A 115,343-nucleotide genomic window follows, 5' to 3' on the forward strand; every position below is an offset into this window, starting at 1 on the left:
CGCGCCATCCTTGAACAGCTGGTTGCCGACCGCATCGATTTCAAATCCGTCGAATGCGTAACGCGCTTCCTTGCCCGGCGAATTCGGCAGGTCGATCTTGCAGCGCAGCGCATGGCGCATGCGCGCGAGCAATTCGCGCGGATCGTACGGATCGACCAGGAAGTCATTCGCGCCAAGCTCGAACGCCAGCACCTTGTCGGCGACGTCGTTGGAGCGGCTCACGATGATGACCGGCACGGCGTAACCCGCTTCGCGCAGGCTGCGCAACGCGCCGATACCGTCGACCTCGCACGCCTCGTGGCGAAGAATGATCAGCGACGGCATTTCGCGCGCGAGGCGCTGTTCCAGCCCTTGCGCACCATACAGCACCGACATAGCGATCTGCTGGCGTTGCAGGTAGCTGCGCAGATTGTCCCGAGACACCTGATCAGGCTCGACAACAAGCACGTGAATATCCATCGATCTGTCCCTCACCAGGTGATTGCAGGCATCGATCGCGCCGGTGCGCGGGAGGCAGCCAGGACGATTCGATGTGCGACGGATCATACGGAACAACGGTGCAGGAAAAAGACGTGAAAACTGGAGAAAATGTGAATTCGCACCGCGCATGCGACCCTTACGGGCTGCTTCAGGCGAAAATAACGGCTGATTTCATCCTACCTTTGGCATCCGGCTGAACGCTTCATGAAAGCCAGCATTACGTTCAAACTTTTCCTCGCGATCCTGTCCGCGTGCGTCCTCGCGGCCGTGGCCATGGGCGTGGCGATCCGGGCGAGTTTCGAATTCGGCTTTGTGGATTTTCTGCAGGAGCAGGCCACGACCGAGCTGGCGTCCCTCGAACGCGAGCTGGAAACGGCCTACGCGCAGCATGGCAACTGGGATTTCATGCGTAACCGGATGCAGGGGCCGCAGCCCTTCGACGCAGCGCCCCCCGGCGAGCCGCCCTTTATGGGCGCGCCGAATGGGCCGGGCCCCAACGGGCCGGGCGCCAATGAGCCAGGGCCGGGCCCGAACGACCCGAACGCTCCGCCGGGCTTCAATGGCCCGAATGGCCCGAACGGTTCGAATGGTTCAAACGGCCAGAATGGCCCGAATGGCGCCGCCGGCCCCAACGGCGCTCCCGGCAATGCGGGCAACGCGCCGCCCTTCGGCCCCGACGGTTCCGGACGCTCGCGCCCGCATCGCCCGCCGTTCTCGCTCTACGACGCGCACATGAACCTCGTCACGAAAGCGGGGCCCCCGCCGCCGCCCGACGCCGTGCGCCATCCGCTCAAGGTCAACGGGCAGATCGTCGGCTGGATTGCGGTGACCGGCCCGGCCGCGCTCATCAACCAGGCCGAGATCCGCTTCAAGGATCGCCAGATGCAGGCGACGTGGATCATCGTGGGCTTCACGGCGCTGCTGTCCGCGGCCATGGCGATCGTGCTCGCGCGCACCCTGCTCACGCCGATCAAGCGCATCGTGACGGCCACGCACCGCCTGGCGGGCGGCGACTACGCGACGCGCGTGCCCGCCAAGGGCAGCGACGAATTGCAGATGCTCGCGAGCGACTTCAACCGCCTTGCCGCGTCGCTGGAGAAAGCCGAAGGCGACCGGCGCGATTTCATCGCCGACGTCTCGCACGAATTGCGTACGCCGCTTTCGGTGCTGCGCGGCGAGCTCGAAGCGATCGAGGACGGCGTGCGCCGCCCCGATGCGGCGACTATCGCGTCGCTGCAGGCGGAAGTCGCCATGCTCAGCCAGTTGATCGACGACCTGTACGAACTCTCGCTCGCCGATATCGGGCAACTCTCGTTCGAGAAAGTGCCGCTCGATCTCACGCCGATTGTGGAGGCTTCGTGCGATGCGTTCCGCGAGCGCCTCGCCGCGAAGCAGATTGCGCTCGAATTCGAGTCCGGCGTCGCGCACGCCACGCTCTCGGGCGACCCTTACCGGCTCACCCAGCTCTGGAAGAACCTGCTAGAGAACGCTTTGCGTTACACCAATGCCGGCGGCCAGGTGCACGTCGCCATCACGGAGGACGATCACGCCCTCTACGTCGATGTTCAGGATTCCTTTCCGCCTGTGCCCGCCCCGCTGCTTCCCCACCTGTTCGACCGCTTCTTCCGCGTCGACCCGTCGCGCAGCCGCCAGAGCGGCGGCGCGGGGCTCGGTCTCGCGCTGTGCAAGCGCATCGTGGAGACGCACGGCGGCACCATCGAGGCATCGCGCTCGCCGCTCGGAGGCCTGCGCGTCCTCGTCCAACTTCCACGCCTACACCAACAATGATCGACCCGACCACACGGCCTTCCATCCTGATCGTCGAAGACGAGCCCAAGCTCGCGGCGCTGCTTGCCGACTATCTGGCCAAGGAAGATTTCACGACCACGATCCTCGCAGACGGACGGGAAGTCGTGCCCTGGGTGCGCGAACACGCGCCGTCGATGGTGCTGCTCGACCTGATGCTGCCGGGACGCAGCGGGCTGGAAATATGCCGTGAATTACGCACGTTTTCGGCGGTGCCGGTGATGATCATCACCGCGCGCGTCGATGAGATCGACCGACTGCTCGGACTCGAACTCGGCGCCGACGATTACGTCTGCAAGCCGTTCAGCCCGCGCGAAGTCGTCGCGCGCGTGAAGGCGATCCTGCGCCGCGCGGAACTGCTCGCGCGCGCGCATCAGGAGGCCGAAGGCGCGGTGCCCACGCCGTTTGCCATCGACGTGCCGCATCACGCCGCGCGCCTGGACGGCAAGGATCTGCACCTCACGCCGATCGAATTCCGCCTGCTCGCGCTGCTGCATGCGGGCGCGGGGCGCATCTACGCGCGCGACTACCTGCTGCGCGCGCTTTACGAAGATCATCGCGTGGTGGCGGATCGCACCATCGATTCGCACGTCAAGAACCTGCGCCGCAAGATCCAGGCGATCCGGCCGGATCAGGACATGATCCGTTCGATTTACGGCGTGGGCTACCGGCTGGAGATGGAGCCGGTCGGCGAATAACGCCGCTGGAGGAGCGCGCCGGTGGCGGCATAGCGGACACCGGCGCGACTGCATGACGGCCGCTAGGCCTGGGTCATCCGCGCGAAGGCAGACAGCACGCGCGAGCACGTGAGCGTCTCGCGCCAGAAGCGCTCCTTGAGCAACGCGCCGGGCAACCACTGCCACGGCAACACCACCTGCGCGTTGCCCCACGCCGGACGCCAGCGCTGCGCGACCGCGCGGCGCCGGAACAGGCTCAACGTGGGCACGCCCAGGTTCGCCGCCAGGTGCCCGACGCCCGAATCGTTGCCGATAAACCAGCCCGATTCGTAGAGCCAGCCCGCCAGCCCGTCGAGGTTCGAAAAGGTATGGACTGCGAACCGGCTAAGCAGCAGTGTGTCCCAGCGCGCCAGTTCTTCGGGCGCCATGACGAAGGCCACGTCGTAGCCCCGGCGTTCGAGATGCCGCGCAAGCCGCAGAAAGCGATGCGGCAGCCAGCGCTTGTCCGAGGTGCTCGCTTCAGGATGGATCACCACGCGCCTGCCATATCGACGGTGCTGCAGACCGGTTCGCGGCACGAGGCCATTTCCGGTTCCCACCTCCGTCAAACCAAATTCGGTGCGGCAGAAGTCGGTAAAGCGCATCACCATCGGCCGGTTCCAGATATCGGCGGTCAGCGGGTCTAGAATGCGCACCGTCTCGTGGAAGGCGGGCAGGTTGCGCACCGGCTGGTGATCGTGCATCTGCAGCACCACGTCGAACGGCGCGAGCGTATCGCGCAAGATCGCCTCGTCGGGAACCGCACGGATATCGACATCGGGAAACCAGCCGCGCAGCGCCCAGGCGGCGCGGCCGAACACGACCACTTGCGCGCCATGATCCAGCAGGTTGCGCACAATCACCATCAACAGCAGCGTGTCGCCCAGCGCGTGCGACGTGATGACGGCTACACGCAACGACCGGTCAGAAAACCTGTTAGCAAGCTGCGGGGTCACGCGAGCGCCTCGCGCATCTGGTGCCTGAGCCGCTCGAACGCGCGCGCCACGCGGGCCACCGACAGCGTGTATTTCCAGTAGCGTTCGCGCAGGCGCGCGGTCGGCAGATAGCCGCCGATCACCACGCGCCCGGTGCCCCAGCCCGGTTGCCAGGTTCGCGCGAGGCCGCGCCGCATGAACAGCGACAGCGTCGGCACTTCGAGGCACGACGCCAGATGACCAATGCCGGAATCATTGCCGATGAACCAGCCCGATTCGTAGAGCCAGGCCGCCACGTTTTCCAGCGAGCCAAGCTCCGGCAACGCGATGCCATACGACTCCACGAATGCCCACGCTTCGCGCTCCTGCGGCGCGACCACGAACTGCGGATCGAAGCCGAGCTTGCGCAGCTTGAGCGCGAGCCGCAGGAAGCGCGACGGCAGCCAGCATTTGTCGCGCGTGCTGGCAGTCGGATGAATCGCGATGCGCGTGCGATGGCGGCGATGTTCGAACACGCCGGGCGCGCTCATGCCATTGCTCTTGCCGGCTTGCGCGAGCCCGAGTTCGTCGCGGCAAAACTGCATGAGCCGCTCCGCCATCGACTTCGACGACCGTGCCCGGCAGGCCGGTTCGAGCAGCACCACCTCGGGCAGTTGCAGCGCAGGGTCTGCGATCGGGCCGTCGCGACGCATGGCGATCACGCGCTCGTAACGCGGCAAGATGGCCTGCGCGGTGTCGCGCGTCAGGTCGGGCTGGATGTCGAGATCCGGAAACCATTGCGCAAGCGCGATGGCATTCCTGCCGAAGGCGGTGACGGCGACGCCGTTCGCGCGCAGGTTGCGCACGACGATCATCATTAACAGGGAGTCGCCCAGCGCGGGCGACAAGACCACGGCCACGCGGGAGGCCGGTTGCAGAGGTCGCATGGTAATTCCAGTCAGAGCGACCTTCGCGACAGTTGACCCGCAACTACCGTGTGACGTCCGCTCAGTTAAACAGCGCAGTTAAATGACACGTTGAACAAGAACGGCGGCAGCTTAGCGTGCGGAAAATTTCAGGCGGTTACCCTTTAGTTACGGCGAATAACGCCGAAAAGAGGCGGCTTTCACGCGCACAGCGCCAAGAGACGGGGAAATGCGCCAGTGCGAATCGCGCGTTGAAAGATGCGTTAATAAGAACCGGTAGCGCAGTAACCCATTACGGGTCGTGTTTCGTCTATCGTCACGCCATCGCAACCTGCCAGAGACCTGTCATGCTCACGCACCGTCCCTTTCCTTGCGACCGCCTCGCCTGCACCACCTGCGGCAAATACGCCACGCAAGCCGGAGCGCCCGCGCATGGCTGAGGGCGTGACGGCCGTCGTGCGGCAGATCAGCTCGGCTGACCTGAGCGCCGACGGCGAATTCCTGCTGATCCACGATGGCGACGCCACGGCGGCGCTGCATCGCTCGGTCTTCAACGACCTGCTGGTCGCGCTGCCCAATGCGATGGAGAAAATCCAGCGCATCGACAACAGCCCCGCGCCGTCGTTTACGCTCATGCAGGCGCGCGGCTGCGAGATCGGCAGGCTCGACGGCACGCGCCAGCTGGTGATCCGCTTCCGGCTCTCGCGCACCGCCAGCCTGTCGTTTACGGTGCCGTGCGAGCAGGTTCCCGGCATCGTCGAAGCGCTGGAGTCCGCCGCGCATCATGAGACCGCGCTGTCCGCGCGCGCCAACTGGCTGCAATGACATGCCGCAACGTCGAACGCAACGGCGCGCATGCGCGTGCCCGTCGCGCACGTTCCCCGGTTCTTCCGCAATCCCCTGCTGACCTCGCCCATCTTGATCCTGCGTGACGTAGTGCGCGGCTTTCGTCTGAAGCCGCTGATTTCCCTGTTGCTCGTCGTGCCCGGATTCGCGCCGCCGCTGGCGCTCGCGCAGCTCGCGGGCGCGGCTTCGCTGCCGGCGTATTTGCCTGATGCGTCGCCCGATTCGTCGCTCTCAGCCGGGGCCTTGCGCGTCGACCCGCAATTGCAGGAGCACCCGCTGCAATCCGGCCAGAAAAGCGCGACGGCCGCGCTCGCCGATTCGATGACGGGCACCGCCGATACCGACTACTCGCTGCACGGCAACGCCGAATTGCGTCGCTACGATTCGGTCATCAAAGGCGACCATCTCCACTACTTCGAAGACAGCGACACCGCCGACGCCTATGGCCACGTCAGCCTGACCGACGGCGGCGCGACCTTCTTCGGCCCTTATGCGCATATGCGCGTGGAGGCGTCGCAAGGCTACATCAGCACACCGAAGTATCGCTTCGTGGTCAACGGAGGATGGGGCTCGGCGGAGCGCGCCGACCTGATCGACAACGAACGCACCGAGATCCGTGACGGCACGTATTCGACCTGCCAGTGCGACGGCCAGCCGGCCTGGTACCTGCGCGCCTCGCGCTTCGACATGGACAGCGGGTCGGACACCGGCGTCGCGCACAATGCGGTGCTGTTTTTTCAGGGCTTTCCGCTGTTCGCGAGCCCGTGGCTGTCGTTTCCGCTTTCGAGCGACCGACGCAGCGGCCTGTTGCCGCCCACGTTCTCGTTCAGCTCCACGGGCGGCTTCGATCTGTCGACGCCCATCTATTTCAATCTCGCGCCGAACTACGATCTCACGCTGACGCCGCGCATCATCAGCCGTCGCGGCGAGTTGATAAGCGCCGATTACCGCTATCTGGGCAGCAACTATAGCGGCGAGATTTCGGGGCTGCTCCTGCCGCACGACGCGCTCACGAAGACCCAGCGCTATTCGCTCTCGATCAAGCAGGACTGGCAGATCGGATCGGGCTTTTCGGCTTATGTGAACTACAACCGCGTGTCGGACGGCAACGTCAACACCGACCTGGTTTCGGCGGGCCAGACGCTGCTGGGATCGACCACGCTTTACGACCAGGAAGCGGGCCTGCGCTATGCGAACGGCCCGTGGTCGGTGCTGCTGCGCGAGCAGCACTGGCAATCGTATTCGGGCGATTCGGTCTACAACCGCGAGCCGCAGGTCAACGTGAGTTACGCGCGCTACAACGTGGGCGGGCTGGACTTTGGCGCGCAGGCCGACGCCTCGCGCTTCACGATGGCGGACAGCACGGTCGCGCAAGGCAACCGCTTCGTCTTCGACCCCTACGTGTCCATGCCGATCGTGCGGCCATCGTGGTACATCACGCCTAAGGTGCAATGGCACTTCGCGGCCTACAACCTGTCCACGCTGGGCAGCGATCCGGTGGCTGGCCAGCCGCGCAATTTCTCCGTCAACGTGCCGACCGTCAGCCTGGATTCCGGCATGACGTTCGAGCGCAGCATCACGCTGTTCGGCCATTCGTATATCCAGACGCTCGAACCGCGGCTCATGTACGTCTATACGCCTTATCGCAACCAGAATTTCGCGCCCCTGTTCGACACGGCCCAGGCCGATTTCGGTCTCGCGGAAGTTTTCAGCACCAATAGCTTCGTCGGCGACGACCGCATCGCCGACGCCAATCGCGTCACTGCCGGCATCACGACGCGCTTCATCGATGCCGCGACGGGTTCCGAGGCCGCGCGCTTTGTGCTCGCGCAGCAGTACAACTTCACGACGCCGCGCGTGACGCTGCTCGCCGACGGCACGGCGAACGACCTGACGCGCACGGGCGTGATCGCGGGCGGCTCGCTCAACATCGGTAATAATTTCAAGGCCGAGCAGGCGTTCGAATACAACGAATCGAATTCGTATCTTTCCCACACGAGCACGGGATTTTCGTGGGCGCCCGCAACCGGCGAGGTCGTGAACGTGGCCTATCGCTACACGCGCCGCGACGCAACCGACTCGACCGACGATACCGAACCGGTCAGCCAGTTCATCGTATCGGGTCAATGGCCGCTGAGCCGCCGCCTGTCCAGCGTCGCGCGCGTGAACTACGACATGCATCTGCACCGCCTGATCGCCGGCCTGCTGGGCTTCCAGTACGACGCCGATTGCTGGTCGCTGGGCATTGCCTTCGAGAAGTACACCAACGAAACCAGCACGACGGTGCCAAGCACCGGCAGTCGCGTGCTGATGCAGTTGCAGCTCAAGGGGCTGTCGAAGGTCGACAACGGCCTGCTCGACCAGTTCAAGGACAATGTGCCGGGCTACTCGCCGCTGCCGGACAGCAGCGCGCCCGTGTCGAAATTCACTGACTATCAGTAATACGTTCAACCGCGAGCCCTGCCTTTAACAGCGATTTAAGCCTCGCTTAATCTGCTGTTAAAGCGCTGTTACCAATCTCGCAGGCTGGTTGCACCTGTGTCGCCCGGCCCCACCTACACTCCGAACCGTGCAGAACAGAACGCATGGAACATGTGGAGGAGTAGCGAAATGAACAGAACCATTCTCGGCCTGGCGCTTGGCGCGGCGGCACTGCTGGCTTCGACGGCGGCCAGCGCGCATGTGGATGTTGCAGTCGGGATCGGCGTGCCGGGCGTGGCCTATGCGCCGGAGCCTGAATATGTTGCGCCTCCGCCGCCGGTTGCCTACGCACCGCCGCCGCCCGCAGTGGTTGCCTATGGCTACGACGATGACTGGCGCGCACGCCGCTGGCGCGAACACGAATGGCGGGAACACGAGCACCGCGAGCATGAATGGCGCGAGCACGAGTGGCACGACCGCGACTGGGGACATTGAATGCCTCTTATCCCGCGATCCAATCCCCGCTAAACTCCAGCGACCTTGAACCCAGCTTCAAACGCTTCAAACACCACGCAGGCTAAAATCATGAAACTGAATCATCGTATGAGTCTGTTCGTTGCTGCCGCACGCTCGGCCTGGCAGCGGCGGGCAGCGCAAACGCCGAAGGCTGCATGAAAGGCGCGGTCGTGGGCGGCGTCGCCGGCCACTATGCGGGCCACCATGCCGTCGTGGGCGCGGTCGGCGGCTGCATCGTCGGCCATCACATGGCGGCTAAAAAACGCGCTGAAGAGCGCGCCGCGCAGCACGATGCGGAGCGGGCGCATCAACTCCCCAGCTAACATCGCTTGAACGCCAGGCACGGAGGCAAATCCCCTCCGTGCCCATAGAACGCTTTAAAGCGAACACGATAAAGCGGGTATTCGTATCCGCTGTGCTATCCTGGCGGCACACGCTTTGCACCGGCTCGATCAAAGACAACTTGCCGAGTGGAGATAACCAGGATGGATGAAAGAAAGCGAGACAGCATCGTCGCCTACCTGCAACGCAGGATGGCCGAATTCGATATCACCCCCGAAGCCCTTGCCGCCTCGATCGCCGAAGACCAGCGCCGCCTCCAGGCGGTCAAGTATCGCGACGCCAGCGGCAACAGCTGGGACGGCGAAGGCGCCGCGCCGCAATGGGTCGTGCAGGCGACCAGCGCCGGACAGTCCCTCGATCACTTCCTGGTGCGCCGCGAGAAAGAACCCCAGGCGGACAAGCCCAAAAGCGTCGACTGGCGCGACGATCCGTTTGCGGGCACGCGGCTCGCCACCGTCAAGACCGAACAGCTTCAGGCCAGTTGAGCAGTCACAGGCAGCGCAACGCTGCACTTTGAAACATTGACCAACGCTTAGACTCAAAGAATCCACGGTTCGTGGGTTAGATCCGTTCGGCCATTTTTAGACATTCGACACGCCTCCATCCATCTCCGACAATCAACGCCCGAGAGGTTTCGATACGAATGGGCGGAATCGAAAGGGCGTGGACATCTATGGACAAAGGGATAGGCGAGCTTGTCGCCGAATTGGCCGGGCAAGGTATAGATCTGCCCGAAGGGGACGTTCGAATTGGCGGATTTGGAGATTCGGAAGCGCTTTCGGCGTCGCTGATTGCACTCATTCTTGCTGGCGTAAAGCGCGCTACTTGCAGCCTGGTTTGGTCTTGGGACTTTGACGGCGAGTCGATTCCCAAGGTCGGCGACATTGAAATCGTGCTTGACTGGAATAATCGACCTGCATTCGTTCGACGCGCCACCGACGTGCAAATCGTGCCGTTTGACCGCGTCGATGCTGAATTTGCGGCGAACGAAGGCGAAGGCGATCTTTCGCTGACGCATTGGCGTGCTGAGCACTGGCGCTTCTTCACCGAGGAGTGCAGCCGAATTGGCCGCGTGGCCGACCCTTCGATGCCGCTCGTATGTGAGAGATTTGAGGTTCTCCATGCCCTTACGCCCGTTCAGCACCGTCCGGCATAAATTCTGACTGGGTCGAGCTTGAAGACGAGCCACAAAACCGGCGTCGCTCGCGCGACGCCGGTTTCATGAGCGCGGCTAAAGCACTAAAGCACGCTCAGTTCGTCGCCACGAGCGGATCGGACGGCACGATCCGCACAGCAGCAGGACTTTGCGCGAGCGGATTCCACCACGAAAGATGCATGTTCGCAGCGCCCGTGCCGTGCACATATTCGACCTTGATCGACGCCGGCTGCTTCGCATTCAGCCACACGATGCCGCTCGTCGTCGAGCGTGTCGACGTCTGCTTGTTGATGATCTCGACGCCGTTGATCCACAGCCGCGCGACGTTGTCGCTGTTGATCGAGAACGTGTAGACGCCTGACTGCGACGCCTCGATCGCGCCCGTCCAGCGAATACCGTAGTTCGTCGCATTGACGCCCGCCGAGGCATCCGGCGAGTCGGTGCCGCGCTCCGTGTTCAAATCGAAATCGACGAGCGGCGTAACCGACGTCTTCACAGGCGCGCTGCTGAAGCTCGGATCGTTGTAGTACGCAACGTTGAGCACCGGCAGCTTCACATCGAATCCCCCTGTCAATGCCTGAACTTCCGACGTCTGCCACGGGTGGCCATCGGGGTAGACGGCGCCCTGGAACGGCGTCGCCGGTTCGACTGTCGCGGGCGCGCTCGGCGTCTGGCCCCAGTGGAAGCGGGTGTTGGTGCGCCCGATCATCAGTTCCCAGACGATGAAGCCCGTGCTGCCGCCGTAGTTCGACACAATCCCCGGCATCGTCTGCCCTGCCGTGCCCGTAAAGCCGCGCTGCAGCGTCTCCGAGTTGAGCGCATTCACGTCGCTGCCGTTGACAGGCCCCGTGTACGGATTGCCATACGGGTGGAACGCGTAGAAGTCGGAGAAGTACGTGCCTTCGTCCTCCTGCACCTGCGGCGAATTGATCGGCTGCGTGGCGCCCGCATTCAGGATCGCGATGCGCGCATCGTTCATCAGCACCGCGCGCGTTTGCTGCAACGACCCGTTACCGCTGCAACCCGGTTCGTTCATCGGTTCCCAGAAGATGATGCGCGAGTCGTTGCGGTGCGGCGCGACGAAGTCGGTGATGTAGTTAGCAAGGCTCGCCTTATACGTCACGGACGCATTCGATGCCGTCGGCTGGAAGTACGCCTGTTCGACCGGCGTGCCCGGCGACTGCACCCACTGGCTGTTGTGCACGCCCCAGACGGGCGCCGGTTGCGGGCCGTATTGGGGTGTCGGGTTCCAGCAGTCGTCGTAGAAGATCGGTGACACCTTGATGCCGTGCCGCGTGGCGATCTCCAGCAGGTTCTCGAACTTGCTCAGGAATGCTACGCGGTCGTTGGCCCACACGAGGTAGTGCAGATAGACGGCGATCGTATTGACGCCATAGGTCTGCGCATACGTCAGTTCGCGATTGACGACGGCGGGATCGTAGTTCTGCCAGAAGTCGATCGCGTTGACGGCCGTCGACGGCGTATAGACCATGCCGACCACTTTGGAAAAGTCGAAGGTCGGCGACGTCACGGCCGGATAGGTCTTGATCGTGAGGTTGCTGAACGTCGCGCCGACGCCAAAGCGCCGCACGCCGAAGCTGCCGCTCGCGAACGCGGCGGGCAGCGCGTTGGTCGCATCGTTGGCGCTGATGACACGTTGCTGGTCGAGATCAACGGTAATGGCCGTGCCGCTCGTCGTGACCTTCAGATGGTGCGTGCTGCCGCCGACGATCGCGCTGTTCGGGTACTGGATGAACTGCGTCCAGTTGTTGTTCTCGCGGCCGACGACCAGCGTGTGCGAGCCCGTGTCGAGGCCGACGAAGTAGCCCGTCAGGCTATCCGGGCCGCCCGCCGTCGGATTGGTCGTGCGCACGATGAAGCCGGCGTTGGCCGGCCCCGTGCCGACGGGGTTGCCGACCGTGACGTCAGCCTCGTAGGAGGCGCTCGCATACGTGCTGCCGAGCGCGACGGCCTTGTCGCCCGCGCCGGTGCCATTGGTGGCGGGCGCCGGGATCGTGATGCTCGAAGGCGTCGGCCCCGGTGCCCAGCCCTGCGTGGAGCCCGCCGCGAGATAGCTCGTGAAGTCGCCGAAACTGAGCGTGGTGGTGGTCAGCGCGGCAGGGGGCGCGGGTGGCGTGTACGGCGAAAGGTTCTTGTCCGGGTCGCTGATGACGACGGCTGGCGTGGTGGTTCGCATGCCCAGCGGCGTCGAGCCCGCCAGTCTGAATTCGCTTTGCACGGTCGCCGATGCTGAATTCGCTACGGACGTCTGCGCGTCCGCTACTGCCGTGGGGGTGGGTGAATCGTTGTTGCCGCCGCACGCGGCAAGAACCAACGCGCTTGCGGAAAGCACGAAGAAGTTGCGCACCTGTATCTCCTGAAATCACCCGTATTTTATAAAAGGTCGAAAATTATTATTAATTTATCGAGCATAGCCACGACTGCAGCTACGCCATGCGATCCAATTACTGGGAAACGGAAGCGATGAGACGGGGAATCGATACGACAATATTAATAATATTATTAGTCATCGACTCCTGTACCAGGAGTTTCCCTGAAGCCTGCGAAATGGCGAGAATCGCCCGGCATGTCGATCGGGCGAGATGGGGCGTGCAAGGGCTGGCGAAAGTAACGCGCCGGGTAAGCCGGGGGCTTTAAGCGGATGAACGGCAGCGCGACCGGCGCGAAGCACGCGATATCGGCGATCGTCGGCGCGCGCCCGTTGAACTCCCGAATCCACAATTGATGAATCCCGCTCAATAGCTCATGCCGTTTCTGCCCCATTGTTGAATCTTCCTGCCGAAAATACACTGTCTCCCGTTCCGTCCTGCAAAGCATCATCACGTGTGATGGTCTGCGGGCGCCTAACAGCAGAAACGAGGAGAAACGCATGAAGACACGTCAACTCGGCAACAGTGGACTCGAAGTATCCGCGATGGGCCTCGGCTGCATGGGCCTGAGCTTCGGCTATGGGCCGGCGACGGAAACGTCAGCGGGCATTGCACTGATTCGCAGGGCATTTGAACTGGGCGTCACCTTCTTCGACAGCGCGGAGGCCTACGGCCCGTTCGCCAACGAGGAACTGCTCGGCGAAGCGCTTGCCCCCATGCGCGACGAGGTTGTGATCGCAACCAAATTCGGTTTCAAGGACGGCGATGCGACAGCCGGTGTCGACAGCCGCCCCGAGCGCATTCGCGCCGTCGCCGAAGCGTCGCTCAAGCGCCTCAAGACCGACCGCATCGACCTGTTCTACCAGCATCGCGTCGACCCGAACGTGCCCATCGAAGACGTCGCGGGCACCGTGAAAGACCTCATCGCCGAAGGCAAGGTGAAGCACTTCGGTCTGTCCGAAGCGGGCGCGCAGACGATCCGCCGCGCCCATGCGGTTCAGCCGGTGGCGGCACTGCAAAGCGAGTATTCGCTCTGGTGGCGCGAACCCGAGCAGAAGGTGTTCCCGACGCTGGAAGAGCTCGGTATCGGCTTCGTGCCGTTCAGCCCGCTCGGCAAGGGCTTCCTGACCGGCGCAATCGATGCGAACACGACCTTCGATTCAAGCGACTTCCGCAACGTGGTGCCGCGTTTTTCGGAAGAAAACCGCAAGGCCAACGCGCAACTGGTCGACGTGCTCGGCGTGATCGCGAACGACAAGGGCGCGACCCGCGCACAAATCGCCATCGCCTGGCTGCTCGCGCAAAAACCGTGGATCGTGCCGATTCCTGGCACGACGAAGCTTTCGCGGCTGGAAGAAAACGTCGGCGCCGCCGCCGTGTCGCTCAGCGCGGCCGAACTGGCGGCCATCGACGCCGCGCTCGCCGCGATCAAGGTCGTGGGCGACCGCTATCCGGCGCATATCCAGCAGCGCGTCGATAACTAAGCAGCACGCCATGTCGGTTCCGTCTCCTGGCGGAACCGACACCCCGCACTCCCCCGCAATCACAAATCCCCTCATGTCCCAGCCTGCTTCGTCCGGCCGCGCGCCCGATGGAGCGCAAACCCACGACCTGCGCATCCTCGCCATCCTGAGCATGCTGATGGCGTTTGCGTCCATCTCGACCGACCTCTACCTGCCCGCCTTGCCCACCATGGCACGGTCGCTGCACGCCAGCACCGGCACGATGGAATACACCATCTCGGCGTACCTGGTCGGCTTCAGTCTCGGGCAACTCGTCTGGGGGCCGCTTGGCGACCGCTATGGCCGCCGCACGCCTGTCTCCATCGGCCTCGTGCTGTTCGTGCTGGGTTCCGCCGGTTGCGCGCTCGCGCAGTCACCGGCGTCGATGATCGCGTGGCGCGCCGTGCAGGCCGCGGGCGCGTGTGCGAGCGTCGTGCTGGCGCGCGCGATGGTGCGCGATCTTTACTCGGGCAATAAAGCCGCCCAGATGATGTCCACGCTGATGACCGTCATGGCCATCGCGCCGCTGCTGGGCCCAAGCGTCGGCGGCATCATCCTGCATTTCGCCAGCTGGCGCGCGATCTTCTGGACGCTGGTGGCCGTCGGCCTGGTGACGCTCGCGGCGCAGCGCACCATGCCCGAAACGCTGCCATCTGGCCGCCGCAATCACGAGCCCTTGAGCCGCGCATTCGCGAACTACGGCCGCCTGTTGCGCAATCGGCGGCTGCTCGGCTATGCGGGCGCAAGCGGCTTCTTTTACGGCGCGGTGTACGCGTATATCGCGGGCACGCCGTTCGCGTTCATCACCTATCACCACGTGCCGCCGCAGCTTTACGGCGTGCTGTTCGGCGCGGGCATTCTGGGCATCATGGTCACGAACCAGGTCAATGCGCGCCTCGTGCTGCTCTACGGCAGCGACCGGCTGATGCGCTGGGGCACGCTCGCCGCCGCGCTGTCCGGGCTCGTGCTCGCCGTCGATGCGCGCACCGATTGGGGCGGCCTGATCGGCCTCTTCATTCCGCTGTTCACGTTCATGTCGGTGGCGGGGTTCATCGTCGCCAATTCGATCGCGGGTGCGCTCGGCTGCGCGCCGGAGCGGGCGGGCGCGGTGTCCGCGCTGATCGGGTCGGTGCAGTACGGCACCGGCATTCTGGGCTCGGCGCTGGTGGGCGTGCTGGCTGACGGCACGCCCTGGCCGATGGCTTACGTCATGACGCTGATGGGCCTCGCCTGCGCGGCAAGCGCCCTGCTGCTCGTGCCGGTCGCTCGGGCTTCGCGACCGGAACCGGTGCGTCGCGCGGGCTAGTGCGAGATGCTTTCCAGCGACTTGCCGAGCGTGCGCGGCCCCATCAGGCCGATGGCGACGATCACGAGCGACATCGCCCCCGCGATGAACACGAACACGCCAGTCACGCCGAATTCGCGCAACGTGAACGCAATCACGAACGAGCTGAATACGGCGGACAGGCGGCTCCACGAATAGACGAAGCCCACGGCGCGCGCACGGATCGCAGTCGGATACAGCTCCTGCTGGTACGTGTGATAGCTGAACGAAATGATGTTGCCCGCCAGCGTCAGCATCACGCCCAGCGTGACGATCGCGCCCGCTGATCTCACCTGGCTGAACAGCAGCCCGGCGACGATGTTCACGGCGGCCATGCACACGATCACGTGCTTGCGCTCGAAGCGATCCGCGATGGCGTAGCCGAGCAGCGGCCCGAGCGGCGCGGCCAGCCCGATCACGGTCGTATAGAGCAGGCTCGACGTCACCGTGACGCCCTGCTTGACGAGCAGCGTCGGCACCCAGTTGGCGAAGCCGAAAAACCCGATGGTCTGGAAGATGTGGAACAGCACGAGCATGATCGTGCGCTTGCGGTACGGCGGCTTCCACATATCGGCGAAACCGGACTTTTGCGTCACGGGATCCGCCGGGCCAGGCGCGGGCAGCGCGCGGCCGTACTGGCGCTCGACGACGGCTTCCAGGCGGCTCAGCACCGCGTGCGCTTCGTCCAGACGCCCCTGGCCCGCGAGCCAGCGCGGGCTTTCCGGCAGGTTGCGCCGGAAGTACCAGACGAACAGCGCGCTCACGCCGCCCAGCAGCACGACCCAGCGCCAGCCGTCCAGCCCATGGGGCGCATTCGGCACGAGCAGATACGAAAGATACGCGGCCACCGGCACGGCGGTGAAGCCAATCGTCTGGCACACCGCAAACGCGCGGCCACGCAGGTGCTTGGGCGCGAGTTCGGACAGGTACGTGCCGATCGTCACCAGCTCCACGCCTATGCCCATGCCCGACACGAAGCGCCAGAAGTTCAGGCCCGCCGCGCTGTCCTGGAACGCCATCACCGTATTGGCGACCACGTACCAGAGCATCGACCACGTAAAGATCGCGCGTCGCCCAAAGCGGTCAGCGAGAAAGCCACAGGCAATCGTGCCGACAAACAGGCCGCTAAACAGCGCGGCGATAAAGCCCGCAATGCCCGAGGTGCCGAACAGGCCCGGCGTGGTCGGCGTGAGAATGCCGCTTTTCACGAGTCCAGGCGCGATATAGCCGGTGTAAAGCAGGTCGTAGAGTTCGAAGAAGAAGCCCAGGCTCAGCAGCAACACGAGCTTCCAGATCGCGCCGGTAGCGGGCAGCCGGTCGAGGCGCGCGGAAATCGAGCCTTTATCCGTGGCTTCATTGCCTGTTTGGGTCGCTGATGCACGGTCGGTGGCGCGCGGGGAGGAAGCGCTCTCCAGTGAGGCCATGCCTGTCTCCTGAATCGTAGTTGGAATGAATCGGCGCGCGTCGAGGTCGCCGTCACGGGCGTTCGATATTCGCCTGGGCGGATCGCCGATTGTATCCGGGCTCGCCGCAATTGCGAGCCGTCCCCTTTGTGCGCCCGCCGCCTTACGATTGCCTGGAATGTTGTGCGCGCAACTCCGCGAACGATGCGATCCGGCCCGCCAGCGCACTCGCCACCACCGTCGGCGGGCTGGCGAGCCAAACCTGCCCCGGCCCCGAGCGGCCCGGGAAATTGCGGTTGATCGCACTGATCGTGACTTCGCCGGCTTGCGTCGAAGCGCCCGGCCCGCAGTTCGCGCACGCGCCGCACGAGGGTTGCAGAAGGATCGCGCCGACCTGTTCGAAGGCCGAGAGGTAGCCGCGCTGCTCGCAGTAATCGCGCACGTCCGAGGTGCCGAACTGCAGATAGAGCCGCACGTGTTTCGGCACGCGCAGGCCCTGCTTTGCAGCCCAGGCGAGCACCTCGTGATAGTGGTCGAAGTCCTCGCGCTTGCCCGCCGTGCACGAGCCGCCATACGCGATATCCACGCGCGGGCGCTCGGCCAGGTCAGCCAGCGCCACGCCATTGCCCGGGTCACCAGGCGCTGCGAGCATCGGCGTGATGCGCGCGCAATCGATCTCGATGACCTCGGCGTAAGCGGCGCCTGCGTCGCTGTGCATCCACGGCTCGATGACGAAGTCGATGCCGCGCCGCTCCTTGAGAAAGCGCACGGTCTTTGCGTCGGGCGCGACGATGCCGGTGAAGCCGCCCAGTTCGGCAATCATATTGGTGAGCGTTGCGCGCTCGTCGATCGACAGTTGCGCGATGGCCGCGCCCGCGAACTCGAACACCTTGCCCACGCCCAGGCCCGCGCGAATACGCGGATCGGCGAGCAGATGCAGCACGAGGTCTTTCGCCGTCACGCCACGCGCCACGTCGCCGTCAAAGCGAACCAGCAGCGATTGCGGCACCGTCATGCGCACCGCGCCCGTGACGAATGCGTTGGCCATGTCGGTCGTGCCCACGCCGAACGCGACGCAGCCCAGCGCGCCGCTGTGCGGCGTATGCGAGTCCGTGCCCACCACGACCTGCCCCGGCAGCGCATAGCGCTCGGCCATCATCGCGTGCGAGATGCCTTCGGAGCCTTCGGCCTGGGCGTCGCCTTGCACGTTGAGATAGCCGTGATCGCGAATCCCGTACTCGCTCGCGAATTGCCGATGCGCGGCGGACAGCTCGCGCACGTCCGGCAGCAGGCCATTGCGCAGATGCAGCGCGCTCTTGTGCGCATAAGAGAGGTGATCCTCGAACGCGAGTATCGTCTGCGGCTCGCACAGCGCGAGCGGCCGCCCGAACGTGGCGTGCAGCATGTGGGTCGCCATGCCGGTGTAGTACTCGTGGATGAAGCGCCAGTCCGCGCGCACGAACACGCCCGCGCCCGGCGGCATCGCCTCGCTCGTGCCTTCGGTGCGAAGCGCGTGGCGTTCGAGAATCTTTTGCACCAGCGTGCGCGGCGTTTGTGTGTGCGTTTGTGTGTGCGTTTGCGTTTGTGTGTGCGTTTGCGTTTGTGTATGCGCAGGCGCCACCGCGCGAATATCGCGCATATGGCGCGCGCCGTAGCGCAGCAGGCCGCCGCTGCGCAGGATCGCCGCCGCGAGCGCATCGCGGTTCGCCACGAGTTCGTCGACATCGATGGGCTCGCCGCGCTGGATGCGTTCGATCAGCCCGAAATCGGTCGAGGTGAAAAGGCCCAGGTTGTCGGCGTTCTGCCGATAGATGCGCTCGAAGCTTTGCGCGATCACGAGCCGGATGCCCGCGCGAAATTCGGCGAGCGGGCTATGCTCGCGCGACGAACCCTTGCCGTAACGATGCCCCGCGACCGTCACGCTGAAGCCGCCGTCACGTACGCCATCCATGCCGATGGGGTTGCGATCGCCCACGCGCAGGCCCACGTATGGCACGCGGCCCAGCCGCTCGTCGAAGCGCGTGAGCACGCTCATCGGCGTGATTTCGTCGGTGGAAACGTCGTCGCGCAGCGTGCCGGGCGGCACATCGTGCAGATCGACGCCAGCGAGCTGCTGCTCGATCTGCGCCGGGTTCGTGGTGAGGAACAGAATCCGGCCGCTCAAATCCAGGGTTGCCATCCAATTTCTCCTTCTGGCAGCAATCTAGACGGCGCGGCGACCGATTGCGAAGTGCTGGATCGGCACAGGGGTCATCGCGGATTGCGACGTCCGCAGAAACCCTTATTTTGGATCCGATGTCAGCAGATCGATCAGCGCCTGCACCGCGCGCAGCCGCGAGGACTTGCGCAGCGCGTGAACCTGCAACGTGCGCCCCACCGCCCACGCATCGCCCAGCGGACGGCGCACGAAGCCGCGCGATCCGGCAAACGCGGACGCCGCGCTGATCGGCACGACGCCGATTCCCAGCCCCGCTTCCACCATGCGGCATTGCGCGTCGAAGCTGTTGACGGTCACGGCGATCCTGAGCGGCGCGCGCTGGGCGTCGGCGCGTTCATGGATCAGGCGGTCGAGCGAGCCGCCCGCCTGCAAGGCGACCAGCGCAAAGCGCATGACATCGGCAAACTCAAGCGTCTGCCGCGCAACGAGTTCGTGATCGGGCGGCAGCACAACCATCAGCGGATCGTCGGCGAAATGCCACGTTTCGAGCGCGGCGGGCGTGGCCGCGCTTGCGCGCGCCGCGATGCCCACGTCCGCGCGATCTTCCACGCAGGCGCGCACGACCTCGTCGCTGACGGCTTCGGTCAATTCGATCTGCACGAGCGGGTATTCGGCCTGGAACGCCTTGAGCCGCTCCGGCAAAAAGCCCACGATCGCCGATGCGTTCGCATAAAGACGCACCACGCCCGCGACCTCGCCGCCAAGCGACCGCACTTCGCGCGCGAACGTCTGTAGTTGCGCGTGCAACGACTTTGCGCGCGCGAACGCTTCGCGGCCCGCTTCCGTCAACGCCACGCCGCCATGCGAGCGGATCAGCAACGGCATGCCGATGGCCGATTCCAGGTCGGCCATGCGGCGGCTGAGCGCGGAAGCCGCAATGTGATGGCGCGTCGCCGCGCGGGCAATCGAGCCTTCTTCCACGACGGCAATAAAGAGTTCGAGGCTGTAGGGATCGATACGCATGGCGCTTGTCGCGGGCTTGTCGGGGATCGGATCGTCGGCGGATAACAGAATTGTCAGCGACCGAACATCGAAACGACAGGCGCTGTGCAGTATGCTTTTACGCGAAATTCGACCTGCCTGGCAAGTATCCGCCCGGCACCGCGCTTGCGGACTCGCCGTCACGCTGGCGCGGATTCGCGGATAATCGCATCGCTGTCTCGCTGTATTGTTCCCGGTTTGTCTCGCGCGCCGTTCATCATGTGGAGCGCACCCATCCTTCGTTGCACCTCTTCTGTATCAATGTCACGCCGCAAAAAATCTCGCTCCGCTCCGCCTTCCCCTATTTTCCTGCAACGTCCGCTGGACGAAAAAACCGCCACCGACATGGCGCTTGCGCATCACCTCACGTTTGCCGCCTGCAAAAGCTGGGCCGGCACGACGCGCCTCGTGAGCGAACTCGTTCGCATGGTGTACCTGACGTTCTATGTGCAATGCGCCGGTTACGGCGATACGGATATCGCACGCTTTGCCGATGCGGAGGCCGCGCTTGAGAATTGCATCCTGCGAGCGGGAGACGATGAGGTCTGCTGGATTGCGCCAAGTGAATGCGCACTGGTCGAGCCTATTTTGCGTCAGGCCGACAGGCAGTTGTTTCTTGCGCCACGGCTGGCGCTGATCGACGCGTATAAGCGCCTGGACAAGTTCCTGCGCAGTTCGAACGAGTCGCCGCTGCCGCAGATGGCCGTGTAGATCTGTTGCGCATGCAATTAAAAGCGGGCGAATCCTCGATGGCGTCGCCCACTCTTTGGCTCACGAATGCGCATAGATCGGGCCGAGGCCGACGACATCGTCCTGGGCACGCGGCGCACCTGCCGCCGAGCTGCCGTTCGAGCCCGAGCCATACGCCGAATTCACCGCATGGTTCTGCGCATCGACACGCGCTTGAGCCGCTTGCAGGTTCTGCGGATATTGCGTGTAGTCGGCTGCCGGGTTGTAGCCCGCCTTTTCCAGTTGCACGAGTTCGGCGCGAACCTGGGCGCGGGTGACCGGCTCGTTCGATTGAGCGAACGACACGGCGGGAACGGCGACGGCAACAGCAACGAGCAGCGTTTGAACGAGTTTCATGGCTTTTCTCCAGCGGATTAAGTAGGGATTCGTCGATCCGGTCGGCGGCTTGCGCTTTCGCTTGCGCTCTTGCTTTCGCGCTGCTGCTGACTGGCCTGGGTGTATTTGAACGCCCCGACGTATCCCGCTTGTGTCCGCTCACTGCCGTTTGTGCAAGCCAGCGTGTCTGTGTATGCACCAGATACATGGCGATACAAAACCAACGCAAATCGCGCTCGTTTTCGGCGCGCCAGGGCGCACTAAGGCACGTTATGAAACATCAGCTCAAGCCCGATGCGCTCGCCGCTGCGCACGCGGCTGACCGCGTGCTTGAGATGGCCACGGTAATAGCCCTGCGCGCCCTGAATGGGCCGTTGCGCGGTCGCGATGATCGCCATATCGCCTGATTTCAGGGGCACGACCATGGGCCGCGACTGCATGCGCGGGCGCTGTTCCGTCATGACGAACTCGCCGCCTGTGAAATCGCGCCTGGGTTCGCTAAGTAACGCGACGACTTGAAGCGGAAATATCCACTCGCCTTCGTCGTGGCGATGGAGTTCGAGCCGGTCGCCTTCGCGCAGACGCATCAGGTGCGATTGCGGGCGACGTTGTCCGGCACTGTGGTTGGCGTCGAGAAACGCGTCGAGTTCCGTTGGGAAAATACGTTCGACGCCTGCAAGCTGCTGCCATCGGTTTGCCAACGGCACGAGCCATCCGTAAAGCGCGACGCGCCATGTTTTAAATAGCGGAGGCATGGCGTCATCGTCGAAATAATGAAGCTCGCCACCGTCGCGCCCCGGCGTCATGCGTCCTTCGTATTGCGCAATGGAGAGCACTTCCTGTGCGTCAATGCACCCAGGCAGCACCGCATAACCCTCTGCGTCCAGTTGCGCAGCTATCGTCTGGATATCGAAACGTTCGAGCATGTCGTGGGCCTTCATCGCGCGTCGTGAAAGATCATGCCCAGCGTGTAGCGCGTGCCGCTGCGCAGGACGCTCACGCCGTGGCGCATCGCGACCTTGCGCACGCGGCCAGTAGACTCCGGCCGCTCATTGACGGCAAACACCACGGCATCGCCCTGCATCAACGGCACAACGTCCGCATACTGTCCGCCGCTGCGCGTCCCAGTCATGACAAACTCGCCGCCAGTAAAGTCCACGTCCGGTGCCGAAAGCAGAATGGCCACCTGAAGCGGAAACACATGCTCGCCGTAAAGATCCTGGTGCAGGCAGTTATAGTCGCCGGTTCCATATTGCAGCATCAGCGGCGTCGGCCTCGTTTGACCGGCTGCGTGGCAATGGGCGAGGAACGTCGCCAGATCGGCGGGATATTGCACCTCCACGCCCAATTGCCGGTTCCAGCGGTTCGCAATGGGCGCAAGACGGCGATATAACGCGTGGCGCAGCCGCTCAAGAAATGACGGCAGCGGATAGGCGAAATACTTGTATTCGCCGCGCCCGAAGTTATGCCGCGCCATCACGATGCGCGAACGAAAGCGCTCGTCCTGCGTATACATCGCGGCCAGCTTCGTACATTGCCCAGGCGTCAGCAGCGAAGGCAACACGGCATTGCCGTCGCGATCGAGCGACGCCGCCGCGCCTTCCCAGATCGCATCCCACCGCGCAGTCGCGTCTGTTTCGGTCGTTTCAATCGTTTCAGCAGATTCGGCCATCGCCGGTTCCCGTCCCGTTCATGGGTGATGCCAACCCGGCCAGTCTAGCGCGCGCACGTATGCCGGAAACTCCGCGCCTTGCGCTCCCATTCCCCTGGCCGCCCGCCGCCCGGCTGCAAAAAATACAAGCGCCGCCGCGCTCACCCACGTAAACCCGCGGCGGCGGCGCGCGGCGCACTGCAAAAAGTGCCATTGAATCTCTCTTTTGTGTAGGGACGCCCGCGCGACCCTCTTCTATTCTCTCCCCCATCGCATCACATCGCATCGCCAGTCCGGCCCAGGCCATCCGGCCCGCCACCCGCGACGGCCCATTCAAGCAAGGAGAGGATGTTGACTCAGAAAGTGCGGCTCAAAATTGCCATCGCCGAGCACCCGCATACGTCGGCGATCCGCAACGGCTCCATTCCCATCGAGGGCGTGGACGCGGAATTCGTCACGGTTCAACCGCAGATCGGCGCGTTCCGCCGCATGGTGCGCGACGTCGAATTCGATGTCTGCGAACTGGCGCCGACCACCTATATCATCGCCCGCGCCTATGGCGCGCCCTTCGTCGCGCTGCCGGTGTTCGTCGTGCGCCGCTTCCACCACGGCGGCCTGCTCGTGCGCCCGGACGCCGGCATCAACACGCCCAAGGATCTCGAAGGCAAGAAAGTCGGCGTGCGCGCCTACTCGGTCACCACCGGCGTGTGGACGCGCCAGGTGCTGATCGACGAATTCGGCCTCGATTCGTCGAAGGTCACGTGGGTCGTCGATGACGAAGAGCACGTCACGCAGCTCAAGCTGCCCGGCAACGTGATCCACGCGCCGGCAGGCACCTCGCTTGCCGACATGATGGCCAGCGGCGAACTCTCGGCCGGCTTCGCAGCCGCGGCGGGCATCGGCCGCACGGGCGCGCCCACGGGCGGCTGGAAGGAAGTCGAAGCCGATTATCCCGACCTGCTGCCGAACGCCGAAGCGATTGAAACCGAATACTACGCACGCACCGGCATCTATCCGATGCACGGCACCATCGTCGTCAAGGATTCGGTGCTCGCCGAGCATCCGTGGGTCGCGCGTTCGATCTACAACGCGTTCGAGCAGGCCAAGCAGGAATGGCTCGCGCGTCTGGACGCAGGCGAAGCCACGTCGGCCAGCGACAAGAAATACCTGGCGCTGCGAAAGATCGTCGGCCACGACCCGCTGCCCTACGGCCTCGCCGAAAACCTCAAGACCATCGAAGCGCTCGAAGCCACCGCATTCAAGCAGGGCCTCACGCCGCGCCGCATGGCAATCGAAGAACTGTTCGTCGATCCGCTCGCGCAAGAGGTGAAAGCATGATTATCGATTGCCACGGCCACTTCACGACCGTTCCCGCCTCGTTCCGCGACTGGCGCGCGAAGCAGGTGCTGTTCGCCAACGATCCGGACAAGGCGCCCTCGCGCGACGGCGCGTTCGTGAGCGACGACCAGATCCGCGACGCGATCGGCAACGGCCAGCTCAAGCTGCAACGCGAGCGCGGCAGCGACCTCACGCTGTTCTCGCCGATCGCCGGCCTGATGAGCCATCACCTCGGCAACGAGCGCACGAGCCTCGAATGGGCCGAAGTGTCCAACGATCTCGTCTATCGCGTGACCGAGCTGTATCCGGACAATTTCGCGCCGGTGTGCCAGTTGCCGCAATCGCCGGGCGTAGCGCCCGCGAACAGCGTCGCGGAACTGCGCCGCTGCGTGGAGCAGATGGGCTTTGTCGGCTGCAACCTGAATCCCGATCCGAGCGGCGGCTACTGGACGGGCAAGCCGGTGACCGACCGCGAGTGGTATCCGCTATACGAAGCGCTCGCCGAACTTGACGTGCCCGCCATGATTCACGTGGCCGCGTCGTGCAACCCGTGTTTCCACGGCACCGGCGCGCACTACCTGAACGCGGACACCTCGGTGTTCATGCAGATCCTGCAATCGGATCTGTTCAAGGACTTCCCGACGCTGCGTCTCGTGATTCCGCACGGCGGCGGCGCGGTGCCCTATCACTGGGGCCGCTATCGCGGCATGTCGCTCGAAATGCGCGAGCGCCCGCTCGAAGGACTGCTGAACAATATCTTCTTCGATTCGTGCGTCTATCACCAGCCGGGTGTCGAGCTGCTCACGAAGGTGATTCCCGCCGACAACGTGCTGTTCGGCTCGGAGATGATCGGGGCGGTGCGCGGCAAGGATCCGGCGACGGGCCAGTATTTCGACGACACCAAGCGCTATATCGACGCCTGCCCGGCGCTGTCCGACGAAGACCGCCACAAGATCTTCGAAGGCAATGCGCGCCGCGTGTATCCGCGCCTGGATGCGCGCCTGAAAGCTCAAGGCAAATGATATCTGGCCTGGCGCGCGACTCGTCGGGCCAGGCCGGTCAAGAGACAAGGACAGAGAGAGACATGGCTTCATCCATTGTTGATATTCACCCGCACATCATTTCCGACGACGAATCGCTCTATCCGCCCGCGCCGCTATTCGGCAAGCGTTCGGAATGGTCGAAGGAGCGCCCCACCACGGTCGAAACGCTGATCGCCGCGATGGATGCGGCAGGCGTGGGCAAGGCGGCTGTCGTGCATTCGTCGACGACGTATGGCTTCGACAACAGCTACGTGGTCGATGGCTGCGCGAAATACGCCGACCGCCTGGTCGCGGTCGGCTCGGTCGACGTGCTCCAGGAAGACGCACCGCAGCGCATCCGCGAATGGACGGATCGCGGCCTTGCGGGCCTGCGGCTGTTCACGGGCGGCAGCACGAAAGAATTCGACCCGAGCGAGCTGGACGATCCGCGTTCGTTCCCGGCGTGGGAACTGTGCGCGGAACTCGGCCTGCCCATGTGCATCCAGACGGGCCCGATCGGCCTGCCGCAAGTGACGGCGCTGGCCAGACGCTTTCCCACGGTGCCCATCGTGCTCGATCACCTGGGCCGCCCGGAAGTCGCGGACGGCGCACCGTACGCGGCGGCGCAAAGCCTGTTCGATCTCGCGCAGTACGAGAACATTTTCCTCAAGCTCACGCCGCGCATTTTCGCCGACGTGAAGAAGGAAAAAGCCAGCGCGCAGACGTTCTTCCCGCGCGTGGTGGAAGCATTCGGCGCCGACCGCATGGCATGGGGCTCGAACTTCCCGACCTCGCCTGGCGCGCTCGAAGAGATTCTCGCCACGGCGCAAGCGGGCCTCGCCTGCCTGAACGCCGCCGACCGCGCGTGGATCTTCGGCAAGACGGCACAGAAGCTGTACCCGGCGCTGGCCTGATGGTCTGATGTAGCGCCTGCAACACGGCGGCCGGCTGGCGCCCTGCACGACGAAGCACGCAAGGCGCCTGCCGGCCTGTATCAAACCGATTGAGGTCAGAAAAAAGCAGATGGAGACGAGCAAAACCCAGCGGCAAGGCAGCGTGAACCGATGGGGCATTCTTGCCCTGCTCGCGATCGGCGTGCTGACGTCCTTTATCGACCGCACCAGTATTTCCAGCGTGCTGGCCGACAGCGCCTTTATTCGCCACTTCGCACTGACCAATGTCGATCGCGGCTGGATCAATTCCGCATTCTTCTGGTCGTACGGCCTGTTCCAGGTGCCGATGGGCTGGGTCGCCGATCGCTACGGCGTGAAATGGCCCTATGCCGTGTGCTTCGCGCTCTGGTGCCTCGCCACGGCCTTGATGGGCGCCGTCACGACGCTCGCCGGTCTCGTGGTGATGCGCCTGTTGATCGGCATTGCCGAAGCCATCGTGATCCCGGCGAGCTATCGCTGGATCCGCAATAACTTCGACGAAAGCCAGAACGGCCTTGCGGTGGGCATCCTGGCGATGGGCAACAAGTTCGGCCCCGCACTGGGCGCGCCGGTAGGCGCATGGTTCATCGTCAACTACTCGTGGAAGGCGATGTTCGTCGCAACGGGCCTGGTCGGCCTGCTCTGGCTCGTGCCCTGGCTTCTGTGCGTGCGCAACGACCTGCCGTCGCGCGCACAACTCGCCAAGGCCGACCGTCATGCACGCAGCGTGAGCATTGGGAGCATCCTCGCAAGCCCGGTGGTGTGGGGCGGCATGGTGACCAACTTCTGCTACGGCTACTTCACGTTCTACTGCATGACGTGGATGCCCGCCTACCTCGTCGAACAGCGCGGCCTGTCGATCGGCGAATCCGGCATCTTCACCTTCTTCAGCTTCGCGGGCATTGCCATCGTCGCCGCAATTGCAGGCTGGGCCGCCGATCGCATCATCGCACGCGGCCACGACGCAGTGATGGTGCGCAAGGCCTTCATCATTGCCGGGTTCGTGGGCGGCTGCACGGTGTTGCTGGGCGCGTACGCACAGTCGCTCAATACCGCGCTGTTCTGGAACGTGCTGTCGCTGTCCCTGCTCGGCATGACCACGGCGAACAACCTCGTGCTGTCGCGTCTCACGCTGATTCCGAAGCAGACCATCGGACTCGTGACCGGCGTGCAGCAGGTGGCGACGAGTCTTGCGGGCGGCGTCGCGGCAAGCCTGTCCGGCTGGCTGCTGCACGTCAGCCATAGCTATGACCTGCCGATGCTCGTGATCCTCGTGTTCCTGCTGGTAGGCGCGGCGGCCACCGCGATCATGTACCGCAGCGAGTGGGCCCCCAAAGTCAGCGAGCCACAGGGGGAACTGCGCGAAGCCTGATTTTCCCTTGCGATTGAATCGGATTCCGAACCATCAAGACAGCAGCGCGAAGCGGATAGCCCGCTGATTCGCGCGCCCGACACCATCGGCCCGGCGGCACCCTCCCCGGCCCCTGATTAAAAAGACTGGAAACAACAGATATGGCGAAGATCGTATTCGGAATGGCAGTGCCGCACAGCGGCATGCTGGGCCAGGCGCCCGAAGACTGGCTGAAGAACGGCGAGCGCGACCGCAACAACCCGGAACTCTGGTTCCGCAACCGCACGTGGACGTACCCCGAACTGGAGGCGCACCGCGAAGCCGCCTTTGCACCGTTCCTCACGCTGGAAGAGCGCACGGCACGCGCTGCGCGCTGCCGCGCCGCGCTCGACGAGATGGCGGCGGCCTACCGTGCGGCGAAGGTGGACGTGGCGATCATCCTGGGCAAAGACCAGAAGGAGATCTTCACGGACTTCTCGCCGTCGATTGCGATCTACAGCGGCAAGGACGTGCACAACGGCCCGCCCCAGCGCGCCGTATATGCGCCCGATCATCACGTCACGCACGAATGCCATCCCCAACTGGCCACGTACCTCATCGAGCACTTCCAGAAAGAAGGCTTCGACCTCACTGACCTGTTCGCGTGGCCCGAGAACGTCTGGATGTCGCCGCGCCCCGAGTATCCGGTCGTGCCGCATGCGTACAGCTTCGTCTATCACCAGATCATGGACGACAATCCGCCGCCGCACGTGCCCATCATCATGAACTGCTTCTACCCGCCGACGCAGCCGTCGATGTCGCGCTGCATCGAGTTCGGGCGCGTGCTGCGCGATGCGATCACGGCGTGGCCCGAAGACGTGCGCGTGGGCATCTTCGCCTCGGGCGGCCTTTCGCACTTCGTCAACGACGAAGAGTTCGATCACCGCATCATGAACATGCTCGCCGACTACGACTATGACGGGCTCGCGGCCGTGGACGACCGCTCGTATCAGTCGGGCACCTCGGAAATCAAGCTCTATGTGAGCGTGATGAAAGCGGTGCAGGAAACCGGCGCGCAAATGACGCTGGTCGATTACGTGCCCTGCTGGCGCACGCCTGCCGGCACCGGCGAAGGCATGGGCTTCATGTACTGGAAAGCGGCTGAATAACGCCTGCCCCGCACACCACCCTAATTCATCGACGAGAGACAGATTCAATGAGCACTGCTACGAACACTCCGCGCCTTAACAGCATCATCCGCGCCCTGGAATCGGGCAAGCCCGCTTTCACCGCGTTCTCCAAGCTCGACAAGCAGAACGCGATCGAAATGAGCGATGCGCCTTATGACGGCATCGTATTCGAAATGGAGCACAACCCGTATGACGTCGCGGCGCTTGGCGACGCGATGCAATACATGCTGAACCGCAAGGAAATTGCGGAATCGGGTTCGGTCTCGCCGCGCGTCACGCCTATCGCGCGCATTCCCGCCAATGGCGCGGAAATGAACCAGGCCTTCGCCAAGCAGGTGCTCGACCGCGGCGCCTATGGCGTGGTGTGGCCGCACGTCGCAACCGTGGAACAGGCGTATAACGCCGTTGCATCGTGCCGCTACGCGCGTCCGAAAAACGCCCCGCTCTATGAACCGAAGGGCGTGCGCGGCGACGGCCCCGCCACGGCTGCGCGCTACTGGGGCTTGAGCACGGCCGATTACTACAAGAAGGCCGACGTGTGGCCGCTCGTGCCCGAAGGCGAAATCCTGGTGGGCCTCATGTGCGAGAGCACCCAGGCCATCGAGAACCTGGACGACATTCTCTCGAACGTGCCGGGTATCGGCTTCATCCTGATCGGCGAAGGCGACCTGAGCCAGGAACTCGGCTTTGCGCGCCAGTACGAGCACCCGGAAGTGCTGGACGCCATGCGCCGCATCGTGTCGACCTGCCACAAGCACAACGTGGTGGTGGGCAATCCGCACGTGACCGCCAAGAACCACCGCCGCCTGATCGAAGAAGGTTACCGCTTCCTGATGTCCGCGCCGACGCGCAGCTACGGCGTCGTGGGCATGGCGCGCGAAATGGCCGGCTACTAAGCCGACGTTGCGCCCGACCAGCGCGATTCATCGACCTACGAATAAGGATTCCTTAACATGACGACCACGCAAACCGAAGCACCGACACTGCGCGTCAATCTCGCCGATTACGCCGTCACCCGGGCGATGAAAGACGGGCGTGTCAGCTCGGACATCGTCAATCTCGACTATTGCGGCCCGACGCCCGCGCATAACGGCTTCAAGGCCATGGTGCGCGAGAATGCCTTCGACGCAGGCGAACTGGCCATCGTCACCTTTCTCCAGGCCAAGGCCTACGGCAAGCCCTATGTGCTGCTGCCCGCGCCGATCTCGGGCCGCTTCCAGCATCATTGCGCAGGCTACAACATCGACTTCGGCGAACTTGCGCCGCGCGATATCGAAGGCAAGAAAGTGGGCGTGCGCACTTACACGCAGACCACGGCGCTGTGGATCCGCGGCATCCTGCGCCACGAATATGGCGTCGATCTCGACAAGGTCACGTGGATGACGCTGGGCGACGGCCATCTGGCCGAGTACAGCGATCCCGCCAATTGCCAGCGCCTGCCCAAGGGCTCGTCGATTCCGCAGATGATGCTCGACGGCGAGCTGGCCGCCGCCCTGCTCGGCGAAGACATGCCGAAAGACCCGCGCGTGCGCACGCTCGTGCCGGACGCCCAGGACGCGGCAAAGGACTGGTTCGCGCGCGAAGGCGTGGTGCCGATCAACCACATGTTCGCCGTGCACAGCGACCTCTCGAAGCAGCGCCCCGATATCGTGCGCGAACTCTATCGCATGGTCGTGGAAAGCCGCGCGCAGGCCGAAGGCGTGCCCGCCGTGTTCCCGCCCATCGGTCTGGAAGCGAATCGCAAGGGCATCCAGCTTGCGATCGACTGGGCGCTCGACCAGAAGATCATCCCGCGCCGCCTGTCCGTCGATGAGTGCTTCGACGACGTGACCGCAAGCCTCGGCTAATCCGCTTTTCTCTTTCGGTGCGCAGCGGCTCGGGTCGCTGTGCACCTTTCCCGCACTTCAACCGGAGGACTACGAAGCAATTCAGCCAATAAAGCGAGCCAGAGACATGGCCGCGACTATTACAAAAAAGCATGGAGACAGAATGAAAAGATTGCTCGTATTGGCATGCGGCGTCACATCGGCCTGCATGTTCGGCGCGGCGCACGCACAGTCGTCCGTCACGCTCTATGGCGTGATCGACAACGGCGTCGAGTTCCAGAACGGCGGCGACGGCAAGGTCGTACGCGCCACCTCGGGCGGCCTGTTCGCGAGCCGCTACGGCTTCAAGGGCACCGAGGATATCGGCGGCGGCATCCACGTCAATTTCCAGCTTGAACAGGGCTTCTCCGCCATGACGGGCGCCGCCGCGAATTCCACGGCCGCCTTCAATCGCCAGGCGTGGGTGGGCGTGTCGGGCAACTTCGGCGAAGTGCGCTTCGGCTTGCAGAATACGCCGCAGTACATTTTCCTGAACCGCGAACTCGACCCGGTTGCCGTGATGAGCATGGGTTCGCCCATGCTCAATTTCAATTCGCTGACGATACGCGTGAATAACGCGATTTCGTATTTCACGCCCACCGTTTATGGCCTGACCGCGCAATTCATGGTGGCGATGCGCGATTCCACCACCAAGCCCAGCAATGGCCTGCAGTTCTATAACGCGGCGGTGCGCTATGAAAACGGGCCGTTCCGCGTGGCAGCCGGATACGAACAGGCCGATAACGCCACGGGTACTTCCGCGCTGCGCGTCTTCAATGCGGGCGCATCCGTGGGCGTGGGCAATGCGCGTTTTTATCTGGCGTATCACACCGAACGCCAAACCGACGACAGCGTGAAGCGCGACGTCTACGAAGCCTCGGGCTCGTATTTCTTCTCCCCCGCCGATCAACTCGTGCTGATGTACGGCTATGAGCACGACCGCACCAATCAGGGCAATAACGCGCAGCAGATCGGCATGACCTACGAGCACTATTTGTCGAAACGCACGACGCTTTACGGATCGGCGGGTTTTATCCAGAACCGCAATCACGCGGCATTCACGCTTAACGGCACATCGTACGCAGGCGTCACGGTCGCGCCGGGGTCGAATACGCGGGGCGTGATTCTGGGCATGGTGCATACGTTCTGATATCGATTGCACGCCGCCGCGGTAATAGAGCGTAAACATTTACCCGGCGGCGTTGGGGTTAGCCGCAGGTCGCAGCGCCCCAATCGATATGAAAGAATACAAGGCGTTTTACGCTTCCATTTAAAAAGGGAGCAACCGGAGCATGTCGCACGTGGGCCCGGCCAGCAGGTGCAGTGCTCCGGCGAAACTTCAATCGCAAAGGCGGCCGGCGCAAGACCGGACGCCGAGGAGACTTCATGGCCCAGAGTGCGATGAGCAGCAAACCCGTGCGCAGAACGAGCGGCGAAGTCCGGCTCACTGCTGTGCCGAAAGTCCGTCTGTACGTCGAACGACCGGAAGAGGAAAACTGGTTCGTTCATGTCGGCCATGTGACCGAGCGTGGCCGCTGGCGTACCGCGCCGCACGCGCATCCGACTTACGGTCAGGTGATTTTCGTGCGCAGCGGACGCGGCGTCATGAATCTCGAAGGCAGCAGCGTGCCTTTTGAAGGGCCATGTGCGCTGCTGCTGCCCACCGAATGTATTCACGGTCTCGATTACGAGCTCGACGTCGACCGCTGGGTCGTGACCGTCGACGTTTCCTATCTCACCCAGGTCAATGCCAAGCTGCACGAATTCATCGTGCTGTGGTCTGCGCCGCGCATGATCCCGCTGGCGCATGCGGCCGATGTGGGTCACGACCTCTATGCACTGATCCAGCGCCTGAAACAGGAAGTGGAATCGAGCGCGGTCGGTCATGTGCCCGGCGCGGAAGCGCTGCTCACGATGCTGCTGCTCACGCTCGTGCGCGAAGCGCATCTTGACCAGGCCGCCAACGACGGCACGCCACGTCACGACGTGCGCCTGGTCGAGCGCTTTCGCAAACTGATTGAAGAGCATTACCGCAACAATCTGCCCTTGCAGGAATATGCGTCGATACTCGCGGTGTCGCCGGTGCAACTGCGCGCCGCGTGCGCCTCGGCGGCGGATATGAGCCCGACCAAGATGATTCACGCGCGCATCATCACCGAGGCGAAACGCGAACTCATCTTCGGCGACATGTCGGTCGAACAGGTCGCGTTCTGGCTCGGTTTCGCCGATGCAGCGTATTTCACGCGCTTTTTCCGCCGCGAAGTCGGCCAGGCGCCCAGCCAGTTCCGTATCGAGGCACGCCGATAACCTTCGCGTTGCTCCCGCGCCGTGACTCTCACGTGACACGGCGCGGTTTTCAATGGCGCGCTACCGCCCCGTATTGAAGCCCCGTATATTCCCTGGTCTACGCGAAAAATCCCAGCGAAAGCGGGATTTGTACAGGGTTCGTGAATAGCGCGCCGCCTATGCTGTCCTTTAGTTTATTCACGTGAACCGAATATGGCGCATTCGTTTAAGCATCAAGCCAGCCGCGTCGCGATCAACGCCGCACTCGTTGCGTGCGCATCGATTTATGGCGTGGCCTGCACCACCTCACTGCCCGCGAGTTCCTCTGCCGAATTCGCTTACGTCGGCACCCAGCAAAAGCAGATCAGCGCACTGCGCCTGGACACGGCGACGGGCAAGCTCGTAGCACTCGGCACCGCCGCACAAGGGCCGAACGCGACGTGGGTGGCCTCGCATCCCGCCTTGCCCGTCCTGTACGCCGTGGACGACCAGCGCGACAAGGAAGGCAGCATCACCGCCTACGCCGTGAATCGCAGGAGCGGCAAGCTGGAGCGCATCAACGACGTGCTCACGGGCGGGCGCGGCACCACCTTCCTGCAATTCGACGCGCCCTCCTCCACGCTGCTCGGCGCGAATTACAACAGCGGTTCGGTGTCCAGCGTCGCCGTCGATCATGACGGCAGCGTCGGCAAGCTCGAATCGACGATTGCGGAGAAAGGATCGGGCCCAAGCCCGCGCCAGAAAAGCGCACACGCGCACGGCGTGACGATCGATCCGTCGGGCCGTTATGCGCTCGTGCCGGATCTGGGCGCGGATCGCGTCTTCATCTATCGTTTCAATCGCGACTCCCATGCGCTCTCGGTGCGCGAGGGTGACGCTCAGCATGCCTTCGACACGCCGCCGGGCAGCGGGCCGCGCCGCATCCTGTTCAGCGCGAATGGCGACTACGCTTACGTGCTCACCGAAATGAGCGCCGAACTGATCGCCCTGCGCTGGGACGCGGAAAAAGGCGCACTGACGCAACTGCAATCGACGCCCATCACCAGTGCGGCATTCAACGGCGTGAAAAGCGGCGCGGAAATGGCATTTGGCCGCGACCGCCGTTTCCTTTACGTCGAGAACCGCGCGGAAAACGCCTTGATGGTCTATCGCGTGGACGCGGCAACCGGCCAGGTGACGCTGGTGCAGCGTGCGCCCTCGGGGGGAGAAAAGCCCTGGGGCTTCGGTATCGACGCATCCGGACAATGGATGCTGGTCGCCAATCAGCATAGCGGCGACGTGCACCTGTTTCGCATCGATCCCGCGACGGGCACGCTGGCCGACACCGGCGAATCCGTCGCCGTGCAGGATCCGACCAGCGTGGCTTTCGTGCAGTGATGCCGCGCGATTTTATGAAAGCCCCCTCCCAGCCCTGGCGCGTGCTCGTGCTGCTCGCGCTCGGTCTGCTGATTTCCTTTGTCGACCGCACGAGCCTGTCTTCGGCGCTCGCCGATAAAAGCTTCATTCATCACTTCGGACTCACGAGCGTCGAGCGCGGCTGGCTCAATTCCGCCGTATTCTGGTCGTATGGCGTCCTGCAGATGCCGATGGGATGGCTTGTCGATCGCTACGGCGTCAAGCGCCCCTACGCGATCTGCTTCCTGCTCTGGTGCCTGGCGGCGGCGGCAACCGGGCTCGTCACCACGCTTGGCGCGCTGATCGTGATGCGCCTGCTGATCGGCGCCGCTGAGGCCATCGTGGTTCCAGCCACCTACCGCTACCTCGCGAATCACTTCGAGGAAACGCAAAAAGGCACGGCGCTGGGCATATTCTCGATTGGCGGAAAAATGGGCCCGGCGCTGGGCGCGCCGATTGCCGCGTGGATCATCGTGAATGCGTCGTGGAAAGTCATGTTCATCGCGACCGGCCTGGTCGGACTGGTCTGGCTGCTGCCGTGGCTCGCAATGGTGGAGAACGATTACCCGACTCGCGACGAACTGGCGGCGGCGAAACAGCGCGCCGCAACGGTTCCGCTGGGCAACCTGCTGGCAAGTCCCGTTGTCTGGGGTGGTCTCGTCAACAACTTCTGCTACAGCTATTTCGCGTTTTATTGCATGACGTGGATGCCGGCATATCTCGTCGAGCAACGCGGCCTGTCGCTGCAATCGTCGGGGCTGTATACGTTCTTCAGTTTCGCGGGCATTGCGATTGTTGCTGCCGTCGCAGGCTGGGCCGCGGATCGCATCATCGCGCGCGGCAGGGATGCGGTCGCGGTGCGAAAAGCATTTATCGTCGCGGGTTTTCTCGGCGGCACGACGGTACTGCTCGGCGCGAATGCGCATTCATCGGAGATGGCGCTGTTCTGGAACGTGATGTCGCTTTCGCTGCTTGGCCTTGTCACGGCGAATAACCTCGCGCTGTGCAAGCTCACGTTGATCCCGAAGCCTGCGGTGGGTTTGAATACCGGGCTGCAACAGGTGGCGACCAGTCTCGCGGGCGGCGTATCGGCCAGTCTGTCCGGCTGGCTGCTGCATATTGGCGGCAGCTATACCCTGCCGATGACGGCGATCTTTGTGTTCCTGCTGGTTGGCGCAACGAGCACGCTCACGCTGATGCGGCGCGAATGGGCTCCGCGCATCAACACGCCGCTAGACGACGCCCACGCCATTCACAAAACGGGTTGCGCCGATTGCGGTTGAACGCATGCTATAACGTGTGTTCACGCGCAACGCGGTTCTACGCGATCCCCGATGAATTCAGACGACCTCGCCGTTTTCGCGCATGTTGCGAAGACCGGCAGCATTTCGCGCACCGCCATGGAACTGGGCGCGAACCAGTCCACCATTAGCCGCAGAATCGCGGTGCTCGAAGCAGAACTCGGCGTGCGCCTGTTTCAGCGCAGCGGGCGCGGCGTGGGTCTCACCGAGCGCGGCGAACAGTTGCTCGGCTACGCGCAGTCGCTCGAACGCACGCTGGACGAAGCGCGCGGCGCGATGCGCAGCGGCACGCAAAGCGGCCCCGCGCAACTGGCGATTGCCGCGCAACCCACCATCGCGCGCATCATGTTCGGCGAACTCGGCCAGCGGCTCAAGGCGCGTTATCCGCATACGCGCGTGCGTTTCGTGGAAGGTCTGGCGAGCCAGATTCTCGGCCGCCTGAATGACGGCGAGATCGATCTCGCGATCATGTATGTGCCTGAGCATCGCGGCACGACACAATTCGATCCGCTGCTCGCGGAAGAATTGTGTCTGGTGACGCCTGCGGGTTTTGCATTGCCGGATAGCGCAGGCCCCGGCCCTGTCGATGCACACGTGCTAGGTCAATTGCCGCTCATCCTGCCCAGCACCCATCACGGCTTGCGCCTGCTGGCAGAGTCGCTGGCCGCGCGGCACGGTTTTACGCTGCAAATCGCGCTGGAATGCGACGGTTCGATTTCGCTGACCAAGCGCCTCGTGATGGCGCAATGCGGCTGCACGCTGCTGCCTGCGGCGTCGGTGATCGAAGAAGTGGCGGCGGGCAGGCTGCGTTGCGTGCCGCTCGCCAACGCAGACGTGGTGCGTGACGTAGCAATTGCATGGCCGCTCAATCGCGTCATGCCAGACGGCGTGTGGCGCGTCGCGCAGATGATCCGCGAACTCGCCGCCGACCTCGTCGATGCAGGCGACTGGCCCGGGGCGACCTTGCCCGCCCCGGACGCCTGATTACCTCGCGACGCTTAATTGCGGCTCAGTTCGCCGTCGTTGAGACGCCAGATCGCCATGGGATTGTCGTGCTTGAGCGGATCCGGCAGCAGCGCGTCGGGCACCGCCTGATAGCACACCGGCCGCAGGAAGCGATCGATCGCCGCCGTACCCACCGACGTCGTGCGCGTGTCCGAGGTGGCCGGGAACGGGCCGCCGTGCACCATCGCATGGCTGACCTCCACGCCCGTAGGGAAGCCGTTGAACAGCACGCGGCCCGCCTTGCGTTCGAGGATCGGCATGAGCGTTTCAGCCTGCGCGTAGTCGGCTTCGTCGAGTTGCACGGTCGCCGTCAACTGGCCGCTCATGCGCCGCAAGACGGCCTGCAGTTCGTCGATATCGCGGCATGCCACGATCAGCGAGCACGGCCCGAACACTTCCTCATGCAGGTTCGCATCGGCGAGAAAGGCGCTGGCGTCGGTGCGCAGCAGCACCGGCACGGCGTCGTGCGCGCCTTGCGCATCGGTTCCCCGCGCGAGCGTCGCCACGCCGTTCAGTCCCGCCAGATGCGCAACGCCCCGGCAATACGCCGCGTGAATGTTCGGCGTGAGCATCGTTGCGGCAGGCTTCGTGGCAAGCGCCTGCGCCGCCGTGGCGCAGAACGCGTCGAGCGCTTCCCCAGCCAGCGCGAGCACAATGCCCGGATTCGTGCAGAACTGGCCGACGCCCATCACGACGGAGTCGGCATAGTCGCGCGCGATCTGCTCGCCGCGCGTGGCCAGCGCGTGCGGCAACAGCACGACCGGATTGATGCTGCTCATCTCCGCATAGACGGGAACCGGCTCCGCGCGGGCCTGGGCGATGCGCTGCAACGCAAGGCCACCCTGACGCGAACCCGTAAAGCCCACCGCCTGGATCTCCGGATGCGCGACCAGCGTTTCGCCGATCCACGTCCCGTCGCCGATCACGAGCGAGAACACGCCCGCGGGCATCTGCGTTTCGTGCGCTGCGCGAGCGATTGCGCGCGCAACGAGTTCGGACGTCCCCAGATGTGCGGGGTGCGCTTTCACCACGACCGGGCAACCCGCCGCCAGCGCGGAAGCCGTATCGCCGCCCGCCACGGAAAACGCCAGCGGAAAGTTGCTCGCGCCGAACACGGCCACCGGGCCCAGCCCCACACGACGCATGCGCAGGTCAGGGCGCGGCAGCGGCGCGCGCTGTGGTTGCGCCGTATCGACGATAGCGCCATGCCAGCGCCCGTCGCGCACGACGCTCGCGAACAGCTTCAACTGGTTGACCGTGCGCATCCGCTCGCCTTCAAGGCGCGCGATGGGCAGTGCAGTCTCCAGGTGCGCACGCTCGATCAGCGTCGGGCCAAGATCGAGAATGGCCTGCGCGATTGCTTCCAGGAAGGCCGCACGCCGTCCATCCGGCAACTGGCGATAGCTGTCGAACGCCGCTGCGGCCAGCGTGCACGCGCGTTCGACCAGCGCGGGCGTCGCACAGCCGAACGCCGGTTCAATGACCTCGCCCGTCGCCGCCGCGATGGCGTGCAGCGTGCCGCCCGCCCCTTTCACCACCTCGCCGCCGATAATCATGTCGCCTTGCGGGCCGACGGAAACTTTGGTTTGCATGATCGTCGTCCTTTAGTTGGCGAGCCGGTTGGCCGGCGTGATTTGCAGCGGATCGGTGCGCAGCTCGATGAGCGCCGCCACACCCGCACGTTGCGCGCGCTCGAACGCGGCCGCGAAGTCCTCGGTACGCTCCACGCGTTCAGCATGTGCGCCAAATGCACGCGCCATCGCCACGAAGTCGGGATTCACGAATTGCGTCGCGCTGACACGGCCCGGATATTCGCGCTCCTGGTGCATCCGGATGGTGCCCAGCATGTTGTTGTTCACGAGGATGACGATGAGCGGCGCGCCAAACTGCACTGCCGTCGCCAGTTCCTGCGGATACATCATGAAGCAGCCGTCGCCTGCGAAGCACACGACCGATTGCTCCGGATTCCTGAGTTTTGCCGCAATGGCCGCCGGGAAGCCGTAGCCCATTGCACCATTGGTCGGCGCGAGTTCCGTCGCCATGCGGCGATAGCGATAGAAGCGATGCACCCAGACCGTGTAATTACCCGCGCCGTTCGTAATCACGGCGTCCTCAGGCAGCACTTCGCTCAGGTGCGCAACCACTTGCGCGAGGTCGACGCCACGAATTTCCGCCGAGGGTGCGGGCGGCGTGGAATGCGCCACATAATCGGCGCGCGCCGATTCCGTCCATGCGTGCCAGCGCGCTTTCGTCTGCGCCGCGACAGGCGCGACGCCGTCCAGCGCACGTGCGAATGCCGCGAGCGAGGCGTTGATCGGCAAGCGCGCCTGATAGACGCGGCCCAGTTCCTGCGCGTCGGGATGCACGTGAATCATGGTCTGATTCGGTGCCGGGCTTTCGAACAGCGTGTAGCCCGACGAGGTCGTCTCCGCCAGGCGCGAACCGATCACGATAAGCAAGTCGGCGTCGCGCGCGCGCTGCGCGAGCTTCGGCGACACGCCCAGGCCAAGTTGCCCGACATAATGCGCATCGCGATTGTCGAACAGATCCTGGCGGCGAAACGATGCGGCCACCGGCAGGTCGTTTGCACTGACGAAACGTTTGAGCGACGCGCAGGCCGCGTCGTCCCAGCCGGTGCCGCCAACGATCACGAGCGGACGCTGCGCCTCTTCCAGCAGCGAGCGCAGCGCATCGAGCGACTGCGGTTCGGGCGCGGCTTGCGCGACGCGCACGGCAGGCGCGTCCGAGACCGTGGCCGCGCCGAACAGCACATCCTCCGGCAACGCGATCACCACCGGGCCAGGGCGCCCGGACAGCGCCACGCTGAACGCCTTCGCGACGATCTCCGGAATGCGCTCCACGCTTTCGATCTGCGTGACCCATTTAGCGATACCGCCAAACATCTGCCGATAATCGACTTCCTGAAACGCGCCACGGCCCAGAAAACCCTGCTCGACCTGGCCGATAAACAGGATCATCGGCGTGGCGTCCTCGCTTGCGGTATGCACGCCGTTGCTGGCGTGCGTTGCGCCCGGCCCGCGCGTGACGAAGCAGATGCCGGGGCGGCCCGTCAGCTTGCCGTAGGCGTCGGCCATGTTCGATGCCGCGCCTTCATGGCGCGTCGTGATGGTGCGCACGCTCTGCGTGTCGTGCAGCGCGTCGAGCACCGGCAGGTAGCTTTCGCCAGGCACGCAATAGACCGTATCGACGCCATTGCCCACGAGTGCATCGACGAGAATACGGCCGCCGTTACGCGAATTCGGGCTTGCAGTTTCAGACATGAATTGACTCCTTGTGAGGGATCGCGGCACCGGCTTGAGTGCTGCGGGATGCTGAAATTATGGGTCGCACGCGAGCGCGTGGCCGTGCATGCGGCGCATAGCAGCTATGCGCGCCATGCGTGGCAAGCGTGACGTACGCGTCCGTGAATGCGAGCCGGAATAAAAAAACGCCGTGCGCAAAGGCACGGCGTTCAAATCGAAACCTGCTTCAAATGAATCGCGATGTCAGGGATTCGGCACGTACATCGGCATGGCTTCTTCCCAGAGCGTGTCGGTGATCGGATGCGCATGGCTGCCGTCTGCGTTCATCACCCAGTTCTGGCCGTCGGGCTGGAAGCTGTTGTCGTAGAGCGCGAGTTCGTCGCGGAATCCATACGTACCCGAGCTATACGCGATGCGGCCGTCGTACGTCCACACGGCGTGGCCCTGATTCGAGCCGTCCGTGGTCAGGCGTCGCGCGTCGCTGCCGTCCGGCTTGATCGTGAACACGTCGTAGTTGAACTTGTTCGGATCGTCGGGATTGACCTGCTTGCGCGTGAAGACGATCTTCGAGCCGTCCGGCGACCAGCCCGGCAGGTTGTCTTCGCCGCTCGTCAGTTCCGTGGTCTTGCGCGTTGCCAGATCGAGAATGCGCAGACCCTTTTCCTTCTCGCTCCACACGCGGTAGACGATCTTGCTGCCGTCCGGCGAATAGCTCGGGAAGCCTGCGTTGACCGACCCGTCCGTGAGCGCTTCCGCGTGGCTGTCCATGCTGCCGTCGGTCTTGATGCGCATGATCTTGCCGGGGCCGCCCGCGCGCGTGAAGAACCAGCTTCCCACGCCGAACGCGACCCATTGGCGATCCGGCGACCAGGTCGGCTGGAACGCGCCTGCCAGGCCCTTTTGCACGAGGCTCGGATCGAGGCCGCTTTGCGCCGCATCGTAAATGCGCTTGTAGCCGGAGAGATCGGCGTTCACGACCGCGATCGACGAATTGATCGCTTTCTCCGTGTAGACCAGTTGCTTGCGGTCGGCGGAGAGTTGCGGGAACACGTCGATATAGGTGTATTGCCAGCGCGGATCGAAACTGAACAGCGGCGTGCCGTTGGCGCGCGCGGGACGGAACGACACTTTCTCGTAGACGATCTTCTTGCCGTCATACGAATAGTGCGGCGAGCGGATGCCTGAATCGCGCGTGGCGCGCACTTCGCCCGACGTGGTGTAGAGACCTTCCGTCGCGCCACCCTTCACGTGATACGCGAGCGTCGTGTCGTCCAGGTATTGCGGAAACACCTTGAATCCGGGCGTAGCCGTGAGGTCGCTGCGCGCGTGCGTCGCCAGGTCGACGGAAACGATCTGCGAGCTGACGTTATTGATGCCTTCCGGACGATGCGCGCCCCACGTCGATTCCACCGGCGTTTCGTAGAACGCCACGCGCTTGCCGTCGGGCGACCACGTGGGCGAGCCTTCGTCGTATCCGGCGCGCGTCGCGACCTGCTGCCAGCCCGAGCCGTCCGGGCGGATCATATAAATGCTGCTTTCCTGCGTGCGCTCCCAGCCCACCGGCAGGTTATGGCCGCGCCAGTCGCTGCCGATATCCGACGAGAGCGCAATCCACTTGCCGTCCGGCGACCACGAAGGCCGGAAGAAACTATGCGGCTTCGACGGATCGAACTTGATCTTGCCCGTCACGTTCTTCAACGCGCCCGTGGCGATGTTCAGCGTCCAGATGTTGGTCGTGCCAAAATCGTGCGCGCCGCGACGCGACGAGACGAATGCGATGACATTGGGATCGACGGGCGAGAACGCCGCCGCATCGTCGACCGCGATGTGATCGGTCAGCTTCTGCAATTGCGAGCCGTCCACCTTCACGCGATAAAGATCCGATTCGCCAAGGCCTGCGCGCTCCGACGTGAACACGATCCACTGCCCGTCCTTCGAGAACGACGCGTGATAGTCGAAGCCTTCGGTCGCGAGCAGCTTGTGCTCGTCGGAACCGTCGGCGTTGGCAATATAAAGATCCGATGTGACAGGGCCGAGCCGGTTGAGCAACAGCGTGCCTTCAGTGGCCGAAAATGCCGGCGTCGAGAGCAGGACGCCATTCCCCGCGAGCGCTGCGCACACAGCGATATGCCTGAATTTAAGCTTGTATTGCACTGCAAATGCCTCCTGTATTTATCGGCGGCCGCGTGCCTTCGTGGTGTCACGGTATTGCCTCAATCAGGCAATCCGCGTTTGTTCTATTTCGCTTTGCACCGGATGGAGGTAGCGGCTTCGATCGTAAGCGTAACGGCTTGCGCCGCGCGCGTCCCTGAACAAAACGAACTTTCGCTGGGACTTTTTGGCACTGGCAGCGCGCGAGAGCCGCGCCACGCCTGGCGCACGGCGCCAGCGACTTTCAATTTATGTAGAAAAGTGCCAGCGAATCGGCCTTTTGTATAAGGGCAGGCGCGAGGGCTTGACCTACCATCTCCGGCAGCCGGACACATCGGCTTTCCATCGCCCGATGGATCAATAACGTGGTCAATAGAATACGTATAAGGCCGGAGACAATGAAGACGACACGAAGCGCCTCATGCAAGCCATCGATTCGCAAGTCATTGATTGGCATTGCGATGTTTTGTTGTTTTGCCCCATTCGCTCACGCGGAGGTGTACACCGCGCCGAACGGATCCGCACCGCCGCAAACCGAGGAGACCCAACCCAACGGCGCGGCACCCACCGCGAAGCAGATCCAGGCCGACGACGGCGCACCGCCGCTAGTCTGGAACGACACCTATGTGGGCTATCGCTATGGCCGCGATTTCCACTACCCAGGCGTGGCCGACAAGGTCGCGCAGAACATTGGCTACCTCACGACCATCGGCGGCTTCCGTTACGGCAGCTACGCGTTCAACGTCGACTACCTGGTGTCGAACTCGGCGAACCCGGAAGCGGGCGGCCCTTCCCAGGGCGGTGCGCAGGAAGTCTATAGCGTCGGACGCGTCGAGCTGAGCGCAGGCAAGATTCTCGGCCGCTCGGTCGGCTATGGTTTCGTGCGCGATCTGGGCGCGACGATCGGCTATGAATTCGGCGTGAAGAACGATGCCTATGCGCAGCGCGCGCGTATGCTCGTGTTCGGCCCGACGGTCGAGTTTGCCATTCCGCACGGCTTCTGGAACCTGACGGTGGGCGGTCGCACGGAAAGCAATCACAACGGCATTGCGGGCGTGGATATCCACTTTCATACTGCGTGGCACATTGAAAGTTCGTGGCTCGTGCCGTTCCGCGTCGCGAAGGTGCCGTTCGAATTTCGCGGCTTCGCGAGCATGACGGGGCCGAAGGGTCGCGACGGTTTCAATACCGAAACCACGACCGAAATCCTTACGCGCATTTCGCTGCTGGCCGATGTCGGCTCGTTCGTCGGGCACCCGCGCACGGCGTATGTGGGTGTGGGTTACGAGTACTGGCACAACATGTACGGCACGCCGTCGAGCGAAACGGTCAGCACGAAAACCTCTGCACCGATGGTGATGGCCGAACTGCACTTCTGATCGCCAAGATCGCCATAATCGACGTGTAAACGAAATACGGCGGCCGGTTTCCCGGCCGCCGTGTTTTTTGTCGCTATACAAATCGCGTGATTACGCTTCCAGTTGCTCCAGCACTTTCCCCTTGGTTTCGATCCCAAGGAAATGCACGGTGATGGCCGCGAGGAACGGCACCGCTGCGAGAATGTAGAACGCGATATCCAGATGGCCGCCGATCATCGTCTTCGACACGATGGTCGGCGCGAAGATCGCCGCTACCTTCAGCCACGCGCCGCCCATGCCGCAACCCATCGCGCGGATGCTCGTCGGATAAAGCTCCGGCGTATACACGTAGGCGGTGATGAAGCCGCTTGCCAGCAGGCCCAGCGCCAGCGCGCAGAGCATCGCCACCACGTAGACCGACATCGAGTGGCACACGCCCGCCAGTGCCAGCGACACCGCGCACAGCAGGAACGACACGTTGATGATGGGCTTGCGTCCCACCTTGTCCACCAGCAGCGCGCAGGTCAACGAACCCACCACGCCCAGCACCGAAGCCGCCACCGCGAGATTCAGCGCCAGTTGCAGCGGCGCGTGATAGACCGTGCGATAGATCGTCGGCAGCCACGTCGACAGGCCGTACTGAATGAAGCCGCAGGTCATCCACAGCATCGCCACGGCCAGCGTGCGCTTCAGATAGGCCTGGCCAAACAGGTCTTTCACGCTGCGCTTGGGATGGCGTTTGGCCATCGCGTCGAATTCCGCGGCGTTCGTGACCGGCGGCAGCGGGCCCTTTGCGGTGCGCTCGAACGCGTGCACGGCGGCATCAGCGTCGGCCAGGCGTTCGCGTTCGGCGAGCCAGCGCGGCGATTCCGGCACGAGCTTGCGCAGCACGAAGAACAGCACGAGCGGCATGCCGCCGATGAAGTACATCGCCTGCCAGCCAAAGCGCGGCACGATCCATGCGCCCAGCGCATTCGACGCCAGCAGCCCGATCGGGAACACGATCTCGTAGAGGAGAACGAAGCGTCCACGGCCATGCGCGCGGCTGACCTCGTTGATATACGTTGCGGCCACCGGCAATTCGCCGCCCAGCCCGAAGCCCTGGATCACGCGCAGCGCCGCGAACACCGCGAAGCTCGGCGCGAAGCCGCAGGCAATGCTGGTCACGCCGATGATGCCCGAGCTCCACGCAATGGCGCGCACGCGGCCATGACGTTCCGCTAGCCACGGAAACAGGAATGCGCCAAACAACTGTCCGACCGACCCGGAGGCGATCAGGAAACCGATCTCCCAGGGCGTGAGCTGCCACTTCTGGATCAGGATCGGCAGGGTCGCCGCAATGGCGATCACGTCGAAACCGTCGAAGAACGTGGCAAGGCCGATCAGGATGCGGGCGCGCACCTGCATGGCGTTGGTCGGCAGCCGTTCGAGGCGCGCGATGATCGAGCCGCGCGTGAGCGGCTCGCGCACGGGCGTCTCGTCGAGCGCAGCGGCCGCGCCGCTATGGCCGAATGAAGTATCGAGGGTTCTCATGCCTGTGGTCCCGTCCCGTATTTCGCTTGTATCGCTTGTGGGTCGCTTGAGGGCGCTCTACGCGAGCGCCTTGCCGGTGTCGACCAGCGCCGCGATGTCCACCGCGCGGCCCTGGTTCATCCATTTGCGCGCCAGTTTCAGGTCGCGCGCCGAGTTGATGGCGATGACGCCGCGCAGGTGCCCGTCCTCCACGAAGAACAGCGTCGCGCGCTTGTCTTCGAGGCTGCCGCGCAATGCGGGAGTCGCGCCTGCCGGAATCTCGCCGAGAATCTGCAGGTTCACGTCGTACTGATCCGACCAGAACCACGGGATCTCCGCATATGGCGTCTTCACGCCGAGCACCGCTTTGGCCGCGGCAATCGCCTGGTTCTGCGCGTTGGCCCACGATTCCAGCCGCACGCGGCGCTTGAGCCACGCGTTCGGATGATTGGCCACGTCGCCGCAGGCAAAAATATCGGAATCCGAAGTTTGTCCGAATTCGTCGACGACAATGCCGTCCTGCACGTCGAGACCCGCCGCTTCGGCAATCGCCGTGTGAGGCGCGAGACCAATGCCGGCAACCGCAAAGTCCGCGTCGAGCGTGCTGCCGTCCGCGAAGGTCGCGCGCACGCCGTCACCGTGGTCGTCGAGCGACACGAGCTGCGCATTCAGGCGGATATCCACGCCGTTCGCACTGTGCAAGTCGAGCAGGAACTGCGAAACCTCGTTCGGCAGCGAACGTGCGCACAGACGCGGCGCACCTTCGATCACCGTGGCCGCCACGCCGAGCTTGCGCGCGGTCGCCGCCACTTCCAGGCCGATCCAGCCGCCGCCCACCACCAGCACGCGCTGGCTGCGGCGCAGGCGCTCGCCCAGCGCCATCGCCTCGTCGAGCGTGCGCAGATAGGTCACGTGCGCGCTCTTCGCAATGTTCGCAGGCAGCTTGCGCGCCGCGCCGCCGGTGGCGATCACGAGGCGGTCGTACTTCACCTCGCGGCCCGAACGCGTCGTTACCGTGCGAGTGGCGCGGTCGATCGCGGTGGCACAGTCGGGCTGCCACGCTTCGATATCGAGCGCAGCGAATTCGTCGGGCTTCGTGATGCGCACGGTTTCGATATCGGCTTCGCCTGCGAGCACCGCTTTCGACAGCGGCGGACGCTCGTACGGCAGGTGCGTTTCGTCGGCGATCATCACGAGACGGCCCGCGTAGCCTTCCTGGCGCAGCGTCTTGACGACCCAGCCCGCGGCCTGGCCGCCGCCGATCACGACGACGGTCTTCGGTGCATCGACTGCGTCCGCTTGAATCGATTCGCTCATGATTTACGCTCCGTCATGAACTTGCCCTTCGGCGCTTCGGCGTTTTTCTGGCGACGCGTATTGCCGTCCAGGCCGCCGTCGATGGCCCACTCCGCAAACACGGTGGGGCCCGGTTCGAAGTCACGCGGCTCCCATTCGGGCGTGAGCTGGTCTTCGTCGGCGTAATACTCGATCAGGCCGCCCGCCGGGTTCTTGAAGTACCAGAAGTAAGCCGACGACACCGGATGACGGCCCGGGCCAAGCTGCGTCGTCCAGCCGCAACGGCTGATATGCAGACCGCCGCCAAACACCTCATGGATATCGCGCACCGTGAAGGCGACGTGATTGAGGCCCTTCTTGCCGTCGGGCAGCGCGAGCAGGAACAGGTCGTGGTGGCCGCCGTGCGGCGCGCAGCGCATGAACGCGCCGCGATTCGGGTAACGATCCGAGGTCTCAAAGCCGAGCACCTCGTGATAGAACTTTTCCTGTTCCGCGAGGCAGTTCGTGAAGAACACCACATGGCCGACTTCGACCGGTTCCGCGCGCTCATAGATCGGCGACGGCGTATCGACGCGCAGCGTCTGGCCCCACACGTTCGAAGGCGAGCCTTGCACGTCGATCTCGCGCTTGCGCGTGACTTCAATGCGAATCGCCATACCCGCAGGGTCGAAACAGCCAACGCCCTTGTCATCGCTGTAATAGCCGGGCTGGCCTTTCAGGCGCTCGCGCAATGCGTCGAGTTCTTCACCCGTCGCCACGCCCCACACCACTTCGCGCAGCGTCGGGCCTTCTTCGAAGGCGGCGGGCAGCGATGCGTCGTTCGCATCGGCCACCAGCACCGTGCAGCCGTTGAGCGTCTCGAAGCGGGCGCGCGTTTCGTCGTGCGCGGTCTCCTTCATGCCCCAGTCCGCGAAAAAGCGGCGGCAGGTGTCGAGATCCGTCACGCCGTAGGTAATCTGTTCAATGCCGAGAATCGTCATGTTTCTTGCTCCGTGCGCGTGCGTTCAGGCGTTGGCCCAGGGCAGCGGCGCGTCGTTCAAGCCCCAGTAGAGGCTCTTTTGCTGCATATATTCGCGAATGCCAAGCCGGCCTTTCTCGCGGCCCATGCCGCTTTCCTTCCAGCCCGAGAACGGCGTGGAAATCGAGAACAGCTTGTACGTATTGATCCAGACGGTGCCCGCGTCGAGCTTGCGCGCCACGCGCCATGCGCGTTTGTAATCGCGCGTCCAGATGCCGGCGGCAAGGCCGAACACGCTGTCGTTCGCTTCTTCGATCAGTGCGGCTTCGTCGTCGAAGGGCATGGCCACCAGCACCGGCCCGAAAATCTCTTCCTGGCAGATACGGGCGCTGTTTTTCAGGCCTTCCAGAATCGTCGGCTGATAGAAGAAGCCGTCTTCGCGCTGCTCGCCCACTGGACGCTCGCCGCCGCACAGCAGGCGGCCGCCTTCTTCAAGGCCGATGGCAACATAACGCTCGACCGACTCGCGATGCTTCGCGGTGATGAGCGGGCCCATCTGCGTGTTTTCGCTCGACGGGTCGCCCACGCGCAACTTGCGCGCGCCTTCCACCAGACGCTTCATAAACGCGTCGTAAATCGAACGCTGCACGAAGAGGCGCGAGCCCGCGATGCACGCTTCGCCCGACGAGCTGAAAATACCGTACAGCACGCCGTTGACGGCGTGGTCGAGATCCGCGTCTTCGAACACGATGGTCGGCGACTTGCCGCCCAGTTCGAGCGACACCGGCATGAGCTTGTCCGCGGCGATGCGCGCGATGCCGCGGCCCACTTCCGTGCCGCCCGTGAACGACACTTTCCTGACGAGCGGGTGGCGCACCAGCACGTCGCCGATCACCGAGCCCTTGCCCGGCAGCACGCTCACGATGCCCTTGGGCACACCGGCTTCTTCGCAGATGCGTGCGAGCGCCAGCGAAATCAGCGGCGTGACTTCGGCGGGCTTGAGCACCACCGCGTTGCCGCCCGCAAGTGCGGGTGCGAGCTTCTGCGCATCCGATGCGATCGGCGAGTTCCACGGCGTAATGGCCGCGATCACGCCAATCGGCTCGTACACGCTCATCGTCAGGTAGTCGCCGCGCGATGGCGTGACTTCTTCGTCGAGCGTTTCCAGGCAGGCCGCGAAATAGCGGAACGTGTTGGCGGCGCTCGCCACCAGCACGCGCGTTTCCTTGATCGGCTTGCCGTTGTCGCGACGCTGCAACTGTGCGAGCGCTTCGTGGCGCTGCATGATGAGGTCGGCGATGCGATAGAGCACGAGCGCGCGCAGATGCGGCTTCATGGTGGCCCATTCGCCGTGCTTCCATGCGGCGTGCGCCTTTTCCACTGCTTCGGCGGCGTCTTCGGCGCTCGCCGTCGAGACCTCCATGTTGAGCGACTGGTCAGCCGGATAAACGCTCGCGAACGGCGCGGCGCGGCCCTGGCGCCATTCGCCGCCGATCAAAATATCGCCGTTCGGGACGAGGCTCGTATCGAAGGGAGTCATATCAGAGGTCTCTCTGTTTCTAGTGCCTGCGATGCGGTGCTGCTTCATTCGCACCACACGCATCGCATTCCATCACGACAAAAAACGCTTGTTTTAAAGCTGCCTTAATACTGCTTTGGAACTGCTTTAAAACCTCTATCGAGCGTCAGATCACGCAGCGCGCCGCCCGGTTGCGCAGCGCACGGATCGCGCTGTACGCGGTGAGCGCCGACGTCTTCGGGTTGTCGGGCAGCGGCTTGCCGCTCATTTCCAGCGACATTTCGCCGAACGCGCCGCGCGCCACGATGCGGTGCACGTTGCGCTCGACCGCCGGATCGGCAATCAGGCGCACCGTCGTCTGGTCGAGGCCGAGGCCCGCGAGTGCAATCGTCGCCGCCACGTTGGCGTTCTTCGGAAAGAGCCGCGCCGCTTCGCGCGCGCTGCCTTCGAAGATCACCTGCTCTTTCGTGAGCGTGCGCAGGTCGCAGACCTTTTCCGCAGGCGTATCGAGCCAGCCCAGCGGCGGCTTGCGGCCCGTGTACAGCACCTCGTCGAGGCCGCCGAGCTTGGCCGCCGACAGCGCATCGATGCCGCCGATGGCGCCCGAGAGCAGCGTGAGCGTCGCATCGCCTTCGTCTGCCGCGAGCGACAGGCGCTCCAGCAGGTCGAGGTCGGAGAGCGCGCCAATCGACGCCACCGCGCAGTCGGTGCCACGTTGCAGCAGCGGCACGACGTGATCGACGAGCGCCGCGTGGCCCGCGCATTCCAGCGCGAACTGCGGCTTCGACGACAGCAGGCTCACGGACGAGACCACTTCCACCGACGCGTCGACCTGCTTGCGCACGTCGTCGGCGTGGTGCTCGGGCACGATCACATGCGAGACGTGCACGAGCGGGTCGGCCGCGACCGCGCGATAAACGGTCTGGCCAATCGCGCCAAAGCCGATCATCGCGATGTCGATGGGCGCGTGCTGCGCGTGACTCGCGTGGCCGTTATGCATGTTCCGGCTCCTCTTTGCGCACCGGCGGGCCGGCGAACACGGCTTCGAAGCTGCCCACGGCCTTCATGTCCACTTCGAGCAGCACAGGGCCCTCGAACGCCATGCCTTCGGCGATCAGCGCATCGGCGTTGTCGAGCGACGAGAGGCGATAGTGCTTGAGGCCCAGGCTCGCGCAGAACTGCGAGAACTCCGGCTGGTGCAGGTCGACGAACATGCGGCGGCCGCCGTACTGCGCGTCCTGGATGTTGCGGATCACGCCGTAGCACTGGTCGTTCATCAGCACGATCATGACGTTGGCCTTTTCCTGCACGGCCGTGGCGAGTTCGCCGACGTTGACCATCAGGCCGCCGTCGCCCACCAGGCACACGGTCTTGGCCGCCGAATTCGCAAGCGCCGCGCCAATGCCCATCTGCATGCCCTGGCCGATGCCGCCGCCCAGCGCGTGCACGCCCGCACGCGGCGTGAAGATCTTCAGCAGGCGGTTGCCCCACGTGCTGTTCGAAATCGTGACGTCGCGCACCCAGTTGTAGTCGCGGCCCACGGCGCGTTGCAGCGCTTCGACGAGGCGGCGGTACGGGCCGAGACCCTTGGCCGATTCCTCGACAGCCGTGTCGCGCGCAGCGGCCAGATCGGCGTGGAATTGCGGATCGACCTTGAGCTTGTTTTCAAGGCGCGTGGCGAGTGCGTCGAGCACGCGCGCAGCGTCGCCGTGCACGAACAGCGCGTTGCGGTAGCCGCGGTTATCGGCCAGCGCATCGGCGTCCACACGGTACAGCGGCTGCGGCAGGCCGAGTTTGTACTTGAGCGTTTCGTTGCCGCGCAGGCGCGAGCCCACCACCAGCATCGCGTCGCAGGTCTTGTAGAAGCGCTCGACCGACGCGCTCACGTTGAACGCGCCCAGCGTCGCCGGATGATCTTCCGGCAGCACGCCACGACCCTGCACGCTCGTCACCACGCCAAAGCCCAGCGCCACGAGGCGCTCGACCGCTGCGCGCGCGTGACGCGTGCCGCCGCCCAGCCACAGCAGCGGGCGCTTTGCCTTTGCCAGTTCGTTCGCCAGTTGCTCGACACGTGCTTCGTCGTGCGTGAGCGTCGTCAGATGCGGCGCGCCCAGGTCGGCGGGCCAGTCGGTCAGTGCCGCCTGGATGTCGATGGGGATCTCGACGCTGACGGGGCCGCTCGGCGCGGTCTGCGCGACGCGCACGGCTTCGCGGATCGTCGGCAGCGCGGTCTCGACCGAGCGCACGCGGAACGCGGCCTTCGAGATCGACTGGAGCATCGACAGTTGATCCGGCGCTTCGTGGATGTACGCGAGATCCTGGTCGAGGTATTCGGTCTCGATCTGGCCGGTGATGTGCAGCAGCGCCGTGCCTGCCGTGAGGGCTTCGACCATCGCGCCCGCGGCGTTGCCCGCCGCCGTGCCCGTGCTCGTGAACGCCACGCCGAGGCCGCCGGAGACACGCGCGAGGCCGTCGGCCATGTTGACCGCGCCGGCTTCGCCGCGCGCGCCCACATAGCGGATCTTGCCGCGCACGCCGATGGCGTCGAGGATCGGCATGTTGTGGATCGAAATCACGCCAAAGGCGGTTTGGACTCCACATTGTTCGAGGAAGGCGGCGATCAGTTCGCCGACGGTGGTTTGCTTAGACATGACGTGCAACGCCTCCAGATACATCGATGTGACTGCCCGTCGTATAGGACGACAGGGACGTGGCCAGATAAAACAGCGCCTGGGCGGCTTCTTCGGGAAGACCGAAGCGGCCCAGCGGAATGTGCTTCTTGCGTGCGAGCTCGCCCGTCCATTGCTGCCAGCTCTGGCCGGCGGCCTGGGCGGCGGCGTCGTTCTCGTAGCGGCGGCGCCATTGGCCCGACTCCACGATGCCGATCAGGATCGAGTTCACGCGGATATGCTCGGGCGCGAGTTCCACCGCGAGCGACTTGATGAGGCTGAGCACGCCCGCCCGCGCCGACGACGTCGCGACCATATGCGGCTCGGGCTGCAACGCCAGCAGCGAGTTCACGCAGACGATCGACGCGTTCTGCCCTTGTTTTGCAGTGCTACGCAGCATCGGCAAAAAGGCGCGGGTCGGACGGATGATGCTGAAATACTTGAGGTCGAGCTCCTCGCGCCACGCTTCGTCGGTGGTGTCCGCGAAGGTGGAGACGCGGCCCTGGCCAGCGTTGTTCACGAGCATGTCGGCGCGACCGAAGCGCTGTTCCACCGCGCCCGCAAACGCGGCGACATCGTTCGCGTCGAGCACGTCGCAGCGCGCGGCCAGCAACTGCGCCTGAGGATGGCGTTCGCGCAGTTCGCGCTCGGCACGCGCGAGACGGTCGCCGTCGCGGCCGCAGATCGCGACGCATGCACCCGCCTGCAAAAAGAGTTCGGCGGTCGCGAGGCCGATGCCGGACGAACCGCCCGTCACCACCGCCACCTGGCCGGTCAAATCGAGTTGAATCATTTGATCCCCAATGCCTTCATGTACGACGTTTTGTTGCCAACAGCGTGATTTGCAGCACGATTTTCAGCGTGCACGCCCGGACGATAGTTCAGGCGCTTCGAGAGTTCGTCGGCGGCGTGCCGGACTTTGTCGATCAGGCCGCCGTCAAGCAGCGAAGCCTCGATGCCGGGACGCGGAATCGTTGTGGTCACAACGGCTGCGATGCGGCCCGTGTCGTTGCGCACGGGCGCCGACACCACCGAAATACCGCGTTCGAACGACGATTCGCTGACCGCATAGCCGCGTTCCGCGTCTTCGCGAATGCGCATATAGAGTTCTTCGACCGTGTCCGGCGTCGAAGGCGTGAAGCGTTCGAGATGCGGCTCCGGATAGAGCGCGCGCAGGTCGTCGAGCGTGAGGTCGCCCATCAGCACCTGGCCGTGCGTGGTGGCGTGCGCGGGCAGGCGCGTGCCCACGTTCACCTTCACGGAGCTGAAGATCGGCGCATGGCTTTGCGCCTTGGCGACGAATACGATGTCGCGGCCATCGCGGATCACGATGTGCGAAGTCAGGCCGGTGGCGTCGCGCAGCGACTCGATGAGCGGCAGGCCCAGGTCGGTCAGCTCCAGCGAGCTCAGGTATTCAAAGCCCAGGCGCAGCACGGCGACGCCCAGGCGGTAATTACGGTCGCGGTCGGCGCGCTCCAGAAAGCCCAGCGATTCGAGCGTCTGCAGCAGACGGAACACCGTCGTGCGCGGAATACCCAGGCGGCGCGACAGTTCGGGCGCGTCGAGCACGGGCTCGCGCGGCGAGAATTCGGTCAGGATGCGCAGGCCCCGTTCCAGACCGGGCACGCGGTAACTCGTGTCGCTGCGGTCTTCGTCGGCGTCGCGGGACGCGCTGGCGAGGTCGGCTGTCATGGCTGAATGTTTTCCTGAATGTGCGGAATGAGGTGGTGCGTACGGCAGAAAGTGTCGATCAGCGCGTTATAGGCGTCGGGCTGCTCGATGTAGCCTGCGTGGCCCGCGCGCGGCACGCGATCGAACGACGCTTGTGCGACCTGGGCGAGGCACTCGCAGGCAGCGGGCGGCGTGATGGTGTCCTCATCGCCCACCGCCACTGCCATCGGCACGCGGCCCACGCATTGCGCGAGATCGGCGGCAAGGTCGGCATTGGCGAGCAGGTGCGTGGCCTGCGCGTAACCGTGCGGAATCACGCGCGCCATGTTCCAGCGCACCCAGGCGCGCGCGGCGTCGCTCGCGTGCGGCGAAAGCATGTTGGCGCTGCGTTTTTCGGCGAGACCTTGCGGGCCGAGTTCGGCAAGCATGGCCAGACGCGCGTCGCGCTTGTCGGCGCGCACTTGCGGATCGGCCGCGCCATAACCGCCAGCGGGCGAAATCAGCAGCAGGCCGCTCACACGCTGCGGATGCGCAGCGGTAAAAGCACCCGCGACGATCGCGCCCAGCGAATGCCCCACCAGCACGCAGCGCGCAATGCCCGCTGCGTCGAGCCAGTCGCGCAGCACGCGCGCATAGTCGGCGGCGACGGGCGACGCGCTCGCAACCGGCGTGGACGCGCCATAACCGGGCGCATCCCAGGCCAGCACGCGACGCGCTTCACCCAGTACTTCGAACTGCTGCACCCACGAAGCCGCGCCCGAGCCGATGCCATGCAGCAGCACGAGCGGCAGCGCCTCATTGCCGTTCGCTTGTTGCTGCGCTGCTTCGCGATAGCTCACGCACGCCTCGCCCGCTCGCACGTCGCGCGGCGCAAAGCGCGCGAGCCGCGTGTCGAGCGTGGCGGCTGATGAGGCGTGAGGGTCGATCGCTTCGTTCATGGCTTGCGGTTTCCAGCGGGCTTCGTGAATGCTTCTACTTAGTGATGCTTATTTGCAGCGATTACTTCTGCATCTCGCGCTTGATCTTCGCGAGCGGCGAATCCGGCGGATACGTCGGCGTGATGGGCTTGGGCGAACCCAGCATCACGCACATCAGCGCGTCTTCCTCGCCGATGTTGATTTCCGTGCGGTAGACGCCAGGCGGCACCGAGATCAGGTCGCGCTCGCCGAGCACGGCTTCCCACGTTTCGCCGTCCTTCTCGCAGATGACCTTCATCTTGCCGCGCAGCACGAAGAAGATTTCTTCCACGTCGATATGGATATGGCTCGGGCCGATGTTGCCGGCCGGGATCACCATCGTCGAGAACGTGAAGCCGCCCGAAGGCACCGTGTTGCTGTCCTTCGCCACGCCCGTGCCGCCCGTGCCCACGTAGCGCATCTGCGCGCGACGGTACTTCGGGTCATAGTCGGCCTGGAACTTCAGGGCGTCCCAGTCGTAGCGGCGCGTTTCATAGCGCGCTACGCGGCTGTTCATCCAGTCGTCAAAGCTCGCGTCGGCGGGACGGTCCCACGACTTGCTTTCGATATCGGCATCGGCCATCGCTTTCTCCTTTCTAGCTTTCGAACGTTCGATTCGAACGAGTCAATTCATCACAAAGCCGCCGTTGACCGGCAGCAGCTGCCCGGTCACGAAACGCGCGGCGTCGGTCAACAGGAACAGCACGGGGCCCGTCACATCTTCGGGCACCTGGGGACGCTGCAAGGCGCGGCCTTCGAGGTAGAACGCGTGACGCTCGGCGGGCACGTAAGCCGTGGCTTCCACTTCGGTCAGGCCCGGCGCGATCGCATTGACGGTAATGCCGTCGCCGCCGAACTCACGCGCGAGCGAATGCGTCATCGCGATCACGGCGCCCTTGCTGGCCACATAGGCGAGCAGCTTTGGCGCGCCCCATAGTGCGGTGTCCGAAGCGATATTCACGATGGCGCCGCGGCCCGACTCGCGCAGCCAGCGCTGCGCAGCCGTGCACATGAGCCAGGTGCCGCGCACGTTCACGTCCATCACCGCGTCCCACGTCGAGACCGCGATCTCGCTGGCGAACTTGCCGCCCGAGTTGGTGATGGCCGCGTTGTTGATCAGCGCATCCACGCCGCCCATGCGTTGTGCCGCGGCGTCCACGAAAGCCGTGATGCTCTCGGGTTGCGAAAGATCCAGCGACAGGAACGCCACGTCGTGACCTTCGGACACGAGCGAGCGCGCCAGCGCTTCGCCCGCATCGTGCAGCACGTCGCCGAATACGACGCGCGCGCCGCTCTTTGCGAGCGTATTCACGAACGCCGCGCCCAGCCCGCGCGCGCCGCCCGTGACGATCACGCGCCGGCCCGCGAGTGCGCCCTGCGTGGACGTGTTCACGTCATGCATGGCTGTGCTCGGCGTGGGCGTCAGCGGCCGGATTGGCAGCGCGGAATGCTTCGAGATCCGACATATGTTGCTGCGCACGTTGACGCAGCAGGCGGCGCACGCGCGTCATGCCGACATCGTGCTGATAGAGGAACTCCTGGTCGCGCGCGTTCGGCGCCATGCTTTCCAGGACGTAGCGATCCTGCTCCAGCACGGCCCAATGCAGGCCTTCCAGGCGGTTGCGGTACATGAAGCGCCATGCGTCGCGCTGCCAGCCCTGCACCTTGCGCGTGCGCCAGAAGTAGACCTGGCAGTTGTCTTCGTCGACGGGCACCGCGAAGCCGATGATGCCGAAGTTGCCGCCGGGGCCGAACTTTTTCTTGTACGGAATCGCGAGGCGCATCCACAGGCAGCCGGTCTCGCCCAGTTCGACCCAGTCGAAGTTCACGTCGCGCTGGCCGATCTTCTCGAACATGAGGCCGGTGTCGGTTTTACGCACGCGCATGTCGGCCTGCTTGTCGCCTTCGGCCATCGAGTGCGAGGTCGCGTGCAGATACGCGCCGTGCATCGGATCCATGACGTTGTCGATCGCGTACTGGTAATTGCACTTCCAGTGCGACATGCACAGGAAGCTGGCGTATTCCTCGCCCACCAGTTCCTCGGGTAGCTGCAGCGGCGCGGGTTCCTTGTGCGCATCGTCGCCGAACCACAGGAAGATCGCGCCCGCATGTTCCTGCGCGGGATACGACTTCACGCACTTCTGGCCTTCCAGCGGGCATGCCGATACGGCCGGCACGCTTTGCACGGTGCCGCTGCCGTCGATCTCGATGCCGTGATACCAGCACGCCACGCTCTTGCCGAGGTTCCAGCCCAGCGACAGGCGCGCGCCGCGGTGCGGGCAGCGATCTTCGAGTGCGTGGATCGCACCTTCCTTGTCGCGCCACAGCACGATCTGTTCGCCCAGGCGCGTGATGCCGATGGGCGCGTCGCCCACCTGCCAGCTCGGGGCAACGGGATACCAGTAGTTCTTGATGCCGCGATCCAGGTAGGCGCGAATCGGGTCGGCGCTCAGTGCGGCGCCTTCGGATGTGGGGGAGGTCATGTGGGGGGCTCCGTGTTCGGGGTGTCCGTGCGCCGCTTAGTCGGCGAGCAGGCGGAATTCGGCGGCGAGGCGCTCGGCGTTCCAGGGCGTGCCTTCCGGCGTGCGGAAGCCAATGCGGTTCAGGCCCGCGACCACGTCGTCGAGTTCGACGGCGCCCGCTTCGAACACTTGTTCCAGTGCATCGCCGAAGTCGTTTTCATACTGCGTCGGCTCGGCCTTGCGGTTTTGCCAGACCATGTTTTCCTGCTGGCCCGGCTGCTCGATCACGCCCTTGCCGGCGACGTTGTTCGGTTGCGGCGCAAGCCACGGCTTGAGCATCGGATTGAAATTCACGGGGATTTCTCGCATGTCATTCCACCTTGATCTGGATTTCTTCGCCGGCGAGGCGCACGGCGTATTGCTTGAGCGCGCGGCCGCCCGGGCCCTTGATGCACTGGCCGGTCTTGATGTCGAACACGGCTTCGTGCAACGGACATTCAACCGTGCCTTCGTCGACGAAGCCTTGCGTCAGCAGCGCATACGCGTGCGGGCACACGTTTTCGAGCGCGTAGACCTCGTCGCCCACCTTATAAATGCCGATCTCCGTGTCATCGAGCTTGAACTCGACCGGAGTGTCTTCGGACAGATCGCCGGCATGCCCGGCGCAGCGCCATTCTTCAGCCATTTCTCACCTTTCCCGATCAACCGTGTTCCACATACGGAACATTAGTTTATGTATGGTCATTATAGGAGTCGTGGCGCATGGACAAAATAAAAATCCGACGACCCTGGGGAAAACACCGAGCGTTTCCCGAAAAGGTCTTGAACAAGGTCGCAGCGCGTATTCACAAGGTTGCCTAAACGCTTGTCCAGCAAGACGTTACGCGCGTAATCGCAGCGATCGGCCAATGCCGCACCTGGGGCAACTACCGTCCCAGAAAAGTATTTTGGCGTCCCATAGGAATCACTATACTTTCCATAGGCAGCACATCTATCCATATATGGAACAAATAGATGCGATGCGGGTAGCAACACGGGTTGCGAAGCGCGCCATCAGTCATCAGAAGCGCGCCGCGCCGTGAGTCGTGCCGAAGGTGAGGGGTTAGCTGAGCCGGATTCGCGTCCGGCCTTTCGTCATACGATCAGGAGTCCAAAGTTGAAGCACTTCATTGCCGCGGGGTTGACGGGCATCTGCGCCGTCTCGTCTGCATGGGCGCAAAGCAGCGTCACGCTATACGGCAGCCTGGATGCAGGCGTGGCCTACGTCAGCAACGTGGGTGGCCATTCGAAGTGGATGGAAGAACAGGGCAATATGCAGCCCGACCGCTGGGGCCTGCGCGGCCGTGAGGACCTGGGCGGCGGCCTGAAGGCGATCTTCCAGCTGGAAAACGGCTTCTATACGAACACCGGCGCGATGGCGAAGGCCAATACGCTGTTCAACCGCCAGGCGTACGTGGGCCTGAGTTCGGATCAGTTCGGCACGCTCACGTTCGGCCACCAGACGCCGTTCTCGTTCGACGTGCTCGACCCGTTCAGCACGGCCTATCTCGCGGCGAGCTGGTATGCGTTCCACCCCGGCAATATCGACGAACTCGCGGATACCGGCGTCGTGCCCTACGACAACTCGGTGAAATACCGTTCTCCTGAGTTCTATGGATTCACGGCGGGGGCGATGCTGGGCCTCGGCAATACGTCGAACTTCTCGACGGGCCGCACGATGAGCTTTTCACTCAGTTATGCGAACGGCCCGTTCAAGGCCGGCGCGACGTGGTCGAACGAGCACGACCGCACGGTGTCGATGTCGACCACGGGGCTCACGACCTTCCAGGGCCAGGCTGCCGCCACGTATGTGGCCAGCAAGGTGGAGAACATGGGAATCGGCGCGTCGTATGCGTTCGGCAAGGTGCTGGTGCACGGCCTGTACACGCGCACGAAGCTGCAATCGAACGGCTATTCGGATACGTTCCAGAGCTACGATGCGGGCGCGAATTACCAGGTCACGACGGCCAACAGCATCGTGGGCGGCGCGGCCACCACGACGCTATCGGGCCGCCGCTGGACGCAGGTAATGATCGGCGACGTGTATGCGCTCTCGAAGAGCACGCAGGTCTATGTGAACGCGCTCTACGAGCACGCCAATTCGAACGCCAATGCGGCGTTCTTCACGGCGGGCGTGTCGAGCGGGCGCAACCAGACCATCGTGCTCACCGGCATTCACCACTCGTTCTGACGTGTAGCGTGTAACGTCAGGCGCCGTGCAGGCTGCGCCGTTGTGCAGCCTGTGCGGCCTGGGCCGCGGTCGGGTCGCCCGGCAGCGGCCGGTAGTTCAGGCACGCGGACAGATCCATCGCCGCTGCGCAAACGGCAGACACGAGCGGCATGCGTTCGACGTCGCCGATATCCGAGCGCGGCACCGTCGCGGTCAGCGCCGCAACGATGCGGCCCGACTGGTCGCGCACCGGCGCGCTCACGACCGAGATCCCCGTTTCGAACGACGCTTCGCTGAGCGCGTAGCCCTGCTCCGCGAACTCGCGCACGCGCGCGTAGAGATCGGCGACGGTGGCGGGCGTGCGCTCGGTGTAACGCTCCAGTTGTTTCTCGGGATACAGCGCGCGCAGCTCGACGAGCGAGAGGTCGCCCATCAGCACCTGGCCGTGCACCGTGGCGTGCGCGGGCAGACGCGTGCCCACATGCACTTTCACGGAGCTGAACATCGGCTCGCGCGTCTGCGCCTTGGCGACAAACACCACGTCGCGCTGGTCGCGGATCAGCAGATGCGTGCTCAGGCCGGTCGCGTCGCGCAGGCGCTCCAGCACCGGCGTGCCGAAGTCGGTCAGTTCCAGCGAACTCAGGTATTCGAACCCCAGCCGCAGCACCGCCACGCTCAGGCGATACTGGCGGTCGCCATTGGCGCGCTCGATGAAGCCCAGCGCTTCGAGCGTCTGCAGCAGGCGGAACGTGGTGGTGCGCGGAATGCCGATGCGCCGCGACAGTTCGGGCGCGCCCAGCACCGGCTCGCGCGCCGAGAATTCGGCCAGGATGCGCAGGCCGCGTTCGAGCCCCGGCACGAGATAGGTGGAAGCGCCGCCGCCCTCTTCGTCGGCTTCGATGTCCGCGTGGGCGGCTTGTGTCTCCTCGGCAGGCAGCGCGTCGCGCTTGCCCGGCGCCGCGCTACGGCGTGCGCCAGTCGTATTTTTGGTGGCCATTGGCGGCAGGAACCTGCTTGAATCTGTTAGACCGTTCGGTGATGGGGGCAATGATAACGCGAAGCGACGCCCCCACCCTACGAGACAGAATTCAGCCGGTGCTGGCTTGCCCGGAGCAAGCCGGATTGCTGCATCAAGTGGCGGGCTCGAAATCCACGCTGCGCATGTCGATTGTCACCAGCAGCGGCTCCTCCACCTTGCGACGCTGTTCGTCGTAGGCGTAGACACGGCGCGACATCGGCACGATGATGCCGCGCACGTTGCGATAGTTCGACGCATAATTCGCGCCCTGCGCGCCCCCCATCACGTCGACCGTATAGTCGTGACGGCGCAGCAGGCCGTCCGGGCCGAAATAGAAAAGCTGTTCGCGGCCATGCGTCGCGATCCATTCGGGAAAGACAACTTTGAGCCGACGCCAGGTCTCGCCGTTCTCGCGCCATTCAGGCAGCTCTTCGGTTTGAAAGCCTGGCGCGGTGAACAGAAACGGCGTCGTCAGATACGTCCAGAGCGCGTAACCCGAAAAATACAGCGTGTGCAGACGATCCCAGGGCGTCGTATGGACATGGCCCGCGAACGAGGCGCGCGGCTCGCGCCGCTCCTCAGTTGCGCCATCGGGCGACACGATGCTCACCTTCTGCGGCTCGAACATGCCGCGCCACGCCTGCTGCCGTGAAACGATATCGACGTGCTGATTGCGCAGATCCATCGTCATTCCGATATCTTCAAGCAGGCCTTGCTGGCCCTTGTGAGGCCAGATCGCTCCGCCTATGTCGAGTTCGGCCGTCATGCGGCCAAACCGCGACCAGTTGTCGATGCCGCCGTGCGCCTGCACCGCCTGTTCGAGCAATGTGCTCATCGTGTGTTCCTCACTACAAAAACGGCTTCAGAAGCCTGACTTCTCGTCGGCGAACCGCTCGCCGAACATCGGGTGACCGCCTGCGGATTCGGCGCGCGTCGCCTCTTCCTGCAGCACGTCCCAGTGCTCGACGAGCTTGCCGTCCTCGATACGCAGGATGTCTATCGCGATCAGCGGGGCCGGGGTCGCCGAACTCGTGTAACGGCTATGCAGCCAGACGAAGTCGTCCTTCGCGATGATCCGGCTGTACTCGAAGCGCACGTCGCCCATCGCGCGCACGAGGCCGAACAGACCTTCGCGGCCAGCCGGCACGTGGCGGCTGTGCTGCACATAGTCTTCAGCCCAGAACTGCGCCGCTTTTGCGTAGTCCTTGCGGTTGAACAGGGTGTCCAGCGCTTCCAGCACGAGGGCCGTGTTCTGCGCTTCGATTGTTGCGGTCATGACATTGACTCCTTCACTGCACGACGCCGGGCCGTTATTCGACCGGGATCGGGTTATCGACGATGTACTGGTTGAACTGCTCCACGAACGCGTGTTCGTTCGGGCCCGCGTTGTCACGCATCGGTTTTGCGCCGTCCACGACGACTTCGGTGGTGGCCGTCTCCAGGCGCTCCAGCGTCTGCGTGATAAACGCATCGAGCGGCATGGCGCGCGGGTCGCCGCTCTTGCGCACGAGGTCGGTATCGACCCACGGCGGCGCGATTTCCAGCACGCGCACGCTGGTGTTGCGCAACACGAAGCGCTGCGAGAGCGAATACGAGTGGATCGCCGCCTTCGTCGCCGAATACAGCGCCGTCGCCGCAAGCGGCACGTAAGCAAGCACCGAGCTGTTATTGATGATCCACGACTCGGGCTGGCGCTTGAGATGCTCGACGAAAGCCGCGCTCACGCGCACCGGGCCCAGCAGGTTGGTTTCCACGAGCTGCACTGCCGCTGCGTCGTCCAGCGCGCCGCCCGCATCGTCGAAAGGCATGATGCCCGCGTTGTTGATGACCACGTTCAGCGACGGATAGCGCGCGATCAGTTGCTGCGCCACCTCGCGAATCTGCTGGGCATTGCCAATGTCGAGTTCGACCGTGTCGACGTCCGGGTTCTGCTTCGTGATCTCTTCGAGCAGCGCCTTGCGCCGCCCCGCTACGATCACCTTGTTGCCGCGTGCGCTCAGCGCTTCGGCGAGTGCGCGGCCAATGCCCGAAGTGCCGCCCGTGATGAATACGGTGTTTCCAGTGAGCTTCATGATTCGATATCCTTATCAAATGAATGACTGACAGCGATGCAAAGCAGCGTTTTTCTCAAGCAGCCGTATAGCGGCTTGCGGGGGTCTTGTTCGACAGATGCGGGGCCATCGTGCGGCGCGCGGCCTCGTAGGCGTCCCATTCCTCGCCTGCATGCAGCGACGGAATCGTCACGAGTTCGCCGCGCTCGAAGCCCTTGAGCGCCGCATCCACCATGTCCTGCGCGGACATCACGATCTCTTGCGGCAGGTGCTCGACGGGCAGGCCGCCGGTCTGCCAGAAGTCCGTGGCCGTGGCGCCCGGCAACACGGCCTGCACCTGCACGCCCTTGCCCGCCAGTTCGTGATGCAGCGACTGGCTGAAAGCCAGCACGAAGGCCTTGCTGCCGCCATAGACGCCGTTGAGCGTTTCCGGCGAAATGGCCACGATCGACGAAATATTGACGACCGCGCCCTTGCCGCGCGCGACGAACCCCGGCACCGCCGCATACGTCAGACGCGTGAGCGCGCCCACGTTCAGGTCGATCAGGCGCGACATGGCGTCCACGTCGCTGTCCAGCAGCGGCGTGTGCGTGCCCACGCCCGCGTTGTTGACGAGCAGCGTGATGCTGGCGTCTTCCTTGAGCTTCGCTTCCACACTGGCCAGATCCGCGCGGTCATTGAGATCGGCGGCGACGATTTCGACGCTGCGATGCGTCTGCGTCGTGATGCGGTCGGCCAGCGCGACCAGGCGCTCGCGGTTGCGGGCGACCAGGATCAGGTCGTAACCGCGCTGGGCGAGACGCTCGGCATAGACCGCGCCGATGCCCGACGATGCGCCCGTAATGAGGGCCGTACCTGCATGTTCCTGATTGAATGCCTGTGCCATGATGTGACTCCGTTTCGGTGTTGTCCGTGTCGTCCGCGTTTTGCGGGGGTGGAATACGCTGATGCCGTGAATGCATTCTGGCGATTTCGCCGCGCGACGGAAATGACGTATTTGGGTATGATTTCGGACATCGGACGACCGGGGAACGGACATGCATCGAATCGGCTTTTTGCTCAGCGACGGCTTCCAGATGATGACGCTCGCCCCCCAATCGGTGTTCGAGCACGCCAACCTGACGGCAGGCCAGGACTTCTACAAGCTCGAAACGTTTTCGCCGGAGGGCGGCGAGGTGCGCTCGTCGCTGAACATCCCGGTCGGCACGCGCGCGCTGCGTGGGCGCATCGACGTCGATACGTGGATCGTCGCGGGCGTCAACGACCCGCTCATCGAGCCGCCGCCCGCGCCCATCCTGGCGTTCCTGCGCAAGACCGCGCCACGCGCGCGTCGCATCGCCGGGATCTGCACCGGTGCGTTCGTGCTGGCAAGTGCGGGACTGCTAGCGGAGCGCCGCGCCACCACGCACTGGTTTTATGGGCGCGAAATGCAAAAGCGCTTTCCGGACATCCGTGTCGAAGAAGACCGCATCTATATCGTCGATGGGCCGATCTGGACTTCGGCGGGCATGACGGCGGGGCTCGACCTGGCGCTCGCGATGGTGGAAAAAGACCTGGGCGCCGATATCGCGCGTTCCGTCGCCCACAAGCTCGTGATGCACCAGCGCCGCGCGGGCGGCCAGTCGCAGCATTCGGAAATGCTCGATCTCGCGCCTAAATCGGATCGCATCCAGAACGCGCTCAACTACGCGCGCCAGAACCTGCACGGCTCGCTCACCGTGGAAGAACTTGCCGAGCGCGTGCATCTGAGCCCGCGCCAGTTCAGCCGCGTGTTCACGCTGGAAACCGGCCAGTCGCCGGCGAGGGCCATCGAAGGGCTGCGGCTGGAGGCCGCGCGGCTGATGATCGAGCAAAGCCGCCATCCCCTCGAAGTGATCGCGAAGGAGACCGGCTTTCGCGACCGCCGCCACCTGCGCGAGGCGTTCGTGCGTGGCTTCGGCATTCCGCCGCAAGCGGTGCGTCGCGAAGCGCGCACGGAGGTGCGCGGCGGCGAAACGCAGCCGGCGTAGCGGCGCGCTGCACTACAATCGCAGGACTCGCGCGCGCCGCGCCCCACACTAGAACGAACCCCGCCTCACCCCTCATGCGTATTCTCCACACCTCGGACTGGCATCTGGGCCAGAACTTCATGGGCAAGAGCCGTCAGGCCGAGCATCGGCAACTGATCGACTGGCTCGTGGCCCAGGTCGACGCGCACGCCGTCGACGCCGTGCTGATCGCAGGCGATATCTTCGATACCGGCACGCCGCCCAGCTACGCACGCGAGCTGTATAGCGACCTCGTGGTGAAGCTGCATGCGGCGGGCGTGGCGCTGCTCCTGCTTGGCGGCAATCACGATTCCGTGGCGACGCTGCGCGAAAGCAGCGCCTTGCTGGAGCGTCTGTCTGCACGCGTCGTGCCGCACGCCGATGCGCCCGAGGCGCAAGTGCGCGTGCTGCCGCAGCGCGGGCAGGCCAAGCCGGGTTGCGTGGTCTGCGCGGTGCCGTTCATTCGCACGCGCGACGTGATGCAAAGCGAGTTCGGCCAGAGCGCCGAGCAGAAGCAGCAAAACCTGCAGCTTGCGATCCAGGCCTATTATCAAGCGGTTTTCGCAGCCGCCGACGCGCGGCGCAAGGCGCTTGAAGCCGAACTCGGCCACCCCGTGCCGCTGATCGCAACGGGCCATCTCACGACGGTGGGCGCCAGTGCGAGCGAGTCCGTGCGCGAGATCTATGTGGGCGCGCTCGAAGCATTTCCCACCAGCGCGTTTCCGCCGGTCGATTACGTCGCGCTCGGCCATATTCATCGGCCGCAGAGAGTGGGCGGCCTTGCGCATATCCGCTATAGCGGCTCGCCGATTGCCTTGAGCTTCGACGAAGCGACGCAGCAAAAGGAAATGCTGCTGGTCGAACTGGGCGAAGCGGGACTCGCCAGCGTCACGCCGCTGCCCGTCCCGGTGCTCCAGCCGATGGTCGCGCTCAAGGGCAATCTCAAGACGCTGCCCGATGCGTTCGCGAACGCCGCGAAAGACGCGTCGCCCGAGCGCCCCGTGTGGATCGAAGTGACCGTCGCCGATGACGACTATCTCGCCGACCTGCCCGCGCGCATCCAGACGCTGACCGAAGGCCTGCCGGTCGAAGTGCTGCGCATCCGCCGCGAGCGCGGCAATAGCCAGGCGCAACTGAGCGCCGATGCGGGCGTGACGCTCGACGAACTCGATCCGCTCGATGTGTTCGCGCGCCGTCTTGCGCATGAGACGCTCGACGACGGGATACGCGATGCGCTTACGGCGCGCTATAAAGCCGTGGTCGCTTCGACCGTGGAGGGCGAGGCATGAAGATCCACAGCCTGCGCCTGAAGAACCTCAACTCGCTCAAGGGCGAGTGGCACATCGACTTTACGAAGCCGCCCTTTTCCGACAACGGCCTGTTCGCCATTACCGGGCCGACCGGCGCCGGCAAGTCGACGCTGCTCGATGCGATCTGTCTCGCGCTGTATCACGAGACGCCGCGTTTGAAGACGCTTTCGGCGAGCGCGAACGACATCATGACGCGCCACACGGCGGACTGCCTGGCCGAAGTCGTGTTCGAAGTGAAGGGGGAAGTGTTCCGCGCGTTCTGGAGCCAGCGCCGCGCGCGCGACAAGGTGGACGGCGCATTGCAGCAGCCCAAGGTCGAACTCGCGACCGGCGACGGCACCATCCTCACCACGCATATCGGCGAGAAGCTGCGGCGCGTGACCGAGATTACGCGGCTGGATTTTCCGCGCTTCACGCGCTCGATGCTGTTGGCGCAAGGGGGCTTTGCCGCGTTCCTCAACGCCACGGCCAACGACCGCGCGGAATTGCTGGAAGAGCTGACCGGCACGGAGATCTACGGCGAGATCTCGCGCCGCGTGTTCGAACGTGCGGCGCAGGCGCGCGACGCACTCAAGCAACTGCGCGCGAAAGCCGAAGGCATGGAACTGCTCGATGCCGAGCAGCGCGCGGCGATCGAGCAGGACATCGTCGCGCTGACGGGTCAGTTGAACGCAGGCAATGCGCAGACAAAAACGTTGCACGCGCAACGGCAATGGCGACGCGACCTCACGCAGGCGCAAGCGGATACGCAAGCGGCGCTGGCGCGCGAGGCCACGGCCGCCGCCGCGCTCGACGCCGCCGCGCCGGAACTGGCAAAGCTTGCCGCAAGCGAGCCTGCCGAGGCGCTGCGCCCGGCGCACCTGGTCGTGCAGCAAAGCGACGCCGCTTGCCGACAGTCGGAGACCGAACTCGCCACGCTGCGACGCGACCGCGCGGAGCGTCTTGCCGCGCAACGCGAGCAATATGGCGCGACCGCTACGCTCGCCGCGCGCATCGTGCGGGACGGCGACACGCACCTCGCGAAACTCGAAGGCGAGCAGCGCAGTCTCGATACTTACTGCACGTCGAATCGCCATCTCGCCCAGCTTGGCGAGCGCATCGGCGCGTGGCGTCAGCAGTTCGAACAGCGCAAGCGCATGGCTGCCGATCTGGCCGCGCGTGCGAAGCAGCTTGGCGACATCGAGCGGCAGCAAAACGAACAGCGCGCGCAGCGTGAACAGCACGCGGCGACGCTCAGCGCTGCCGGGCATGCGAAAGCGGAAGCGGACGCCAGCCTGCAAACGCTTCAAGTGGCGCAGCAAACGCGCCTGGCGGGACAAACGCTCGCACAGATGCGCGAGACGTGGCATGCGGGCCAGGCGACGTTCGCGCGCTGGCAGCAGCTGGAAACCATCGCCGGGCGTCGACGCGCACTCGCCGATGAAGAACAGGCGCTCGCCGCAACGCTCACGCGCACGCAAAGCGACATCGACGCTCAGGCAGCGCAAGCGCAAACACTCCAGCAATCGCATACGCAATTGCAGGCGCGCGTGGACGACAAGCAGAAGCTGCTCGAACAGGAGCAGGTGATTCGCAGCCTCGCGCAACATCGCGCGCAATTGCAGGCTGGCGAGGCCTGTCCGTTGTGTGGCTCGCATGAACATCCGGCAATCGAGGCCTATCGCGCGCTGGATGAGTCCGCAACGCAGGCGGCGCTGCAAGCGGCGCGCGCGGAGTTGCAGACCTGTGCGCAGCAATTGAGCGCGGCCGGGCAAGCGCTTTCGGCGCTCCAGGCGACGCTTGCGCAGCAACGCGCGCAGCACGAAAAACTGGCCGCGCGCAGCGCCCAGAATCGCGAGGAATGGGATGCGCTGGTAGCGGCGCTTGGCGTGCCCACGCTCGATGCCGATGCATGGCAACGCGAAGATGCGCTGGCCGCCGCACGCGAGTCCGCGAATCAGGCCGCGCAGCGACTCAAGCACCACCTCGACACCGCCGAAGAGGCCGAAGCCGCGCTCACCCGTGCGCGCGAAGCCAGCACGCGTTGCGCCGACGCGCTGGCCGCCGCACGCGCCCGCGCCGACCTGCTCGAACAGTCGCTCAAAAGCCTCCAGGAGCGCAGCGAAGACATCGGCCGCGAACGCGCCGCGCTGCAAGTCGCACACGACGACGAATCCGCCAGCCTGCTCGACACGCTGCGTGCGAGCGGCTATGCACTCGACGACCTGCCCGAAGAAGCCGCGGACTGGCTCGCCGTACGCGACGCCGAATGGCGGCAGTGGCAGCAAACGCAACAACGTCTGCACGCGCTCGGGCAGGCGCTCGTGCGCCAGCGCGGCCTGTGCGAGGCCGCCCGCGCGCAGTCGAATATCTGGCGCGAACGATGCGCGAGCATCGGCGTGGAGACGGCGCGCGCCAGCCTCACGGCGTCCCTGTTCGATAACGAGGAAGAAGATGGCGACGCGTCGCCGGAAGATTTCGGAGCAAGCGCCTTGCGCGCCGATGCGCTGACGCGTGAACTCGCCGCGCTCGACGGCCAGCTCGCGCATCTCGACCGTACGCTCGCGCAACAGCGTGCGGCCTTCGAAGAGGCGACCAGGACGTGGCAAGCCGCGCTCGCGCAAAGCCCGTTCGCCGATCAAGCGCGCTTTCTGGAAGCCCTGCTCCCGGCGGACGAACGCAAGCGCCTGCAAAGCCTCAAGCAGCAGCGCGAACAGGACAAGCAGACCGCCAGCGCACTGCTGCAAAGCGCACGCGGCAAGCTCGCGACCCTGCAAGCCGCCGAGCCGCCCGTGCAGACCGACGCCACGCTAGAAGCGCTGGAGGCCCAGCTCGATGTGCTGGAAAAAGAAAGCGCGGCGCTCAACGAACGCCTGGGCCATCAACGCGGGTTGTTGACGCGCGACGCGCAGCAACGCGACAGCCAGCGCGCGCTGTTCGAGCAGATCGAAGCCCAGTCGCAGGACGCCGATCTCTGGCAACGGCTCGATTCGCTGATCGGATCGGCGAAGGGCGACAAGTTCCGCCGCTTCGCGCAGGGCCTCACGCTCGATCACCTGCTCGCGCTCGCGAACCGGCATCTCGACCGCCTGCACGCGCGCTACCTGCTGCGCCGCAAATCGACGGGCGAACTGGAACTGGAAATCGTCGATGGCTGGCAGGCGGACGCCACGCGCGACACGCGCACGCTCTCGGGCGGCGAGAGCTTCCTCGTGAGTCTCGCGCTGGCGCTCGCGCTATCGGATCTCGTGAGCCACAAGACGTCGATCGATTCGCTGTTCCTCGACGAAGGCTTCGGCACGCTCGACGGCGATACGCTCGAAATCGCGCTGGACGCGCTCGATACGCTCAACGCGAGCGGCAAGATGATCGGCGTGATCAGCCACGTAGAAGGGCTCAAGGAGCGCATCGCCACGCAGATCCGCGTCGAGAAAGGCGGCGGGATCGGGCATTCGCGGCTGGTGCTTTAAGGCTTGTTTTCAAGGCCCGCGAGATGGTCGAGCATCTCGCGGCCGATCTGCTGCTCGCCGCGTGCGACGAGCGCGTCACCCGCGCCGCGAATGTCGCGCGCCTCCTTGTTCTGGCCGAGCTTGCGCTTGCCCACGAGACGCGTTATTTCGATCTCCAGCCCCACAATCGCCTTGAGCATGGTGTCGAGATAATCGGTGGGCGCGTCGCCCATTTTCCAGGGCTGTGGCTCCCCCGCTTCATGCGTGCGCGTCAGGCGCGCGACCACGCCGCGCACGAACTTCTCGTCGTCGCGAATGCGGATGCGGCCATGCGCGTGCACGACCACGTAGTTCCAAGTGGGCACCTGGCGATGCGTCTCGTGCTTGCTGGGATACCACGTGGGTGAGATATACGCGTCGCCCGCACGGAAAATAGCCAGCACTTCGTCGCCGTCCTTTACGTCCTGCCAGAGCGGATTGGCGCGCGCCACGTGCGCATGCAGCGTGCCGAGCGCACCTTCATTCGCAAGGAGTTCGAAGGGAATATGGTTGGCGTCCAGTCCGCTCGCGCCGTGCGTGACCAGCGTGCCGAACGGATGCTGCGCGACCAGCGCGTGCAGGACGTCGGGGCGGGATTCGTCGAAATGGGCGGGGACGTACATGGCGGCTCCACGGGCGCGAGTGGGGAAGCCATGATTGTCGCGCTAAAGCGCGATCGGTTGTAGAGCCAGCGCCTCAGGCAAACGGGGAACCAGACCGGGGGTCAAACCTGGCCCGCCAGCTCCACGTCGACGCGTTGCAGCGCGCGGAACGGCGCCAGCGCGTCTTCGCTCGCGCTCGCCGACGTAATGAGTCGCCAGTCGCGCTCCAGCGGCGTCCAGTGCTGCTGACGCGCGCGGCCGAGCTTGTCCGAGTCCGCCAGCACGATCACCTGCGCCGCGCGCCGGATCATGCAGTCCTTGAGCGAGGCCTGTTGCGCGCTCGCTTCGCACAGGCCGAATCCGGCGACCACGCCGTCCGCGCCCAGGAACGCCGTATCGACGCTCACGCGCGACAGCAGGAGTTCTGCGAGCGGCCCGAGCGTGCTCATGCTGGAGCTGCGCAGGTCGCCGCCGAGCAGCGTGACTTCGATGCCCGGCGCGTTCGCGAGCGTCGTCACGGCCAGCAGGTTGTTGGTGATGACATGCAGGTCGCTGCGCGTGAGCAGATGGCGCGCGAGCGCGGCGCACGTGGTGCCGCCGTCGAGCATGACGGTGTCGCCGTCGCGCACGTGGGCCGCGGCGGCCAGCGCGATCAGCTCTTTCTGCTCGCGCTGCGCGGCCTTGCGCTCTTCGAGCGAGGCTTCCGGCTCGTGCACGCCCACCAGCGCGGTCGCGCCGCCGTACGTGCGCACGAGGCGGCGCTGCTTGTGCAGCACGGCCAGGTCGCGGCGGATCGTGGCTTCCGACACGCCCAGCGCCTCCGTCAACTGTTCGACGTTGGCCTCGCGCGTTTGCACGAGTTCGAGAATGGCGCGGTGACGGTCGGATGCTTTCATTGCAAATAAGGGTGTGGCTGAACGAACCCGGCGATCTTACACGATGGCGCGGGCCCGTCCTCCACGCCTTATCGGCGCAACACGCTTAACGGCGCGTGGCCAGTTCCGCGCCCTGGCGCAGCGCTTCGAGCATGCTGCCTTCGTCGACCACGCCCTTGCCCGCGATGTCGAACGCCGTGCCGTGATCGACCGAGGTGCGGATCACTTCGAGGCCCACCGTCACGTTCACGCCCGCTTCGAGGCCCAGCACCTTCACGGGGCCGTGGCCCTGGTCGTGATACATCGCCACCACGAGGTCGAAGTCGCCGCGGCCCGCGCGGAAAAACAGCGTATCGGCGGGCAGCGGGCCGGTCACGTCGAGGCCGCGTTCCTGCAGCAGCTTGACCGCCGGGATGATCTTCTCTTCCTCTTCGCCATAGCCGAACAGGCCGTTTTCGCCCGCATGCGGATTGATCCCGCACACGCCGATGCGCGGCTTCGCGATGCCCGCCTTCACGAGCGTGGCGTTGCCGCGCTCGATCGTGCGCTGCACGAGGCCGGGCTCGATCTTGCGGATCGCGTCGATGATGCCGATGTGCGTCGTCACGTGGATCACGCGCAGTTGCGGGGCGACCAGCATCATCGACACTTCCTCGACGCCCGTGAGGTGCGCGAGCATTTCCGTGTGGCCCGGATACTTGTGGCCGCCCGCGTGCAGCGCCTCCTTGTTGAGCGGCGCGGTGCAGATCGCGTCGATCTGCTTGCCCTGCGCGAGCTCGACCGCGCGCGCGATGTACTGGTACGCCGCGTCGCCCGCGAGCGCCGAGAGTTCGCCGAAGGGCAGGTCGGCGGGGATCAGATCCAGGTCGATCACGTCGATCGTGCCCTGCTCGTAGCGCGCTTCGGACGGGTCGTTCACGCGGCGCACCGCGAGCGTCAGGCCGCAGATGTCGATGGCCTGTTCGAGACGGCGCGCGTCGCCGATCACGACCGGGCGGCATTGCGCGTAGACGCTGGCGTGCGTGAGACTCTTCGCGACCACCTCGGGGCCGACGCCGGCGGCGTCGCCCATCGTGATGCCGATGACGGGGATATAGGTGCTCATAAATTCCTCAAGGGTGCTGAACTGGCGTCGGCGCGCGGCTCACTGCGAGACCTCGCGCGCCGGGCGCGCTTATGTCGGGTTGTGTTGGGTGTCCTGTTGCGGCGGTGCTTCGTCGCCGCGCTGGTCGTAGCGCTGGTCGTCACGCTTGTCGCCGAGATGGCGCCAGGCGGCGTACAACGCTTCGTCGGTGCCGAACGCGCCGGCCTTCGTGACGACGGCCGGGCGATGCGTGCTGTCACGCGCTAGCGTCTGCGTATTCATATGCGGACGCGCCACCGCGACGCCCGCTTCGATTTCCGCAATCAGGCGCAGGCTGCCGATGCCTGCTGCGTCGAGCATCGCGCGCGCGGTCTCGCCGCCCGTCGCGATCAGTCCGCCAAGCCGCGCGAAATGCGGCGCGACCAGCGCGGCCAGCATCGCCGAAAGATGCGCGCCTTCGGCAGGGTCGAAAGCGTCGTCGCGGCCAATGCGCAGGAGCAGGTCGGCTTGCACGTCTTGCCCGCCGCCCAGCGTCGCGCCGAGGGTCGCCCCAATGCGCGCGCCCCATTGCGTCCATTGCTCGTGTTGCGAACCCGCGCGCAGCACGTCGGGCGGCACCACGAGTTCGGCCAGGCCTACGCGCTCGCGCAGCACGGCGCATTGACGCTCGCCCACGGCGGACAGGCTGCCGACCAGCACGAGAATCGGGCCGGGCGCGCTACCGCCTTGATCTTCAGCGTTCGATACCTCGAAGCGCGGCGCGTCGACGGTCGCGAGTTCGCGCGCAAGGCCGCCCGAGCCGACCCAGAAGAACGGGCTCCTGAGTTCGAGCGTCGCGCGGGCCAGCGCGCGCAGGTCTTCAGCGCACACGGCGTCGACGATCAGCGCCTGCGCGCCTTCCGGGCCTTCTGCCTCGATCAGCGCGACGCGGCGCGCGAGCGACCGCGGCTCGTTATGCAGCAGCGCCGCGTTGAAGTGCTCGCTCTTGAGGCCCGCGCCCGCCAGCATCACGGCCATGTCGGCGTTGCGGCCCGCGTGTTCGAGCTGCCAGGTGTCGGTGCGTTCGAGCGGCACGCCATGCACGAGCAGCGCGCCTTCGCGCACCGTGCGGCCCGTCGCCGGAAACGCGGGGGCGACGATCGCCAGTCCCGCGCGCGCCTGCAAGGCCGCGACTTCGGCGGCCCAGTTGCCGCGCAACGTCGAATCGATCTTCTTGTAGAGGCGGCGTTCGTGCCCCAGCGCGGCGAACGCCTGCGCGGTGCGCTGCGCCGCGTCGGCGGGCGTGAGGCGGCGCGTGTCGGTGTCGGCGGCGATCACATCGGCATCGTGTGAAGCAGGCAATGTATGCGCAGCCGCATCCTGCGCCGCGCCCGATGCGTCGAGCGTCACCACCGTGCGATGGCCCGCGTTCGCAAAACCGATCGCGCAGTCGGCGGCGCCCGAAAGATCGTCGGCGATGATCAGCAGCTTCATGGAGCGAGCCTCTTGCCTTCGCTGTTTTGCATGCGATTGTGCGTGCCACTCACCGCTTTCTTTGCATCGCGCGCCTGCGCCCGCTTCGCCACCCACGCCGTGAGCACCGGCGAGGCAATCGCCGTCACCACCACGCAGGCCGCGACCAGCAGCGTCGCGCTTTGCGCCGCGTGCTCGTAGACCGGATTGGCCGCCGCGACCAGCGCGGGCACCGCCGCGGCGTTACCCGCCGTATTGGCCGCCGCCACACCGGCGACGCCCGTGCCGCCCGTCACGCGATCGGCGAAATACAACGGAATGCCCGTCACGATCACCACGCCGATACCGAGGCCAATGCCGAGCAAACCCGCCTGCCACACCTTGTGCAGATCAAGGCCCGCACCCAGCGCCAGCGCGAAGAACGGGATCATCACCGGCACGGCGCGCGCGAGGAACGCGCGCATCTCGCGGTCGAGGTTGCCGAGCAGCATGCCCGCGCACAGCGGCAGGATGCTGCCCACCAGCGTCTGCCAGGGAAACGCCGACAGCCCGGCCACGCCCATCGTGACCATGGTGAGGAACGGCCCGGATTCCAGCGACATGATGGTGTAAGCGCCCACGTCTTCCGAGCGGCCGTACTGGCCCATCAGCGCCATATAGAGGCCGCCGTTGGTGTCGTTCATCGCAGCGACCACGGCCAGCGTGGAGAGCCCGGCGAACAGGCCCGAAGCGATCGGCTGCTCGCCGATCAGGTGGCCCATCACGACGCCCACCACGATTGCCGCGCCCACCTTGGTCGCGAACAGCGCGCCGCCCTTCTTGATCAGGTACGGCGTGGCCTTCACGTCGATGCTCGCGCCCATGCAGACGTAGAACACCGCGAGGATCGGCAGCGCGCCGGTAAAGAGTGCGTTCGTGAACGAGCCGAAGAACTTCGGCAGGCCGGGCAGGAAGGTTGCGATCAGCGAACCGGCCAGCAGCGGCACGATCATCATGCCGCCAGGAACGCGCTCGATCGCGCGCTTGATGGGAAGTTGAGCCATGGGAGTCTCCTCAATGATGTTCCGATCGGCGCACGCCTTGAACCGGCGCGGTCGCTCTGGGGATTTGATCGGTTTGCTCACTGTTTTGATTGAAACGATCAAAGCGGAGTGTAAACGTGCGCAACGGATTGCGCAATTCGATCATTCATTTGATTGAAACGATCAAAAAAGGGACGATTGATGCGCGCAGGGTCGCACGCCAGCCGCATGCCAGCCCGACGGCGGACGGCTCCAGGCAATCCCCCAGTCGAAGCCGCTATGATTAGTCTGACGAAAAGAGGCCGCCGTCCAACCGCGCCGCGACACTGCCCGTCCACTTCCCACCCGCACGATGAACGCCGCCCATAACAAGCCAGACGACGAACAAGACCACGCGCCGAGACCCACCAACCATCCCGAATATGTGATCCGCGATCACGCCGTGGTGCGTCTATGGCGCAACCTGCCGCTCTGGACGCGGGAGGAGACGCCGCTGCCCATCGAGCGCCCGCAGGATTTCCGCTGCATCCGGGGTCGCTGGTTCACCGACGGCGTGCACGTGATCGTGCAGGCGCAACAGGGCGCGTCGATCGCGCGCGAGTACTACTACCGCATCGAGGACGCCGATCTCGCCACCTTCACGGTGCTCAACGAGCGCTATGCGCGCGACGCGCATCAAGCCTACTTCATCACCAATCGCACGATCCGCACGCGCAGCCCGCACGCGTTCCGCCCGCTCGACTTCGAGCGCTGGTATGAGCGCGACGACGGCACGCTCTTCACGCAGATGCGGCCGCACGAGTACTACGCCGTCGATCACGAATCGATCTACATGAACGGCAGGCGCATTGCTGGATCGGATGGCGCAAGCGCCGCGGGCTTCGAAGGCGGCTATGCCGTCGACGCCCAGCGCGTCTACTACTACGGCAAGCCCACGGACATCGACCGGGACAGCTTTGTCACGGGGCCGCTCGACGGGCGGCTGCGCTTCACCGACCGGCTTGGCCCGATCAACCACGGCAAACGCATGACCGCGCTCGAACATCGCCAGATCGAAGAATGGAATGCGTTCTTCCAGGTTCGCCCACATCTTCAGGACTACTGGTGGCACCGGCTGCGCAGGCGCAGCGACGCCCCGGCCGTGATCTACGACGGCCTGCGCCTGGCGGGCCTCGACGCCGCCAGTTTCGCCACGCACACGTTCAGCTACGGCGCGGACAGGCAGGCGCGCGGCACCGCCTGCGGCGACGCGCACGGCATCCACTGGCTGCACCGCTACGGCGAACATAACGCGAGGCTGGAACGCATTTCGGATCAGCCCGTCACCGCGCTGCGCGAACTGGGCACGCACTATTTCACCGATGGCGCCGTGGTCTTCTATTCGCCCAATCACTACCAGACGCCCACGCCGCTGCGCCGCGTTGCACCGGCGACATTCCGCGTGCTTGGCGAGGGCTGGGCGTGCGACGGCAGCCGGGCGTTCTACCTGGGCGTGGAGAAAAAGGGCGTGGATGCACAGCGCCTGCACATCGACGGCGGCTATGCGTGGGACGATGCGCGCCTGTTCCATGACGGCGCGCCGCTAGTTGTCGATGTGCCGCACGACCGGCTCGTGGTGCCGCATGACGGCTTCCTGCGCGCGGGAGACAAGCTGTTTGCGGGACGGCGGCCGATTTCGGCGCGGCGCGTGCATCTGCCCACGCTCGAATTCCTCAGCGACGATTTTGCGCGCGACGCGCACAAGGCGTACTTGATCGACTATCCGGGCCTGACCGAGATCGCAGGCGCCGATGCAGCGACGTTCCGCGCAGGCGGCCCAGGCGAGGCAAGCGACGCCCGCAGGCGTTACGACGCGAAGGCGCTGCGCGCGGGCGTGGCCCCGGAGACCTGAACCTGAGCGTCGCCTTCCAGCAGCTCGAACAGCCGCGCGACGCGCCGGCGCTGGGTGGCGACGAGGTCATAAGTCGCCTCCAGAACGCGCAGGCGCTTCTTCCAGTATTCGCCGTCAATCCCGCGCGGCGTGTGCGCCGCCTGGGCGCGGTTCATGTACTGCACCATGCGCTCGACGTGATCGAGTTCGGCGTCCGCCAGGTTGGCTGGCAACAGATTGCCGGTCTTGGGGACGTGGGGTTTCGGTATGGCACTCATTGTTTCTCCCGCTTTTTTTATCGGTCGCCTGTCGTGTCAGGAACACGCGGACAAACTGCAGAAGCGTCCGCGTGGGTCGCCCTTCCCCCGAACCCGTTTCGCGACGCGATGATTTTCGGCGCGCGCTGCAATGTTTTTTGCGCCGATGGCCTCTCCCTTTCTTCTAATGACAATAACCAGGTTCGGATGGCGTGCTTGACCATGCGTCTCAGTTCATTTGGTTCGCGGTTTGCGCGGCTAACGCGGCTAACGTGACTTTTAGGGCCTAATCGCGTTCACTATGTGGGCTTAGCGCTTCGCCCATCGGGTCGCCCGCGAAAAACTCCTTGCGCACACAACGATTTTTCAGCGGCACGGAGTGGATTGCGCACGCGCTATTTCCAGTTACGCAATGGATTGATTCGTTAGCCGGAACAAAACCTCGCACGACGCGCGCGGCCTTCGCGTATACCCCGAAAACACAGGCGTTGCGCGAGTTTTCCCTTTTTGAATCAACACCTCGCGCGCCGTGAAAATCGAATTAAGGGGTTTTTTTCGGGTTTTTTTCGAGTTGCCTCGCCACGATCGCGCTTCTAGAATCGAACGGATTAGTACGGTGCCGCGCAACAAACAAAGGCGCCCATATAAAGAGACTCAAGCAAGCATCAGGAGGACGATCCATGACGAACGCGCAGCACGCGCACTATCGAGCGCTCGCATGACGCCACCCAGGGAGAGACACACCATGGACGACATGCTGACGACATCGGCGCAAACTGTGCTCGCCGATCTCTGCACGCCGCAATTCGTACGCGGCGTGGAACTGACGCAAGACCGCCGCGCCGGGCGCGAACTCTGGCGGCAACTCGAAGCGCTCGGCCTGCTCGACGCGCTCGTGCCGCAGACCCAGGGCGGCGCCGACCTGCCGCTCGCACAGGCTGCGGGCGTGCTGTTCGCTTTCGGCCAGCACGCCTTGCCGCTGCCCGCCGCCCACACGATGATCGCGCGCCATCTGCTCGCGGCCGCCAGCGTGAGCGCGCCGCGCGGGCCGATCGCGCTCGCCATCGCCGACGCCACCCAGCGCGCGGCGTTTGTCCCCTACGGCCAGGTCGCCGACGCCGTGGTCGTCGAAACGTCCGCCGGGACGTGGCTCGTCGCGCTCAAGTCGGCGTGCGTGGAAAAACATGGCGATGGGCTGGACGCCACGGTGCGCTTCGACACGCGCACGGCGCAGCCGCTGCCCGCGCGCGGGATCGCGGAACTCGGCGCGATCGTGACCGCCGCCACCATGGCGGGCGCGATGCAGCGCGTGCTCGACATCAGCACGGCGTACGTGAACGGGCGCGCGCCCGCGAGCCGCACCTGCAGCACCTTCGTGGCGCTTGAGCGCCAGTTGAGCGTCATGGCGGGACACGTAGCCGCAACGCGCGTGGCCGCCGAACAGGGCTGTGCCGCGCATCGCAGCGGCGAGCAGCGACTGGCGAGCGCGATCGCGAAGGCGCGCGCGAGCCGTGCGGCGCCGCTCGTGGCCAATGGCGCGCATGGGCTGATGAGCACCGTGTGCAACGCCGAGAAAGTCGACTTGCAACTGTTCACGCGCCGCCTGCACGCGCAGCGCCTGCAATACGGATCGGAGTCCTTCTGGGACGAGGTGGTGGTCGGCACGCACGTGCGTGATGCGCGCTGTGTGGTCGATAACGATGTCGTGGGGATTTTCGACGCGCTGGATGAGGTCGCGACGCTAGGGCATTGAGGCATTGAAGGCTTGAGGCCTCGCCCGCCACGATGAAAAACGCGCCTCTTCGGAGGCGCGTTTTGTTTTTGAAGCGTGAGCGACGCTTAAGCGCCCGTCCCCATCGCCGGATCCGAAACCGAGTCCTTGCCCGTCTCGATGCGCCCCGCGAAGCGTCGCTTGAACGACGTCGATGCAGTGCACGTCACCACGAAGTCATACCAGTTGCCCGCATCGCTCACCGGCCAGCGCAGCTCGCCGATCGCGCCCGGCTGCACCGTGACGTTCCACGGGCCGTCAGTGCGATACGCCTTCGCCGCCGCCATGAACGTGCAGGCCTGGCTGCCGCGATTGTGCAGCTTCACCGCCACCGCCGTGCTGTCGCAAGGTTCGTAGCAGACCTGAATTTCCGGCTGGCTGGCCGCGTTCAGCTCGCCCAGCTTGCCGACGAACTCGCGGTGATAGCCATTCGGCCCGAGCACCCAGAGGTCATAGCTGCCGTTATCGGCGGACGGCAACGTCCAGGTGCCGTTGAGCGTCTTGCCCGCTTCCACCACGTAGCGGCGCGGCACCTGATCGAGGTGATTGCGGTCGTAGACGTGGAACACCGCGCCCGCGCCCAGGCTGCTGCTATTGGCGAACTGAAGCGTCACGGTGCCAGCGCTCGCATTCACCTGCGCGGTCGTGTGCAGTTCATAGGGCAGCGCGCGCGAGGCGCGCGTGCCGGTGGCCTGCGCGGGCAGTGTCGAAGTCGTGCTCGCCGCAGGCACGGCAATCGCGGCCGATGCAGCCTGCGCCAGCGCGAAATCGTCGGCGCCCACCTTGGTCGTGCGCCCCGAAAGCGTCGGCAGCGTGCCCGCATTCGGGTTGACGAAGTCGAAGCACGAGCTCAGGTCGCCGCAGATCGCGCGGCGATAGTTGCTGATCTGCGGCTCGGCCACGCCAAAGCGCTTTTCGAGGAACAGCAGCGTCGAGGTGTGATCGAACACCTGCGAATTCACGAAGCCGCCACGGCTCCACGGCGAGATCACCCAGAGCGGCACGCGCGGGCCGGGGCCGAAAGGCCGGCCGTCGATAGCGGGCTGATTGGCGGTCGCCGGCGTGTAGTTGTGATACTCCACGGCCATGTCGGCATCGGCGAGCGTGCTGCCGCCCGCCAGCGTCCCGTCCGCGTTGTGCGACGGCGCGGACGGCGGCGGCGCGTGATCGAAGAAGCCGTCGTTCTCGTCGTAATTGACGATCAGCACGGTCTTGCTCCAGACCTCCGGATTCGCCGTGAGCGCGTCCAGCACTTCCTGGATGTACCAGCCGCCTTGCGTGGGGCTCGACGGCCCCGGATGCTCGCTATACGCCGAAGGCGGAATGATCCACGACACCGCCGGCAGCGTGCCGTTCTGGATATCGTCGCGGAACGTTTCCAGGAAGCCTTGCGGCATGGTGTTGCCGAAGCCCTTGGCAAGCGGGCTGAGCGCATCGTCGATCGCCGGGTCGTAGAACGGGCCCGCGCTCGTCACGTCCTGCGTAATGCTTTCGGTCGCCACGTAGAGCGGACGGCGCGCCGTCGGCATCTGCTCGATGGCCTTGCGCCAGTGGCGAAAACTCATCATCTCGTTGCAGCCGAAATTGTCGATCAGGCTCTGGTAGACCTTCCAGCTCACGCCCGCCGTTTGCAGGCGGTCGGCATAGGTCGTCCACGTCCAGCCCGCCGTCGACGGGCCAATGTCGTTGCCGCCGTTGAATTCGTTGTTGAGCGCGGCCACGTTCACGCGGCTGTTGTCGCTCGGGCTCAGGCCGTTCGGGCCATTGGTGCCCGTCCAGTAATAGAGGCGATTGGCGATCGTGCCCGTGTGCATGCCGCAGTGGTACGAGTCGCACAGCGTGAATGCATCGGCCAGCGCGCGATGGAACGGCACTTCGGCAGTGTCGTAATAGCCCATCGACAAGGGCTTTTTCGATGTCGGCCACGCACTCATGCGGCCGTTGTCCCATGCGGCCTGCGCATCCGACCAGGTGTGCGGCGTGCTGCCCGCGCGCACCGCATTGCCCTTGGTTTCGTCGAGGTGATACGGAATCAGCGTGCTGGTCGCGCCCGCGTTCGTATAGCTCTGATAGAAGATGTTCGCGCCGTTGGGCGTCGGGATCGGGAACCGGTCGCCGTAGCCGCGCACACCCTTGAAGGTGCCGAAGTAACTGTCGAACGAGCGGTTCTCCAGCATCAGCAGGACGACGTGCTGCACGTCCTTGATGGTGCCCGTGACGTTGTTCGCGTCGATGGCGAGCGCGCGCAGGATCGCGGGCGGGAACGTGGAAAGCGCCGTCATGGCGGCGGCGGTGCCAAGCGAGTTGCGCAGGAAATTGCGCCGGGAGGAGCTGATGGTCATGCGGGGATATCGGTATCGATGTGAGGAACGCAAAGCGGTGACGTAGCGCGCGGCGGCGCCGATCGAACAATCGAATAATCGAACAATCGAACGTCGGGCTTTACGGCGCAGGTGCGCAATGCGCGGCAGTACAGGCAGCGTTGGCGGTTTCGCTGGCCGACGGCGTCTTGTCGTCGTTGCCGCCGCACGCAGCGACCAGCAGCGTGAGACACAGCGCGCCGCCGCCCAGCAGCGCCTTGCCGAATGTCGACCATTCCGGCAACAGGTTTTTCATTGTCATTATTGATCAATAGTCCGAAACGAATTCAAGCGACGCGATACGCGAGCTTCGTGTACGTATCCCGATGAAGACACACACGAAAACGTTGTCTGCGCAACGTTCGTCCGTGCGATCGGGTTCAGACTTTAGGCGTAATTTCTTGCAATATTGTGAAAGGATCACGACAGGGACGGATCGTGCCGACGATGTCCCTGTCTCTTCCTCCGCAGCGCTAGAACACAAAATCCCCAGTCCGCGCGAGCGTCACGAACGGGCCATTCAGCGTGCGATTGTGATGAGCGATGATGTCGCGCGCGTCCAGGCCGGGCGTATTCATCGTGGTGTGCGCGTCCTCGATCAGCACGGCGCGCAGGCCCAGGTCGAGCACGGCGCGGCAGGTCGAATCGACGCAGTACTCCGTCTTCATGCCCACGATCGCCAGTTCGCTCACGCCCGCATCGGCGAGCCGTTGCGCGAGATCCGTGCCCACAAAACAATTGGGCCGCGTCTTCATGAAGACGCTATCGCGCGCAGCATCCACATCGAGCCCGCTCACCAGTTTCGTCAGCTCGCTATCGGGCGCGAGGGGCGAACCGGCCGGGCCCGTGTGGCGCACGGCGAAGACCGGCGCACCGGCTTCGCGTGCACGAGCGATCAACGTGTTGATGTTGGCGAGCACGCGCGCGCCTTCATAAGGCGGCGGATTGCCGTTGAACAGGCCAACCTGCATATCGACAATCAACAAAGCGCGTCGGCTGGGGGCACTGGCTTGCATGGCGTTTCTCCTGGGTTTGCGTTCTTGTTAGCCGAAACAGACAGGAGAAAACGACAAGGCCCCGTCCGTTACCGGCGGGGCCTTGTGGCAGATACAGCAAATACGGATGAACCGAGTGCGCGTATCGACCTCACGACCCGCCAGAAGCGGTCGTGGTAGTCGTAGTCGTACGTGCGATGGCATGCAGGTTCATGCGAATGATGATGCAGGAATCGGACGTCTTGCGTCAACCCGCCGCGCCGGACTCGATCCCGGAAGTCCGAATTTCTGGAAACCACCCACACTTCATGCCGCATGCATTGCGACATAGCGTCGCAATTTCAAAAAAATGAGCCTGCCGTCTTAAATTGTTGTCCTGAATCAAGGACAAAAGCTAGAATGCCGGGTTTTCCCTTACAGCGCGCCTTTGTTCCGCCGCTGCACCAGCCTCATCCCGAAGAAGGAATCCGACATGAAAGACCCACTCGCCCGCGACCGCGAGACCGCCGCCCGCGCCGACGAGGCGGCCGATTCGTCCAGCGAGACCACGCTCGTGAGCGCGCTCGCACGGGGCATCCGGATCCTGCAATGCTTCTCGATGGGGTCGTCGGAGCTGTCGGCGCGCGAGCTGGTGGAGCGCACGGGCTTGCCCAAACCCACCGCCCTGCGGCTCATCAACACGCTGTGCGAATTCGGCCTGCTGCGCCATTCCGAGCGCATTTCGAAGTACGTCGTCGGCCCCGAGATGCTGAGTCTTGCCGCGCCCGCGCTCGGCCGCATGACGGTGCGCCAGATCGCGCGCCCGATGATGCAGGAGCTGGCCGACTACTGCCAGGGCCAGGTGAAGCTGGCCGTGGGCCAGCGCATGAACCTGGCTTACGCGGAAGTGATCCAGGGCGCGGGCAGCGCCGTGTATCGCGCGGAGATCGGCACGCGGGTGTCGCTGTCGCGCACGGCGGCGGGCCGCGCGTTCCTGTGGGCCGTGCCGCCTGCGTCGCGCGAGCAGTACCTGCAGGACACGCTCGCGCTCGATCCGGCCAAGGGCGACCTGCTCGCGCAACGCATCGTGCAGGCGCAGCAGCAGCTACGCGAGATCGGCTGCACGGTGTCGTACGGCGACATGCAGCGCGAGATCCATTCGGTGGCGATTCCGCTCGCCTCGCCGATCGACGACGAATACTGGGTGTTCAGCTGCTCGATTGCCGTGTTCAATCTCAACGGCAATCAGCTGATCGACGATATCGCGCCGCGCCTGATGTCGCTCGTGCGCCGCGTGGAGACGTCGCTGGGCAGCATGAGCGGCGGCGCGCACTACGCGCAAACGCAGCCCTGGGCGCTGGCGACGAACTAACTCGATCGGCGCAGCGGGCGCTCAGCTCGCTGCCGCCGTAACGGGCGCCGTCACCGCGGCCTCGACCGGCGCGCCCGACAGCGTCAGCTTGCCGCTGGCCACCAGTTGCGCGAGCGGCACCGGGCGGCCCAGCAGGAAGCCCTGCACCTCGTCGCAGCCTTCGCCTGCGAGCAGGTCGAGCTGGTCTTGCGTCTCGATCCCTTCGGCCAGCACCGGAATCCCCAGGCTCTTGCCGAGCGCCAGCACCGCGCGAATGATCGCCGTCGCCTGGCGGCTCGATTCGGCTTCGCTCACGAACGACTGATCGAGCTTGATCTTGTCGAACGGGAACGAGCGCAGCGTGTCGAGCGACGAATAGCCCGTGCCGAAGTCGTCGAGCGCGAGGCTCACGCCCAGCGCCTTGATGCGCTGAAGCGTTTCGAGCGAGCGCTCGCGATCCGCGAAAATGGTCGATTCGGTTAGTTCGAGTTCGAGCCGCGAAGGCGGCAGCCCCGTTTCTTTCAGCACCTCGTCCACCAGCGAAGGCAGGTCGGCGTGCGCGAACTGCACCGGCGACAGGTTCACCGCGACCTTGCAAGGCGGCTGCCAGGTGACGGCGCGCGAGCACGCTTCGCGCAGCACCCAGGCGCCAATCGCGAGAATCAGGCCGTTTTCCTCGGCGAGCGGAATGAACACGCCCGGCGAGATAAAGCCCTGGCGCGGATGCTCCCAGCGCAGCAGCGCCTCGTAGCCGCAGATCTCGCCGCTGGCTATCGACGTCTGCACCTGGTAATGCACGCTCAGTTGCCCGCGCGAGAGCGCGTCGCGCAGGTCGGCCGCCAGCGAGCGGCGCGCGCGCGCCGTCTCGTCCATCTTCGGCTCGTAGAAGCACACCGAACGCGTGAGATCCGCCTTCGCACGGTACATCGCGAGATCGGCGTTATTGATCAGCACGGTCTTGCTGGTGGCGTCGTCCGGATAGATCGCCACGCCCATGCTCGCGCCGGACATCACTTCCCAGTCGTCATAGCGGATCGGGCGGAACAGCGCCGCCTCCAGCCGGTGCAGGAAGTCGTCGAGCGTCTCGCGGCGCGAGAAACGGCGCAGCGCGACGAACTCGTCGCCGCCCACGCGCGCGACGAATTCGTCGTCGCGCACGAGGCTCTTGAAACGCAGCGCCAGGATGCGCAGCACTTCGTCGCCCGCGTGGTGGCCGCGCAGGTCGTTGATGTCCTTGAAGCGGTTCAGGTCGATGCCCACCAGCGCGAACTTGCCGCCGTGATCGGCCGTGCGCGTGATTTCGGCGTCGAGGCGCTCGTTGAAACCGGCGCGGTTCGGCAGGCCGGTCAGCATGTCCGAGAGCGCCATCGTGCGCAGGTGTTCGACCGATTCGGCGCGCACGCTGTCATCGAGCAGGTAGCTCACGAGGCCCGCGCCCGCGATGATGAAGGCCATTCCCGCCACCGCCAGCGCGAGCGCCTCAAGCGCGGCGGAGTTGGCGACGTGCGGGTCGATGGCGAGCGGCTCGATCTCGAACGCGCACATGCCGATGAAGTGCAGCGTCGCGATGGCGGTGGCGAGCAGGGTCGCGACCGCGCCCACCTGGCCGCGCGGGCCAAGGGCCTTGCCGCCGATTTTGGCCTCGCCGGGCTTGCGCGCCGCCTGATCGAACGCGAGCGCACCGAAGACCACCGAGAACGCAATCGAGACCACCAGGTACAACCGGTTCCACGTGACGATGCCTTCGACGCGATAGGCCGTCATGCCCGTGTAGTGCATCAGCGAGATGGCGAGCCCGACCAGCGCGCCGCCGATCGCGGGCGCGGCGCGCGTGAAGCCGCTGCACGCCACGAAGATGCCGACAAAGCTGCCGACCAGCGCGATCAGCAGCGACACGATGGTCAGCACCGGATCGAAGCTCACCGGCACGCCCGGCTCATAGCCGAGCATCGCCACGAAGTGCGTGCACCAGATCGCCACCGCCGCCGTGGTGGCCGCGAGAAACTGCCAGCCCGCGCGCTGCATGCCGCGTGTGGAGAATGCCCGGCGCACGAGGCGCGCCGTCACCCACGAGCCAGCGCCGCAGATCAGCACGGCAACGATAACGAGCCATGGATTGTGCTTCGTTACGATGCAGCCCAGCACGTTCATCACGGGAAGGCCTCCTTTAAGCCTGAATACATTGGCGATTTCATGAGTTCGCGCTCAGTTCGCGCTCAGTTACCGCACAGTTAGCGCTCGATTCGCGCGCAGGGGCGCGACGATATCACGGCGCGGCGCCTGGATTGCACCAAAGCGTCGGCCAATGTCGAAACGGGAAGTTCGGGACGGGCCGGTCGCGCGCGACGCGCACGCAGCCCGTTCGCCAGTCTACGGCACCTATGCCGCATAACTTTATAAAGCCCCTTTTTATTCGTGTCTTTGCAAACGTTTGACGTGAAAAACCAGGCGAATTGTTTTGATTTTTGGCCCCGGACGGCAAAAAACCGCCATGTGGCGAAAGCGCATTTCGCTTCTTCAATAGAATCGGGCTCCGTAGCAATTAGCGTCAACCAGGATCAGTCGGGATCAATTCGGATCAATCAGATGCCGGGGGGGTGAGCATGCCGCGTGTTCTTGCTGCCGTTGGATCGCTTCGCGCGCTGGCGTTGCTTTGCGTCGTCGCGCTGCTAGCCGGGCGAGCGCCTTCGGCTCATGCCGACGAATCCGCCGATCCGCCGCCCTGGCACGTCGGCCTGACTTCACGCGTGATCCACCCGGACGTCGCGCGCAACTGGCGCGGCGCGGCCACGCAGGCGCTGCTCACCCAGATCTGGTATCCCGTCGCGCTCACCACGCCCGAAACGCCGCGCGATATCGGCAAGCCCGGCGCGCCGCTGTTTCGCGGCCATCCGGTCGCCAGCGACGCGCCGCTCGCCGGCGACGCGAGCGCGCGCTACCCGCTCGTGCTGCTGTCGCACGGCACCGGCGGCAGCGCCAACGACCAGGACTGGCTCGCCAGCGCGCTGGCCGCTCACGGTTATATCGTCGCGGCCGTCAATCATCCGGGCAATAACGAACTCGAACCGCTCACGCGCGAAGGCTTCCTGCTCTGGTGGGAACGCGCGAGCGACCTGAGCAACGTGCTCGACGCTTTATTGGCCGATCCGGCGCTTGGGCAGCATATCGACCAGGCGCGTATCGGCGCGGCCGGTTTCTCGCTGGGCGGCTATACGGTGCTGGAACTCGCGGGAGCGCGCACCGACGTGCACGCGCTGGAAGCGTTCTGCGGCTCGCCGCAGGCCGATGCGATCTGCCACCCGCCCGAAGCGAAACGGCTGGCCGGTAGCGCGAGCGATGCAAGCGGTGCAGGCGTGCCGCTGCTCGCGCCCACGCCGGAGATGCGCGCCTCGTTCGCGCGCTCGGGGGACTCGTATCGGGACAAACGCGTGCGGGCCGTGTTCGCCATCGCGCCCGCGCTGGGCGAAGCCTTCGACGCCGACGCTTTCAGGGACGTCACGATTCCCGTCGCCCTGCTCGCGGGCACCGACGACGTGACCGTGCCGCCCGACACCAACGTGCGCCGCATCGCGGGCTTCCTGCCGCAAGCGAGCCTGACGATGGTGCCGGGCGCATCGCATTACACGTTTCTCGCCACCTGCCTGCCCGCGGTGACGCAAAGGCTCGCGCGCATCTGCAAGGACGGCGCGGGCGTGGATCGCGACGCGGTGCATGCGCTCGCGTCAAAGGCAGTGCTGACCTTCTTCGCGCGCAACCTGGCGAAATAACGCGATCAGATCACCGCTTCCGAAGGCGCCAGCGTCACGCGCGTCGACAGTGCGCTGAGCGCGATTGCGTGGATCATCTGGCTGACCGTGGTGCAGGCGTCGCTGAGCACGGTCACTTTCTTGTAGTCGTCGGCGCGGCGGGACAGCGCCGTATGCGTCACGCAGTTCTGCGTCATCATCCCGCACAGGATCAGTTCGTCGACGCCCAGGCGCTGCAAGGTGTCGTGCAGCGTGGTGCGCTCGAAGGCATCGGCGAACTGCTTGACGACCACCGGCGCGTCGGGCGCGGCCGCCTGGATGCGGGCGTGCGTTTCGACGCCCACCGTGCCTGCGTTGAAGAACGGCGCGTTGCCCTTGGCGGCGTCGGCGACATGCTGGACGTGGATCACCGGCATGCCCTTCGCCTGCGCCCGGCCGATGGCGCGCTCGACCACGGCGAGCGTGGCGTCGGCGTTCCAGAGCTCGAATGCCCCGCCGGGGAAATAGTCGTTCTGGAGGTCGATGACGATCAGCGCGGGTTGGCTCATGCGAAGGCTCCTGGTCTTTTAGTTGAGAGTGCGGGAAAGATGTAAACGCAGCGTAAGCGCGATGCGCAAGCAAGGGCAAAAAATCCCGCGCCCAGTCTACGCGAGCGCGGCGCGCATCGCTCTTTCCAGGGCGCAATCGCCGCGCGTGAAGAATCGAAACCCACGGTAAAAACCCAATAGCACGATCGTTCTATTTTAGTGTAGGCTGGCGCTCTCACTCGTCACCTTCTTCGCGAGACCGCCCGCCATGTCGCTGATCTTCTCCCGCCGTGACCTGAATTTCCTGCTCTACGAATGGCTCGATGTCGAGCGCCTCACGCGTATCGCGCGCTACGCCGATCATTCGCGCGAGACCTTCGACGCCGCGCTCGATACCTGCGAGAAGATCGCCACCGACCTGTTCGCCCCGCACAACAAGAAGAACGACCAGCACGAGCCGCACTTCGACGGCGAGACCGTGACCATCATTCCCGAGGTCAAGACCGCGCTCAAGGCGTTCTGCGAAGCGGGCCTGATGGCCGCGGGCCAGGACTACGAATACGGCGGCATGCAGTTGCCGCTGGTGGTCGAAAAAGCCGGCTTCGCCTGGTTCAAGGCCGCCAACGTGGGGTCGAGCGCCTATCCGTTCCTCACCATCGGCAATGCGAACCTGCTGCTCGCGCACGGCAGCCAGAAGCAGATCGACACCTTCGTGAAGCCCGAACTCGAAGGCCGCTACTTTGGGACGATGTGTCTTTCCGAGCCGCAGGCGGGGTCGTCGCTTTCGGATGTCGCCACGCGCGCCGACTTTGAGGGCGAATCGCCGCTGGGCGCGCAATACCGGCTGCGTGGCAACAAGATGTGGATTTCGGGCGGCGAGCACGAGCTGTCGGAAAACATCGTGCATCTGGTGCTCGCGAAGATCCCGGGCCCGGACGGCAAGCTGATTCCCGGCGTGAAGGGCATTTCGCTGTTCGTGGTGCCGAAGTATCTCGTCAACGAAGACGGCACGCGCGGCGAACATAACGACGTCGTGCTCGCGGGCCTCAATCACAAGATGGGCTATCGCGGCACCACGAACTGCCTGCTCAACTTCGGCGAAGGCACGAAGTACACGCCGGGCGGGCGCGCGGGGGCGATCGGTTATCTGGTGGGCGAACCGCATCGGGGTCTCGCCTACATGTTCCACATGATGAACGAGGCGCGCATCGGCGTGGGCCTGGGCGCGACGATGCTCGGCTATACCGGCTATCTGCACGCGCTCGATTACGCGCGCAATCGTCCGCAAGGGCGCGGCATGGGCGCAGCCGGCAAGGATCCGGCGTCGCCGCAGGTGAAGCTGGTCGAACACGCCGACGTGCGGCGCATGCTCCTCGCGCAAAAGAGCTACGTGGAAGGCGCGCTCGCGTTCACGCTGTGGTGCGCGCAGCTCGTGGACGAAGCCAACGCCATCGAAGACGATGCGGCGCGCGCCCCGCTCACGTTGCTGCTCGACCTGCTCACGCCGATTGCGAAAAGCTGGCCGTCGCAGTGGTGCCTCGCGGCCAACGATCTGGCGATCCAGGTGCATGGCGGCTACGGCTACACGCGCGAATACAACGTCGAGCAGTTCTATCGCGACAACCGCCTCAATCCGATTCACGAAGGCACGCACGGCATCCAGGGCCTCGACCTGCTGGGCCGCAAGGTGACGATCCAGGACGGAGCGGCGCTCAAGCTGTTTGTGCAGCGCGTGCAGGCGACGCTCGATCGCGCACGCTCGAACGGCGATGCGCAGGACGCCGCACACGCGCGCGCACTGGACGCAGCGCTTGGGCGTCTGGTGGAGGTCACGCGCGCGCTGTGGGCGGCGGGCGACCCGAACGTGACGCTTGCGAATGCTTCGGTGTACCTGGAAGCGTTCGGCCATGTCGTGATCGCGTGGATCTGGCTGGAGCAGGCGGTGGCCGCACGCGCCGCGCTCAAGAGCGCACACGGCGACGACGCGGACTTCTATCGCGGCAAGCTCGCGGCAGCCACGTACTTCTTCGCGTGGGAACTGCCGAAGACCGCTGCGCAATTCGATCTGCTCACCTCGCTCGATCGCACGACGCTCGACATGCAGGACGCGTGGTTTTAAGCCCGTATTAGACACGTCCAATAGCCGATAAAAAACGGCGCGATGTCCATTTAAGGACATCGCGCCGTTTTCGTTTTGCATGGTGCGCGGTGCTTGCGACGTGCTTAGCCGCCCTGCTTTTCGAAGCGCCTCAGCAATTCATTGCCGCGAGAGTTAGCGGAATCGAGCGCCTGCTGCGGCGTCTTGCTGCCCGTCCACACCTGCTCCAGTTCCTCGTCCACCACCGTGCGGATCTGCGGCATGTTGCCCAGACGCAGCCCCTTCGTGTACGGCAGCGGCGGCTTGTTGAGCATCTGCTTCGTGGCAGTATCGGCGCCCGGATGCGCGGCGTAGAAGCCCTGCTTGCGCGCGAGATCGTAGGCCGCGGTCGTCACCGGCAGATAGCCCGTATCCTCGTGCCATTTCGCGGCCACGGCGGGCGACGTCAGGTAGGCGAGAAACTTCGCGACGCCCTTATAAACTTCGGGATTCTTGCCCGCCAGCACCCACAGGCTCGCCCCGCCGATGATGGCGTTCTGCGGGGCGCCCTTCACGCTCGGGTCATAGGGCATCATGCCGGTGCCGAACTGGAATTTCGCATACTTCTGCACGTTGGCCAGCGCGCCGGACGAGCCCATCATGATCGCGCAATCGCCGCTATAAAACTTGGCCGTGGCCTCGTCCTTGCGGCCGACATAAGTGAACGTGCCGTCCTTCGCCATCTTCTGCAAAAAGGCGATATGGGCGACCTGGAGCGGCTTGTTGATTTCGAGTTCGGCGTCCGCGCCATCGAAACCGTTATTGCGCGTCGCGATCGGCGCAGCGTGCCAGGCGCTGTAATTCTCAATCTGGATCCAGCCCTGCCAGCCGGTCGTGAAGCCGCAGTTCAGGCCTGCGGCCTTGAGCTTCGCGGCATCGGCGGCGACTTCGGGCCAGGTTTTGGGCGGCGCATCGGGATTCAGGCCAGCTTTCCTGAACGCGTCGCGGTTGTAGTAGAGCAGCGGCGTCGAGCTATTGAAGGGCATCGAAACAAGGTGCCCCGTTTTCGCATCGCCGTAATAACTGGCGACGGTCGGCACGAAGGCCTTTTCGTCGAACGGCACGCCTGCGTTCTTCATCACGTCGTAGACGGGCACGACGGCCTTCTTCGCCTGCATCATCGTGGCCGTGCCCACTTCGTAGACCTGAAGAATCGCGGGGGCGTCGCCGCTGCGATAAGCGGCAATGCCGGCCGCGAGCGTCTGGTCGTAAGTGCCCTTGAAAACCGGCACGATCTTGTAGTCGCTCTGCGACGCGTTGAACTGCTGGGCGATTTCGTTCACGCGTTCGCCCAGTTCCGACTCCATTGCGTGCCAGAACTGGATTTCGGTGGGCGCGGCATGCGCCGCCTGCACGCCGGATGCGAACAGCATCGCGGCGCCCAGTGCGCGCGCGGCGCCTCTTAGCGTATGACGTGGTTTCGTGCGCAACTTCTCGTGCTTTCTCATCGGGCTCTCTTCCTGAACGGGGATGTCGATACGGGATGGCGAAACACAAAGCTGCGCAAGGTTAGCATAGCGATATGGCGCGAATGTGCTTATTGCACTGCTTCAGACTGGTGCTTGCGATGCTTGCCATGCCCGATGCGCTGCGCGCGATAAATGCCCGTGTGCCCGGAAAACAGATAAGCGCTCACGCAGCCGATTGCCGCCAGCGGGCCGATATCCGCGCCGAACAATTCGACGGCCATGAGCGTCGTGGCAATCGGCGTATTGGCCGCGCCCGAAAACACGGCGACAAAGCCAATGCCCGCCATCAGTGCAAACGGCATATGCAGCAGCGGAGCGAGCGTATTGCCAAGCGTCGCGCCGATATAAAAAAGCGGCGTGACTTCTCCACCCTTGAAGCCCGTGCCGAGCGATGCAATCGTGAAGACGAATTTGCCCAGGCTGTCCCACGGCTGCATCGGCATCTGGAAAGCGCGCACGATATCGGGGATGCCCAGGCCGATGTAGTGGTACGCGTCCAGCGCCCACACCGCCGTCGCGACCACCATACCGCCGCACAGCGGGCGCAACGGCGCATACGCGATATGGCGCTTCACGAAAGCCCCCAGGCGATGCGTGCAGGTCGCGAACGCCATGCCGACCAGTCCGAACACAATCCCCGCAAGCGCCACGGCGATCACGCTGCCGAAGCCCACCGGCACGATCGGCCCAATCGCGTAGTGCACGTGATGAACGCCCCATGTGAGGCACACCTGGTCGGCGACGATGCCCGCGACCACGCACGGAAAGATCGCGTCATAGCGCATGCGCCCGATCGCCAGCACCTCCAGCCCGAATACCGCACCCGCCAGCGGCGTGCCGAACACGGACGCAAAGCCCGCACTCATCCCCGCCATCAGCAGCACGCGGCGGTCTTCGTGGCCAAGGCGAAATACGTGCGTCAGTTGATCCGCGAGCGCACCGCCCATCTGCACCGCCGTGCCTTCACGCCCCACCGACGCGCCGAACAGATGCGACACGATAGTGCCGCCCAGCACGAGCGGCGCCATGCGCAGCGGCACGACTTTCTTCGGATCGTGGATTTCGTCGATGAGCAGGTTGTTGCCCGCATCGACGGGCTTGCCGAGCCGGTTATAGATCCAGCCGACCGCAAAACCTGCTAGCGGCAGCAGCCAGATCGCCCAGCGATGCGCTTCGCGCCACGAGGTCGCATCATCGAGTGCAAAGAGAAAAAAGGCCGACGCGCTGCCCGCAAGCGCAGCGACGAGACTGGCAATAAGCAGCCACTTGCCGAAATACGGCAGCAGTTCGAGTTGTTCAATACGGCGGAATCGATCCATTGGTCTTGTGCCTGAAAAACTACGGGCTGACCAGGGTGCGGGAGGTAGAGACGAGCGCCCACAGCTCCGACAATGGTCAGTAACTGTAGGCGTCATTAACCGCAGAACGAACGTGCGGTGGTTAAAGGAGGAACGCCATCTCCGAGGGCGTGACTATACACTAAAACGCCGCAGGCCCTGTAGCCCTCCAAAAAAGCCCGGCGCGCCTTATAGCTGATCCTGCACGCGCACGACGCGCGTCGCGTGCGTGAGCGGATCGCGCCAGACGAGTGTGGTGCGATCCACCTCGGCGCGATCGTGCTGCACGCCGCCGTGAATCAGGAAATAGCTGGTATTCACGTCGTAAAGCGATGAATCGAGCGTCACGCCTTCTACGCCCGCCGCTTCGAGCGCCAGCGACACGTCGCTCATATTACGGAAAAACACGGTCTGGCGGCGCGCCACGAATGCCTGCGCCTTCGCCAGCGTCATCTCTGGCACGATCGCGCTGAGCACCTCGGCGCTTGCCGTGTTCATGTTCACCGGCGTGGCGTTCGGCAAGACGGTAATGAACGGGCGCAATCGCGCAACGGCAGCCGGCGTGAAGCCAGGGATGTCGAGCAGCGCATCGGTATCGGTCATCAGCAGCGACGCCGCCTTGCTGTCCGCATCCGCGCCATCGTCGAGACCTGGGTTGTCGGTGAAGGTCGCGCCGTCTTCCTGGGGCTGCGCCGATGTACTCGATGTGCTGGTTTCGCTCGACGTGCCCGCGTTTTCGAAGCGCGTAGCGGAATGCGACAGCCCCGCGCGCACGTACAGCGCCGTCTTGCTCGCCAGTTGCCCATCGACGCCCAAGAGTTGCAGCAAGCGCTGAAACGCCTGCAATTGCGTGACGTTCACCTCCAGCACGCCAGGCGAGGGGTTCGACACGAGACTGCGCAGGTTGAAGCGCGACTGGGCGTCCTCGACCGTGCCGGTCAGCCATGTCGATCCCACCTGTGCACCATCGTCATCCATGTTGCCGATGAAATGACTCAAGCGCGTGCGCGCAACCGGCGTGCTCCACAGCCCGCCCAGATACGTGACGGACGGCAGCGTATCGGCCTCGGCGTGCAGCACGAGCCGTGTCCAGTCGAGCGCGCCGCGCGCGACCCATTGCGCCTGGCCGAGCAAACGCTGGTTCTCGATGCGCCTGACCTGCACCTGCTCGCGCCAGAGAATGCCCGACACCAGAATGGCCGCCAGCGCCATCACCAGCAGCGCGGTGATGATCGCCGCGCCGCGCTCACGGCGCGCTGCGTATCGTGTGTTTAGGGTGTTCCGCCTGCTTCGCGCGCCCATCGTCACTCTCCCACCAGGAATGCGCGGCTGACCGGCCGCTTGAGCGACGACGCGCTGATGCTCACCTGCACGCCCGTGACCGCGCGCGGCAGCGGCATAGTGGCGAGTTGCGGAATCGTCAGGTTGTTGTCGTTGGTCGCAATGGCGCTGCGCACGTCGTCCATGTGCGTCGTCCAGCCGGTCTTCGGCACGTACATGCGCACCTGGATCGCGCCCACGCCATTCATGAGCGGCACCGAACTCCACGTGACGTCCTCGCCTTTGCGCATGACGCGGCGAAGCTGGTTGAAGTTGCCGATCGGCGGCGACGCATAGCGGATCACGAGCCCTTCGGCGACGTGATAACGCACCACTTCAAGACGCGGCGCCATGCCCGCTGCCGCCGGATAGGTGCGCACGATCTGCAGGCCCGACGCGTCGGCGGCGACGGCGCTGCCGCCGGTTTCGTCGTCGGAAACCGCGAGGCGCGCGTCAATGCGCATCTGGTCGAACAGCTGCGCGAAAACACGCTCGTCGGCCATCGAGCGCGAGATCGCGTCGCGGCCTCGCGCAATGGCGTCCAGACCGCGCCACGCCAGCACCGCGACGACCGCAAGGATCGCCACCGCCACCAGCAATTCGAGCAGCGTGAAGCCGCTTTCCTGTGCATACGCACGCGTGAGCGTACGGCGCTTATAACGAACGGCTGGTTTCATCGTCGAACATCGTCATGAGTTGCGCCAGGTTGCCTTTATGTCCCGGCGCGGTGACGGAGATCTGCACGCGCCTGAACAACGGGTTCGGCGTAGTGCTCACGCTTTGCGTGCACATCAGGACGAGGTTGCCCTCCGAGCAGTCGAACTGCGTCACCCCCAGCGACGGCCACGCATGCGCGAGGCGCAGCTCCGCCAGTACGTTGTCGGCGCTCCAGCCCGCCAGCAAGCGCCGGTGCAAGTCGGCCTCGCTGGACGCCAGGTTGCCGACCGCCCGCATCGAAGCCGCCAGCGCCACGGCAATGATGGCGAGCGCCACAAGCACTTCGATCATCGTGAAGCCGCGTGACTTGCGCTTATTGCTCGTAGCCGTCATTCAACGTCTTCAGGAAGGCGATGATGTCGTCGATGTCCTGCTCCGACATTGCAGGTTTGTCGCCGAACTTGCGGTCGAACGGAGCATCGGCCACGTCGATATTCGCTGCGTACTTCGCGGGAATATCGTTGTACTTCTGCGGCCTGCCGCTCGCGTCATGCGGATAGATCTTGTCCGGAGCGGTTTCGCGCAGGTTGTAGAAGTCCATCACGTGCTTGAGGTCGTGATAGACGCCGTTGTGGAAAAACACCTGGCGGGTCGCGGAATTGCGCAGCGTCGGCGTGAGGAACATGCCGCAGTATTGCGTCTGGCTCGCGAGATCCTGGCGATACGGGCCGCAAATTCCCATGTCGAAGAACTTCGGATCCTTGTTTTGCGCCAGTTCCGCATTGCGCGGCACGCCCAGCGCTTCATATTGCGTGTCGGTGAAGAGCGGCGGCAGGCCGTCGCGGCCCGGCTGGCTCAAGTGGCAGCCCGCGCAGTTCGCCTTGTCCTGGTCATTGAAAAGACGCAGCCCGCGCAGTTCCGCCTGACTCAAGCGCGCCTTGCCCTCCAGCCAGTAGTCGTACTTGCTGTTGAACTCGTGGAACGATGCGTCTTCGATCTGGTAGCGGCTGACGGCGGACATCGCCTCGTCGACCAGCATCGACGACCCGGACGACACCGCGGGCCCGAACAGCTTCCTGAGCTTCGCGAGATACCCGCCGCGTTCGAGCTTGCGCGCGACTTCGGCTTCGCTCGTATTGGCCATTTCCACTGGATTGAACAGCGGCCCCATCGCTTGCGCCTGCAACGTGTCGGCGCGGCCATCCCAGAACAGGCCGCCTTGCGGCACCATCGCGGGCGCGGCGGGCGCGACGCCTGCATTCTTCTGCGCGCGCGTCACGCCTTGCGCCTGTTGCGCGGTCGTGGTGAGACTCACCGGCGCGACGTCCATGTCGGGCGCATCGGGGCCGATGCTGAAATTGGCCTGCCGATAAAGATACGCCAGCGAAGGCGGCGGACGGTAGCCGTGCTGCGTCATATCTGCACCGCCCAGTTGCACCGAAAGCGCGTTCGGCGGCCCATACGAATGCTGTGGGCTATGGCACGAGGCGCAGGACTGCGTGCCGGAAGCGGACAACGATTGATCGTAGAAAATCTGCTTGCCGATCTGCGCGAGCACGCTCAACGGCGCATTTTGCGGCTTCATCAGGTGAACCGGATGCGGATTCACCCCAAAGCGGTCTTCAAGCATGCCGCCGATGGCCTCCGGCATACGCTCGGGATGATTGAAGGCATAGGCGCCGCACGCCGCCAGGATCAGCAGGCCGGCAAGCGCAGCCCACAGCACGAAGCGATACCGCGCCCGCCCGGTGGAAGGCTTGTTGCCTCCCGTGGTTGCGTGCGCAACGACATTCAAACGAGAATTCATGATGACGACAACGAGAAGTTAACGCGCTACACAACGGCAAATCGAGCCAGCGCATCACGCTGGCTCGTCAGTACGGTCACGAACCGGATAAGCCCCGCCTGCGCGCATGACGCAGGCGAGGAACACAGCGCCGCTAGTTGGTGACCGATATGGCAGGCGCCGATGACAGTTTGGTGCCGAGGCTCGAATCCAGGTACAGCACGGAGTTGTTGCCGCTGCCGCTGAAATTGAACATGCCCAGGATGCTGCCCGCCGATGCGTCGAACGATCCGCTGCCGATGCGCGTGCCGCCCAGCCAGTTGTCCTCGATGAACCGCGTGATCGAGGCCTGCGTGATGGCCGTGCTGTCCACGTAATTGCTCCGCGCCCACGGCGAGATCACGATGAACGGCGTACGCGTACCCGGGCCGCAGCGGCCATTGACCGGCGAGCCCGTGACGCCGAGCGGCGCGGTGCCCGTGCCGCAGGTGCTCGTGCCGTTCAGGTAGTCGTTGGTCGAGTACGACGCGCTGGTCGGCGTGATGTACTGGTGGTCGTACCAGCCGTCCGAATCGTCATAGGCGATGATGACCGCGGTGTTCTTCCAGTCCGGCTGTTCTTCCAGGAAATTGACGACGTTGGTCACGAACGACTGCTCGTCCAGCGGATCCGAATTGCCCGGGTGCGCATCCTGGACGGCAGGCGCCTTCAGGAAGCTCACGGACGGGAAATTGCCCGCCTTCACCGCGGTATAGAAGTCGTTGACGTCGTACTGGTGATGAACCGGCGTGGACGTGCTGTCCTTCGGCTCGGTGTAGCCGATGTCGGCCGTCGAGGTCGGGCGCGTATGCGCCGGGTTCGACGTCGTCGTGTAGTACTGGAACCATGCATGGTGCGGCACATAGTCTACGACCGTCGAGTTCAGCACCGACGAATACGTGCTGCGGGTGCAGCCCGTCGTGCCGTTGGCGTTGGTCGTCGACAAATTGAAGCCGCCCATGAAGCCGCCCCACGTAATGCCCGCCGAATTCAGCAGGTCGCCGATGTTCTTGTTCGACGAGCTCATCGCGGCCGTGACCGTGGTGCTGCTGTCGTTCGAGATCGTGCAGGCGTCGTTGGTCGGGTCGAGGTCGCCAATCAGCGAGAAACCGTCTGCGCCGTCCGCGATCGCCTGCGTGCTCAGCGACGTGCCGCCGGAGATGGTCGTGCTGTTGGTGCTGGTGCCAGTCGTGAGCGTCACGCCGTTGGTCTGCCCCGAGATCACTTCGAGCGCGCCCGGCGTCGACGGCCCGAACGTCCCCGTATAGGCGTTGTCGTTCATCGCGAAGTGCTGCGCGTAGTTCCACATCGCCGTGACGGTGTTGCCGTCGAAGTAACCCATCACCATGCCCTTCGTGTCGAACACGCCCGAGCCGGTGGTGGTGGCCTTGCCCGTGTAGTAGGCAAACTCGTCCATCGCGCCATTGTCTTCAGCCTCCTGCTCGGGGCTGTAGTTATGGTTCTGCGAAGCGGTGTTGGCCTGGGCGCGGTCGATCCGGAACGGCTGGAGATACGCCGCCGTAATGCCCGAGATGGTGAGATTGGTGGCGTTATAGGAATTCGGGTTGTCGGTGAGCAGCGTGGTCGTCAGGCCGTTGACGGTCGGCGTGCCGGAGGCTGCGGTGAATGCGGGCTCGCCGGACGGGTTGTCCGCATTCGGATAGGTGCCGAAATAATGATCGAACGACTCGTTCTCGCCGTAGATCACCACAAGGTGCTTGATCGGCGTGGCGGTGGTCAGCGCGTCCTGCGCGCTCACCGTGCTTGTCGTGTTGCTGCCGCAAGCGGCCAGCCAATTTGCAGTGGCAGCCAACGCTATGGCTGTCCAGACGGTACGACGCATCACAATCCCCTTCTTATTGACGTAGATGTTTTTGTGTTGCCATTGCATTGCTTTTCTCAGGCGACGGAATCATGCAATTGCAATGTGACGTCGTAACGTAGGGTGCATTTCATCACCTTTCCTGCTTTATTTCCGAATCTTTCCTGCACCTCTTTTAATAATTCGTATATCGAATCAATAATCCGGGACTCACAGCTTGAAGAATTTGCGCAATACTTCGAAGCCGTTTTATCTCCAAGCGTGTGCGCCACGATGGCATGAAGGCGCAACGCCCGCTTCGGCCGGTAGCCGATGGAGCGAATCGTGAAACTCAAGGCTCTCTTTGCCCTCGTTGTATTGGGATGCGCGTCGTCGTTGGCGCTTGCCCAGCAGTACGACGGCGGCCCCGATACCGCTTCGGGCAAGCCGCCGCGCCCGCCTTGTGGCGGGCCTCCGCCCGGGCCGCCGCCCTCGCACGCAAAACCCGGCGATGCCCCGCCGCCGCAATTCAACGGGTCGGCGCCGCCGCATCATGCGGATGGCCCGCCACCTGACGGGCCGCCGCCCGGCTGTCACTGATATTTGATGTGTGCGCAACGGGCAGCGCATTCCTCGACGTTGCTGGCCGGTTGCGCAATGCGCTAATCCCTTCGCGATTTCCATTACCGTTTCTATCCCGATCGATTCGCTATCGCCATGATTCGTAAAGAAACGCGAATCCCGCCTTGCAAGAATTGTTAATCTGGCGATCGTTGGCCGTCACTCGCACGTCTTGTTGAAAAAATAGACTGCGACGCTTTTCGCCTTCCGGCGAGACATGTCGTCCCGCACAGCCAACGCAACAATGAATGAATCTCAACGCGGAACATCGGTTCCGCTCCTGCGCTCGACCAGACGACGGGCAACGCTACTCGCGGTGGGCGCGGTGGGCACATTACTCGCCTGCTATGCGCGCATCGCCGCCGCGACTGTAGTCATGAACTTCGCGCATGCGGATATCGGCGCAGTGGCGCACGCCATTGGCGAAGCGACGGGCAAGACCATCATCGTCGATCCGCGCGTCAAAGGTCAGATCGATCTGGTTTCCAGCGAGCCCGTTCCCGAAGACGAAGCGCTCAAGACCTTGCAGTCCGCCCTGCGTATGCGCGGATTTTCGTTGCTGCAAGATCACGGCGTCCTGAAGGTCGTGCCCGAAGTGGACGCAAAGAATCACGGCGTGCCCACTTTCGTCGGCAACCAGCCCGTCGCGAAGGGCGACCAGATCATCACGCAGGTATTTCAGCTTCATCGCGAGTCGGCCGCTACGCTGCAGCCGGTGTTGCGGCAACTGATTTCGCCGAACAACACGGTCACGGCGAACGCCAGCAACAACACGCTGGTCGTGACCGACTACGCGGACAACGTGCAAAGAATTGCCGCGATCATCGCGGGAATGGAAGCGGCTTCCGCACCGCACATCGCGGTCGTGCAACTGAACTTCGCGGATGCGACGGACGTTGCCCAGCAGGCCGCGAAAGTGCTGGATCTGAGCGGCATCGGCAATAGCGACCCGACGCAGAAAGTGGTCGCCACCGCGGACACGCGCAGCAACGCGATCATCCTGCGTTCGAGCAGCGCGGCCCGCCTGGACGAAGCACAGTCGCTCATCATCAAGCTCGATACGCCGACGCGCGCGCCTGGCAATATTCACATCGTCACCCTGCGCAACGCGGACGCCACCGAACTCGCCAAAACGCTGCGCGGCATCCTGGGACAATCGAGCGGCAGTAGCGATTCGCTGGCGAGCGCGGTGCTCGGTTCAAGCTCGCAAAGTTCTTCGGGGCTGCCCAACAGCAATGGCTCGCTGCCGCCGTTGCCGAGCGGATCAGACAGTTCGTCGTCAAAGAGCACGACGTCGTCGGGCTCCAGTAGCTCTACGGGAAGCGGCTCGTCACAATCGCATTCCGGCGACGATCAGGACGACAAGGGTTCGGGCGAAATCGTCGCGGACACCTCGACAAACTCGCTCATCATCACCGCGCCGGAACCGGTCTTCCGCAATCTCAGCACCGTGATTGCGCGACTCGATCAGCGCAAGGTGCAGGTGTATATCGAATCGCTCATCATGGAGGTCAATTCAGAAAAGGACGGCGAATTCGGTATCGAATGGATGACGACATCAGGCCTCGAATCGCTTGCCGAAACCACCACGGACGTCGGCGTCGTGGCGGGATTCGGGAATATTCTGGGCACCAAGGGCCTCTTTCGCGCGCTGCAAACGAATTCCGATGTGAATGTGCTGTCCACGCCGAGCCTCGTCACGCTCGACAATCACGAGGCGCGCATCCTGGTGGGCAGCAACGTGCCGATCGAATCCGGTTCCTATTCGACCAGTTCGTCGAGTTCTTCCGCTGCGAACGCCTTCAATACCTATAGCCGCACGGACGTTGGCGTCATCTTGAACGTGAAGCCGCAGATCAACGAAGGCGGCACCATCACCATGCAGGTTTATTCGGAAGATTCGAGCGTCGAAAGCGACACCTCCACCCAGTCCGGTGGATTTACGATCGACAAGCGCTCGTTGCAGACCACTATTCTTGCGGACGATGGGCAGATCGTCGCGTTAGGCGGTCTGATCAGCGACAGTTACACCAACGGCAATACGCGCACGCCGTGGATTTCGAAGATCCCCGTCATTGGCGCGTTGTTCAGGCACGAAACGAAAAGCCGCGAGAAGAAAGACCTGCTCATCTTCCTGCGGCCCGTTATCGTGAAGGACGGTGCGATGCTTCAGGCGATTGCCGCCGATCGCTACGGCTATATGCAGGCACGCTCCAATACGTACAAATCGGACAACTGGCTGATGAAGGACAGCACGGTGCCCGCGCTGCCGTCCACGGATGGCCAGTCCGGCGAGATCATCGACTTGACGCACGTACGGCAGGCCGCACATGCGTCAAGCGCTGCACCTCAGGAACCGAAGAACGGCACGCAGTAATCCGGCGGCCCGACGCAGTCGCCGGGGCCATTCGGTTGCGGATGCAGGTTGGCGCAGCCCGAGATGGCCGCCGTCGCCACGGCGCAAAGCGCCGCGCGCACGATGTAAGTGACAATGCGTGATTTCATGGGATCGAAACTCGGATGATTGGCCGCGATGCGAATGCCGTCACGTCGCGCGGCCAGGCCGGCATGACGGTTGCGTTCGATGACGTATCGGCGATGCGTCAGTGATGCGCGTAGAGCGTGCTATTCAGGGTCTTGAGCTGACCGTCGTTCTGCGCCTGCACAAGCTCGTGGTAGACCTGGGCGCGCGTGATATGCGCGTCGCCGTCGCTGTTCCATGCCGGCGCAGGCGCAGCGGCAGTATTGACCGCCGTAGTGGATGCCGGTGTTTGCTCCGCATGCAGGTCGCCCTGCGTACCTTGTGCATGCGCCAGCGCCGACATGGACACCAGCAAGACGGCAAGCGCGCCACTCCAACTCTTCTTCACTTCAGGCTCCTTTCCAGCCACCTGGCTGATGCCGTTAATCAATTCGTGCGGCAAGGATAGAGGCGCGAACCTGCGCGAATATCCGCAGGAAAATGAAGAAATGTTTAAGCGGGTGCTCATGCACGGCGTACGCTTGAATAAACGCCGATTCACTCAAGTGTCCTGATCGTCTGCGCCATGTTGAAATCACGGCGCGCGCCATTGTCGAGTCTTTCGATTGGCTTTTAAACACGCATCTTTCTGCGCCACGCCAGGCAGACATGGCGTCTTGCCACGCTACAGACAGCCGCAAATAGCCGCAAAAAAACAACACCTTCGCAGGCTATGCGCTTGCGGCACTGTCCAGACGGGCGCTACGCCGCGCTGCGTTTTTTGAAACTCAGTCTTTCAGGTTTTCAAATTCATCGATCAGGTGCGTTACGCATAATCGCCCCCTGAACCCGGCCGGCGTGCCTCCGCCGCCGCGATTCGATTTCATGAAGCGAATGCTCTCTCACGCAACTTTTTAATGAATATCCATCAATGAAAAAAACCACTCTCGCTCTCGCGGCAACACTGGCATCGCTCGCATCCGTCGCAGCCCACGCACAAAGCAGCGTCACGCTCTACGGCGCACTCGACACCTCGGTCGCGTTCTTCGGCAACCAGGCCGGCAAGAATGGTTCGGGCAACACGTTCCAGATGATGTCGGGCAATGTCTCGCCGAACCTCTGGGGCTTGAAGGGCACGGAAGATCTCGGCAACGGCCTGTCGGCGATCTTCAAGCTCGAGAGCGGCTTCAATATCGATAACGGCAAGCAGGGCCAGGGTAGCCGCATGTTCGGCCGTACCGCGATGGTGGGCCTGAATTCGAATACGGGCGGCACGGTGTCGCTGGGTCGCCAGTACGATCCGCTGATCGACCTGCTCCAGCCGATGACCGATGACGTCAACTTCGGCTCCGCGTTTGCGACGCCGGGCGACATCGACAACTACGACAACAGCTACCGCACCAACAACTCGGTCAAGTACACGAGCCCGAACTGGGCCGGCCTGCAAGTGAGCGCGATGTACGCGTTCGGCGGCCAGGCAGGCAGCATTGGCGCGGGTCAGACCTGGGCCGTCGCGGCGGCGTACAACCACGGGCCGTTCGGCTTCGGCGCGGGCTACTTCAAGGCCAACAGCAACAGCGGCAAGGCCGCGTCGTTCGACGGTCTCGACCCGAACACCGACGTCAACGTCGATTCGTCGGCGATCTCGGGCGGCTTCGTGTCGGCCAATTCGCTGCAGATCATCCGTGCGGTGGGCAACTACAACTACGGCCCGTTCCAGGTGGGCGTGAGCTACAGCAACGTCGACTACGCGAACTACGTGAGCGCAGCCGGTTCGAACAGCGACACGAAGTTCAACACGGGACAGTTCTTCCTGAACTACCAGGTCACGCCGATGGCGCTGCTGGGCTTCGGCTACAACTACACCAAGGGCAGCGGCAACGGCGTGAACGCCAGCTACAACCAGTTCACGCTGGGCGGCGACTACTTCCTCTCCAAGCGCACGGACATCTACGTGCTCGCGGGCTACCAGAAGGCCTCGGGCCACACGATCGACGCCGACACGGGCGCGCTCGTGAACGCGACGGCATCGTTCGGCGACTTCGGCAACGACGCGACGACGAACAAGCAGGCGATGGCGATGATCGGCGTGCGCCACCACTTCTGATCGGCGTTTTTTGGCTGATTCTCCAGGCTGATTCGTCAGACTGGAAAGCGGAACACGGCACGGCGCACGCAATGCGGCGCGCCGTGCCGCACGCGCATGGCGCCCCACAGGCGTCATGCGCGTTTTTCATGGTGCAGGTGCAACGCGCCGCGAAAATTCGGCAGCATCACGTTCCTACGCTATAATGCGCGGGTCTTAGGGGAGTAGTCTGCCTTGCGCGCAATGCGCGGGGCGCCGTCGTCAACATAATTGGCAGTTTTGCCATGGCGCCGGCAGCCGTTCTTCGGCCTGACGAGACCTATGACGTCGTCCCTTACACCCGGGCTGGGCGGGGGGATTGCGTCATTGGTCTATCCGTCCGGCCCGTGGAATATCACTACAACAATGTCCCTCAATTCCCGCTTCCATTGCCTGGAGCGTGCGTCATGATCTGGACGTTCGCCCTGCTCATTGCCGCTGCCGGCATCATCTATCTGTCCTGCGAGACGTTCGTCAATGGCGTCGAATGGCTCGGGCAGAAGCTCAATATCACGCAGACCGCCACCGGCACGATCCTGGCCGCGTTCGGCACAGCCTTGCCTGAGAGCGTGGTCACGCTCGTGGCCGTTGCATTCGGCGGCGATGCCGCGCACAAGGAAATTGGCATTGGCGCTGCGATCGGCGGCCCGCTCGCGCTCAGCACCATCGCCTATGCCGTGGTGGGCGTCGCGCTGCTCGCGACGGCCGCCCGCGCAGGCCGCGCCCGCGCAGGCACCGTGGACGCCGATACGCGCCGACTGCGCCGCGACCAGCTCTGGTTCCTCGCGATCTTCGTGGCGAAGATCGGGCTCGGCCTCGTGGTGTTCCACTTCAAGCCGCTGCTGGGCATTGCGTTTCTCGCGGCCTACGCGGTGTATTGCTGGAAGGAACTGAGCGACGACGGCGGCGAGCACGAGGAAGAAGGCGGCGATCTCGAACCGCTCAAGCTGCGCCCGCGCGACGCCAACCCGGCGATGGTGTGGATCCTTGCGCAGACTGTTGGCGCGCTGGTGGTGATCTTTTTCGCTTCGCACCTGTTCGTGCAGCAGATCAGCGCCGTGGGCCCGTGGCTTGGCTTGAGCCCTCAATTGACCGCACTGCTGTTCAGCCCGATCGCGACCGAACTGCCCGAAATCATGAACGCGATCATCTGGGTGCGCCAGGGCAAGGAGCGCCTCGCACTGGCGAACATCAGCGGCGCGATGATGATTCAGGCGACCATTCCCACGGCGTTCGGCCTGTTCTTCACGTCGTGGCACCTGGGCGCGCCGTCGATTCTCGCCGCCGTGATGACGATGCTGGCGATCCTGTTCCTGCAATGGTCGTTTCGCGCCCCGCAGGTCAAGAGCCGCCAGCTCACGCACGTGGGCTGGCTCTATGCCGTGTTCGCAGCGATGCTCTTTGTGATTCCGCAGTAATGCTGCGGTTATCGGTGCGCGTTTAAACGCCGCTTTGCATCGCGGCTCTAAACGCGCTTTAAACCTGCTTTAAACCTGCTTCAAAGCGCTTATGCATGCGCGAGACGGAACACCGACACCGCCTCGCGCATGCGCTGCGATTGCGCCTCCAGCGCGCTCGCAGCGGCCGCCGCCTCTTCCACCAGCGCAGCGTTCTGCTGCGTGACCTGATCCATCTGGCTCACCGCATGGCCGACCTGCTCGATGCCATCGCTCTGCTCGGCCGTGGCCGTGGTGATTTCGCCCATCAGCGTCGCGACATTGCGCACCGCGCCGACGATCTCGCCCATCGTATTGCCCGCCTGCGTCACCAGCGCGTTGCCGCTTGCAACGTGCTCGATCGACTGGCCGATGAGATCCTTGATCTCGCGCGCCGCACCCGCGCTACGCTGCGCGAGCGTGCGCACCTCGCCCGCCACCACGGCGAAGCCGCGGCCCTGCTCGCCTGCACGCGCCGACTCCACCGCCGCGTTGAGCGCCAGGATATTGGTCTGGAACGCGATGCTGTCGATCATGCCGGTGATTTCCGCGATCTTCTTCGAGCTCGCGCTGATGTCAGCCATCGTGCGCACGGCGCGGCTCACGACATCGCCGCCTTGTTGCGCAAGATCGGCCGCGCCGCCCGCCAGCGTGCTGGCTTCGCGCGCATGCTCCGCGTTCTGGCGCACCGTCGACGTCAGTTGCTCCATGCTCGCGGCAGTTTCTTCGAGCGACGCCGATTGTTCCTCGGTGCGGCTCGACAGGTCGAGATTGCCCGCCGCGATTTCGCGCGCCGCCGTGTGAATCGCTTCGCAGCTGTCGCGCACGCCCGAAACGGTCTGCGTGAGACCCGACTGCATGCGATGCATCGCCGCAAACAGCAGGCCGATTTCGTTGCCGCTCGCGGGCGGCACGCGCACCGTGAGATCGTTCGAGGCGATGCGGTCGAGCACGTCGGCGGCCTGCGCGAGCGGGGCGGAGACCACGCGGCGCAGCGCGAAGTGAGTCGCCACGATCAGCGCGAGCGCAAGGCCCACGCCCAGCACCACCATGCCGACGACCCACTGATACTGCGTATTGCCGCTCGCCAGCGCCGCTTCGGACAGCTGGTTTGCGAGCTGCTGGAACTTCTCGACGTTGGCCGAATAGGCCTGGCCCGATGTGGTGATCGCGGTGTCGTTGAGGTTCGCGTAAGCCGAGGTGTCGCCGCTCGCGAGCGCGTCACGCGCACGTGTGAGGCTTGCGGCAAGCTGCCCCGCGGAATCGACGAGCTGCGCCTTGAGCGCCGTGTCCATGCCGTCGAACGGCGCGGCTTTCTCGAACGACTGGGTCTCGCTCGCGGACAGGTCGAGCGTGCGCTGCGCGCTCTTGAGCGCGGAATCGCGTCCTGCCGCGTCATTGCGCTCCTTGAGCGCGGTATAGGCGCGCATCAGCGCCGAACGCGTGCGCGCGGTGTCCTTGTACGCGTCGTTGACGAGAATGGTTTGCCGCGCCATCTCGTGCAGCCCTTGCGTGTTCGTATTGGCGCTATGGAGCGCAACGATGCCTACGACGCCGCCGAGCAAAATCATCGTCGAGAAAACCACGAGGATCGCCAGCAGGCTGGCCCTAACCGTTAAATTGCGCATGCTGCGGGTGCCGGCAGGAGCCGGATAGTCGTTGCGATACTTTCGATAACGGCAATAATCGACGCGCGCTTTAGGGTCATATGCGAGTCATATGCATTCGCCGTATGGCCCGCCTGGCGCTGCTTTCAGAATACTTTCGCATTCCTTTCTACGCGTCTTTCGTCTCCGCTTCGCGCACCCGCGCACCCGCATAGGCCCAGCAGTCGAGCGTGACGCGCAAACCCGGACGCTCGTGCGCCAGCGCCAGGCCAAAGCCATGCATGCGCATGACCGCCTGCACCAACGAAAGCCCAAGCCCCGAGCCCGGCGCTTCACGTGTGCGCTCGCTGCGATAAAAGCGCTGAAACACCGCCATGCGCTCCGATTCGGGAATGCCGGGGCCGTTGTCGCTCACGTATACGCTCGGCCCCTGCGCGCCCATCGACACATGCAGGCCTACGCGCCCGCCAGAGGGCGTGAACTTGATGGCATTGTCGAGCAGGTTCGCGAGCGCTTCGAACAGCAGCGCATAGTCGGCGCGTATCACGTCCACGCGCTCCAGTTGCAGCGCGAGGTCGATCTGCTTGTCAGCGGCGAGCGGCTGATAGAGGTCGGCCACTTCGGCGCAGAGCCGGTCGAGCGCAACATCGCCGAAGCCCGCGCGCCGCCGCATTGATTCGATCTCCGAAATACGCAGCATTGCCGTAAAGCGGCGCAGTACGTCGTTGACGCCGCGCGTGGCCTGGTCGACGAGACTCGCGTGGTCGCCGTCCAGCCGCTCCAGCGGCACGCGCGCGAGATGCGAGCGCACCCGCACGAGCGGCGTGCGCAGGTCGTGCGCAATGCCGTCGCAGGCGCCCTTGACCTCGTGCATGAGGCGCGAGACCTCATCGAGCATGTGATTGACGATCTGCGAAAGCCAGCTGATTTCGTCGCGCCCGCCATCGGGCAAACGCGCGTCGAGGTCGCCCGCCGCGATGTCCTGCGCCACGCGACGCACCGCTTTCACGCGTCGCAATTGCGACGTGGACACCAGCGCGCCCACGCCCAGGCCGCCCAGCAACACCAGCGCCGCGCTGCCGGCAAGACCGCCGAGCATGGTCTCGCGCAGGCGCGCCATCTCGCCCACGTCGCGCGAGACAACCAGCAGATTGCCATTGGGCAGACGCGTGACGCGCGTGCGCAGATATTGAGGATGCACCGTCGCGGGCCCGATCAGAAACGGCCTGTCCCACACGCCGACGCCGTTTTCGGTCAGGTGATGCGGCATGCGCGCGATATCGCCGGCAAGCCAGCGCTTGTCGGGCGAAAACAGGCCGTAGAAGTTCACGGGACGCTGGATCTGGCTGCGAATATGCGCGTCCAGTTGTGCGGGCACCTGGGCAGGCGCGAGCGCCGAAAAATACGCGAACTGCCAGTTGATGTTGTAGTCGGCCTCGCGCGCGGTGTAAGACGCCGACTGCCAATAGTTCAGGTAGACGAGCGCGGACATGGAAGCCGAGAACACCAGCGCATAGATCATCAACAGCCGGAATGTCGTGCTGCGCCAGAGACTCATTTTCATCGTATTTCCCCGCATTTCCCCGCCTTCCCGTCCAGTATCGCAAACCACCCATACCCGAACATGAAAATAGTTTTAGTTTTGTGAAAGCACGCGTTCATCGCGCAAATGCCAATAAATAAAGTTTAATTCGCCCGCAATGATGCTGTCGTGACCGGCGCTCAAAATAGGCAGTGCGAAACGACGATATTCCCGTCATTCGCCGCAAAAATAAGTCTTGCCCCGCCTTTGTTACCCGTCATTGAGGAAATACGCCATGAAACGCTCCCTCGCGCTTTGCCTTCTGTCGCTCGCCGCCGCGCTGCCGGCGCTGACTTCCGTCTCCGCGCACGCCGCCGATAACCCCGCGGGACGCCACGGCGTCGCGCCCATCCAGGTCAAGGCGCAGCTCTATCGCGCGTGGCTGACGGGCACGACCGCCGCCGACGAAAAAAATTCGTATCCCTTCGCGCCTTCCGACCGCGCCGAAGTCTCCGCGTCGCGCTGCGGTTATGTGCTCGGCCATCCGGGCGCATCGGAATTTCCAGCGATCACGCGTTCTGTCTGCACGCAATAACACCATCCATTCACGCTTTATTCCGGTGCATGCCGGAACACTTCGAATATCGGCGCGCTGATTTGTCGCAGTTGCATCCTGTCGGATCAAAAACGTTATATCCGGTAAGATATTTCGTATTCGCAGGCGGCATCAGCCGTTTATCCCTTGGCTTTTGGCCGAATTCAATGAGAAGCGCGGCGTATTACGCGTCGCCTCTCTCATCGCAATGCCGATATCGAAGTTTTCTCATTTCTGTCAATTCGCCTTAAAGCCGGTGGACAAACGCACCATTGCTTTGTGCGTGGCGCTCGCTGGCGTGCCGCTGGTGGCGTGGCTCGGGCTATGCGTGGGGCGCCTCCCGCTCGCGCCCGGCCAGGTCGCGTTGACGTTGCTCGCGGCGCTGCATCTGCACGCGCCGCTGGCCGATAGCGCGCACGGCGCCTTGCTGCACGCCGTCGTGATGCAAGCGCGCCTGCCGCGTCTCGTGGCGGCGGCGCTGATCGGCGCGGCGCTTTGCACATCGGGTGCGACGTATCAGGCCGTGTTTCGCAACCCGCTGGTTTCGCCGGGACTGTTGGGCGTGCTGGGTGGCGCGGCATTTGGCGCGGCGCTCGCCATCGTGCTCGGCAGCGGCAACACGCACGCCATGTGGATCCAGGCGAGCGCGTTCGTGGGCGGCATTCTCGCCATGGGCGTGGGCGTGGGCGCGGCGGCGTTGATCGGCGGGATTGCCGATGCGCGCGGCGAGCGCGGCGGCGTGCTCACGCTGCTGCTTGGCGGCCTCGTGAGCAATGCGCTGTTTTCCGCGCTGGTTTCGCTGCTCAAGTACGTCGCGGATCCGCTCAACCAGTTGCCCGCCATCGTGTACTGGCTGCTCGGCTCGCTCGCGCAGACTGGTTGGCACGACCTCGCGTGGGCCGCTGCGCCGCTCGCACTGGGCACGCTGCTGCTGTGCATCGCCGCGCCGCTCATCGACGCTCTCGCGCTCAGCGACGACGAAGCGCGCAGCCTGGGCGTGCCCGTCACCGCGATCCGCCCGGGCGTGATGGCGCTGGCGACGCTCGTGAGCGCATTGACCGTCGCGCTCGCGGGCATGATCGGCTGGATCGGCTTGCTGGTGCCCAATCTCGTGCGACCGCTTGTGGGCGCATCGAATCGCTACGTACTGCCGATGAGTGCGCTCGTGGGCGCCATCGCGCTCATGCTCGCCGATACCTGCGCGCGCAGCGTCGCGAGCGCCGAGATACCGCTGGGCGTCGTCACCGAACTGGGCGGCGCGGTGGCGTTCGTGGCCGTCCTGCGCACGCTGCGCCGCGATGGACGCTAGGCCCATGTCCGGATCGCTCTCGCTCTCCTGCCGCGATATCGTCGTGCGGCGCGCGCACGCCTGTGTTCTTGATGGCGTGAACTTCAGCGTTCGTGCAGGCGAACTGGTGTCTTTGCTCGGCGTAAACGGCGCGGGTAAAAGCACGCTGTTGCGCGTGCTGCTCGGCCTCATTGCACCCGCTGCGGGCGAAGTGCACCTGCTCGATCGCCCCTTGCGCCGCCACACGCGCCGCACGATTGCGCAACACGTAGCGTGGGTGCCGCAATATCACGTGCCGCAATTTCCCTACACCGTCGAGCAGGTCGTCGCACTCGGCCGCCTGCCGCATCGCGGCCTCATGAGTGCGCCGCGCGCCGAAGACCGCGCCGCCATCGCCGCCGCAATGGCCGACATGCAGGTCGCGCATCTCGCGCGACGCGACTATGGCGCACTCTCGGGCGGCGAACGCCAGCGCGTGATGCTCGCACGCGCGCTCGCCCAGGGCGCGCGCATCCTGCTGCTCGACGAGCCGTTTGCTGGCCTTGACTACGGCCAGCACCTGCGCCTGCTGGAGCGCCTCGCTGCGCTCGCGGCCAGCGGCTACGCAATCGTCAACACGAATCACCGCCCCGACGACGCGTGCAATCTCTCCACGCGCGTGGCGCTGCTGGAGGGCGGGCGCATCGTCGCCGACGGCCCGCCGCGCGACGTCCTCACTGCGCAGACCGTAAGCGCGCTGTATCGCGCCCCGGTCGAACAACTCGATATCGACGGCCAGCGCTTCTTTCGCGCCGCCGCGCCCGCTTCCCCACTGCCGCCCTCGCGCGTCCCACCCAGCTAACGATGAACATTCGACCTCCGTCGCGCTGCGCCGCCTTTGCGTTCGCAGCCGCGTGCGCTTTCGCCGCGCATGACGCCCGTGCGCAAAGCACGCCATCCGCTTCCGCCGATAAGACCAGCAGCGCCAACAACGCCAACGATCAGGCCGGCAACGCCGACAAAGCGACGACACTGCCCACCGTCGCGGTCAGCGCCAGCGCAACGCCAGATGGCGCCAACAGCCCGCGCAGCGACAAGGCCTCGCTAGGGCCGCTGGGCACGCTCAAGCGCGTGGATACGCCTTATACGGTCAACGTGGTGACGCAGGAAGTGATCGCAGACCAGCAGCTCAAGAGCATTCCCGATGCGCTGCGCCTGCTGCCTTCGGTGCAAGGCGACGGCGCGCGCCCGCAAAGCCGCGGCATTCAGGGCAGCGTGGTGCAGAACAGCCGCATCGACGGCCTCAACGTGGTCTCGACCACCGATTACCCGCTCGAACAGTTCGATCGCATCGAAGTCCTGAATGGTCTGGCGGGCGCGCTGTACGGCCCCGCGAATCCGGCGGGCACGTTCAACTACATCCAGAAGCGCCCGACCGACGACCGCCAGCTTCACTTCACGCTGGGCTACGGCACGCAAACGCGCTTCACGCGCGGCCTCGACGTATCGGATCGCGTAGGGCCGTCGAAGGCCATTGGCTACCGCCTCACGCTGCTCGACGAAACCGGCACCGGCTACACCGACCACAGCTCGCTGCGCCGCCAGCTTGCGAGCGTGGCGCTGGACTTCCATCTCTCGCGCGACACGGTGCTGGAGGCGAACTACAGCCACTACCACTACGTCACCAAAGGCTTCCCGGCGACCTTCGGTCTCGCAACCGGCGCGCATTTCCCGGCTGCGCTCGATCCGACCAACCCGGTCTGGGGCTCGGTCAACGGCGGCAACGACGACACGACCGACACCGGCTCGCTGCGCCTGAAGCACGACTTCTCGCCGAACTGGCACCTGGAAGCGGCCGTGCTGCGCCAGATCGCCGACCGCGAATCGACTACGCCGACCGACACGATCGCCACCGACGGCACCTACAAGACGACGATCTCGACCGCGACCGCCAGCCGCTTCACGATCACCAGTAACCTGCTCTACCTGCGCGGCCACGTGGAAACGGGCAGCGTGCAGCAGGACATCAGCATCGGCACGAGCGGCTTCATCTGGGACAACTTCAATCCGGTTGCGGGCGCAACGACCACGCTCGGCAGCGCGAGCCTCACGAATCCGCAGTCGTTCGCGGTGACCGGCGCGCCGGATTTCGAGCATCGCTATCAATCGGCGCAGAGCACGCAGCAGTCCCTGACCGCGAGCGACAACATCCGTTTCTCGCCGCATTGGTCGGTGCTGCTCGCGGGCAGCCAGAGCTGGCTGTCCACGCACAACTACAGCGTGAAGGGCGTGCAGACGAGCGAATCGGCCAACCAGGGCCTGTCCGGTGCGGCGAGCCTGATTTTCAAGCCTCGCGAGAACCAGAGCCTCTATGTGACCTATGCGGACAGTCTCCAGCAAGGCGACACTGCGCCCGCAGGCTCGACCAACGCGGGCAATATTCTCGACCCATATCGCAGCAAGCAGTGGGAAGTGGGCTACAAGCTCGCGCTCGCGCGCATGAACGCGTCGGTCGCGGCGTTTCGCATCACGCGGCCCTATGCCTATACGCTCGCGGACGGCACCTACGGCACGGCGGGCAACCAGGTCAATCGCGGCGTCGAGGTGATGCTCGACGGCAACGCCACGCGCAACCTGACGGTGTTCGGCGGCTTTACGTGGCTCGATCCGCGCCTGTTCGATACGGGTAGCGCAAGCACCGAGGGCAAGCGCATCGTCGGCCTGCCCGAGTTCGCGCTCAACGTGCTGATGCAGTACAAGATCCAGCAGGTGCCGGGTCTCTTCACCAATCTCAACGTGCATTATGTCGGCGCGCGTCCGACCGACAACGCCAACACGGGGTCGGTGGGCTCGTACACGACGCTCGACCTGGGCGTGGGTTATCTCGCCGATATCATGGATCGCGCGGTGACGTTCCGCCTGTCCGTCGATAACGTCACGAACCGGCATTACTGGACGAATATCGTGCCGGGCGGCCTGAACGGCTATACGGGTTCAGGCAATGCCACCGCTCAGCTGGGCGCGCCGCGTACCGTCACGGCTTCGGTGGAGTTCGATCTATGAGGTTCGACCTATGAGGCTCGCACGATTTGTCCGCCTGGCCGCAGCCTTCGCGTTGAGTTCGTGCGCGCTTGCCGTGCAGGCGCAGCCGAAAACCCGCATCGCCGATCTCTGGTACGCGCATAACGCCGTGGTCGCGATGCTTGGTTCCGCCAGCGACGTCGTGGCGACGGTCGCAAGGCCGCAGGCGCTGCCCTGGATGTTCCGCGTCGCGCCCGCGCTCGCCCATGCCCAACCCGTTGCGGGCGCAACGGTCAACGCGGAAGACCTGCTGCGCCTGAACGCCGATGTCGTGTTCGCCAGCGCGGGCGACCCGACCATCGGCGCGATGCAGCGCCTGGGGCTCGACGTCGTGCCGGTGGGCTTCGACGATTACGATTCGATGCTGCGCTGTATCGACCTCACGGCGCAGACGCTCGACACGCCCCTCGCCCGCGAACGCGCGCGCGACTATCGCGCGTATTTGCAGGCGACGCTGCACGACACGGCGCAGGCGCTCGCCGCTCACGGCACGCATGCAACGCCGCGCGTGCTGCACGTGGCGTCGCTCACGCCGCTGAAGGTGGACGGCTCGGACACGATCGTCGACCGCTGGATCCGCGCGGCTGGCGCGCGCAATGCCGCCGATGGACTGAGCGGCAACCTCAAGCCCGTGTCGATCGAGCAGGTGCTGGCGTGGCATCCCGATGTCGTGATTCTCGCGGCCAACGCGGGGTCGATCGAGGCGTCGCCACAACGCGCGCTCTGGCAGACGCTCGAAGCCGTGCGTGACGGGCGCGTCTATCGCAATCCGACTGGCGTGTTCCCGTGGGATCGCTACGGCCCCGAGGCCGCGCTGGAGGTGCGCTGGGCCGCGAGGACACTGCATCCGGAAGCGTTCAGGGACGCAGCGCAGGGGTCGATGCAAACGCAGACGCAGCAGTTCTACCAGCGCTTTTACGGCTACGCGCTGTCCGATGCCGAAGCGAAGCTCATGTTGAGCGGCGGGACTTGAGCGCAGCCGTGCCGCTGGCGCGGGCCACTTCGAGCGCCAGCGCATGAAACGCCACGACCGCGCCCGACGATTCGTCGGCGCGGCTCAGCAGCAGCAATCCCGCCGAACCGACTTCGGCAACGGGCCGATAGGTCAGCCCCGGCAGCACGACCTGCTCGACCGAACGCGGCACCAGCGCGACGCCCAGGCCCGCGGCCACGAGCGCGAGCACGCTTAGCGTGCTGGACACGCGAAAGGCCGGTTCGACCACGATGCCCAGATGTGCGCGCAGATGCACCAGGCCCGCATCGCCGTCATCCGATGAAAACGCGATGATCTGCTCGGCGGCCAGCAGCTTGAGCGGCACACGCGCGCGCTTCGCCAGCCGATGATCGTGCGCCATCGCCACCACCATCGGCCAGTTGCCGATGCGCTCGCAGCGTAGCGTGCGGCTTTCGGCCGGCGGCTGCACCGTGCCATAGGCAATATCGATTTCACCTTTCACCAGCGCGTCTTCGTGCAGGTTCGGCGGCATTTCCTGCACCGATACCTCCGCACGCGGAAAGCGCGCACGAAACTGCCGCAGCGCGTCCGTGAGCATGCCGGACAGCACCGCATTGCCGGCAAAGCCCACGCGCACCCGGCCAATCTCGCCGCGCAGCGAGCGCCGCGTCGCATCGCGTGCGTGTTCCGCCTGCGCCAGCGTGCGGCGCGCCTCGGTCAGCAGCACCTCGCCCGCCGCGGTCAACCACACGCCCTGACGCGTGCGCGAAAACAGCGGGCCGCCCACTTCCGCTTCGAGATCGCGAATCTGCATGCTCAGCGCAGGCTGCACGATGTTCAGCCGCTGCGCGGCCTGGCCGAAATGACCGGTCTCTGCCAATGCCACGAAGTAGCGTAGATGGCGCAGTTCCATTTGCATTCATCCATCATCCATACTGATCGAACGATCATAACAATATATTTGGCTGATCGATTTGCGGCGCCCATACTGCCTGCGGAATCCATCACTTTTCCCCACTATTCAAGGCACTTTCATGCAAACGACACTCGAAGACCGTCAGGCGATTGCTGACTTGATGAACGGCTGGATGCACCGCGATCTTGCGCAATGGGATCAGCTTGCGAGCCTGTTTCATGCGGACGGCACCATCGAGGTCACCTGGTTCGAAGGCCCCGCCGCCGATTTCATCGCGGGGTCGCAACGCATGGGTAAAGCCGGACTGAGCACCAAGCATTTCGTCGGCCAGCCGGTCGTGCGCTTCAATGGCGCGAAGGCGATCGTGGAAACGAACGCGATGATCATTGGCGAAAACGTGGCGCTCGAACTCGGCTGCGTCGCGCATAGCCGCTTTTACGACCTGGTCGAAAAACGTGCGGGCGAATGGAAGATCGTTCGGCGTCAGTGCATCTATGACAATGCGTATTTCACGTTCCCTTGTGGCGTCGTCGAGGTCGACCGGGAGGCCGTGCGCGCACTGCCGCGCGGCTATGCGGCGCTCGCCTGGCTGCTTGCGCAAAGCGGCTTTCCTGTGCAGCGTGTGTTTGCGACTAAAGGCAGCGAACTGGAACGGCAGATGAAGCAGCAAGGCGAGGTGTGGCTCGCGGCTTGAGCGTTCAGGCTGAGGGCGTTGAGCGGCCTGCGAAACCGGAATGAAAGCGACCTGTACAATCAAGGCTTGAGGTTTTCCCAATCTGTCCCTCGCGGCACGCGTGCAGTTTCCCCCGTCTCCTCAAATGACGCGCCTTGAAGGTGCTTCGCGTCTGCACGCCTGCCGCAGCCTTTGTCGCTTTTAGCTGATCGTTCCCGATGTCGGATATCGAATGCGCGCAGACGTCGCGCGCCAATCAATCGAAAACTCGCAATAAAAACCATTGGGCGGCCGTCTGGTCGCTCGCGCTTGGCTCATTCGCCAGTGTGACCACCGAGTTCCTGCCCGTGGGCGTGCTCCCCGAAGTCGCGCACACCTTCAACATCTCCGATGGCCAGGCCGGACTGATGATGACGTCGCCCGCGCTATTCGCGGCCGTCGCCGCGCCTGGCGTGATGATCGCAGCGGGCCGCATCGACCGGCGGCGCGTGTTGATCGGCCTGTCCGTGATCCTGCTTGCGGCGTGCCTGATCGCCGCCTTCGCGCAAAGCTTCCCGATGCTGCTGGTGAGCCGCGCGATGGTCGGCGCGAGTCTTGGCGCGTTCTGGTCGCTGGGTCTCGCGGCCGCCGGACGACTCGTCGCGCCGGAGCATGTGCATCGCGCGGCGGGGACAATCTTCGGCGGCGCCGCACTCGCGATGATCGTGGGGCTGCCTTTCGGCACCTTGCTTGCGGGCTTCTTTTCGTGGCGTGGCGCGTTCCTGGGCGCGGGCGTGCTGGCCACGCTCGCGTTGATCGCGCAGATCATCGTGCTGCCGCCCATGCCCGCGCAAACCAAGCTGCGTCTCGCAGGCTTCGCCGCGTTCGCGCGCCAGCGTGCTGCGCAACTGAGTCTTGCGCTGACGTTGCTCGTGTTCATCACGCACTTCGGCGCGTACACGTACTTGATGCCGCTGCTGATCCAGGCTGGCGTGTCCGGCGATACCGGCACGTGGGTGCTGCTCGCGTATGGCTTCTGCGCGCTCGTGGCGAATTTCGCGGCGGGGCGTTATGTGAGCCGCAAGCTCAGCGCAGCGATGCTCGGCAATATTCTGCTGCTTGCCGTCGTGCTGGCCGTGCTGCCCTCGCTGGATCACGCGCGCTTGACGGTGCTCGCGGGCGTGATGATCTGGGGCGTTGCCTGGGGCGCGCTGCCGCTATGCCTGAACGTCTGGCACAGGCGCGTGCCCGATGGCGAAAGCGAAGCCGCCGCCGCGCTCTTTACGCTTGCGACGCAAGTAGCGATTGCGCTTGGCTCGGTCGTGGGCGGCGTGGTCGTCGACCATCAAAGCCTGGGCGCCGATTATCGCTATTGCGCGCTGATGGGATTCGTCGCCGCGGCGCTCGTGGTGCGGGCGCGCTCGCGCAAACTTCATACGACCAAGGAACA

At 64.6% G+C, this 115,343-nt stretch carries 100 protein-coding genes and 2 riboswitches (2 of these 102 cut by a window edge); of the genes, 43 read left to right on the plus strand and 57 right to left on the minus strand.

Annotation, left to right across the window (positions count from 1 at the left end):
• Positions 1–459 carry the 5' portion of a response regulator gene (locus tag BBA01S_RS41940; protein ID WP_042297587.1) on the minus strand. 321 nt of this gene lie to the left of the window's left edge, so 459 of the gene's 780 nt are visible here — the first part of the coding sequence; its start codon is at positions 457–459; the stop codon falls past the left edge of the window.
• A gap of 225 nt (positions 460–684) precedes the next feature.
• Here BBA01S_RS41940 and BBA01S_RS20440 point away from each other — a divergent pair, with 225 nt between their 5' ends.
• Positions 685–2,268: an ATP-binding protein gene (locus tag BBA01S_RS20440; protein ID WP_027818086.1), complete on the plus strand. Its 1,584-nt coding sequence runs from the start codon at positions 685–687 to the stop codon at positions 2,266–2,268.
• The gene (locus tag BBA01S_RS20445) at positions 2,265–2,984 is read left to right on the plus strand and encodes a response regulator (protein WP_027818087.1); all 720 of its coding nucleotides are present in this window, start codon (positions 2,265–2,267) and stop codon (positions 2,982–2,984) included. Before BBA01S_RS20440 ends, BBA01S_RS20445 begins: the two co-directional genes overlap by 4 nt.
• A gap of 62 nt (positions 2,985–3,046) precedes the next feature.
• On the opposite strand, the gene BBA01S_RS20450 is transcribed toward BBA01S_RS20445, so the two are convergent.
• Entirely contained in the window at positions 3,047–3,919 is an 873-nt protein-coding gene (locus BBA01S_RS20450; protein WP_245641540.1) for a glycosyltransferase family 9 protein, read from the minus strand.
• 35 nt (positions 3,920–3,954) lie between these two features.
• A complete protein-coding gene (locus tag BBA01S_RS20455; RefSeq protein ID WP_042297588.1) occupies positions 3,955–4,863 on the minus strand; it encodes a glycosyltransferase family 9 protein in 909 nt (302 codons plus the stop codon).
• Between the two features lie 411 nt (positions 4,864–5,274).
• On the opposite strand from BBA01S_RS20455, the gene BBA01S_RS20460 reads away from it, so the two are divergent.
• From BBA01S_RS20460 to BBA01S_RS20485, 6 genes are all read left to right on the plus strand, one after another.
• Positions 5,275–5,667, plus strand: a complete 393-nt coding sequence (locus BBA01S_RS20460) for a hypothetical protein (protein ID WP_027818090.1) — start codon at positions 5,275–5,277, stop codon at positions 5,665–5,667.
• A 30-nt stretch (positions 5,668–5,697) separates the two neighbouring features.
• Positions 5,698–8,130, plus strand: a complete 2,433-nt coding sequence (locus BBA01S_RS20465; protein WP_084162378.1) for an LPS-assembly protein LptD — start codon at positions 5,698–5,700, stop codon at positions 8,128–8,130.
• Positions 8,131–8,298: 168 nt separating this feature from the next.
• Positions 8,299–8,604 (plus strand): hypothetical protein, encoded by a 306-nt coding sequence (locus BBA01S_RS20470; protein WP_027818092.1) that lies wholly within the window; start codon positions 8,299–8,301, stop codon positions 8,602–8,604.
• 140 nt (positions 8,605–8,744) lie between these two features.
• Positions 8,745–8,948 carry a hypothetical protein gene (locus BBA01S_RS41945; RefSeq protein ID WP_042297589.1) on the plus strand — a complete coding sequence of 68 codons (204 nt, stop codon included), beginning with the start codon at positions 8,745–8,747 and terminating at the stop codon, positions 8,946–8,948.
• Between the two features lie 162 nt (positions 8,949–9,110).
• The gene (locus BBA01S_RS20480; protein WP_027818094.1) at positions 9,111–9,452 is read left to right on the plus strand and encodes an H-NS family nucleoid-associated regulatory protein; all 342 of its coding nucleotides are present in this window, start codon (positions 9,111–9,113) and stop codon (positions 9,450–9,452) included.
• A 188-nt stretch (positions 9,453–9,640) separates the two neighbouring features.
• A complete protein-coding gene (locus tag BBA01S_RS20485) occupies positions 9,641–10,123 on the plus strand; it encodes an ASCH domain-containing protein (RefSeq protein ID WP_042297590.1) in 483 nt (160 codons plus the stop codon).
• Positions 10,124–10,217: 94 nt separating this feature from the next.
• Here the strand turns inward: BBA01S_RS20485 and BBA01S_RS41950 are convergent, their stop codons facing one another.
• Positions 10,218–12,491, minus strand: coding sequence for a PA14 domain-containing protein (locus tag BBA01S_RS41950; protein WP_245641541.1), 2,274 nt, complete (start codon positions 12,489–12,491; stop codon positions 10,218–10,220).
• 155 nt (positions 12,492–12,646) lie between these two features.
• Complete coding sequence (locus BBA01S_RS41955) at positions 12,647–12,907, minus strand: glutathione S-transferase family protein (RefSeq protein ID WP_042297592.1); 261 nt, start codon at positions 12,905–12,907, stop codon at positions 12,647–12,649.
• Positions 12,908–13,013: 106 nt separating this feature from the next.
• Here BBA01S_RS41955 and BBA01S_RS20500 point away from each other — a divergent pair, with 106 nt between their 5' ends.
• Both BBA01S_RS20500 and BBA01S_RS20505 read left to right on the plus strand, forming a co-directional pair.
• A complete protein-coding gene (locus BBA01S_RS20500; protein ID WP_027818097.1) occupies positions 13,014–13,997 on the plus strand; it encodes an aldo/keto reductase in 984 nt (327 codons plus the stop codon).
• A gap of 73 nt (positions 13,998–14,070) precedes the next feature.
• Positions 14,071–15,321, plus strand: coding sequence for a multidrug effflux MFS transporter (locus BBA01S_RS20505; RefSeq protein ID WP_042297593.1), 1,251 nt, complete (start codon positions 14,071–14,073; stop codon positions 15,319–15,321).
• On the opposite strand, the gene BBA01S_RS20510 is transcribed toward BBA01S_RS20505, so the two are convergent.
• The 3 genes from BBA01S_RS20510 to BBA01S_RS20520 all read right to left on the minus strand — a co-directional run bounded on the left by BBA01S_RS20510 (position 15,318) and on the right by BBA01S_RS20520 (position 19,923).
• Positions 15,318–16,763 carry an MFS transporter gene (locus tag BBA01S_RS20510; RefSeq protein WP_027818099.1) on the minus strand — a complete coding sequence of 482 codons (1,446 nt, stop codon included), beginning with the start codon at positions 16,761–16,763 and terminating at the stop codon, positions 15,318–15,320. The genes BBA01S_RS20505 and BBA01S_RS20510 overlap by 4 nt on opposite strands.
• A gap of 142 nt (positions 16,764–16,905) precedes the next feature.
• Complete coding sequence (locus tag BBA01S_RS20515; RefSeq protein WP_027818100.1) at positions 16,906–18,921, minus strand: aconitase family protein; 2,016 nt, start codon at positions 18,919–18,921, stop codon at positions 16,906–16,908.
• A gap of 102 nt (positions 18,922–19,023) precedes the next feature.
• Entirely contained in the window at positions 19,024–19,923 is a 900-nt protein-coding gene (locus BBA01S_RS20520; protein WP_027818101.1) for a LysR family transcriptional regulator, read from the minus strand.
• A gap of 84 nt (positions 19,924–20,007) precedes the next feature.
• On the opposite strand from BBA01S_RS20520, the gene BBA01S_RS48130 reads away from it, so the two are divergent.
• On the plus strand, positions 20,008–20,652 hold the full coding sequence (locus tag BBA01S_RS48130; RefSeq protein WP_245641542.1) for a hypothetical protein: 645 nt from the start codon (positions 20,008–20,010) through the stop codon (positions 20,650–20,652).
• 60 nt (positions 20,653–20,712) lie between these two features.
• On the opposite strand, the gene BBA01S_RS20530 is transcribed toward BBA01S_RS48130, so the two are convergent.
• The 3 genes from BBA01S_RS20530 to BBA01S_RS20540 form a co-directional block, all read right to left on the minus strand.
• On the minus strand, positions 20,713–21,027 hold the full coding sequence (locus BBA01S_RS20530; RefSeq protein WP_027818103.1) for a DUF4148 domain-containing protein: 315 nt from the start codon (positions 21,025–21,027) through the stop codon (positions 20,713–20,715).
• A gap of 239 nt (positions 21,028–21,266) precedes the next feature.
• A complete protein-coding gene (locus BBA01S_RS20535; RefSeq protein WP_027818104.1) occupies positions 21,267–21,947 on the minus strand; it encodes a 2OG-Fe(II) oxygenase in 681 nt (226 codons plus the stop codon).
• Positions 21,944–22,678 (minus strand): 2OG-Fe(II) oxygenase, encoded by a 735-nt coding sequence (locus BBA01S_RS20540; protein ID WP_084162380.1) that lies wholly within the window; start codon positions 22,676–22,678, stop codon positions 21,944–21,946. The genes BBA01S_RS20535 and BBA01S_RS20540 overlap by 4 nt, the downstream gene beginning before the upstream one ends.
• A 327-nt stretch (positions 22,679–23,005) precedes the next feature.
• Here BBA01S_RS20540 and BBA01S_RS20545 point away from each other — a divergent pair, with 327 nt between their 5' ends.
• The 12 genes from BBA01S_RS20545 (at position 23,006) to BBA01S_RS20600 (ending at position 36,300) form a co-directional block, all read left to right on the plus strand.
• Complete coding sequence (locus BBA01S_RS20545; RefSeq protein WP_042297594.1) at positions 23,006–23,995, plus strand: ABC transporter substrate-binding protein; 990 nt, start codon at positions 23,006–23,008, stop codon at positions 23,993–23,995.
• Entirely contained in the window at positions 23,992–25,017 is a 1,026-nt protein-coding gene (locus BBA01S_RS20550) for an amidohydrolase family protein (RefSeq protein WP_027818107.1), read from the plus strand. The genes BBA01S_RS20545 and BBA01S_RS20550 overlap by 4 nt, the downstream gene beginning before the upstream one ends.
• A gap of 62 nt (positions 25,018–25,079) precedes the next feature.
• Complete coding sequence (locus BBA01S_RS20555; RefSeq protein ID WP_027818108.1) at positions 25,080–25,931, plus strand: amidohydrolase family protein; 852 nt, start codon at positions 25,080–25,082, stop codon at positions 25,929–25,931.
• Positions 25,932–26,040: 109 nt separating this feature from the next.
• Complete coding sequence (locus BBA01S_RS20560) at positions 26,041–27,321, plus strand: MFS transporter (protein WP_042297595.1); 1,281 nt, start codon at positions 26,041–26,043, stop codon at positions 27,319–27,321.
• Positions 27,322–27,461: 140 nt separating this feature from the next.
• Positions 27,462–28,448 (plus strand): DODA-type extradiol aromatic ring-opening family dioxygenase, encoded by a 987-nt coding sequence (locus BBA01S_RS20565; protein WP_027818110.1) that lies wholly within the window; start codon positions 27,462–27,464, stop codon positions 28,446–28,448.
• A 47-nt stretch (positions 28,449–28,495) separates the two neighbouring features.
• The gene (locus BBA01S_RS20570; RefSeq protein ID WP_027818111.1) at positions 28,496–29,365 is read left to right on the plus strand and encodes an HpcH/HpaI aldolase family protein; all 870 of its coding nucleotides are present in this window, start codon (positions 28,496–28,498) and stop codon (positions 29,363–29,365) included.
• 57 nt (positions 29,366–29,422) lie between these two features.
• Complete coding sequence (locus tag BBA01S_RS20575; protein ID WP_027818112.1) at positions 29,423–30,316, plus strand: substrate-binding domain-containing protein; 894 nt, start codon at positions 29,423–29,425, stop codon at positions 30,314–30,316.
• A gap of 142 nt (positions 30,317–30,458) precedes the next feature.
• A complete protein-coding gene (locus tag BBA01S_RS20580; protein WP_027818113.1) occupies positions 30,459–31,484 on the plus strand; it encodes a porin in 1,026 nt (341 codons plus the stop codon).
• Positions 31,485–31,720: 236 nt separating this feature from the next.
• Positions 31,721–32,641: a helix-turn-helix domain-containing protein gene (locus BBA01S_RS20585; protein ID WP_042297596.1), complete on the plus strand. Its 921-nt coding sequence runs from the start codon at positions 31,721–31,723 to the stop codon at positions 32,639–32,641.
• A 192-nt stretch (positions 32,642–32,833) separates the two neighbouring features.
• Complete coding sequence (locus BBA01S_RS20590) at positions 32,834–33,997, plus strand: lactonase family protein (RefSeq protein WP_027818115.1); 1,164 nt, start codon at positions 32,834–32,836, stop codon at positions 33,995–33,997.
• A 14-nt stretch (positions 33,998–34,011) separates the two neighbouring features.
• Entirely contained in the window at positions 34,012–35,298 is a 1,287-nt protein-coding gene (locus BBA01S_RS41960) for an MFS transporter (protein ID WP_245641543.1), read from the plus strand.
• Positions 35,299–35,349: 51 nt separating this feature from the next.
• Positions 35,350–36,300, plus strand: a complete 951-nt coding sequence (locus tag BBA01S_RS20600; protein WP_027818116.1) for a LysR family transcriptional regulator — start codon at positions 35,350–35,352, stop codon at positions 36,298–36,300.
• Between the two features lie 14 nt (positions 36,301–36,314).
• On the opposite strand, the gene BBA01S_RS20605 is transcribed toward BBA01S_RS20600, so the two are convergent.
• The 3 genes from BBA01S_RS20605 to BBA01S_RS20620 form a co-directional block, all read right to left on the minus strand.
• Positions 36,315–37,913 carry an aldehyde dehydrogenase (NADP(+)) gene (locus BBA01S_RS20605; RefSeq protein ID WP_027818117.1) on the minus strand — a complete coding sequence of 533 codons (1,599 nt, stop codon included), beginning with the start codon at positions 37,911–37,913 and terminating at the stop codon, positions 36,315–36,317.
• Positions 37,914–37,925: 12 nt separating this feature from the next.
• Positions 37,926–39,602 carry a thiamine pyrophosphate-binding protein gene (locus BBA01S_RS20610; protein WP_027818118.1) on the minus strand — a complete coding sequence of 559 codons (1,677 nt, stop codon included), beginning with the start codon at positions 39,600–39,602 and terminating at the stop codon, positions 37,926–37,928.
• 225 nt (positions 39,603–39,827) lie between these two features.
• Positions 39,828–41,738: a PD40 domain-containing protein gene (locus tag BBA01S_RS20620; protein WP_084162382.1), complete on the minus strand. Its 1,911-nt coding sequence runs from the start codon at positions 41,736–41,738 to the stop codon at positions 39,828–39,830.
• Positions 41,739–42,232: 494 nt separating this feature from the next.
• Between BBA01S_RS20620 and BBA01S_RS41965 the strand changes: the two genes are divergently transcribed.
• Positions 42,233–43,114 (plus strand): hypothetical protein, encoded by an 882-nt coding sequence (locus tag BBA01S_RS41965; protein ID WP_052391814.1) that lies wholly within the window; start codon positions 42,233–42,235, stop codon positions 43,112–43,114.
• 90 nt (positions 43,115–43,204) lie between these two features.
• On the opposite strand, the gene BBA01S_RS20630 is transcribed toward BBA01S_RS41965, so the two are convergent.
• From BBA01S_RS20630 to BBA01S_RS20695, 14 genes are all read right to left on the minus strand, one after another.
• Entirely contained in the window at positions 43,205–44,626 is a 1,422-nt protein-coding gene (locus tag BBA01S_RS20630; protein ID WP_027818120.1) for an MFS transporter, read from the minus strand.
• Positions 44,627–44,683: 57 nt separating this feature from the next.
• On the minus strand, positions 44,684–45,922 hold the full coding sequence (locus BBA01S_RS20635) for an NAD(P)/FAD-dependent oxidoreductase (RefSeq protein WP_027818121.1): 1,239 nt from the start codon (positions 45,920–45,922) through the stop codon (positions 44,684–44,686).
• Positions 45,919–46,881, minus strand: coding sequence for a VOC family protein (locus BBA01S_RS20640; protein ID WP_027818122.1), 963 nt, complete (start codon positions 46,879–46,881; stop codon positions 45,919–45,921). Before BBA01S_RS20640 ends, BBA01S_RS20635 begins: the two co-directional genes overlap by 4 nt.
• Before the next feature lie 24 nt (positions 46,882–46,905).
• Positions 46,906–48,399 (minus strand): aldehyde dehydrogenase, encoded by a 1,494-nt coding sequence (locus tag BBA01S_RS20645; RefSeq protein ID WP_027818123.1) that lies wholly within the window; start codon positions 48,397–48,399, stop codon positions 46,906–46,908.
• A 145-nt stretch (positions 48,400–48,544) separates the two neighbouring features.
• Positions 48,545–49,378, minus strand: a complete 834-nt coding sequence (locus BBA01S_RS20650; protein ID WP_027818124.1) for an aspartate dehydrogenase — start codon at positions 49,376–49,378, stop codon at positions 48,545–48,547.
• Positions 49,371–51,029, minus strand: coding sequence for a thiamine pyrophosphate-binding protein (locus BBA01S_RS20655; RefSeq protein ID WP_027818125.1), 1,659 nt, complete (start codon positions 51,027–51,029; stop codon positions 49,371–49,373). The genes BBA01S_RS20650 and BBA01S_RS20655 overlap by 8 nt, the downstream gene beginning before the upstream one ends.
• Positions 51,022–51,840, minus strand: coding sequence for an SDR family oxidoreductase (locus BBA01S_RS20660; protein WP_027818126.1), 819 nt, complete (start codon positions 51,838–51,840; stop codon positions 51,022–51,024). The genes BBA01S_RS20655 and BBA01S_RS20660 overlap by 8 nt, the downstream gene beginning before the upstream one ends.
• Positions 51,837–52,739, minus strand: coding sequence for an IclR family transcriptional regulator (locus BBA01S_RS20665; protein ID WP_027818127.1), 903 nt, complete (start codon positions 52,737–52,739; stop codon positions 51,837–51,839). The genes BBA01S_RS20660 and BBA01S_RS20665 overlap by 4 nt, the downstream gene beginning before the upstream one ends.
• Positions 52,736–53,656 carry an alpha/beta fold hydrolase gene (locus tag BBA01S_RS41970; protein ID WP_042297598.1) on the minus strand — a complete coding sequence of 307 codons (921 nt, stop codon included), beginning with the start codon at positions 53,654–53,656 and terminating at the stop codon, positions 52,736–52,738. Before BBA01S_RS41970 ends, BBA01S_RS20665 begins: the two co-directional genes overlap by 4 nt.
• A 61-nt stretch (positions 53,657–53,717) precedes the next feature.
• On the minus strand, positions 53,718–54,257 hold the full coding sequence (locus tag BBA01S_RS20675; protein ID WP_027818128.1) for a cupin domain-containing protein: 540 nt from the start codon (positions 54,255–54,257) through the stop codon (positions 53,718–53,720).
• A gap of 42 nt (positions 54,258–54,299) precedes the next feature.
• On the minus strand, positions 54,300–55,076 hold the full coding sequence (locus BBA01S_RS20680; RefSeq protein WP_027818129.1) for an SDR family oxidoreductase: 777 nt from the start codon (positions 55,074–55,076) through the stop codon (positions 54,300–54,302).
• Positions 55,069–56,157 carry an aromatic ring-hydroxylating oxygenase subunit alpha gene (locus tag BBA01S_RS20685; RefSeq protein WP_027818130.1) on the minus strand — a complete coding sequence of 363 codons (1,089 nt, stop codon included), beginning with the start codon at positions 56,155–56,157 and terminating at the stop codon, positions 55,069–55,071. Before BBA01S_RS20685 ends, BBA01S_RS20680 begins: the two co-directional genes overlap by 8 nt.
• 36 nt (positions 56,158–56,193) lie before the next feature.
• Positions 56,194–56,505: a recombinase-like helix-turn-helix domain-containing protein gene (locus BBA01S_RS20690; RefSeq protein ID WP_027818131.1), complete on the minus strand. Its 312-nt coding sequence runs from the start codon at positions 56,503–56,505 to the stop codon at positions 56,194–56,196.
• Between the two features lies 1 nt (position 56,506).
• Positions 56,507–56,821 carry a Rieske (2Fe-2S) protein gene (locus BBA01S_RS20695; protein ID WP_027818132.1) on the minus strand — a complete coding sequence of 105 codons (315 nt, stop codon included), beginning with the start codon at positions 56,819–56,821 and terminating at the stop codon, positions 56,507–56,509.
• A gap of 471 nt (positions 56,822–57,292) precedes the next feature.
• On the opposite strand from BBA01S_RS20695, the gene BBA01S_RS20700 reads away from it, so the two are divergent.
• Positions 57,293–58,366, plus strand: coding sequence for a porin (locus BBA01S_RS20700; RefSeq protein ID WP_027818133.1), 1,074 nt, complete (start codon positions 57,293–57,295; stop codon positions 58,364–58,366).
• A gap of 16 nt (positions 58,367–58,382) precedes the next feature.
• Here the strand turns inward: BBA01S_RS20700 and BBA01S_RS20705 are convergent, their stop codons facing one another.
• From BBA01S_RS20705 to BBA01S_RS20725, 5 genes are all read right to left on the minus strand, one after another.
• On the minus strand, positions 58,383–59,342 hold the full coding sequence (locus BBA01S_RS20705; RefSeq protein WP_027818134.1) for an IclR family transcriptional regulator: 960 nt from the start codon (positions 59,340–59,342) through the stop codon (positions 58,383–58,385).
• A 133-nt stretch (positions 59,343–59,475) separates the two neighbouring features.
• Complete coding sequence (locus BBA01S_RS20710) at positions 59,476–60,198, minus strand: hypothetical protein (RefSeq protein ID WP_027818135.1); 723 nt, start codon at positions 60,196–60,198, stop codon at positions 59,476–59,478.
• Between the two features lie 27 nt (positions 60,199–60,225).
• Complete coding sequence (locus BBA01S_RS20715) at positions 60,226–60,639, minus strand: nuclear transport factor 2 family protein (RefSeq protein WP_027818136.1); 414 nt, start codon at positions 60,637–60,639, stop codon at positions 60,226–60,228.
• Between the two features lie 34 nt (positions 60,640–60,673).
• A complete protein-coding gene (locus tag BBA01S_RS20720) occupies positions 60,674–61,435 on the minus strand; it encodes an SDR family oxidoreductase (RefSeq protein WP_027818137.1) in 762 nt (253 codons plus the stop codon).
• A 55-nt stretch (positions 61,436–61,490) separates the two neighbouring features.
• Positions 61,491–62,300, minus strand: coding sequence for an SDR family NAD(P)-dependent oxidoreductase (locus tag BBA01S_RS20725; RefSeq protein ID WP_027818138.1), 810 nt, complete (start codon positions 62,298–62,300; stop codon positions 61,491–61,493).
• Positions 62,301–62,451: 151 nt separating this feature from the next.
• Between BBA01S_RS20725 and BBA01S_RS20730 the strand changes: the two genes are divergently transcribed.
• The 3 genes from BBA01S_RS20730 to BBA01S_RS20740 all read left to right on the plus strand — a co-directional run bounded on the left by BBA01S_RS20730 (position 62,452) and on the right by BBA01S_RS20740 (position 68,200).
• Positions 62,452–63,423, plus strand: coding sequence for a GlxA family transcriptional regulator (locus BBA01S_RS20730; protein WP_027818139.1), 972 nt, complete (start codon positions 62,452–62,454; stop codon positions 63,421–63,423).
• Between the two features lie 74 nt (positions 63,424–63,497).
• Complete coding sequence (gene sbcD / locus BBA01S_RS20735; RefSeq protein ID WP_027818140.1) at positions 63,498–64,730, plus strand: exonuclease subunit SbcD; 1,233 nt, start codon at positions 63,498–63,500, stop codon at positions 64,728–64,730.
• Positions 64,727–68,200, plus strand: a complete 3,474-nt coding sequence (locus BBA01S_RS20740) for an AAA family ATPase (protein ID WP_027818141.1) — start codon at positions 64,727–64,729, stop codon at positions 68,198–68,200. The genes sbcD and BBA01S_RS20740 overlap by 4 nt, the downstream gene beginning before the upstream one ends.
• Here BBA01S_RS20740 and BBA01S_RS20745 read toward each other — a convergent pair.
• The 5 genes from BBA01S_RS20745 to BBA01S_RS20765 all read right to left on the minus strand — a co-directional run bounded on the left by BBA01S_RS20745 (position 68,197) and on the right by BBA01S_RS20765 (position 73,274).
• Entirely contained in the window at positions 68,197–68,841 is a 645-nt protein-coding gene (locus BBA01S_RS20745) for an FMN-binding negative transcriptional regulator (RefSeq protein WP_027818142.1), read from the minus strand. The two genes, BBA01S_RS20740 and BBA01S_RS20745, sit on opposite strands and share 4 nt — an antisense overlap.
• A gap of 101 nt (positions 68,842–68,942) precedes the next feature.
• On the minus strand, positions 68,943–69,716 hold the full coding sequence (locus BBA01S_RS20750) for a DeoR/GlpR family DNA-binding transcription regulator (RefSeq protein ID WP_027818143.1): 774 nt from the start codon (positions 69,714–69,716) through the stop codon (positions 68,943–68,945).
• Positions 69,717–69,801: 85 nt separating this feature from the next.
• A complete protein-coding gene (pdxA, locus tag BBA01S_RS47880; RefSeq protein ID WP_027818144.1) occupies positions 69,802–70,800 on the minus strand; it encodes a 4-hydroxythreonine-4-phosphate dehydrogenase PdxA in 999 nt (332 codons plus the stop codon).
• A 69-nt stretch (positions 70,801–70,869) separates the two neighbouring features.
• Positions 70,870–72,252, minus strand: a complete 1,383-nt coding sequence (locus tag BBA01S_RS47885; RefSeq protein ID WP_063750557.1) for a four-carbon acid sugar kinase family protein — start codon at positions 72,250–72,252, stop codon at positions 70,870–70,872.
• Entirely contained in the window at positions 72,249–73,274 is a 1,026-nt protein-coding gene (locus BBA01S_RS20765) for a 2-keto-3-deoxygluconate permease (protein ID WP_027818145.1), read from the minus strand. The genes BBA01S_RS47885 and BBA01S_RS20765 overlap by 4 nt, the downstream gene beginning before the upstream one ends.
• A 331-nt stretch (positions 73,275–73,605) precedes the next feature.
• Between BBA01S_RS20765 and BBA01S_RS20770 the strand changes: the two genes are divergently transcribed.
• Positions 73,606–75,144: a DKNYY domain-containing protein gene (locus BBA01S_RS20770; protein WP_027818146.1), complete on the plus strand. Its 1,539-nt coding sequence runs from the start codon at positions 73,606–73,608 to the stop codon at positions 75,142–75,144.
• Here BBA01S_RS20770 and BBA01S_RS20775 read toward each other — a convergent pair.
• Positions 75,099–75,401 carry a hypothetical protein gene (locus BBA01S_RS20775; RefSeq protein ID WP_042297599.1) on the minus strand — a complete coding sequence of 101 codons (303 nt, stop codon included), beginning with the start codon at positions 75,399–75,401 and terminating at the stop codon, positions 75,099–75,101. The genes BBA01S_RS20770 and BBA01S_RS20775 overlap by 46 nt on opposite strands.
• 724 nt (positions 75,402–76,125) lie before the next feature.
• On the opposite strand from BBA01S_RS20775, the gene BBA01S_RS41980 reads away from it, so the two are divergent.
• Positions 76,126–77,133, plus strand: coding sequence for an acyl-CoA dehydrogenase family protein (locus BBA01S_RS41980; protein ID WP_052391815.1), 1,008 nt, complete (start codon positions 76,126–76,128; stop codon positions 77,131–77,133).
• 86 nt (positions 77,134–77,219) lie between these two features.
• Here BBA01S_RS41980 and BBA01S_RS20785 read toward each other — a convergent pair whose 3' ends face one another.
• The 3 genes from BBA01S_RS20785 to BBA01S_RS20795 form a co-directional block, all read right to left on the minus strand.
• Positions 77,220–79,493, minus strand: a complete 2,274-nt coding sequence (locus tag BBA01S_RS20785; RefSeq protein ID WP_027818148.1) for a phosphocholine-specific phospholipase C — start codon at positions 79,491–79,493, stop codon at positions 77,220–77,222.
• Positions 79,494–79,593: 100 nt separating this feature from the next.
• On the minus strand, positions 79,594–79,773 hold the full coding sequence (locus BBA01S_RS46900; RefSeq protein WP_156966010.1) for a hypothetical protein: 180 nt from the start codon (positions 79,771–79,773) through the stop codon (positions 79,594–79,596).
• Between the two features lie 211 nt (positions 79,774–79,984).
• The gene (locus BBA01S_RS20795; RefSeq protein ID WP_027818149.1) at positions 79,985–80,527 is read right to left on the minus strand and encodes a cysteine hydrolase family protein; all 543 of its coding nucleotides are present in this window, start codon (positions 80,525–80,527) and stop codon (positions 79,985–79,987) included.
• Positions 80,528–80,978: 451 nt separating this feature from the next.
• Here BBA01S_RS20795 and BBA01S_RS41985 point away from each other — a divergent pair, with 451 nt between their 5' ends.
• Positions 80,979–81,857 (plus strand): IclR family transcriptional regulator, encoded by an 879-nt coding sequence (locus BBA01S_RS41985; RefSeq protein ID WP_042297600.1) that lies wholly within the window; start codon positions 80,979–80,981, stop codon positions 81,855–81,857.
• Positions 81,858–81,878: 21 nt separating this feature from the next.
• On the opposite strand, the gene BBA01S_RS41990 is transcribed toward BBA01S_RS41985, so the two are convergent.
• Positions 81,879–83,987: a putative bifunctional diguanylate cyclase/phosphodiesterase gene (locus tag BBA01S_RS41990; RefSeq protein WP_042297601.1), complete on the minus strand. Its 2,109-nt coding sequence runs from the start codon at positions 83,985–83,987 to the stop codon at positions 81,879–81,881.
• Between the two features lie 452 nt (positions 83,988–84,439).
• On the opposite strand from BBA01S_RS41990, the gene BBA01S_RS20810 reads away from it, so the two are divergent.
• A complete protein-coding gene (locus tag BBA01S_RS20810; protein WP_052391816.1) occupies positions 84,440–85,603 on the plus strand; it encodes an alpha/beta hydrolase family protein in 1,164 nt (387 codons plus the stop codon).
• Between the two features lie 5 nt (positions 85,604–85,608).
• On the opposite strand, the gene BBA01S_RS20815 is transcribed toward BBA01S_RS20810, so the two are convergent.
• The gene (locus BBA01S_RS20815; protein ID WP_027818151.1) at positions 85,609–86,130 is read right to left on the minus strand and encodes a cysteine hydrolase family protein; all 522 of its coding nucleotides are present in this window, start codon (positions 86,128–86,130) and stop codon (positions 85,609–85,611) included.
• Positions 86,131–86,377: 247 nt separating this feature from the next.
• Here BBA01S_RS20815 and BBA01S_RS20820 point away from each other — a divergent pair, with 247 nt between their 5' ends.
• Positions 86,378–88,228 carry an acyl-CoA dehydrogenase gene (locus BBA01S_RS20820; protein WP_027818152.1) on the plus strand — a complete coding sequence of 617 codons (1,851 nt, stop codon included), beginning with the start codon at positions 86,378–86,380 and terminating at the stop codon, positions 88,226–88,228.
• Positions 88,229–88,332: 104 nt separating this feature from the next.
• On the opposite strand, the gene ugpB is transcribed toward BBA01S_RS20820, so the two are convergent.
• From ugpB to BBA01S_RS46905, 8 genes are all read right to left on the minus strand, one after another.
• Positions 88,333–89,619, minus strand: coding sequence for a sn-glycerol-3-phosphate ABC transporter substrate-binding protein UgpB (gene ugpB, locus BBA01S_RS20825; RefSeq protein ID WP_156966021.1), 1,287 nt, complete (start codon positions 89,617–89,619; stop codon positions 88,333–88,335).
• Positions 89,620–89,783: 164 nt separating this feature from the next.
• Entirely contained in the window at positions 89,784–91,034 is a 1,251-nt protein-coding gene (locus tag BBA01S_RS20830) for a voltage-gated chloride channel family protein (protein WP_027818154.1), read from the minus strand.
• A 79-nt stretch (positions 91,035–91,113) separates the two neighbouring features.
• Positions 91,114–91,186: riboswitch (Fluoride riboswitch) on the minus strand.
• A gap of 55 nt (positions 91,187–91,241) precedes the next feature.
• A complete protein-coding gene (gspK, locus tag BBA01S_RS20835; protein WP_027818155.1) occupies positions 91,242–92,354 on the minus strand; it encodes a type II secretion system minor pseudopilin GspK in 1,113 nt (370 codons plus the stop codon).
• Positions 92,355–92,356: 2 nt separating this feature from the next.
• Positions 92,357–93,049: a PulJ/GspJ family protein gene (locus BBA01S_RS20840; RefSeq protein WP_027818156.1), complete on the minus strand. Its 693-nt coding sequence runs from the start codon at positions 93,047–93,049 to the stop codon at positions 92,357–92,359.
• A complete protein-coding gene (gspI, locus tag BBA01S_RS20845; RefSeq protein WP_027818157.1) occupies positions 93,027–93,422 on the minus strand; it encodes a type II secretion system minor pseudopilin GspI in 396 nt (131 codons plus the stop codon). Before gspI ends, BBA01S_RS20840 begins: the two co-directional genes overlap by 23 nt.
• The gene (locus BBA01S_RS20850; RefSeq protein ID WP_027818158.1) at positions 93,403–94,836 is read right to left on the minus strand and encodes a cytochrome-c peroxidase; all 1,434 of its coding nucleotides are present in this window, start codon (positions 94,834–94,836) and stop codon (positions 93,403–93,405) included. Before BBA01S_RS20850 ends, gspI begins: the two co-directional genes overlap by 20 nt.
• Before the next feature lie 133 nt (positions 94,837–94,969).
• Positions 94,970–96,697 (minus strand): phospholipase C, encoded by a 1,728-nt coding sequence (locus BBA01S_RS20855; protein ID WP_084162412.1) that lies wholly within the window; start codon positions 96,695–96,697, stop codon positions 94,970–94,972.
• Positions 96,698–96,753: 56 nt separating this feature from the next.
• Positions 96,754–97,011 (minus strand): hypothetical protein, encoded by a 258-nt coding sequence (locus BBA01S_RS46905; RefSeq protein WP_167336028.1) that lies wholly within the window; start codon positions 97,009–97,011, stop codon positions 96,754–96,756.
• 509 nt (positions 97,012–97,520) lie between these two features.
• On the opposite strand from BBA01S_RS46905, the gene BBA01S_RS41995 reads away from it, so the two are divergent.
• A complete protein-coding gene (locus tag BBA01S_RS41995) occupies positions 97,521–99,653 on the plus strand; it encodes a secretin N-terminal domain-containing protein (RefSeq protein ID WP_084162386.1) in 2,133 nt (710 codons plus the stop codon).
• Here the strand turns inward: BBA01S_RS41995 and BBA01S_RS47605 are convergent.
• Both BBA01S_RS47605 and BBA01S_RS46000 read right to left on the minus strand, forming a co-directional pair.
• Positions 99,626–99,781: a hypothetical protein gene (locus tag BBA01S_RS47605; protein ID WP_167336029.1), complete on the minus strand. Its 156-nt coding sequence runs from the start codon at positions 99,779–99,781 to the stop codon at positions 99,626–99,628. The two genes, BBA01S_RS41995 and BBA01S_RS47605, sit on opposite strands and share 28 nt — an antisense overlap.
• 98 nt (positions 99,782–99,879) lie before the next feature.
• On the minus strand, positions 99,880–100,146 hold the full coding sequence (locus BBA01S_RS46000; RefSeq protein WP_027818160.1) for a DUF4148 domain-containing protein: 267 nt from the start codon (positions 100,144–100,146) through the stop codon (positions 99,880–99,882).
• 522 nt (positions 100,147–100,668) lie between these two features.
• Here BBA01S_RS46000 and BBA01S_RS20880 point away from each other — a divergent pair.
• Positions 100,669–101,844, plus strand: a complete 1,176-nt coding sequence (locus BBA01S_RS20880) for a porin (RefSeq protein WP_027818161.1) — start codon at positions 100,669–100,671, stop codon at positions 101,842–101,844.
• Between the two features lie 173 nt (positions 101,845–102,017).
• Positions 102,018–102,207, plus strand: a riboswitch (yybP-ykoY riboswitch).
• Between the two features lie 62 nt (positions 102,208–102,269).
• Positions 102,270–103,280, plus strand: a complete 1,011-nt coding sequence (locus tag BBA01S_RS20885) for a sodium:calcium antiporter (protein ID WP_027818162.1) — start codon at positions 102,270–102,272, stop codon at positions 103,278–103,280.
• A gap of 89 nt (positions 103,281–103,369) precedes the next feature.
• Here the strand turns inward: BBA01S_RS20885 and BBA01S_RS20890 are convergent, their stop codons facing one another.
• Positions 103,370–104,926, minus strand: a complete 1,557-nt coding sequence (locus tag BBA01S_RS20890) for a methyl-accepting chemotaxis protein (protein WP_027818163.1) — start codon at positions 104,924–104,926, stop codon at positions 103,370–103,372.
• A 148-nt stretch (positions 104,927–105,074) separates the two neighbouring features.
• Positions 105,075–106,469 carry a sensor histidine kinase gene (locus tag BBA01S_RS20895; RefSeq protein WP_052391817.1) on the minus strand — a complete coding sequence of 465 codons (1,395 nt, stop codon included), beginning with the start codon at positions 106,467–106,469 and terminating at the stop codon, positions 105,075–105,077.
• Between the two features lie 253 nt (positions 106,470–106,722).
• On the opposite strand from BBA01S_RS20895, the gene BBA01S_RS20900 reads away from it, so the two are divergent.
• The 5 genes from BBA01S_RS20900 (at position 106,723) to BBA01S_RS20920 (ending at position 112,343) form a co-directional block, all read left to right on the plus strand.
• Positions 106,723–107,022: a hypothetical protein gene (locus BBA01S_RS20900; RefSeq protein ID WP_027818165.1), complete on the plus strand. Its 300-nt coding sequence runs from the start codon at positions 106,723–106,725 to the stop codon at positions 107,020–107,022.
• Positions 107,023–107,278: 256 nt separating this feature from the next.
• The gene (locus BBA01S_RS20905) at positions 107,279–108,331 is read left to right on the plus strand and encodes a FecCD family ABC transporter permease (protein ID WP_027818166.1); all 1,053 of its coding nucleotides are present in this window, start codon (positions 107,279–107,281) and stop codon (positions 108,329–108,331) included.
• A 4-nt stretch (positions 108,332–108,335) separates the two neighbouring features.
• On the plus strand, positions 108,336–109,151 hold the full coding sequence (locus tag BBA01S_RS42000) for an ABC transporter ATP-binding protein (protein WP_042297602.1): 816 nt from the start codon (positions 108,336–108,338) through the stop codon (positions 109,149–109,151).
• 2 nt (positions 109,152–109,153) lie between these two features.
• Positions 109,154–111,352 (plus strand): TonB-dependent receptor, encoded by a 2,199-nt coding sequence (locus tag BBA01S_RS42005; RefSeq protein ID WP_084162390.1) that lies wholly within the window; start codon positions 109,154–109,156, stop codon positions 111,350–111,352.
• Between the two features lie 10 nt (positions 111,353–111,362).
• On the plus strand, positions 111,363–112,343 hold the full coding sequence (locus BBA01S_RS20920; RefSeq protein ID WP_084162392.1) for an ABC transporter substrate-binding protein: 981 nt from the start codon (positions 111,363–111,365) through the stop codon (positions 112,341–112,343).
• Here the strand turns inward: BBA01S_RS20920 and BBA01S_RS20925 are convergent.
• Positions 112,321–113,244, minus strand: a complete 924-nt coding sequence (locus BBA01S_RS20925) for a LysR substrate-binding domain-containing protein (RefSeq protein ID WP_218004252.1) — start codon at positions 113,242–113,244, stop codon at positions 112,321–112,323. The two genes, BBA01S_RS20920 and BBA01S_RS20925, sit on opposite strands and share 23 nt — an antisense overlap.
• Positions 113,245–113,359: 115 nt before the next feature.
• On the opposite strand from BBA01S_RS20925, the gene BBA01S_RS20930 reads away from it, so the two are divergent.
• Both BBA01S_RS20930 and BBA01S_RS42010 read left to right on the plus strand, forming a co-directional pair.
• Entirely contained in the window at positions 113,360–113,935 is a 576-nt protein-coding gene (locus BBA01S_RS20930; RefSeq protein WP_027818169.1) for a nuclear transport factor 2 family protein, read from the plus strand.
• Positions 113,936–114,132: 197 nt separating this feature from the next.
• Positions 114,133–115,343 carry the 5' portion of an MFS transporter gene (locus BBA01S_RS42010; RefSeq protein ID WP_052391818.1) on the plus strand. 7 nt of this gene lie beyond the right edge of the window, so the window shows 1,211 of its 1,218 coding nt (coding positions 1–1,211); the start codon lies at positions 114,133–114,135; its stop codon lies beyond the right edge, outside the window.

Origin of the sequence: Paraburkholderia bannensis NBRC 103871, assembly GCF_000685015.1 — a bacterium.
Lineage (GTDB): Bacteria > Pseudomonadota > Gammaproteobacteria > Burkholderiales > Burkholderiaceae > Paraburkholderia > Paraburkholderia bannensis.

Bases quoted from the DNA above. Each gene is read 5' to 3' on its own strand.
- BBA01S_RS20890 (WP_027818163.1), bottom strand. From the start codon at position 104,926: ATGCGCAATTTAACGGTTAGGGCCAGCCTGCTGGCGATCCTCGTGGTT.
- BBA01S_RS20585 (WP_042297596.1), top strand. From the start codon at position 31,721: ATGGCCCAGAGTGCGATGAGCAGCAAACCCGTGCGCAGAACGAGCGGC.
- BBA01S_RS20560 (WP_042297595.1), top strand. From the start codon at position 26,041: ATGGAGACGAGCAAAACCCAGCGGCAAGGCAGCGTGAACCGATGGGGC.
- BBA01S_RS20520 (WP_027818101.1), bottom strand. From the start codon at position 19,923: ATGCGTATCGATCCCTACAGCCTCGAACTCTTTATTGCCGTCGTGGAA.
- BBA01S_RS20885 (WP_027818162.1), top strand. From the start codon at position 102,270: ATGATCTGGACGTTCGCCCTGCTCATTGCCGCTGCCGGCATCATCTAT.
- BBA01S_RS20795 (WP_027818149.1), bottom strand. From the start codon at position 80,527: ATGCAAGCCAGTGCCCCCAGCCGACGCGCTTTGTTGATTGTCGATATG.
- BBA01S_RS20710 (WP_027818135.1), bottom strand. From the start codon at position 60,198: ATGAGCACATTGCTCGAACAGGCGGTGCAGGCGCACGGCGGCATCGAC.
- BBA01S_RS20575 (WP_027818112.1), top strand. From the start codon at position 29,423: ATGACGACCACGCAAACCGAAGCACCGACACTGCGCGTCAATCTCGCC.
- BBA01S_RS20460 (WP_027818090.1), top strand. From the start codon at position 5,275: ATGGCTGAGGGCGTGACGGCCGTCGTGCGGCAGATCAGCTCGGCTGAC.
- BBA01S_RS47605 (WP_167336029.1), bottom strand. From the start codon at position 99,781: ATGAAATCACGCATTGTCACTTACATCGTGCGCGCGGCGCTTTGCGCC.
- BBA01S_RS20785 (WP_027818148.1), bottom strand. From the start codon at position 79,493: ATGACCATCAGCTCCTCCCGGCGCAATTTCCTGCGCAACTCGCTTGGC.
- BBA01S_RS20770 (WP_027818146.1), top strand. From the start codon at position 73,606: ATGAACGCCGCCCATAACAAGCCAGACGACGAACAAGACCACGCGCCG.
- BBA01S_RS20725 (WP_027818138.1), bottom strand. From the start codon at position 62,300: ATGGCACAGGCATTCAATCAGGAACATGCAGGTACGGCCCTCATTACG.
- BBA01S_RS20545 (WP_042297594.1), top strand. From the start codon at position 23,006: ATGTTGACTCAGAAAGTGCGGCTCAAAATTGCCATCGCCGAGCACCCG.
- BBA01S_RS20555 (WP_027818108.1), top strand. From the start codon at position 25,080: ATGGCTTCATCCATTGTTGATATTCACCCGCACATCATTTCCGACGAC.
- gspI (WP_027818157.1), bottom strand. From the start codon at position 93,422: ATGACGGCTACGAGCAATAAGCGCAAGTCACGCGGCTTCACGATGATC.
- BBA01S_RS20655 (WP_027818125.1), bottom strand. From the start codon at position 51,029: ATGTCTAAGCAAACCACCGTCGGCGAACTGATCGCCGCCTTCCTCGAA.
- BBA01S_RS20600 (WP_027818116.1), top strand. From the start codon at position 35,350: ATGAATTCAGACGACCTCGCCGTTTTCGCGCATGTTGCGAAGACCGGC.
- BBA01S_RS20570 (WP_027818111.1), top strand. From the start codon at position 28,496: ATGAGCACTGCTACGAACACTCCGCGCCTTAACAGCATCATCCGCGCC.
- BBA01S_RS20830 (WP_027818154.1), bottom strand. From the start codon at position 91,034: ATGGATCGATTCCGCCGTATTGAACAACTCGAACTGCTGCCGTATTTC.
- BBA01S_RS20645 (WP_027818123.1), bottom strand. From the start codon at position 48,399: ATGACTCCCTTCGATACGAGCCTCGTCCCGAACGGCGATATTTTGATC.
- BBA01S_RS20810 (WP_052391816.1), top strand. From the start codon at position 84,440: ATGCCGCGTGTTCTTGCTGCCGTTGGATCGCTTCGCGCGCTGGCGTTG.
- BBA01S_RS20445 (WP_027818087.1), top strand. From the start codon at position 2,265: ATGATCGACCCGACCACACGGCCTTCCATCCTGATCGTCGAAGACGAG.
- BBA01S_RS20775 (WP_042297599.1), bottom strand. From the start codon at position 75,401: ATGAGTGCCATACCGAAACCCCACGTCCCCAAGACCGGCAATCTGTTG.
- sbcD (WP_027818140.1), top strand. From the start codon at position 63,498: ATGCGTATTCTCCACACCTCGGACTGGCATCTGGGCCAGAACTTCATG.
- BBA01S_RS20480 (WP_027818094.1), top strand. From the start codon at position 9,111: ATGGATGAAAGAAAGCGAGACAGCATCGTCGCCTACCTGCAACGCAGG.
- BBA01S_RS20610 (WP_027818118.1), bottom strand. From the start codon at position 39,602: ATGTCTGAAACTGCAAGCCCGAATTCGCGTAACGGCGGCCGTATTCTC.
- pdxA (WP_027818144.1), bottom strand. From the start codon at position 70,800: ATGAGCACCTATATCCCCGTCATCGGCATCACGATGGGCGACGCCGCC.
- BBA01S_RS20815 (WP_027818151.1), bottom strand. From the start codon at position 86,130: ATGAGCCAACCCGCGCTGATCGTCATCGACCTCCAGAACGACTATTTC.
- BBA01S_RS20605 (WP_027818117.1), bottom strand. From the start codon at position 37,913: ATGCAAACCAAAGTTTCCGTCGGCCCGCAAGGCGACATGATTATCGGC.
- BBA01S_RS20640 (WP_027818122.1), bottom strand. From the start codon at position 46,881: ATGACGATTCTCGGCATTGAACAGATTACCTACGGCGTGACGGATCTC.
- BBA01S_RS20720 (WP_027818137.1), bottom strand. From the start codon at position 61,435: ATGAAGCTCACTGGAAACACCGTATTCATCACGGGCGGCACTTCGGGC.
- BBA01S_RS20515 (WP_027818100.1), bottom strand. From the start codon at position 18,921: ATGGCAACCCTGGATTTGAGCGGCCGGATTCTGTTCCTCACCACGAAC.
- BBA01S_RS20505 (WP_042297593.1), top strand. From the start codon at position 14,071: ATGTCCCAGCCTGCTTCGTCCGGCCGCGCGCCCGATGGAGCGCAAACC.
- BBA01S_RS20510 (WP_027818099.1), bottom strand. From the start codon at position 16,763: ATGGCCTCACTGGAGAGCGCTTCCTCCCCGCGCGCCACCGACCGTGCA.
- BBA01S_RS41955 (WP_042297592.1), bottom strand. From the start codon at position 12,907: ATGGGGCAGAAACGGCATGAGCTATTGAGCGGGATTCATCAATTGTGG.
- BBA01S_RS20715 (WP_027818136.1), bottom strand. From the start codon at position 60,639: ATGACCGCAACAATCGAAGCGCAGAACACGGCCCTCGTGCTGGAAGCG.
- BBA01S_RS20880 (WP_027818161.1), top strand. From the start codon at position 100,669: ATGAAAAAAACCACTCTCGCTCTCGCGGCAACACTGGCATCGCTCGCA.
- BBA01S_RS20630 (WP_027818120.1), bottom strand. From the start codon at position 44,626: ATGAGAACCCTCGATACTTCATTCGGCCATAGCGGCGCGGCCGCTGCG.
- BBA01S_RS20665 (WP_027818127.1), bottom strand. From the start codon at position 52,739: ATGACAGCCGACCTCGCCAGCGCGTCCCGCGACGCCGACGAAGACCGC.
- BBA01S_RS41980 (WP_052391815.1), top strand. From the start codon at position 76,126: ATGGACGACATGCTGACGACATCGGCGCAAACTGTGCTCGCCGATCTC.
- BBA01S_RS20765 (WP_027818145.1), bottom strand. From the start codon at position 73,274: ATGGCTCAACTTCCCATCAAGCGCGCGATCGAGCGCGTTCCTGGCGGC.
- BBA01S_RS20565 (WP_027818110.1), top strand. From the start codon at position 27,462: ATGGCGAAGATCGTATTCGGAATGGCAGTGCCGCACAGCGGCATGCTG.
- BBA01S_RS20730 (WP_027818139.1), top strand. From the start codon at position 62,452: ATGCATCGAATCGGCTTTTTGCTCAGCGACGGCTTCCAGATGATGACG.
- ugpB (WP_156966021.1), bottom strand. From the start codon at position 89,619: ATGCTGTTCGCATCCGGCGTGCAGGCGGCGCATGCCGCGCCCACCGAA.
- BBA01S_RS20635 (WP_027818121.1), bottom strand. From the start codon at position 45,922: ATGAGCGAATCGATTCAAGCGGACGCAGTCGATGCACCGAAGACCGTC.
- BBA01S_RS42000 (WP_042297602.1), top strand. From the start codon at position 108,336: ATGTCCGGATCGCTCTCGCTCTCCTGCCGCGATATCGTCGTGCGGCGC.
- BBA01S_RS20850 (WP_027818158.1), bottom strand. From the start codon at position 94,836: ATGAATTCTCGTTTGAATGTCGTTGCGCACGCAACCACGGGAGGCAAC.
- BBA01S_RS42005 (WP_084162390.1), top strand. From the start codon at position 109,154: ATGAACATTCGACCTCCGTCGCGCTGCGCCGCCTTTGCGTTCGCAGCC.
- BBA01S_RS20470 (WP_027818092.1), top strand. From the start codon at position 8,299: ATGAACAGAACCATTCTCGGCCTGGCGCTTGGCGCGGCGGCACTGCTG.
- BBA01S_RS46900 (WP_156966010.1), bottom strand. From the start codon at position 79,773: ATGACAATGAAAAACCTGTTGCCGGAATGGTCGACATTCGGCAAGGCG.
- BBA01S_RS20550 (WP_027818107.1), top strand. From the start codon at position 23,992: ATGATTATCGATTGCCACGGCCACTTCACGACCGTTCCCGCCTCGTTC.
- BBA01S_RS20925 (WP_218004252.1), bottom strand. From the start codon at position 113,244: ATGCAAATGGAACTGCGCCATCTACGCTACTTCGTGGCATTGGCAGAG.
- BBA01S_RS20695 (WP_027818132.1), bottom strand. From the start codon at position 56,821: ATGGCTGAAGAATGGCGCTGCGCCGGGCATGCCGGCGATCTGTCCGAA.
- BBA01S_RS20675 (WP_027818128.1), bottom strand. From the start codon at position 54,257: ATGGCCGATGCCGATATCGAAAGCAAGTCGTGGGACCGTCCCGCCGAC.
- BBA01S_RS20685 (WP_027818130.1), bottom strand. From the start codon at position 56,157: ATGACCTCCCCCACATCCGAAGGCGCCGCACTGAGCGCCGACCCGATT.
- BBA01S_RS20705 (WP_027818134.1), bottom strand. From the start codon at position 59,342: ATGGCCACCAAAAATACGACTGGCGCACGCCGTAGCGCGGCGCCGGGC.
- BBA01S_RS20920 (WP_084162392.1), top strand. From the start codon at position 111,363: ATGAGGCTCGCACGATTTGTCCGCCTGGCCGCAGCCTTCGCGTTGAGT.
- BBA01S_RS20895 (WP_052391817.1), bottom strand. From the start codon at position 106,469: ATGAAAATGAGTCTCTGGCGCAGCACGACATTCCGGCTGTTGATGATC.
- BBA01S_RS20840 (WP_027818156.1), bottom strand. From the start codon at position 93,049: ATGAAACCAGCCGTTCGTTATAAGCGCCGTACGCTCACGCGTGCGTAT.
- BBA01S_RS41990 (WP_042297601.1), bottom strand. From the start codon at position 83,987: ATGAACGTGCTGGGCTGCATCGTAACGAAGCACAATCCATGGCTCGTT.
- BBA01S_RS41960 (WP_245641543.1), top strand. From the start codon at position 34,012: ATGAAAGCCCCCTCCCAGCCCTGGCGCGTGCTCGTGCTGCTCGCGCTC.
- BBA01S_RS20455 (WP_042297588.1), bottom strand. From the start codon at position 4,863: ATGCGACCTCTGCAACCGGCCTCCCGCGTGGCCGTGGTCTTGTCGCCC.
- BBA01S_RS20580 (WP_027818113.1), top strand. From the start codon at position 30,459: ATGAAAAGATTGCTCGTATTGGCATGCGGCGTCACATCGGCCTGCATG.
- BBA01S_RS20750 (WP_027818143.1), bottom strand. From the start codon at position 69,716: ATGAAAGCATCCGACCGTCACCGCGCCATTCTCGAACTCGTGCAAACG.
- BBA01S_RS20660 (WP_027818126.1), bottom strand. From the start codon at position 51,840: ATGATTCAACTCGATTTGACCGGCCAGGTGGCGGTGGTGACGGGCGGT.
- BBA01S_RS20590 (WP_027818115.1), top strand. From the start codon at position 32,834: ATGGCGCATTCGTTTAAGCATCAAGCCAGCCGCGTCGCGATCAACGCC.
- BBA01S_RS41995 (WP_084162386.1), top strand. From the start codon at position 97,521: ATGAATGAATCTCAACGCGGAACATCGGTTCCGCTCCTGCGCTCGACC.
- BBA01S_RS47885 (WP_063750557.1), bottom strand. From the start codon at position 72,252: ATGAAGCTGCTGATCATCGCCGACGATCTTTCGGGCGCCGCCGACTGC.
- BBA01S_RS20650 (WP_027818124.1), bottom strand. From the start codon at position 49,378: ATGCATAACGGCCACGCGAGTCACGCGCAGCACGCGCCCATCGACATC.
- BBA01S_RS20540 (WP_084162380.1), bottom strand. From the start codon at position 22,678: ATGGCCGAATCTGCTGAAACGATTGAAACGACCGAAACAGACGCGACT.
- BBA01S_RS20535 (WP_027818104.1), bottom strand. From the start codon at position 21,947: ATGAAGGCCCACGACATGCTCGAACGTTTCGATATCCAGACGATAGCT.
- BBA01S_RS20465 (WP_084162378.1), top strand. From the start codon at position 5,698: ATGCGCGTGCCCGTCGCGCACGTTCCCCGGTTCTTCCGCAATCCCCTG.
- BBA01S_RS41985 (WP_042297600.1), top strand. From the start codon at position 80,979: ATGAAAGACCCACTCGCCCGCGACCGCGAGACCGCCGCCCGCGCCGAC.
- BBA01S_RS20500 (WP_027818097.1), top strand. From the start codon at position 13,014: ATGAAGACACGTCAACTCGGCAACAGTGGACTCGAAGTATCCGCGATG.
- BBA01S_RS20530 (WP_027818103.1), bottom strand. From the start codon at position 21,027: ATGAAACTCGTTCAAACGCTGCTCGTTGCTGTTGCCGTCGCCGTTCCC.
- BBA01S_RS20680 (WP_027818129.1), bottom strand. From the start codon at position 55,076: ATGCATGACGTGAACACGTCCACGCAGGGCGCACTCGCGGGCCGGCGC.
- BBA01S_RS20440 (WP_027818086.1), top strand. From the start codon at position 685: ATGAAAGCCAGCATTACGTTCAAACTTTTCCTCGCGATCCTGTCCGCG.
- BBA01S_RS20745 (WP_027818142.1), bottom strand. From the start codon at position 68,841: ATGTACGTCCCCGCCCATTTCGACGAATCCCGCCCCGACGTCCTGCAC.
- gspK (WP_027818155.1), bottom strand. From the start codon at position 92,354: ATGGGCGCGCGAAGCAGGCGGAACACCCTAAACACACGATACGCAGCG.
- BBA01S_RS41970 (WP_042297598.1), bottom strand. From the start codon at position 53,656: ATGAACGAAGCGATCGACCCTCACGCCTCATCAGCCGCCACGCTCGAC.
- BBA01S_RS20900 (WP_027818165.1), top strand. From the start codon at position 106,723: ATGAAACGCTCCCTCGCGCTTTGCCTTCTGTCGCTCGCCGCCGCGCTG.
- BBA01S_RS20855 (WP_084162412.1), bottom strand. From the start codon at position 96,697: ATGCGTCGTACCGTCTGGACAGCCATAGCGTTGGCTGCCACTGCAAAT.
- BBA01S_RS20485 (WP_042297590.1), top strand. From the start codon at position 9,641: ATGGACAAAGGGATAGGCGAGCTTGTCGCCGAATTGGCCGGGCAAGGT.
- BBA01S_RS20740 (WP_027818141.1), top strand. From the start codon at position 64,727: ATGAAGATCCACAGCCTGCGCCTGAAGAACCTCAACTCGCTCAAGGGC.
- BBA01S_RS20930 (WP_027818169.1), top strand. From the start codon at position 113,360: ATGCAAACGACACTCGAAGACCGTCAGGCGATTGCTGACTTGATGAAC.
- BBA01S_RS20690 (WP_027818131.1), bottom strand. From the start codon at position 56,505: ATGCGAGAAATCCCCGTGAATTTCAATCCGATGCTCAAGCCGTGGCTT.
- BBA01S_RS20820 (WP_027818152.1), top strand. From the start codon at position 86,378: ATGTCGCTGATCTTCTCCCGCCGTGACCTGAATTTCCTGCTCTACGAA.